General features: G+C 60.6%; 101 protein-coding genes and 1 pseudogene (2 of these 102 cut by a window edge). 53 read left to right on the top strand and 49 right to left on the bottom strand.

Going from position 1 to position 113,647, the window contains the following annotated elements; genetic code table 11:
* Both ercA and ACEN8E_RS16715 read left to right on the top strand, forming a co-directional pair.
* Window positions 1-120: the final stretch of an alcohol dehydrogenase-like regulatory protein ErcA gene (ercA, locus tag ACEN8E_RS16720; protein ID WP_495589050.1), read on the top strand. Its footprint begins 1,044 nt before the window's first position; 120 of the gene's 1,164 nt are visible here — the last part of the coding sequence; the start codon falls outside the window, past its left edge; it ends in the stop codon at window positions 118-120.
* Entirely contained in the window at window positions 104-1,846 is a 1,743-nt protein-coding gene (locus tag ACEN8E_RS16715; protein ID WP_495589049.1) for a PAS domain-containing hybrid sensor histidine kinase/response regulator, read from the top strand. Before ercA ends, ACEN8E_RS16715 begins: the two co-directional genes overlap by 17 nt.
* 98 nt (window positions 1,847-1,944) lie before the next feature.
* On the opposite strand, the gene copD is transcribed toward ACEN8E_RS16715, so the two are convergent.
* Window positions 1,945-2,802, bottom strand: coding sequence for a copper homeostasis membrane protein CopD (gene copD, locus ACEN8E_RS16710; protein ID WP_495589048.1), 858 nt, complete (start codon window positions 2,800-2,802; stop codon window positions 1,945-1,947).
* A 3-nt stretch (window positions 2,803-2,805) separates the two neighbouring features.
* Window positions 2,806-3,171, bottom strand: a complete 366-nt coding sequence (gene copC, locus ACEN8E_RS16705) for a copper homeostasis periplasmic binding protein CopC (RefSeq protein WP_495589047.1) — start codon at window positions 3,169-3,171, stop codon at window positions 2,806-2,808.
* 135 nt (window positions 3,172-3,306) lie between these two features.
* Here copC and ACEN8E_RS16700 point away from each other — a divergent pair, with 135 nt between their 5' ends.
* The gene (locus ACEN8E_RS16700; protein ID WP_008003535.1) at window positions 3,307-3,927 is read left to right on the top strand and encodes a TetR/AcrR family transcriptional regulator; all 621 of its coding nucleotides are present in this window, start codon (window positions 3,307-3,309) and stop codon (window positions 3,925-3,927) included.
* A gap of 115 nt (window positions 3,928-4,042) precedes the next feature.
* Here ACEN8E_RS16700 and preA read toward each other — a convergent pair whose 3' ends face one another.
* From preA to hydA, 3 genes are all read right to left on the bottom strand, one after another.
* A complete protein-coding gene (preA, locus tag ACEN8E_RS16695; protein WP_495589046.1) occupies window positions 4,043-5,317 on the bottom strand; it encodes an NAD-dependent dihydropyrimidine dehydrogenase subunit PreA in 1,275 nt (424 codons plus the stop codon).
* On the bottom strand, window positions 5,318-6,685 hold the full coding sequence (locus ACEN8E_RS16690; protein ID WP_495589045.1) for an NAD(P)-dependent oxidoreductase: 1,368 nt from the start codon (window positions 6,683-6,685) through the stop codon (window positions 5,318-5,320).
* 154 nt (window positions 6,686-6,839) lie between these two features.
* Window positions 6,840-8,279 carry a dihydropyrimidinase gene (hydA, locus tag ACEN8E_RS16685; protein WP_495589044.1) on the bottom strand — a complete coding sequence of 480 codons (1,440 nt, stop codon included), beginning with the start codon at window positions 8,277-8,279 and terminating at the stop codon, window positions 6,840-6,842.
* Between the two features lie 553 nt (window positions 8,280-8,832).
* On the opposite strand from hydA, the gene ACEN8E_RS16680 reads away from it, so the two are divergent.
* The 6 genes from ACEN8E_RS16680 to ACEN8E_RS16655 all read left to right on the top strand — a co-directional run bounded on the left by ACEN8E_RS16680 (window position 8,833) and on the right by ACEN8E_RS16655 (window position 16,966).
* Window positions 8,833-10,317 (top strand): NCS1 family nucleobase:cation symporter-1, encoded by a 1,485-nt coding sequence (locus tag ACEN8E_RS16680; protein ID WP_495589043.1) that lies wholly within the window; start codon window positions 8,833-8,835, stop codon window positions 10,315-10,317.
* A gap of 144 nt (window positions 10,318-10,461) precedes the next feature.
* On the top strand, window positions 10,462-11,745 hold the full coding sequence (locus ACEN8E_RS16675; protein ID WP_495589042.1) for a Zn-dependent hydrolase: 1,284 nt from the start codon (window positions 10,462-10,464) through the stop codon (window positions 11,743-11,745).
* A 94-nt stretch (window positions 11,746-11,839) separates the two neighbouring features.
* On the top strand, window positions 11,840-12,274 hold the full coding sequence (locus ACEN8E_RS16670) for a carboxymuconolactone decarboxylase family protein (protein ID WP_495589041.1): 435 nt from the start codon (window positions 11,840-11,842) through the stop codon (window positions 12,272-12,274).
* Window positions 12,275-12,277: 3 nt separating this feature from the next.
* Complete coding sequence (gene sigJ / locus ACEN8E_RS16665) at window positions 12,278-13,171, top strand: RNA polymerase sigma factor SigJ (protein ID WP_495589040.1); 894 nt, start codon at window positions 12,278-12,280, stop codon at window positions 13,169-13,171.
* Window positions 13,172-13,273: 102 nt separating this feature from the next.
* On the top strand, window positions 13,274-14,773 hold the full coding sequence (locus ACEN8E_RS16660; protein WP_495589039.1) for a helix-turn-helix transcriptional regulator: 1,500 nt from the start codon (window positions 13,274-13,276) through the stop codon (window positions 14,771-14,773).
* Between the two features lie 582 nt (window positions 14,774-15,355).
* On the top strand, window positions 15,356-16,966 hold the full coding sequence (locus tag ACEN8E_RS16655; protein ID WP_495589038.1) for a hypothetical protein: 1,611 nt from the start codon (window positions 15,356-15,358) through the stop codon (window positions 16,964-16,966).
* A gap of 204 nt (window positions 16,967-17,170) precedes the next feature.
* On the opposite strand, the pseudogene ACEN8E_RS16650 reads toward ACEN8E_RS16655, so the two are convergent.
* Window positions 17,171-17,251: pseudogene (locus tag ACEN8E_RS16650) on the bottom strand (short-chain dehydrogenase); the annotation flags it as partial.
* A 228-nt stretch (window positions 17,252-17,479) separates the two neighbouring features.
* On the opposite strand from ACEN8E_RS16650, the gene ACEN8E_RS16645 reads away from it, so the two are divergent.
* Entirely contained in the window at window positions 17,480-18,772 is a 1,293-nt protein-coding gene (locus ACEN8E_RS16645) for a hypothetical protein (RefSeq protein WP_495589037.1), read from the top strand.
* A 330-nt stretch (window positions 18,773-19,102) separates the two neighbouring features.
* On the opposite strand, the gene ACEN8E_RS16640 is transcribed toward ACEN8E_RS16645, so the two are convergent.
* Complete coding sequence (locus ACEN8E_RS16640) at window positions 19,103-19,870, bottom strand: SDR family oxidoreductase (protein WP_095059930.1); 768 nt, start codon at window positions 19,868-19,870, stop codon at window positions 19,103-19,105.
* A 127-nt stretch (window positions 19,871-19,997) separates the two neighbouring features.
* Window positions 19,998-21,065 (bottom strand): phosphotransferase family protein, encoded by a 1,068-nt coding sequence (locus ACEN8E_RS16635; protein WP_495589036.1) that lies wholly within the window; start codon window positions 21,063-21,065, stop codon window positions 19,998-20,000.
* Window positions 21,066-21,255: 190 nt separating this feature from the next.
* On the opposite strand from ACEN8E_RS16635, the gene ACEN8E_RS16630 reads away from it, so the two are divergent.
* On the top strand, window positions 21,256-21,651 hold the full coding sequence (locus tag ACEN8E_RS16630) for a DUF4280 domain-containing protein (RefSeq protein WP_495589035.1): 396 nt from the start codon (window positions 21,256-21,258) through the stop codon (window positions 21,649-21,651).
* A gap of 101 nt (window positions 21,652-21,752) precedes the next feature.
* On the opposite strand, the gene ACEN8E_RS16625 is transcribed toward ACEN8E_RS16630, so the two are convergent.
* From ACEN8E_RS16625 to tssB, 11 genes are all read right to left on the bottom strand, one after another.
* Window positions 21,753-22,295, bottom strand: coding sequence for a toxin-antitoxin system YwqK family antitoxin (locus ACEN8E_RS16625; protein ID WP_495589034.1), 543 nt, complete (start codon window positions 22,293-22,295; stop codon window positions 21,753-21,755).
* Between the two features lie 13 nt (window positions 22,296-22,308).
* Entirely contained in the window at window positions 22,309-24,318 is a 2,010-nt protein-coding gene (locus ACEN8E_RS16620) for a type VI secretion system Vgr family protein (RefSeq protein ID WP_495589033.1), read from the bottom strand.
* Between the two features lie 20 nt (window positions 24,319-24,338).
* Window positions 24,339-24,839 carry a hypothetical protein gene (locus tag ACEN8E_RS16615; protein ID WP_495589032.1) on the bottom strand — a complete coding sequence of 167 codons (501 nt, stop codon included), beginning with the start codon at window positions 24,837-24,839 and terminating at the stop codon, window positions 24,339-24,341.
* Between the two features lie 98 nt (window positions 24,840-24,937).
* A complete protein-coding gene (locus tag ACEN8E_RS16610; protein ID WP_495589031.1) occupies window positions 24,938-25,510 on the bottom strand; it encodes a hypothetical protein in 573 nt (190 codons plus the stop codon).
* Window positions 25,511-25,883: 373 nt separating this feature from the next.
* Entirely contained in the window at window positions 25,884-28,427 is a 2,544-nt protein-coding gene (gene tssH / locus ACEN8E_RS16605; protein ID WP_495589030.1) for a type VI secretion system ATPase TssH, read from the bottom strand.
* A gap of 2 nt (window positions 28,428-28,429) precedes the next feature.
* On the bottom strand, window positions 28,430-29,455 hold the full coding sequence (tssG, locus tag ACEN8E_RS16600; RefSeq protein ID WP_495589029.1) for a type VI secretion system baseplate subunit TssG: 1,026 nt from the start codon (window positions 29,453-29,455) through the stop codon (window positions 28,430-28,432).
* Window positions 29,419-31,212 carry a type VI secretion system baseplate subunit TssF gene (gene tssF / locus ACEN8E_RS16595; protein ID WP_495589028.1) on the bottom strand — a complete coding sequence of 598 codons (1,794 nt, stop codon included), beginning with the start codon at window positions 31,210-31,212 and terminating at the stop codon, window positions 29,419-29,421. The genes tssG and tssF overlap by 37 nt, the downstream gene beginning before the upstream one ends.
* A complete protein-coding gene (gene tssE, locus ACEN8E_RS16590) occupies window positions 31,196-31,639 on the bottom strand; it encodes a type VI secretion system baseplate subunit TssE (RefSeq protein WP_495589027.1) in 444 nt (147 codons plus the stop codon). The genes tssF and tssE overlap by 17 nt, the downstream gene beginning before the upstream one ends.
* Before the next feature lie 15 nt (window positions 31,640-31,654).
* Complete coding sequence (locus ACEN8E_RS16585) at window positions 31,655-32,152, bottom strand: Hcp family type VI secretion system effector (protein WP_008046674.1); 498 nt, start codon at window positions 32,150-32,152, stop codon at window positions 31,655-31,657.
* Window positions 32,153-32,229: 77 nt separating this feature from the next.
* Window positions 32,230-33,711 carry a type VI secretion system contractile sheath large subunit gene (tssC, locus tag ACEN8E_RS16580; protein WP_046037251.1) on the bottom strand — a complete coding sequence of 494 codons (1,482 nt, stop codon included), beginning with the start codon at window positions 33,709-33,711 and terminating at the stop codon, window positions 32,230-32,232.
* A gap of 28 nt (window positions 33,712-33,739) precedes the next feature.
* Complete coding sequence (gene tssB, locus ACEN8E_RS16575; RefSeq protein ID WP_495589026.1) at window positions 33,740-34,282, bottom strand: type VI secretion system contractile sheath small subunit; 543 nt, start codon at window positions 34,280-34,282, stop codon at window positions 33,740-33,742.
* Window positions 34,283-34,508: 226 nt separating this feature from the next.
* Between tssB and ACEN8E_RS16570 the strand changes: the two genes are divergently transcribed.
* From ACEN8E_RS16570 to tssA, 5 genes are read left to right on the top strand one after another with little or no spacing between them, the layout of a single operon-like run.
* Window positions 34,509-34,958, top strand: a complete 450-nt coding sequence (locus ACEN8E_RS16570; protein ID WP_495589025.1) for a type VI secretion protein — start codon at window positions 34,509-34,511, stop codon at window positions 34,956-34,958.
* 54 nt (window positions 34,959-35,012) lie between these two features.
* A complete protein-coding gene (gene tssK, locus ACEN8E_RS16565) occupies window positions 35,013-36,344 on the top strand; it encodes a type VI secretion system baseplate subunit TssK (RefSeq protein ID WP_495589024.1) in 1,332 nt (443 codons plus the stop codon).
* 18 nt (window positions 36,345-36,362) lie between these two features.
* The gene (locus tag ACEN8E_RS16560; RefSeq protein WP_495589023.1) at window positions 36,363-37,130 is read left to right on the top strand and encodes a DotU family type IV/VI secretion system protein; all 768 of its coding nucleotides are present in this window, start codon (window positions 36,363-36,365) and stop codon (window positions 37,128-37,130) included.
* The gene (locus ACEN8E_RS16555; RefSeq protein ID WP_495589022.1) at window positions 37,127-40,948 is read left to right on the top strand and encodes a type VI secretion system protein; all 3,822 of its coding nucleotides are present in this window, start codon (window positions 37,127-37,129) and stop codon (window positions 40,946-40,948) included. Before ACEN8E_RS16560 ends, ACEN8E_RS16555 begins: the two co-directional genes overlap by 4 nt.
* A complete protein-coding gene (gene tssA, locus ACEN8E_RS16550; protein WP_495589021.1) occupies window positions 40,945-42,033 on the top strand; it encodes a type VI secretion system protein TssA in 1,089 nt (362 codons plus the stop codon). The genes ACEN8E_RS16555 and tssA overlap by 4 nt, the downstream gene beginning before the upstream one ends.
* On the opposite strand, the gene ACEN8E_RS16545 is transcribed toward tssA, so the two are convergent.
* The 3 genes from ACEN8E_RS16545 to ACEN8E_RS16535 all read right to left on the bottom strand — a co-directional run bounded on the left by ACEN8E_RS16545 (window position 42,030) and on the right by ACEN8E_RS16535 (window position 44,180).
* Window positions 42,030-43,001, bottom strand: a complete 972-nt coding sequence (locus tag ACEN8E_RS16545; protein WP_495589020.1) for a 2-hydroxyacid dehydrogenase — start codon at window positions 42,999-43,001, stop codon at window positions 42,030-42,032. The two genes, tssA and ACEN8E_RS16545, sit on opposite strands and share 4 nt — an antisense overlap.
* Window positions 43,002-43,179: 178 nt before the next feature.
* The gene (locus ACEN8E_RS16540; RefSeq protein WP_495589019.1) at window positions 43,180-43,767 is read right to left on the bottom strand and encodes a TetR/AcrR family transcriptional regulator; all 588 of its coding nucleotides are present in this window, start codon (window positions 43,765-43,767) and stop codon (window positions 43,180-43,182) included.
* A gap of 29 nt (window positions 43,768-43,796) precedes the next feature.
* A complete protein-coding gene (locus ACEN8E_RS16535; RefSeq protein ID WP_495589018.1) occupies window positions 43,797-44,180 on the bottom strand; it encodes a tautomerase family protein in 384 nt (127 codons plus the stop codon).
* 381 nt (window positions 44,181-44,561) lie between these two features.
* Between ACEN8E_RS16535 and ACEN8E_RS16530 the strand changes: the two genes are divergently transcribed.
* Window positions 44,562-45,842 (top strand): serine/threonine transporter, encoded by a 1,281-nt coding sequence (locus tag ACEN8E_RS16530; RefSeq protein ID WP_495589017.1) that lies wholly within the window; start codon window positions 44,562-44,564, stop codon window positions 45,840-45,842.
* Window positions 45,843-46,307: 465 nt separating this feature from the next.
* Window positions 46,308-47,951: a SulP family inorganic anion transporter gene (locus tag ACEN8E_RS16525; protein ID WP_495589016.1), complete on the top strand. Its 1,644-nt coding sequence runs from the start codon at window positions 46,308-46,310 to the stop codon at window positions 47,949-47,951.
* Between the two features lie 173 nt (window positions 47,952-48,124).
* Here the strand turns inward: ACEN8E_RS16525 and acnB are convergent, their stop codons facing one another.
* The gene (acnB, locus tag ACEN8E_RS16520; RefSeq protein ID WP_429368506.1) at window positions 48,125-50,725 is read right to left on the bottom strand and encodes a bifunctional aconitate hydratase 2/2-methylisocitrate dehydratase; all 2,601 of its coding nucleotides are present in this window, start codon (window positions 50,723-50,725) and stop codon (window positions 48,125-48,127) included.
* Window positions 50,726-51,182: 457 nt separating this feature from the next.
* Between acnB and ACEN8E_RS16515 the strand changes: the two genes are divergently transcribed.
* Entirely contained in the window at window positions 51,183-51,653 is a 471-nt protein-coding gene (locus ACEN8E_RS16515; RefSeq protein WP_495589015.1) for a DUF1289 domain-containing protein, read from the top strand.
* A 94-nt stretch (window positions 51,654-51,747) separates the two neighbouring features.
* Here ACEN8E_RS16515 and ACEN8E_RS16510 read toward each other — a convergent pair whose 3' ends face one another.
* A complete protein-coding gene (locus tag ACEN8E_RS16510) occupies window positions 51,748-52,611 on the bottom strand; it encodes a universal stress protein (protein ID WP_495589014.1) in 864 nt (287 codons plus the stop codon).
* A 162-nt stretch (window positions 52,612-52,773) separates the two neighbouring features.
* Here ACEN8E_RS16510 and ACEN8E_RS16505 point away from each other — a divergent pair, with 162 nt between their 5' ends.
* Window positions 52,774-53,391 carry a MiaE family protein gene (locus ACEN8E_RS16505; RefSeq protein WP_495589013.1) on the top strand — a complete coding sequence of 206 codons (618 nt, stop codon included), beginning with the start codon at window positions 52,774-52,776 and terminating at the stop codon, window positions 53,389-53,391.
* A 68-nt stretch (window positions 53,392-53,459) separates the two neighbouring features.
* Here the strand turns inward: ACEN8E_RS16505 and ACEN8E_RS16500 are convergent, their stop codons facing one another.
* Complete coding sequence (locus tag ACEN8E_RS16500; protein ID WP_495589012.1) at window positions 53,460-54,959, bottom strand: trypsin-like serine peptidase; 1,500 nt, start codon at window positions 54,957-54,959, stop codon at window positions 53,460-53,462.
* Between the two features lie 242 nt (window positions 54,960-55,201).
* Window positions 55,202-55,690, bottom strand: coding sequence for a GFA family protein (locus tag ACEN8E_RS16495; protein ID WP_495589011.1), 489 nt, complete (start codon window positions 55,688-55,690; stop codon window positions 55,202-55,204).
* A gap of 220 nt (window positions 55,691-55,910) precedes the next feature.
* On the opposite strand from ACEN8E_RS16495, the gene ACEN8E_RS16490 reads away from it, so the two are divergent.
* From ACEN8E_RS16490 to ACEN8E_RS16480, 3 genes are all read left to right on the top strand, one after another.
* Window positions 55,911-56,795 carry a LysR substrate-binding domain-containing protein gene (locus tag ACEN8E_RS16490; protein ID WP_008017542.1) on the top strand — a complete coding sequence of 295 codons (885 nt, stop codon included), beginning with the start codon at window positions 55,911-55,913 and terminating at the stop codon, window positions 56,793-56,795.
* A gap of 100 nt (window positions 56,796-56,895) precedes the next feature.
* On the top strand, window positions 56,896-58,020 hold the full coding sequence (gene aguA / locus ACEN8E_RS16485; protein WP_495589010.1) for an agmatine deiminase: 1,125 nt from the start codon (window positions 56,896-56,898) through the stop codon (window positions 58,018-58,020).
* 2 nt (window positions 58,021-58,022) lie between these two features.
* Window positions 58,023-59,120: an extracellular solute-binding protein gene (locus ACEN8E_RS16480; protein ID WP_495589009.1), complete on the top strand. Its 1,098-nt coding sequence runs from the start codon at window positions 58,023-58,025 to the stop codon at window positions 59,118-59,120.
* A 124-nt stretch (window positions 59,121-59,244) separates the two neighbouring features.
* Here the strand turns inward: ACEN8E_RS16480 and ACEN8E_RS16475 are convergent, their stop codons facing one another.
* From ACEN8E_RS16475 to ACEN8E_RS16455, 5 genes are all read right to left on the bottom strand, one after another.
* A complete protein-coding gene (locus ACEN8E_RS16475; RefSeq protein ID WP_495589008.1) occupies window positions 59,245-59,862 on the bottom strand; it encodes a DNA-3-methyladenine glycosylase family protein in 618 nt (205 codons plus the stop codon).
* 4 nt (window positions 59,863-59,866) lie between these two features.
* A complete protein-coding gene (locus ACEN8E_RS16470) occupies window positions 59,867-60,679 on the bottom strand; it encodes an isocitrate lyase/PEP mutase family protein (RefSeq protein WP_495589007.1) in 813 nt (270 codons plus the stop codon).
* 35 nt (window positions 60,680-60,714) lie between these two features.
* Window positions 60,715-61,797, bottom strand: a complete 1,083-nt coding sequence (locus ACEN8E_RS16465) for a bifunctional transcriptional activator/DNA repair enzyme AdaA (protein ID WP_495589006.1) — start codon at window positions 61,795-61,797, stop codon at window positions 60,715-60,717.
* A gap of 182 nt (window positions 61,798-61,979) precedes the next feature.
* Entirely contained in the window at window positions 61,980-62,600 is a 621-nt protein-coding gene (locus ACEN8E_RS16460; protein WP_495589005.1) for a LysE family translocator, read from the bottom strand.
* 91 nt (window positions 62,601-62,691) lie between these two features.
* The gene (locus ACEN8E_RS16455; RefSeq protein ID WP_495589004.1) at window positions 62,692-63,588 is read right to left on the bottom strand and encodes a DMT family transporter; all 897 of its coding nucleotides are present in this window, start codon (window positions 63,586-63,588) and stop codon (window positions 62,692-62,694) included.
* A gap of 89 nt (window positions 63,589-63,677) precedes the next feature.
* Here ACEN8E_RS16455 and ACEN8E_RS16450 point away from each other — a divergent pair, with 89 nt between their 5' ends.
* On the top strand, window positions 63,678-65,009 hold the full coding sequence (locus ACEN8E_RS16450) for an aminotransferase-like domain-containing protein (RefSeq protein WP_495589003.1): 1,332 nt from the start codon (window positions 63,678-63,680) through the stop codon (window positions 65,007-65,009).
* Between the two features lie 91 nt (window positions 65,010-65,100).
* Entirely contained in the window at window positions 65,101-65,688 is a 588-nt protein-coding gene (locus ACEN8E_RS16445; RefSeq protein WP_495589002.1) for a LysE family translocator, read from the top strand.
* 7 nt (window positions 65,689-65,695) lie between these two features.
* Here ACEN8E_RS16445 and ACEN8E_RS16440 read toward each other — a convergent pair whose 3' ends face one another.
* A complete protein-coding gene (locus ACEN8E_RS16440) occupies window positions 65,696-66,529 on the bottom strand; it encodes an AraC family ligand binding domain-containing protein (protein WP_495589001.1) in 834 nt (277 codons plus the stop codon).
* A 33-nt stretch (window positions 66,530-66,562) separates the two neighbouring features.
* The gene (locus ACEN8E_RS16435; RefSeq protein ID WP_495589000.1) at window positions 66,563-67,066 is read right to left on the bottom strand and encodes a VOC family protein; all 504 of its coding nucleotides are present in this window, start codon (window positions 67,064-67,066) and stop codon (window positions 66,563-66,565) included.
* A gap of 266 nt (window positions 67,067-67,332) precedes the next feature.
* Here ACEN8E_RS16435 and ACEN8E_RS16430 point away from each other — a divergent pair, with 266 nt between their 5' ends.
* From ACEN8E_RS16430 to ACEN8E_RS16405, 6 genes are all read left to right on the top strand, one after another.
* Window positions 67,333-67,581: a transmembrane sensor/regulator PpyR gene (locus ACEN8E_RS16430; protein WP_495588999.1), complete on the top strand. Its 249-nt coding sequence runs from the start codon at window positions 67,333-67,335 to the stop codon at window positions 67,579-67,581.
* Window positions 67,581-68,735: an NnrS family protein gene (locus tag ACEN8E_RS16425; protein ID WP_495588998.1), complete on the top strand. Its 1,155-nt coding sequence runs from the start codon at window positions 67,581-67,583 to the stop codon at window positions 68,733-68,735. The genes ACEN8E_RS16430 and ACEN8E_RS16425 overlap by 1 nt, the downstream gene beginning before the upstream one ends.
* Window positions 68,736-68,907: 172 nt before the next feature.
* Complete coding sequence (locus tag ACEN8E_RS16420; RefSeq protein WP_495588997.1) at window positions 68,908-69,363, top strand: (2Fe-2S)-binding protein; 456 nt, start codon at window positions 68,908-68,910, stop codon at window positions 69,361-69,363.
* A 7-nt stretch (window positions 69,364-69,370) separates the two neighbouring features.
* The gene (locus tag ACEN8E_RS16415) at window positions 69,371-71,539 is read left to right on the top strand and encodes a xanthine dehydrogenase family protein molybdopterin-binding subunit (protein WP_495588996.1); all 2,169 of its coding nucleotides are present in this window, start codon (window positions 69,371-69,373) and stop codon (window positions 71,537-71,539) included.
* A gap of 1 nt (window position 71,540) precedes the next feature.
* Window positions 71,541-72,122 (top strand): hypothetical protein, encoded by a 582-nt coding sequence (locus ACEN8E_RS16410; RefSeq protein WP_495588995.1) that lies wholly within the window; start codon window positions 71,541-71,543, stop codon window positions 72,120-72,122.
* Window positions 72,123-72,196: 74 nt separating this feature from the next.
* Window positions 72,197-72,778 (top strand): GGDEF domain-containing protein, encoded by a 582-nt coding sequence (locus ACEN8E_RS16405; protein WP_495588994.1) that lies wholly within the window; start codon window positions 72,197-72,199, stop codon window positions 72,776-72,778.
* A gap of 123 nt (window positions 72,779-72,901) precedes the next feature.
* On the opposite strand, the gene ACEN8E_RS16400 is transcribed toward ACEN8E_RS16405, so the two are convergent.
* Window positions 72,902-73,327 carry a VOC family protein gene (locus ACEN8E_RS16400; RefSeq protein WP_495588993.1) on the bottom strand — a complete coding sequence of 142 codons (426 nt, stop codon included), beginning with the start codon at window positions 73,325-73,327 and terminating at the stop codon, window positions 72,902-72,904.
* 111 nt (window positions 73,328-73,438) lie between these two features.
* On the opposite strand from ACEN8E_RS16400, the gene ACEN8E_RS16395 reads away from it, so the two are divergent.
* On the top strand, window positions 73,439-74,299 hold the full coding sequence (locus tag ACEN8E_RS16395; protein WP_495588992.1) for a LysR family transcriptional regulator: 861 nt from the start codon (window positions 73,439-73,441) through the stop codon (window positions 74,297-74,299).
* 175 nt (window positions 74,300-74,474) lie between these two features.
* Here the strand turns inward: ACEN8E_RS16395 and fabI are convergent, their stop codons facing one another.
* The 8 genes from fabI to gloB form a co-directional block, all read right to left on the bottom strand.
* Window positions 74,475-75,269, bottom strand: coding sequence for an enoyl-ACP reductase FabI (fabI, locus tag ACEN8E_RS16390; protein WP_057715039.1), 795 nt, complete (start codon window positions 75,267-75,269; stop codon window positions 74,475-74,477).
* A 19-nt stretch (window positions 75,270-75,288) separates the two neighbouring features.
* Entirely contained in the window at window positions 75,289-76,899 is a 1,611-nt protein-coding gene (locus tag ACEN8E_RS16385; protein WP_495588991.1) for an ABC transporter ATP-binding protein, read from the bottom strand.
* A 1-nt stretch (window position 76,900) separates the two neighbouring features.
* Entirely contained in the window at window positions 76,901-77,920 is a 1,020-nt protein-coding gene (locus tag ACEN8E_RS16380) for an ABC transporter permease (RefSeq protein ID WP_495588990.1), read from the bottom strand.
* Between the two features lies 1 nt (window position 77,921).
* Entirely contained in the window at window positions 77,922-78,995 is a 1,074-nt protein-coding gene (locus tag ACEN8E_RS16375; protein WP_495588989.1) for a microcin C ABC transporter permease YejB, read from the bottom strand.
* 4 nt (window positions 78,996-78,999) lie between these two features.
* The gene (locus ACEN8E_RS16370) at window positions 79,000-80,841 is read right to left on the bottom strand and encodes an extracellular solute-binding protein (RefSeq protein ID WP_495588988.1); all 1,842 of its coding nucleotides are present in this window, start codon (window positions 80,839-80,841) and stop codon (window positions 79,000-79,002) included.
* Window positions 80,838-82,658 carry an extracellular solute-binding protein gene (locus tag ACEN8E_RS16365; protein WP_495593339.1) on the bottom strand — a complete coding sequence of 607 codons (1,821 nt, stop codon included), beginning with the start codon at window positions 82,656-82,658 and terminating at the stop codon, window positions 80,838-80,840. Before ACEN8E_RS16365 ends, ACEN8E_RS16370 begins: the two co-directional genes overlap by 4 nt.
* Window positions 82,659-82,844: 186 nt before the next feature.
* Window positions 82,845-84,275 carry a transglycosylase SLT domain-containing protein gene (locus ACEN8E_RS16360; protein WP_495588987.1) on the bottom strand — a complete coding sequence of 477 codons (1,431 nt, stop codon included), beginning with the start codon at window positions 84,273-84,275 and terminating at the stop codon, window positions 82,845-82,847.
* 99 nt (window positions 84,276-84,374) lie between these two features.
* Entirely contained in the window at window positions 84,375-85,142 is a 768-nt protein-coding gene (gene gloB, locus ACEN8E_RS16355; RefSeq protein WP_495588986.1) for a hydroxyacylglutathione hydrolase, read from the bottom strand.
* 65 nt (window positions 85,143-85,207) lie between these two features.
* Here gloB and ACEN8E_RS16350 point away from each other — a divergent pair, with 65 nt between their 5' ends.
* The 5 genes from ACEN8E_RS16350 (at window position 85,208) to ACEN8E_RS16330 (ending at window position 90,474) form a co-directional block, all read left to right on the top strand.
* Window positions 85,208-85,966: a methyltransferase domain-containing protein gene (locus ACEN8E_RS16350; protein ID WP_111288632.1), complete on the top strand. Its 759-nt coding sequence runs from the start codon at window positions 85,208-85,210 to the stop codon at window positions 85,964-85,966.
* Window positions 85,967-86,059: 93 nt separating this feature from the next.
* Window positions 86,060-86,512, top strand: coding sequence for a ribonuclease HI (gene rnhA, locus ACEN8E_RS16345; protein ID WP_108215886.1), 453 nt, complete (start codon window positions 86,060-86,062; stop codon window positions 86,510-86,512).
* Between the two features lie 195 nt (window positions 86,513-86,707).
* Window positions 86,708-87,466 (top strand): DNA polymerase III subunit epsilon, encoded by a 759-nt coding sequence (dnaQ, locus tag ACEN8E_RS16340; protein WP_429368462.1) that lies wholly within the window; start codon window positions 86,708-86,710, stop codon window positions 87,464-87,466.
* 123 nt (window positions 87,467-87,589) lie between these two features.
* Complete coding sequence (locus ACEN8E_RS16335; RefSeq protein ID WP_495588985.1) at window positions 87,590-89,845, top strand: Orn/Lys/Arg family decarboxylase; 2,256 nt, start codon at window positions 87,590-87,592, stop codon at window positions 89,843-89,845.
* A gap of 14 nt (window positions 89,846-89,859) precedes the next feature.
* A complete protein-coding gene (locus tag ACEN8E_RS16330) occupies window positions 89,860-90,474 on the top strand; it encodes a GNAT family N-acetyltransferase (protein ID WP_495588984.1) in 615 nt (204 codons plus the stop codon).
* Here the strand turns inward: ACEN8E_RS16330 and ACEN8E_RS16325 are convergent.
* A complete protein-coding gene (locus ACEN8E_RS16325) occupies window positions 90,440-91,333 on the bottom strand; it encodes a LysR substrate-binding domain-containing protein (protein WP_495588983.1) in 894 nt (297 codons plus the stop codon). The genes ACEN8E_RS16330 and ACEN8E_RS16325 overlap by 35 nt on opposite strands.
* A gap of 88 nt (window positions 91,334-91,421) precedes the next feature.
* On the bottom strand, window positions 91,422-91,649 hold the full coding sequence (locus ACEN8E_RS16320) for a hypothetical protein (protein ID WP_495588982.1): 228 nt from the start codon (window positions 91,647-91,649) through the stop codon (window positions 91,422-91,424).
* Window positions 91,650-91,824: 175 nt separating this feature from the next.
* Here ACEN8E_RS16320 and ACEN8E_RS16315 point away from each other — a divergent pair, with 175 nt between their 5' ends.
* The gene (locus ACEN8E_RS16315; RefSeq protein ID WP_495588981.1) at window positions 91,825-92,385 is read left to right on the top strand and encodes an NADPH-dependent FMN reductase; all 561 of its coding nucleotides are present in this window, start codon (window positions 91,825-91,827) and stop codon (window positions 92,383-92,385) included.
* Between the two features lie 23 nt (window positions 92,386-92,408).
* On the opposite strand, the gene ACEN8E_RS16310 is transcribed toward ACEN8E_RS16315, so the two are convergent.
* Window positions 92,409-93,068 (bottom strand): TetR/AcrR family transcriptional regulator, encoded by a 660-nt coding sequence (locus tag ACEN8E_RS16310; RefSeq protein ID WP_495588980.1) that lies wholly within the window; start codon window positions 93,066-93,068, stop codon window positions 92,409-92,411.
* A gap of 54 nt (window positions 93,069-93,122) precedes the next feature.
* On the opposite strand from ACEN8E_RS16310, the gene ACEN8E_RS16305 reads away from it, so the two are divergent.
* Window positions 93,123-94,226 carry a DUF2855 family protein gene (locus tag ACEN8E_RS16305; RefSeq protein WP_495588979.1) on the top strand — a complete coding sequence of 368 codons (1,104 nt, stop codon included), beginning with the start codon at window positions 93,123-93,125 and terminating at the stop codon, window positions 94,224-94,226.
* Between the two features lie 143 nt (window positions 94,227-94,369).
* Here ACEN8E_RS16305 and ACEN8E_RS16300 read toward each other — a convergent pair whose 3' ends face one another.
* Window positions 94,370-95,320: a DUF1853 family protein gene (locus ACEN8E_RS16300; RefSeq protein ID WP_495588978.1), complete on the bottom strand. Its 951-nt coding sequence runs from the start codon at window positions 95,318-95,320 to the stop codon at window positions 94,370-94,372.
* Between the two features lie 116 nt (window positions 95,321-95,436).
* Between ACEN8E_RS16300 and ACEN8E_RS16295 the strand changes: the two genes are divergently transcribed.
* The 8 genes from ACEN8E_RS16295 (at window position 95,437) to ACEN8E_RS16260 (ending at window position 106,537) form a co-directional block, all read left to right on the top strand.
* Entirely contained in the window at window positions 95,437-96,327 is an 891-nt protein-coding gene (locus ACEN8E_RS16295; protein WP_057398469.1) for an NAD(+) kinase, read from the top strand.
* Complete coding sequence (locus ACEN8E_RS16290; protein WP_495588977.1) at window positions 96,327-97,298, top strand: metallophosphoesterase; 972 nt, start codon at window positions 96,327-96,329, stop codon at window positions 97,296-97,298. The genes ACEN8E_RS16295 and ACEN8E_RS16290 overlap by 1 nt, the downstream gene beginning before the upstream one ends.
* Window positions 97,295-98,164: a rhomboid family intramembrane serine protease gene (locus ACEN8E_RS16285; protein ID WP_495588976.1), complete on the top strand. Its 870-nt coding sequence runs from the start codon at window positions 97,295-97,297 to the stop codon at window positions 98,162-98,164. Before ACEN8E_RS16290 ends, ACEN8E_RS16285 begins: the two co-directional genes overlap by 4 nt.
* A 32-nt stretch (window positions 98,165-98,196) precedes the next feature.
* Window positions 98,197-98,457 carry a YeaC family protein gene (locus ACEN8E_RS16280; RefSeq protein WP_007979148.1) on the top strand — a complete coding sequence of 87 codons (261 nt, stop codon included), beginning with the start codon at window positions 98,197-98,199 and terminating at the stop codon, window positions 98,455-98,457.
* Window positions 98,454-99,284 (top strand): DUF2797 domain-containing protein, encoded by an 831-nt coding sequence (locus ACEN8E_RS16275; RefSeq protein WP_495588975.1) that lies wholly within the window; start codon window positions 98,454-98,456, stop codon window positions 99,282-99,284. The genes ACEN8E_RS16280 and ACEN8E_RS16275 overlap by 4 nt, the downstream gene beginning before the upstream one ends.
* 10 nt (window positions 99,285-99,294) lie before the next feature.
* Window positions 99,295-101,952: an aminopeptidase N gene (pepN, locus tag ACEN8E_RS16270; RefSeq protein ID WP_495588974.1), complete on the top strand. Its 2,658-nt coding sequence runs from the start codon at window positions 99,295-99,297 to the stop codon at window positions 101,950-101,952.
* A gap of 1,119 nt (window positions 101,953-103,071) precedes the next feature.
* Window positions 103,072-104,124 (top strand): WD40/YVTN/BNR-like repeat-containing protein, encoded by a 1,053-nt coding sequence (locus ACEN8E_RS16265; RefSeq protein ID WP_495588973.1) that lies wholly within the window; start codon window positions 103,072-103,074, stop codon window positions 104,122-104,124.
* Window positions 104,125-104,152: 28 nt separating this feature from the next.
* Complete coding sequence (locus ACEN8E_RS16260) at window positions 104,153-106,537, top strand: efflux RND transporter permease subunit (protein ID WP_495588972.1); 2,385 nt, start codon at window positions 104,153-104,155, stop codon at window positions 106,535-106,537.
* A gap of 177 nt (window positions 106,538-106,714) precedes the next feature.
* On the opposite strand, the gene ACEN8E_RS16255 is transcribed toward ACEN8E_RS16260, so the two are convergent.
* Window positions 106,715-107,434: a FadR/GntR family transcriptional regulator gene (locus ACEN8E_RS16255; RefSeq protein WP_495593338.1), complete on the bottom strand. Its 720-nt coding sequence runs from the start codon at window positions 107,432-107,434 to the stop codon at window positions 106,715-106,717.
* Window positions 107,435-107,647: 213 nt separating this feature from the next.
* On the opposite strand from ACEN8E_RS16255, the gene ACEN8E_RS16250 reads away from it, so the two are divergent.
* The 6 genes from ACEN8E_RS16250 (at window position 107,648) to ACEN8E_RS16225 (ending at window position 110,411) form a co-directional block, all read left to right on the top strand.
* Window positions 107,648-107,986 carry a DUF5629 family protein gene (locus tag ACEN8E_RS16250; protein WP_495588971.1) on the top strand — a complete coding sequence of 113 codons (339 nt, stop codon included), beginning with the start codon at window positions 107,648-107,650 and terminating at the stop codon, window positions 107,984-107,986.
* Window positions 107,979-109,148: a lactonase family protein gene (locus ACEN8E_RS16245; protein WP_495588970.1), complete on the top strand. Its 1,170-nt coding sequence runs from the start codon at window positions 107,979-107,981 to the stop codon at window positions 109,146-109,148. The genes ACEN8E_RS16250 and ACEN8E_RS16245 overlap by 8 nt, the downstream gene beginning before the upstream one ends.
* A gap of 156 nt (window positions 109,149-109,304) precedes the next feature.
* Window positions 109,305-109,484: a hypothetical protein gene (locus ACEN8E_RS16240; protein WP_007979950.1), complete on the top strand. Its 180-nt coding sequence runs from the start codon at window positions 109,305-109,307 to the stop codon at window positions 109,482-109,484.
* A gap of 219 nt (window positions 109,485-109,703) precedes the next feature.
* Window positions 109,704-109,829 (top strand): hypothetical protein, encoded by a 126-nt coding sequence (locus tag ACEN8E_RS16235; RefSeq protein WP_495588969.1) that lies wholly within the window; start codon window positions 109,704-109,706, stop codon window positions 109,827-109,829.
* A 115-nt stretch (window positions 109,830-109,944) separates the two neighbouring features.
* Window positions 109,945-110,157 (top strand): hypothetical protein, encoded by a 213-nt coding sequence (locus ACEN8E_RS16230; protein ID WP_495588968.1) that lies wholly within the window; start codon window positions 109,945-109,947, stop codon window positions 110,155-110,157.
* On the top strand, window positions 110,154-110,411 hold the full coding sequence (locus ACEN8E_RS16225; RefSeq protein WP_495588967.1) for a hypothetical protein: 258 nt from the start codon (window positions 110,154-110,156) through the stop codon (window positions 110,409-110,411). The genes ACEN8E_RS16230 and ACEN8E_RS16225 overlap by 4 nt, the downstream gene beginning before the upstream one ends.
* Before the next feature lie 114 nt (window positions 110,412-110,525).
* Here ACEN8E_RS16225 and ACEN8E_RS16220 read toward each other — a convergent pair whose 3' ends face one another.
* A complete protein-coding gene (locus ACEN8E_RS16220) occupies window positions 110,526-111,122 on the bottom strand; it encodes a glutathione S-transferase (RefSeq protein ID WP_495588966.1) in 597 nt (198 codons plus the stop codon).
* Window positions 111,119-113,647 carry the 3' portion of an AAA family ATPase gene (locus ACEN8E_RS16215; protein ID WP_495588965.1) on the bottom strand. 1,113 nt of this gene lie beyond the right edge of the window, so 2,529 of the gene's 3,642 nt are visible here — the last part of the coding sequence; its start codon lies off the right edge, out of view; its stop codon occupies window positions 111,119-111,121. The genes ACEN8E_RS16220 and ACEN8E_RS16215 overlap by 4 nt, the downstream gene beginning before the upstream one ends.

The following is a 113,647-nucleotide window of genomic DNA, read 5'->3' as shown; positions in this document are numbered from 1 at the left end:
GTCAGGACCTCGGACATTCCGTTCCTGTCACAACATGCCATGGACGATCCGTGCATCCTGACCAACCCGCGCGAATCCAGCCAGCGTGATGTCGAGGTCGTCTATGGCGAAGCCCTCTGACGAGCAACAACGGGCCCTGGCCGGGCTGCTGGGGCTGGGCAGCCATTCGGCGCGCAAGAGTCATTACCCGGAACTGGCTGCGCGCCTGGATGATCTGGAAGCCGAGCGTAACCGCTACAAGTGGCTGTTCGAAAACGCGGTGCACGGGATCTTCCAGGCCAGCCTGCACGATGGCATGCGTGCCGCCAATCCGGCGCTGGCACGCATGCTGGGCTACCAGGACCCGCAGGAGGTGCTGTTCTCCCTGACCGACCTGGCGAGCACCCTGTTTGTCGACGGCGCGCAGGAGCTGGAAGACATCGGCGAAATCCTCAGGCACCAGCGCAGCCTGCACGGCTATGAAACCCGCTTGCGGCGCAAGGACGGCAGTCACCTCGATGTGTTGATGAACCTGCTGCTCAAGCCCGGCCAGGAAGGGCTGGTGGAGGGGTTCGTTTCCGATATCACCGAGCGCAAGCAGGCCCAGCAACGCCTGCAGCAACTCAATGACGAACTGGAGCTGCGCGTCGTCGCGCGCACCAATGAACTGCTCGAAGCCAACCGTAACCTTCAGCAGCAGATCATCCAGCGTAAACAGATCGCCGAGGCCTTGCGCGACGCTCGCGATGCCGCCGAGGCGGCCAATCACAGCAAGGACAAATACCTCGCCGCCGCCAGCCACGACCTGCTGCAACCGCTGAATGCCGCGCGGTTGCTGATTTCGACCTTGCGCGAACGCAAGTTGCCGGACACCGAACAGGTGCTGGTGGAGCGTACCCACCAGGCCCTGGAAGGGGCCGAAGACCTGCTGACGGATCTGCTCGACATCTCCCGGCTCGATCAGGCCGCGGTCAAGCCGGACATCGCGCCATACCGCCTGGACGAACTGCTCGGGCCGCTGGTCTCGGAATTCCAGTCCGTCGCGCAGGCGGCCGGCTTGAACCTGCGGGTGCGCATGGCCGATTACGCCATCAGCACCGACTTGCGCCTGATGACCCGGATCCTGCGCAATTTTCTCAGCAATGCCTGCCGCTACACCGATGAAGGCAGCATCCTGCTGGGGGCAAGGCGCCGAGGCGAGATGTTGCGCCTGGAGGTCTGGGACACCGGGCGTGGCATCGCCGCAGACCGGCTCGATTCGATCTTCCTCGAGTTCAACCAGCTGGACGTCGGCCGCGCCGCCGACCGCAAGGGCGTGGGCCTGGGGCTGGCGATTGTCGAACGCATCGCCAAGATCCTTGGCTATAAAGTCGGCGTGTACTCGTTGCCGGGGCGTGGCTCGATGTTCAGCATCGAGGTGCCGATATCCCGTGAGGTTCCGTTGCCCGTGAGCCAGGCGGTGCCACAACCGGGCACCGGCAACCCGCTGCCGGGACGCCGTCTGCTGGTGATCGACAACGAAGTGAGCATTCTCGACAGCATGAGTGCGTTGCTCGGGCAGTGGGGCTGCGAGGTTCTGACCGCCACCGATGAAGCGTCTGCGCTGGCGACGTTACGCGGGCAGGCGCCGGAGCTGATTCTCGCGGATTATCATCTCGATCACGGGGTGGTCGGCTGTGATGTAGTGCGACATTTGCGCGAGCATTTCCAGCAGAACATACCCGCGGTGATCATTACGGCCGACCGTACCGACCATTGTCGGCGTGCGTTGCAGCGGCTCAACGCGCCGTTGCTGAACAAACCGGTGAAGCCCGGCAAGTTGCGAGCGGTGTTGAGTCAATTGTTGTTCCCTGTAGGAGCGAGCTAGCTCGCGATGGTCGTCAACGATAACGCTGGCATCCTGATGCCCCTCGGCGTTGTCCAGTTCATCGCGAGCAAGCTCGCTCCTACAAGGGGGGAGGGGTGTCAGCTGGAAATCATGGGGGGCAGGGTGCCGAGCAATGAAACGGCCGCCACTGCGCCAAGCCCCAGCATCCACTCCAGCATCACGCTGGTGCGCAGTGTTTGCAGACGCTGCTCGCAATCATTGATCCGCAAGCGATTGAACAACGCCAGGCCCAACATCGCGGCCACCAGCAACGCCTTGATCAACAGGATCAAAGCGAACCCGCTGAACAGCGGCGTTGGCCAGAAGGCCCCGGTGAGCACCCGCACATTGATCAGCCCGGTGAACAGCAGCCCGGCGACCAACCCGTAGCCGACGCCGCTGAAGCGCTGCAACATCAAGCGGATCGAATGCCCGGCAGGCTGGCGCAGGATCATCACCAACAACATCAAACCGCCAAGCCAGGCACCCACGCAGATCAAGTGAATGAGTTGATTGAGGATCAGCAAATGTCCTGCGGTGCCATCGAGCATGGCGCCATGACCGACCGGAGCCAGCGTGGCCACCAGCAGACCGCTGAGGATCAGACGCGGCGCAAGGCTGGCGCGTAGTGGTGTCAGCAACAACACCAGCAACGCCATGTTGATCAGCAGATGCCAGCGCCAGACCTGACCGAAAAAGGTATTGCCCAGCACGAGCTGCAGGGTCGGCGGATCGAAGGCCGCGTCCCAGGCTCCGGCCATGCTTGCGGTAACCAGCAACAACCAGCAGACCCCGCTGCCCAGCGCCACCGCGGCCAGCCAATGGGAGGTGCGTGCCAGCCGCTGATCCAGTGCGGTTTCGCCATTCGCCAGCAACGGTCGGAACACCCAGGCCCCGAACAGCATCAGCACCACGATGAAGTGCAGGAAGCGGCACAGCACCAGCGCGCTCGCCATGAGTTACTGGCCAACCTTGAAGGCGTAGGCACCCTCGCTTTTGTGAGTGTCGACCGACACGGCGTGCCATTCGACCTTGTAGGCTCCGGCGGTCAATGGCGCGGCTGGAGTGACGATCAGGGTCTTCTTGTCGCTGCCTTCGGTGGTCAGCGCTTTGACCGCCACCGGTGCGCCATCCCTGGTCAGGGTGACTTTGGTGAAACTGGCCTCGACACCCTCGGAGAACTCCAGGCGCAGTTCCGTTGGCGCGGTCACGGTGCTGTCGGCGGCCGGTGTCTGGCTTTTCAGGTGCGCATGGGCAAACACCGCAGAAGCGGCGAGCAGCGAGCCGAGCAGGGCCGCGACGGTCAGGGTTTTCTTGAGCAGCATCGTGAGTTCCTCAGGCAGTTTCCAGATGCGCAGAGTTTAGCGTTACGACAGCGGCTGTACGAAGTTTCGTTTTCCCCTGTCGCCGCATTCCAGAGCGGATGCTAGTCTTGCTCAATGTTGTTGTCGGGGACCCGCATGGGCAATCACAAGATCGAGATTCGTCGCAGTAACGTCGAAAAGATTCTGCTGGGGGCGGAAAAGGTCTTCGCTGAAAAGGGCTTCGGCGGCACCGCCATGGCCGACATCGCTGCCGAAGTGCAGCTGCCGCGCTCCAACCTGCATTACTACTTCAGTACCAAGACCGAACTGTACAGCGCGGTGCTGTTCGATTTGCTGGAAGTGTGGAAGCAGGACGCGCTGTGCTTCGAGATGTTCGATGACCCGCGTGTGGTGCTCAGCAGCTACATCCGCGCCAAGATGAACCATTCCCGCAGCCGGCCTTATGGTTCTAAAGTCTGGGCCAACGAAATCATCCATGGCGCGCCGACCCTTGGCGCAGCGCTGGACGCGAGCCTGTACGACTGGGCCAAGATGAAGGAAGCGAAAATCCGCCAGTGGGTGGACGACAAACGCATCCTGCCGGTAGAGCCGTCGAGCCTGCTGTACATGATCTGGGCCTCGACCCAGCACTACGCCGACTTCGATCACCAGGTGAACATTCTCAACGACCATCAGCCGCTGTCGGACATGCAATTTGAAAAAGCGGTGCAGACGGTGACCAGTGTGATTTTGCGGGGGATCGGGTTGGAGCCTTGAGGTTGGGTGGTGTGGCTGCTGGCCTCTTCGCGAGCAGGCTCGCTCCCACATTGAAATGCATTCCATTGTGGGAGCGAGCCTGCTCGCGAAGGCGTCGGTTCAGACGCCGCAGATTTCAAGGACTGACGTGATACGGATTCCTCGGATCATGATTCCAGTCCAGGAACGGCTTGCCAGTCTCCACCGGCACCATCTCGATGCAGTCCTGCACCGGGCAGGTGATCTGGCACAGATTGCAGCCCACGCACTCCTCATCGATCACTTGATACTTGTGAGTGCCATCCGCCTGCTTGAGGCTGGCCACGGCCTGGTGCGAGGTGTCCTCACAGGCGATGTGGCAACGACCACAGCCAATGCACGCCTCCTGATCGATCTTCGCGATCACCTGGTAGTTGATGTCCAGGTACTTCCAGTCCGTGGTGTTGCCCACCGCGCGGCCGGAAAACTCCGAGATGCTGGCGTAGCCCTGACTGTCCATCCAGCGTGACAAGCCGTCCTTCATGTCTTCGACAATCCGGAAGCCATGCAGCATCGCCGCCGTACACACCTGGACCGCGCCGCTACCCAGTGCGATGAATTCCGCGGCGTCGCGCCAGTTGCCGATGCCGCCGATGCCACTGATGGGCAGGCCCCGGGTCTGCGGATCACGGGCGATTTCGGCGACCATGTTCAGGGCAATCGGCTTGACGGCCGAACCGCAATAGCCGCCGTGGGTACTTTGGCTGCCGACCATGGGGTTGGCGACCATGCGTTCGAGGTTGACGCTGGTGATCGAGTTGATGGTGTTGATCAACGACACCGCATCGGCGCCTCCTCGGTGGGCTGCACGGGCGGCGACACGGATGTCGGTGATGTTCGGCGTGAGCTTGACGATCACTGGCAATGAGCAATACGTCTTGCACCAGCGCGTGACCTGTTCCACGTATTCCGGCACCTGGCCGACCGCCGCACCCATGCCCCGTTCCGGCATGCCGTGGGGGCAGCCGAAGTTCAGCTCGATGCCGTCGGCGCCGGTGGCTTCCACCAGCGGCAGGATGTTTTTCCAGGATTCTTCGACGCAAGGCACCATCAACGACACGATCAGCGCACGGTCCGGCCAGTCCTTTTTGACCTGGGTGATTTCCCGCAGGTTGATCTCCAGTGAACGGTCGGTGATCAGCTCGATGTTGTTGAAACCGAGTACCTCCCTGTTAGCCCCGAAGTGCGCCGAGTAGCGCGACGACACGTTGACCGCCGCCGGGTCTTCACCCAGGGTTTTCCAGACCACGCCGCCCCAGCCCGCCTCGAAAGCGCGGACAACGTTGTAGGCTTTGTCAGTCGGAGGCGCGGAGGCCAGCCAGAACGGATTGGGTGCTTTGATGCCGGCGAAGACAATCGACAGATCGGCCATTTACGCAGCCTCCACGTTGAGCATCAGTTGAGCGTTGATCGCCACGGCGGCGCGTTTGCCGTGTTGCACCGCTTGCACGGTGAGGTCCTGATCGAGGCTGGTGCAGTCGCCGCCGGCATACACGCCGGGGATGCTGGTGCGCAGGTTTTCATCCACTTCTATCCGCTCACCTTTACGCTTGAGTTCACGGGCCAGCGGATCGGCGAGGGCGCTGCTGTCGAAGGCCTGGCCGATGGCTTTGAAGATCGCGTCGGCGGCCAGTTCGAAAGTTTCACCGGTGGTTTGCAAGCAACCTTCGACCAGATGGGTACGGGCGAAACGCATGCCGCGCACACGGCCGTGGTCATCGAGCAGCACTGCTTCGGGTTGCGCCCAGGTCATGAGCCGTACCTGATTGGCCTTGGCAATGTCCTGTTCGTGATGGGTGGCGCCCATGTCTTCGGCGCCGCGGCGGTACACCAGGTTCACGTCACGGGCACCGAGGCGGGCCATTTGCACGGCCATGTCGATGGCGGTATTGCCGGCGCCGAGGACGATGCAATGGTCGGCCAGGGGCAGTCGGGTCAGGTCATCGGCCTGGCGCAGTTCACGGATGTAGTCGGTGGCGGCGAGCAGGCCAGGCGCATCTTCATGGGCCAGGCCCAATTGTTTGCTGGCATTGAGTCCGAGGCCGAGGAACACCGCATCGAACTGTTGCTGCAGTTCACTGAGGGTCAGGTTGTCCCCGAGCTTCTGCCCGTGGCGGATTTCGATCCCGCCGATGTCCAGCAGGAACTCAAGCTCCTGTTGTGCGTAGTCATCCACCAGTTTGTATTTGGCGATCCCGTACTCGTTGAGACCGCCAGCCTTTTCCCGCGCCTCGAAAATCACCACGTCGTGCCCGTGCATGGCACTGCGGTGAGCGCAGGACAAACCGGCGGGGCCGGCGCCAACCACGGCGATGCGTTTGCCTGTGGCGGCAGCACGCTGGAACGGGTGGGCGCTGAAGTGGGCGTTATCCACGGCGTAGCGCTGCAACAGGCCGATCATGACTGGCGCGCACTCGTGGGCGTTATTGCGCACGCAGGCTTGCTGGCAAAGGACTTCCGTCGGGCACACCCGGGCGCAACTGCCGCCGAGGATGTTGGCCGAGAGGATCTTCTGCGCGGCGCCTTGCACGTTGTCCTGCGCAATGTTGCGGATGAACGAGGGAATGTCGATCTCGCTCGGACAGGCATTCACGCAGGGCGCGTCGTAGCAATACAGGCAGCGCGAGGCTTCCAGGTGAGCCTGGCGCTCGTTCAGCGGCGGCGCCAGATCGGTGAAGTGGCCGGCGAGGGCGGCTGCACTCTCGTAGGGATGCGGGAGATGACTCAGGGTCTTGATCACGGTTTTGGCCTCACGGTGATTTGAGGTGCTGCCTCTGATGGGCATTGTTTTTTTGTTGTCTGTACCGGCCTCTTCGCGAGCAGGCTCGCTCCCACAGGGGAATGCATTTCAAATGTGGGAGCGAGCCTGCTCGCGAAGGCCGAAGGCCTCGATTTCAGCGTTTCACAGCCGTCGGCTTGTGCTGCTCAGCCCGCTTGCTCAGCAAATCAAACACCGCCGGGTACGCCGGCCGTTCGATGTAGCGCCCGGCACCGCGCTCGGCCCGCAGGTCGCCGTCGGCCCAGACCACGCGGCCCTGGCTGATGGTGTGGCTGGGCACGCCGCGCACGGTCTTGCCTTCGAAGATGTTGAAGTCCACCTGCTGATGGTGGGTCTTGGCGGAAATGGTCCGTGTGCCTTGCGGGTCCCACAGCACCAGGTCGGCGTCGGCACCGACGCGGATCGCGCCTTTGCGTGGGTAGAGGTTGAAGATCTTCGCCGTGTTGGTGGACGTCAGCGCGACGAATTGCTGCATCGAGAAGCGTCCGCTGTTCACGCCTTCATCCCACAACACCGCCATGCGGTCTTCGATGCCGGCGGTGCCGTTGGGGATCTTGCTGAAGTCGTCGCGGCCAGCGGCCTTTTGCTCGGCGCAGAAGCAGCAGTGGTCGGTGGCGGTGGTGTGCAGGTTGCCCGATTGCAGGCCATGCCAGAGCGCTTCCTGGTGGCCGCGAGGGCGGAACGGTGGGCTCATCACATAACCGGCTGCGGTTTGCCAGTCCGGATCACGGTAGACGCTGTCGTCCAGCAGCAGGTGCCCGGCCAGCACTTCGCCGTAAACCGGTTGGCCCTTGCCCCGGGCGTAGGTGATTTCATCCAGGGCTTCCTTGGTCGAAACGTGAACCAGATACAGCGGCGTACCCAGGGTTTCGGCGATGCGGATCGCCCGGCTCGCGGCCTCGCCTTCAACCTGTGACGGCCGCGACAGCGGATGCGCTTCCGGTCCGGTGATGCCCTGGGCCATCAGCTTGCGTTGCAGGTGATACACCAGTTCACCGTTTTCCGCATGAACGGTCGGCACCGCGCCCAGTTCCAGGCAGCGTTCGAAACTCGCCACCAGGGTGTCATCGGCGGCCATGATCGCGTTCTTGTAGGCCATGAAATGCTTGAAGCTGTTAACGCCGTGCTGGCTGACCAGCTCGGCCATTTCCTCGCGGACCTGTTCGCTCCACCAGGTAATGGCGACGTGAAAGCCGTAGTCCGACGCCGACTTCTCGGCCCAGCCGCGCCACTGATGGAAGGCTTCGAGCAGGGATTGCTGCGGATTGGGAATCACGAAGTCGATGATCGAGGTGGTGCCGCCGGCCAGTCCCGCCGCCGTGCCACTGTAAAAGTCTTCGCTGGCCACGGTGCCCATGAAGGGCAGTTGCATGTGGGTGTGCGGGTCGATGCCGCCGGGCATCAGGTATTGACCGCTGCCGTCGAGCACTTCGGCCCCTGCAGGTACATCGAGATTGTCGCCGATGGCCCTGATCACGCCGTCTGCGCAATACACATCGGCGCGATAACTTTCATCATGGGTAATAACGGTGGCGCCACGGATCAACAGAGACATTCCGAGTTCCTCGCAGGCATTGACCGGCTTATGCCGGTTCTAGATGTTTTATATAAAACAGTCCGTACAGAATGATTCCTGTCAGTGCTGTCAGGAATAAACGCTAGCTGCAGTTTCCGGAATCGGCAAGAATATTTTTTATAAGCTTATTCACTTAATAACTAATTGAATAATAAAGATTAAATTCATGGATCACCAAGATGGTGAGGCTGCTCACCATTTTGACGCACTTGACAGGATGTAAATATGGTCAAGATTTCTTACGTGAAATCAGCTGTTTGAGCAGGGTCCATGATCGATGCGCAGCCATTGAAAAAAAGATCAGTGCACCAGATTGAGTCCTGACGGTTCGGACAACTTGGTTGGCATTCGGCCCGAGTGGCAAGACAAGTAACCGAAGGCGACATCGATGACCCAATAAAACTGATAAACATCAGTTGCTTATAAAGTGTTTATGGAACTGCCCGATGCGCAAACGGGGTACTCGGCACGTTTATTGATGCCGCGAGCCTGCGATGAGCAAAAAAATAATTCAAAGAACAGTGGAGCGGCCATGCAACAGATCAGATCGCAAGTGACCGAGCGCGACGGCTTGTTTGAGCTGGAAGCCGGCAGCGATGTCCTCGACAGTCCCCGTTACAACCACGACATTGCACCGACCAAGGTGCGCGAACGCACCTGGAACAAATGGCACATCACCGCGCTGTGGGTGGGCATGGCGATCTGCGTGCCGACCTACACCCTCGGCGGGGTGTTGACTGCTTACTTCGGCCTGACCGTCGGTGAAGCGCTGCTGGCGATTCTGCTGGCCAACATCATCGTGTTGATCCCCCTGACACTCAACGCCTTTCCCGGCACCAAGTACGGCATTCCCTTTCCGGTGTTGCTGCGCTCGTCCTTCGGTGTGCTCGGCTCCAACATTCCGTGCCTGATCCGCGCCCTGGTGGCGTGCGGCTGGTTCGGCATCCAGACCATGTTCGGCGGGCTGGCGATTCACCTGTTCCTCGGTTCGGTGTTCGAGGGCTGGAAATCCCTGGGCGGCACCGGCGAGGTCATCGGCTTCATGGTGTTCTGGGCGCTGAACCTGTGGGTGGTGATTCGCGGCGCCGAGTCGATCAAATGGCTGGAAACCCTCTCGGCACCGCTGTTGGTACTGGTGGGCGTAGGGCTGCTGGTCTGGGCCATGCCGAACGTTTCGATGACCGAGTTGCTGGCGATTCCGGCCAAACGTCCCGAAGGTGCCGGGGTGGCCAGTTACTTCGCTGCCGGGCTGACCGCGATGGTCGGTTTCTGGGCCACACTGTCACTGAACATTCCGGACTTCAGCCGCTACGCAAAAAGCCAGAAGGACCAGATTGTCGGGCAGATCATCGGCCTGCCGCTGACCATGTTCCTGTTTGCCTCCCTGGGTGTGGTGATGACCGCGGCCTCGGTGAAACTGGTGGGCGTGACGGTTTCCGACCCGGTGACTCTGATCGGCCATATCCAGAGCCCGGTGTGGGTCGCACTGGCAATGGCGTTGATCATCATCGCCACGCTGTCGACCAACACCGCAGCGAATATCGTCTCGCCGACCAATGACTTCCAGAACATCGCCCCCAAGGTGATCAACCGCACCAACGCCGTGCTGCTTACCGGATTCGTCGGATTGGCGTTGATGGCCCACGAACTGCTGAAAAAGCTTGGCCTGATCGTCTCGGATCTCAGTCTGGAAACCGTTTACTCCAACTGGCTGCTTGGTTATTCGAGCCTGCTGGGGCCGATTGCCGGGATCATGGTGGTGGACTATTTCCTGATCAAGAAACAACAACTGGACCTTGCCGGCCTGTACCGCGATGACGTGTATCCGGCGTGGAACTGGTGCGGCTTCATGGCCTTCGGCGTGCCGGTGGTGTTGACGCTGTTGTCCCTGGGCAGCGATGCGTTCAACTGGTTCTACAGCTATGGCTGGTTTACCGGCTCGGCCCTTGGAGGGGTGATTTATTACGGGTTGAGTGTGATGCGGCCGAGTCCGTCTGTCGCGAAATCTGCGGTGTGATGACCGGCGCCTTCGCGAGCAGGCTCGCTCCCACATTTGGAATGCATTCCCCTTTGTGGGAGCGAGCCTGCTCGCGAAGAGGACCTCGAACACACTCAAAAAATGTCTGAGAGAAACCGATAAGAACAGCCTGAGGAGATCATCATGAACGCTGCCGTCGACGTTCTGCAGTCCAGCCATCAGCACATCAACCGTGACCGCCTGTGGCAGTCGCTCATGGAACTGGCCAGGCTTGGCGCCACAGTCAAGGGGGGCGTGTGTCGCCTGGCCCTGACCGATCTCGATCGCCAGGCCCGGGACATCTTCGTCAAATGGTGTGTCGATGCCGGCTGCACCGTCAGCATCGACGCCGTCGGCAACATCTTCGCCCGGCGCCCCGGGCGCAATCCCGACCTGCCACCGGTGATGACCGGCAGCCACATCGACACCCAGCCCACCGGCGGCAAGTTCGATGGCTGCTTCGGTGTATTGGCCGGCGTCGAAGTGCTGCGCACCCTCAATGACCTGAACATCGAAACCGAGGCGCCGCTGGAAGTGGTGGTCTGGACCAACGAAGAAGGTTCGCGCTTTGCCCCGTGCATGATGGGGTCCGGCGTGTTCGCCGAAAAATTCACCCTCGAGGAAACCCTGGCCAAGGTCGATGCCGATGGCGTCACCGTGGGGCAAGCCTTGAACGCCATCGGTTACGCTGGCCCGCGTCAGGTCAGTGGCCATGCGGTGGGCGCCTATTTCGAAGCCCACATCGAGCAAGGCCCGATCCTTGAAGACGAACGCAAGACCATAGGCGTGGTCATGGGCGCCCTCGGGCAGAAATGGTTCGACCTGAAACTGCGCGGCGTCGAAGCCCACGCCGGCCCGACCCCGATGCACCTGCGCAAGGATGCGCTGGTCGGTGCCGCGGTGATTGTCGGTGCGGTCAACCGCGCCGCCCTCGGCCATCAACCCCACGCCTGCGGCACTGTCGGTTGCCTGCAAGCCTATCCCGGCTCGCGCAACGTCATCCCCGGCGAAGTACGCATGACCCTGGACTTCCGCCATCTGGAACCGGCTCGCCTGGACTCGATGATCGCCGAAGTGCGCGAAGTCATCGAAACCACCTGCGAAGAACACGGCTTGACGTTCGAACTGACCCCAACCGCCGACTTCCCGCCGCTGTACTTCGACAAGGGCTGCGTCGAAGCCGTGCGCGGTGCCGCCCAGGGCCTGGGCCTTTCGCACATGGACATCGTCAGTGGCGCAGGGCACGACGCGATCTTCCTCGCCGAACTCGGCCCGGCCGGGATGATCTTCGTGCCGTGCGAAGGCGGCATCAGCCACAACGAAATCGAAAACGCCGCGCCGGATGACCTGGCGGCCGGGTGTGCGGTGCTGTTACGGGCAATGCTGGCGGCTTCGGCGGCGGTGGCCAAGGGGGCATCGGCGGCCTGAACCTTGTGACGTGCGCTGAATTGTTCGGCGCACGTCACAACGCGCAATCCTCAATCGTCATCCTGTTGAATCCCTCAATCAGTGGAGCAACGCGATGTCGTCCAACACTCAACCGGTCAACCTGCTGCAATCGATCCCACAGGTTTTCGAAAGCCTGGCCCAGGTCCATGTCGTGCTCGATCAGCATGATCTCGATCCCAGCCTCAAGCACTTGATCCACCTGCGCGCCTCGCAGATCAACCAGTGCGGTTTCTGCGTGAAGATGCACACCCGCGAAGCCCGAGAAGCCAATGAAACCAATGAGCGCCTGGATCGCCTGATCGTCTGGCGTCACGTCAGTGATTTCAGCCAATCGGAGCGCGCCGCGCTGGCGTGGACCGAAGCCTTGACAGTGCTGGATGAAAAAACCGATTACGCCAGCCTGCGCGGTGAGTTGAGAGCGCATTTCAACGACGCACAGATCGGCGCCTTGACGGCCGAGATCGGCATGATCAACCTGTGGAACCGCTTGCAAGTGTCGAGGCACTGATTGATGAACTGCGCTGAAAACGCCGCCACTGTGTTCGAGCAGCGCCGGCCCTTTTTGCTCGGCCTGGCCTATCGCATCCTCGGTTCGCGCGCCGAAGCCGAGGATGCGGTGCAAGAGTTGTTCATCAAGTGGCTGGAGGTCGATCGCGCCTCCATCGCCACCCCGGCCGCCTGGCTGACCACGGCCTGCACCCGGCACTGCATCGACGTGCTGCGTTCGGCGCACGCATCCCGGGTCGACTACTTCGGCACCTGGCTGCCGGAGCCGATTCACACCACCCATCAGGACTCGCCCGAGTACAGGCTGGAACTGGCTTCGTCATTGTCCACCGCATTCATGTTGCTGCTGGAGCGCCTGACACCCAAGGAGCGCGCGGCGTACCTGCTCCACGAAATCTTTGACATGGATTACCCGCAGGTCGCCGATGCGGTCGGGGTGCAGGAAGCCGCTTGCCGCAAACTGGTGTCCCGGGCCAAGGCGAGCCTGGGCAACGGACACGCCCGCTACCAACCGCAACCCCAGCGGCAAAGCCAATTGCTGAGTGCGTTTCACGGCGCCATCGCCAGCGGCTCGACCGTTTCCTTGAGCGCCATGCTGAGCGAAGACGTTGAACTCTGCGCCGACAGCGGTGGCAAGGCCCCGGCCATCCGCGAAACCCTGTCGGGCATCGCGCGCGTGCTGGATTTCATCGGTCAGTCGTTGCACAGCTATTGGCAGGCGTGCGAATGGCTACCCATTGAAATCAACGGTGCCCGAGGTGTCGTCATCAAGGCCGACGGCGTTATCACGGCGTCGATGACCTTTGGCTTTGATGAAGCGGGGCGGGTGAGCCGGATCTTCATCATGCGCAATCCGGACAAGCTGGCGGGGCTGGAGGCGGCGATGAACGTGCACTAGCCAGAGATCCCGAAAATGATGCAGATCCCACAAGGTACGTAGCACTATTGCAATCTCGGGCGGTCCTACTCTTCACAAGGTCACCCTACTTGTGGAGGCGCAATGAGCCAGGACGTCCCGACCACGGAAACCAATCGCCGCCAGTTGCAGCAGATCATCGCCGGTCTGTCCGACGGGGTGATACTGCTCGATCCCGACCAGAGCATTCTGTGGGCCAACGAGGCGGCGCTGGCCATGCACGGTGTCGTGCAAGTCAGCGACCTGGGCGCCAATGCCAAGGCGTATGCCAAACGCTTCGTCTTGCGCTATCGCAACAAGCATGTAGTGCCCGTCGACAGCTATCCGATCAACCGGGTGGGGCGCGGCGAGACGTTCAGCGATGTGCTGGTGGAAGTGACGTCGGCGGCGGACGAAGAGCGTACCTGGGTCCATCGCGTGCGCAGCCTGGTATCGGCCGGCAGCCGTGACGAGCCGCAATCGCTGGTGTTGATCATGGACGACGTCACCGACCGGGTCAGTGCCGAGCAACGTTTCGAGAAAACCTTCGCCGCCAACCCGGCACCGGCTGTGATCTGCCGCCTCAGCGACTTGCGCTATATCAAGGTCAACCCCGGGTTCCTCGAGATGACCGGTTACACCCGTGACCAGGTGATCGGTACATCGACCTATGAGCTGGACGTGCTGGACCAGGCCGAGAACAAAGAGCTGGCCAGGCAGCGTTTGCGCGAAGGCGCGACCATACCGCAAATGCAGGCCGAGTTGCGCTTGCCCGACGCAGGCAGCAAGCAAGTGATCGTGGCCGGCCAGCCGCTGGAGCTGAACGGCGAAGCCTGCATGTTGTTTTCCTTCGTCGACATGGAGCCGCGACATAAGGTCGAAGCTGCCCTGCGCCAGAGCGAAGAGCGCTTTGCCAAGGCGTTTCGCCTGTCCCCGGTGCCGATCCTGGTTTGCGCTGCCCGCGATCAAGTGGTACTGGATGTGAACGAAGCCTTCCTCGATTCCCTTGGTTACTCCCGCGAAGAAGTCCTCGGCAAGAGCATCGCGCAGATCGACTTCATCGACGACAAGGGCGCGCGCATACGGCTGTTCGCGGCATTGGCGAAATCCCCAAGCCTGGACCGCATCGATGTGCGCGTGCGCCGAAAAGACGCCGGGCTGATCGATTGCGCGGTGTCGGCAGACACCGTGAACATTCAGGAAAACCGCTGCCATCTGCTGGTGCTGATAGACATCACCGAGCGCAAGCGCACTGAGCTGGAGCTGGTGGCGGCCATCGAAGAGGTGATGAAGGACGCCTCATGGTTCAGCCGCACGCTGATCGAAAAACTCGCCAACGTGAAGCGCGTCAACTCACCGAAGTTGCCCGGCGTGTCCTACACCGACCTGACCGCCCGTGAGCAAGCTGTGCTGAGCCTGATTTGCGAAGGCCTGGCCGACAAGGAAATCGCCGCGCGCCTGAAACTGGCGCCGAACACGGTGCGCAATAATGTGGCGGCTGTGTATTCGAAAATCGGTGTGCACAGCCGCAGCGAGGCGATTGTCCGGGCGCGGGAACGGGGACTGTTCTCCAGTGAATGGCGGTGTGATCAGTCGCCGTCCTGACCCGGTGATGTAAGAACTGCCAGCCTCTACTGGCATCGATCACCGACTGGGCTCTTAGTGATTCGCAAATTTTTATTTTTTTGACAGGTGTGTGGATTTTCCGCGCCGGTTTTGTTGTCACAAAATTGTGTCGATCACTTATCGCGGGTCAACCTATGAAAATTCTTGGGAAACGCGTTATCTCACCTGTATCGCTGGCATTCTGCGTAGCGATTTTCGCCGGCTGTGCCAGTCCGCCACCCCCTCCAGCAGTCACTCCACCCCCTCCTGAACGCACCTGCCAGGCCATGGATAAAACCGATGTGCTGGGCGATGTACGGGGTGAAGAAGGGAAGGTGACTCGAATCACCACCACGACTCGCTGCGTCACGCAGTAAGCGCGGGCGCGATACGCAGCAATCTCAGCCGGCTCGGGGTGATGCTGATTTCCTTCATCGTCGCCTTGGGTGGCGGGGTGATCCGGGCATTACGCTGGCAGTTGCAAACGTCGTGGTTGCCTGAAGTCCTTCCTTATCGCGATCTGTTCTAGAAAAACTGTCAACTCTGACAGTTCCTCACGTGCCCATTTTTCCCGATAGTTGAATGACCACCTCTGTTCATTCACCTGTCAACGATCGAGCGCGCGCCATGACCATCGGACTTAAAGCTGGAGCTACAGGAATCGATCCCGTGTACATCTGCCACGGTGCCGAGCATGACTTCAAGATTGCGGCTGTGGCGGACAGCCCTTGGGTAAACCAGAAGATGAGCTTCAATCAGGTTCCGGGGGAGTCCTCTCCGATCAGCACGGTTCCTGAGTTCGGCGAGTATCAGACGCTTCTGGCGGCGGGCAGTGAGTGGAAGCTCAATTGCCCGGCGGATGGAACGGACATCGATTTCAACCTTCAACTGCAGAGTGAGTTCACGGCTGCGCCTAGCAAAGTGGCCCTGAAGCTAGGTGATTATCGGCGGGAAATTCTGAACAAGCGGGATCCCATCAGCGCTCCGATGGTGGGAGATGAGGTAACGGCCGAGGTTCAGATCGGCTCCTTCTATACAAAAAAGGAACTGGCAGGGATTGAGGTCGAGTGGTGCTTCGACGGGACAATCGTGCGCACTGTGCCAACGAAGAATACAGGTTGGAGCCAGTTTGCCCATAAAGTGACGACGGCGGGTGAGCATACGATTACGGCAAAAATCCACAGTCCATACGACAACAAAAAATCGGAACACATCTTTACGCTCAACGCGTATCTGGAAAGCCCTTGGGAAGAGGCCACGGTGTTGGTCAATGGTGAACCCGTTGCCTGGAAATCGTCGAATGTCTTTTTGATTCGTGGGAAAGCAGGTGAACTGAAGGTGACCGCGCCATTTCTCAAGGGGAAAGAGATTTCCCTGGGGGTGATCAATCCAGATGGGCTGACCGTTAGCGCTACTCCAAAGTTTGATGAGTGGGTATCGATGCCAGAGGGCAATGCAGGCTGGTCATTTACTACAGGGGCTACGAAGAGTGGCCGTATCAGGTTGGTGTTGTCGAGCAGAGATGTAGTTCAGCCGCTTGAGATCTCCTGTGCAGTGTTGTCGAGTAATCTGGCGGATGAGGCAATTGTTTTGCTAGATAGCGTAGAGTTACCTACAGGCGGAGCAGAAATCCCTTCGGGGGTAGTATTGACCCTGAAATACAAACACCCTGATCTGTTGTCTGGACTTAAGTTAGCCTTGGACGCAGTTCTTGAATCAGGGCTCGTGCCTGGTGATCTAACTAGTCAGCCACCTTTCCGCCAACAAACTTTAAAACATGAATGGGCGCTAATTGGCGCACAAGGGAAGGAAGGTGCTTTCAAGTTAAAGCTGTTTGATGAGCAGCAGAAGGCTCTGCTCATTACACCGACGAATCGTTTGACTGTGCCGTCTAAAATGAGTTTGGAAAGTTGGGGGGGCAGTCCTCTTCCCCTTCCTCCAGAAAAACTTTCGTGGAGTACCTCTACTATGTTCAGCGTCCGTGCGGCGCTCAATAGTTCAGATGGCAAACCATTGGTTGGTATACCTGTCACTTTTTATACCCCGGGCTCAGAGGAACCTGAGCTTGTATTGGAAACTGACAGCAGAGGGCTGGCATTAGCTGCGACGTGGTATACAACGCCTGGCGCTTATACAGTACGCGTGGTGGCTGGGCCGACAGTCGCAGAGCTACAGGTAGACGTTACTGTCTGAAACCGCGGAGTTAAAGTGAATTCGCTTTGTAAATTAGTTGATTGTAACCCGCCTGGCAGTAGTAGCACTCTGAGGAGCACTATTACTGCTAGTCGGGTGATACGAAAGCATATGGATCCTCTTGCACAATGAGTTAATGTTGAGGTCAAAAAGGAGTCTTCTATTTACATTCAGCGAAATCCCAGCCGTAAATTCGACGCATCACTTGCTTAATGCCGGAGAAAACTTGGTATCGGTCAAACCCGGCCTCAGGGTGTTGCAACGAATCCCGAACTGAGCGCATTTCGGCTCGATACCATGTCGGGCCGATACCAAGGCGCCGAGTACCAGCGTGAACCTGATGTGGAGTAGAGCACTGATTTTATTCTGTGCATTACGTTGATAAGAAAATGAGGAGGTTTATTACAGCTTGTTCTAGCTGACCTGTCAGTTGTGATAGTTTCCGGCGCAACGATTTTTCCTGAAAGTGAACGGACTGTTTTTTATGTCCATCGCTGAAAAGGAAACGTCGTAATGACCACCGAATTAAAAGCTGCAACTGCTGCAACAAGTCCTTGGGAACAAGCCACGTTATTTATCAACGGCAAGCAAGTGGAGCGGGGGGCAGAACTCTTTTTGCTTCGCAATCAGGAGTACGAATTGACGGTGGAGGCTCCACCGGCGATCGCCAGGTCGCTCAACCTGGGGCTGGCTGAGAATGGCGGCTTGAACATCGTTGCAACGCCGGACTTTGGCGCTTGGGTGGCTCCCGTCAATGGCAAGTTCAATTGGAAGATCAAGCCGGGCGCTGGCAAGAGCGGTCGTATCACCCTGGTGTTTTTCAGCAGGGAAGTGCTGGAGTTGTGGGAGCACCGAAGCCTGGTGATTTCGAGCAATCTGGCGGATGAGGCTGATGTGAAGATTGACGGCGTCGCCGTGCCTGCCGGAGGCAATTGGTTTTACCGGGACAAACCTCAAACTGTCACACTGACACCTAAATCAGGCAGTCCCTTGGCGGGCCTTCCGATTACGCTGAGCTGTGTAATTAAAAGCGGCCTTGATCCAGACAATGTGGTGAGCGATCCGGCTTTCGGTGATGAGCAAACAGCATACAGTTGGAAGGTGGTGGGGAGTACGAAAAGTGGCATCTTCCAGTTGTTACTGTCGGGAGCAGGGATGCCAACGCCAATAACATTGCCTCAGTCGAAGTTAATTGCCTTGCCACAGATTTTGTTTGCTGATGTTCCCATGTGCTCTGGTTCAATGGCGGACGCAGCAAAAAATGGAGTTCATCCGATTCGACTGGAAAATAGAGAGGGAATATTTAAGGACTCACGAGTTAGATTGAAGCTGTTGGGTGCGGGCTCTGATGGGCGATTGATCCCCGACTCTGGAGAGTGGCTGGAACCAGGTAGCGTAGCCCAATGGGATCTGATCTGCGGCGATAATGATGCCGATATGTATTTGCAAGTGGAGTTTGAAGGAGTTCGTGATTATGATGTGATGTTTCATGTTAAGTTGAGTGCGCATCCTCGAATTATTGGCAGGACGTTTCCCGGTACAGATAGATTTATTGCAAATCGGCTGGGTTATTATTTTGCAACTTTTGTGTCGGCCAAAAATTCTGCAATCCGTATGAAGGTGGAGGATTTTCGGTTTGTGTTTCTTGGTATCCCGCTTCCAGGCATGACCGATGATTTTCTGGGTATAGGGCAGATTCCAATAAAGATGCCTGCTGGCTCATATAATTTCACTTGTTATATCGGGCTGCCCGATGGGGGGAGGGAGGATGAGAAGTCTTTCTCGGTTACTGTGCATCCGGGCTGATTAACATTCTATTGATGGATGGGAATGCCCGGTTAAGGCTTGGAGGTCGAGACCAGGTAGTTATCCTCAACGAAAACATGAAAGGCAGCCACCCGGCTAATGCCAGTCAGTCAAGCTGGCTTGAATTTTATTTTTGATCGGAGACTTCGGGGGATTTGAACCGGATAGCTCGGGGATAAATACGCTCCTCTTACCGATGAGGCATGGTGCCCGCTCTAATGCGGCGGGAAGATCTTGTTTATTTGTTCCAGAATGCTCGGCATTCGTCCTCAAAGCGACCTTGAAAGAAAGACAGTCATTCGACTGCCTTTCTTTCATTCGCAAACCGGATCAGGACAGGAAACCACCATCCACATTCAACGAAACACCTGTGGTGTAACTGGAAGCATCACTCGCCAGATAAAGCACCGCCCCCGCCATCTCACTCGGATCCGCCACGCGCTTGAGCGGAATCTGCTGCAACGCAGTATTCAAGATCGCCTCATTCTTCACCAGCGCCGAAGCAAACTTGGTGTCGGTCAAACCCGGCAACAGGGCATTGCAACGAATCCCGAACTGCGCGCATTCCTTGGCGAAGACTTTGGTCATGTTGATCACCGCCGCCTTGGTCACCGAGTAGATGCCCTGGAAGATGCCCGGCGAAACACCGTTGATCGACGCCACGTTGATGATGCTGCCGCCACCGTTTTCGCGCATCAGCTTGCCGGCTTCGACCGACATGAAGAAGTAGCCGCGGATGTTTACATCGACGGTTTTCTGGAAGGCGCCGAGGTCGGTGTCCAGCACGTTGCAGAACTGCGGGTTGGTCGCAGCGTTGTTGACCAGGATGTCGAGGCGGCCGAACTGTTCCTTGATACCGGCGAAGACCTGGCTGATCTGTTCCATTTCGCCGATGTGGCAGGCGACGGCGGTGGCCTTGCCGCCAGCGGCGATGATCGCGTCGGCCACGTGCTGGCAGCCTTCAAGCTTGCGGCTCGACACGATCACGTGGGCGCCTTGCTGGGCCAGCAGCTTGGCGATGGCTTCACCGATGCCACGGCTGGCGCCGGAGACGAAAGCGATCTTGCCGTCGAGGTCGAACAACTGAGTCTTGGACATGGGGTTTCCTTGTTATTGAGCCGAATGCCGGGTTGCGGCTAATGCTGTTCAGTTGAAGCCAGTGAGTACGCGTTATCGTTGACGATCTTCGCGAGCAAGCTCGCTCCTACAGGGGATCGTATTTCGATCAGAGGGTGGATTTGTGGATGACCTGCAGGCTCATCTGCTCCAGCAGCTTGTTCATGTGAATGAACTGCGCGAAGCGTTTGTCCTGGGTCTGGCCATGGTAGAAGCGGTAGTAGATCTGCTGCACGATGCCGGCCAGGCGGAACAGGCCGTAGGTGTAGTAGAAGTCGAAATTGTCGATGCGGATGCCCGAGCGTTCGGCGTAGTAATCGACGAACTCGCGGCGGGTCAGCATGCCCGGCGCATGGCTGGGCTGGCGGCGCATCATCTGCACCGGTGCCGGGTCATCGGCTTCGATCCAGTAGGCGAGGGTGTTGCCCAGGTCCATCAGCGGGTCGCCGAGGGTGGTCAGTTCCCAGTCGAGCACGCCGATGATCTGCATCGGGTTGGCCGGGTCGAGGATCACGTTGTCGAAGCGGTAGTCGTTGTGCACGATGCTCGAGGTCGGATGGTCGGCCGGCATCTTGTCGTTCAGCCAGGCCTTGACCACGTCCCATTGCGGCGCATCGGGGGTCAGGGCTTTTTCGTAGCGATCGCTCCAGCCTTTGATCTGCCGCGCCACGTAGCCTTCGGGTTTGCCGAGGTCGCCCAAACCGTAGGCGTTGTAGTCAACGCGATGCAGTTCCACGAACTTGTCGATGAAGCTCTTGCACAGGGCTTCGGTTTTCGCCGAGTCCAGGCCCAGTTCCGGCGGCAGGTCCGAGCGCAGGATGATGCCGTTGACCCGTTCCATGACATAGAACTCGGCACCGATCACCGATTCGTCGGTGCAGTGCACATAGGCTTTGGGGCAATACGGAAAACCGTCGCGCAGTTGATTGAGGATGCGGAATTCACGGCCCATGTCGTGGGCCGACTTGGCTTTGTGGCCGAAGGGTGGCCGACGCAGGACGAATTCCTTTTCCGGGTACTCCAGCAAATACGTGAGGTTCGACGCACCGCCCGGGAACTGGCTGATCTGCGGCAAACCGCTCAAACCCGGAATGTGTGCCTTGAGATACGGATCGATCAGGCTGGCATCGAGTTCTTCGCCGGTGCGGATACGGGTGGACTGGTCAGTAAGCGCCATGCTTATCCCTTCTGCTTATTTTGGAGGCCAGATATCATTGGCTAATCTAATACTGAGACAGGCGTGCCACAAGCGTGGCACGGTCTTATAGGTTAGCGTGTTGCCGGATAATCAGCGTTCCTGATGTGCGAGAACACGCCCGGCGGACTATGGTTCAGGGGACACGGTGCTTCCAGGAAGGAGCTTTGAAATGGGCTGTCCGCAAGTCTGTGCCACCGCCACCCTGCAATGCAGCTTTGGCGCGGCGCCGGCCGTGCTCAACGTGCTGCCGGTCAATCGCGTACTGACCGCTGGCCTGCCGGCGGCGAACATCATGGATCACATCCCGCTGGTCAACATCATGCCCTTCGGTGTGTGCACCAGCCTGGCCAACCCGACGGTCGCGGCCGCCACCGCTGCGGCGTTGGGTGTGCTGACACCGATGCCCTGCATCCCGGCGACCGCCACGCCCTGGATACCGGGCGGGGCACCCACGGTGCTGCTGGGCAACATGCCGGCGGTTGACGCCAACAGCACGTTGATGTGCAACTGGGCCGGGGTGATCAAGATTGTCATGCCCGGGCAGATGCAGATGCTCATTCCCTGAGTCCCACAGGGATCTTCTACGAATGCAGTATTTGTGAACAACAGTGATCACTGTGGCAGCGGGTTTGCCCGCGATGGGGTCATCCGAGCCAATACCAGGCTTCAGGCCTCAGCCGGATCACTCCAGCGCCTGAACCACCAGCGCACCCGCGAAACAGGTTTGCCCTCGGCGTCCAGTGGTCGCCCATCGGTGGCGAAACCCTGTTCCGGTTCCAACAACTGACCATTGAGATACCGCGCCTGGACGGCGGTTTTGCCGTTGGGGTGAAACCGCTGATAACGCCCCTCGCGCACGCCATCTCGGTAAAACTGAGTCTCGGCCAGTTGCCCGTCCGGAAAGTAGTTGTTCGCTTCACCGTGAAGCAGGCCCCGGCGATAAGTCGCGTTGCGTTGCAACCTGCCCTCGGGCGCAAAGAAACTGGCCACGCCGTGCAATTTGTCGTGCACATAAGGCAGTTGCGCCGAGACGTTGCCATTGGGGTAATACAGCAGGCTCGTGCCTTGTAGGGCGCCCTGGCTATAGCTCAGGTTCGCTTGGGGACGACCGGCGTCCTTGATGTGCAGCGGGCCTTCCAGCCGGCCTTCAAGCAAGCGCCCGTCGAGGTGACTGTCGCCACGCTCCAGATCGAGTTTGCCCGATGTCATTGCGTAACCCTCCTCAGTTGACCTTCACCAACCCGCCCTTGATGGTCAGCATGCCGCCGCCGTCCACGGTCTGCTCGGCGGCTGCCTTGTTCATCAGGCTGATCCCGGCATCGTTGGTCAGCGTCGTGCCCGCCTTGTTTTCCAGCGCGGTACCGGCCTGGTTGCTCAATGAGGTGCCGGCTTTCTGGCTGATCGACGTACTGGCCTCGGCGGCGAGGTCGGCGCCGCTCTTGATCGCAAAACTGCCGCCACTCTGCAGGGTCAGGGTGCCCGTCACCTTGATGGTCAGGTTGCCGTCCACGGTCAGGCTGTAGTTGCCAGCGACTGTGTGTTCATAGTTGCCGCCAGTACTGTGAGTCTGGTCGGCGCCGACTTTCACCGTGCGGCTGTCCTTCACGTCAAGGCTGTCGCTGCCGGTCTGGATGGTCACGCTGCGTTTGCCTTTCTCCAGGGTCACGGTCTCGTCGCCTTCCTTCACCGTGCGCGTGCGCGCGTTCTGCACCGTCAGGGTTTCGTCGTGGCCAACGGTGGCAGTGGTGTCGTTGAGTACGTTGATCTTCAGATCCTTCTGCGCCTGCAGGAACACCTCTTCGGCGTCTTTCTTGTCCTCGAAGCGCAACTCGTTGAAACCGCCGCCGCCCTTGGACGATTGGGTCTTGATCCCGGACTGGGTCTGATTGGCCGGCAGCGCATAGGGCAGGGCGTTGTCACCGTTGTAGACGCAACCGGTCACCAGTGGCCGATCGGGGTCGCCGTCGATAAAGGTCACGATCACTTCCTGGCCGATCCGTGGCACGAACTGCATGCCGAAACCCTTGCCGCTCCAGGGCAGCACCACTCGCACCCAGCACGAACTGGTTTCGTCGTTCTTGCCGTCGCGATCCCAGGGGAACTGCAATTTGATGCGGCCGTATTGGTCGGTCCAGATCTCTTCGCCGGATTTACCCACGACGATGGCGGTATGGGTGTGCATGCGTGGTTTAAGCGTTGTTCGCGCCGGGCGAAATGGCGTGGCCTTGGGGATCGCTTCGAAGCGGTTCTGGTAGCTGTCGTGGCTGGCCTCATGGGTGACCGCCGTCACCACCCAATCGATATTCAGGCTCGCATCATCATGGCCGGCGAGGGTGAACCAGTGCCCGGGCACCAGCCAGCGGCAGTCGCTTTCGCCGACAAAACGCTTCTCCTGACTGCGCAAGCCGTCGACCCGCTGCTTGGTCAACGCGTCGCCCCGCGCCTTGGCGTTGTAGCCGCCGGGATGCTCGTAGATCGAACGTGGCCCGGCGACCGCTTCGGCCTGGCTGTAGAGTGAAGTGGCCGGTGTGGTGAACTCGTAATCCGTTGCCCGATAAACGCCGGCTACGGCTTGCATGCACACATGGCCGGAACGGATGCCATGCAGTTCACGTTCGCCCATTTGCTGGCCCAGATAGCTGACTTTGGGGCCATTGGGGATCTGTGGGAACGCGTCGTTACTGTCGCCTAATATCAGCGTGTGCTTGCCAGCCTCATGGGTGAAAAACCAGAAAATCCCTTCCTCTTCCAGCAGCCGTGAAACGAAGGCGAAATCGGTTTCGCTGTATTGCACGCAGTACTCGCGCGGGGTGTAGCTGCCGGTGAGTTTCAGCGTGAAATCGGTGAAGCCGTGGGCCTTGAAAATCGTGGTGACGATGTCTGAAGTGCTGAGGTTCTGAAACACCCGGTTATTGCTGGCCAGCGTCAGCCACCACAGCCACGGGCGTAGTACGAGTTGATAGCGCTCGGCGGTGGCGTCCGCAGGAAGCTGGCGGATTTCGGCGACCAGTGCGTCGAAGGGCCGGGTTTTTGCGTCGTTGTGCAGAGTAGTGGTGACGTGGGTGGCGACGGCAGAAGCCAAGGGCAGGGTGGCACCGTCGTTGATGCCGTTGAGGGTTTGCGAGCCGAGTGCGTCGAGCGCTTCTTCGCCGGACAGCGACTCAGGGTAAAGCGCCGACAGCGAGGTGGCGGTGAGGGAGAGGGTGGTGGTGTTGTCGGTGGTTCGTGGCATTGCATGTCCTCACCGCGTATTCAACATATGACCGTGCCCGATTTCAGGATCTCATAGAGGTTGATATCACCCCCGACAAGCACGTTGGAGTGGTCGTTATCAGCCCGACCGGCTTTGTAGCTCATCAATTTGAAAGCCCCGGTATCAACGTCGAGATAAGCATCGACACCTTGGGCGCAGCTGTTTGACATGAATGTGATTTGATTTGTCCAGGCTGGCTTGGCTTTCATCGCATTCCACGTTGGTACATCGCCAAACACCACGGCACTTTGAACGGGATTAACACCCAACTCGTTCTTAAGGCTGTCAAAGGCGCCCGTATAGTCGAGTTTATTCTGGAAAAAACTACTGATGTGACAAGCAAATACAGAGTTGTCCGCCAGTGCACAGATGACACCCAAGCAACTATCGACGTGTGGAAACACGATGCCATGACTGTGCTGTTTGAAAATCTTGAAATACCAGCCATGGGTGGCGATATTTGCGTCAACGGCGGCGGGTTCGAGACAACGATAGATCATCGTAAGGCTCCTTTTTAAGGTGTTCGCTCAATTGTGGGGTCTTGTGTCCTGGTTTAAATGGTTCGATGGGTTCATGGTGGTTTTCATGTTTCACCTTGTTATTCATTGGATTGATTGTAGGGTGGAGGGTTGAAAGTTGGGAACGCTGTTACTATCGGGAATACGCCAACGTTCTCATCGCTTATGAACTCGCATTCTGTGATAGTTCTAATTCCATTGGTGTGCTCATGCGTAGTGGTTTTTTTGCCTGGCACTTTTACCGGAGCCGTGCCGATATGAGCGTCATGATAAAGCAAGGCGTTTTTAACTAATCGACCATCTTTCTGTTGCCATCCTGGAAGGATAACGCCATCGTTAGCATCACCAGATAAAATGTCTATCGTTCGCTGAAGGTTCCCAAGGATTGCGATATTTGCAGGTCTGAAGGCATAGTCCTTGTAGGTGAAAATATCTTCGTAGGCCGCATTGAGGTCCTTCATTGCCTGAAGTTTTTCGGTTTCCAGAAAGAAATGACTATTATCCAGTTCTGCTGGGCCATAAATGGCGTGTTCACGTATGTGCCGCAATACCCGGTCTGAAAGAAAATAGTTTTTATATAATAATCCTGAGTGCCATAAAAGCTTTGACCTTGACCATGTTGGTTTCGCTAAACAGGTTATCACTCTACTCATGATCGTTCCTTGAAGAGAAAGTGTGAACTGTGGAGTGAGTTGGATTTATTTTGCTTTCATGAAATAAATTCGCTCTCCCCGTTTTGTCTAGCTTGCATAGCAGTGGAATTTGGCGGAGCCGTCGACGTTTAAGCAAAATCCACAATAAGTTACGTTTTGCAGTTGTGCCTGAATGACGCCGGGTGTCACCTCGACCATTCGGCTTTCAAATCCGGTATGCCAACCATTGGTAACGTACACGGTGTGCACACTGACATCCCATGGGTAAGTCGAAAAGTACTGACTTATTTGCACGTAGTCTTCTTGTGTGCCGATGTATCGGGAACTTCTCATTACAGCAGCCATGTCGTATCTCCATTATATTAGAGCCTGACTATTCCAGCACCCACTCCGCCAACTTCCCCGTCACCTGCGTCATCAACACATTCTCAACATCCCTTGCCCCAGCCGCACTGCACTTGGCCAACACCGCCTGGACAATCCCGGCATCGAACTCAAACTGTTTCCCGGTCGCAGCCTTGTAGCGGCCACGCAATTTCTCCAGCTTCGCCAGCACAATCCCTTCCAGCGTCGCCTCATCCAGCGGTCGATACGCCACCACGGTCATCCGCGCCAGAAACGCCGGGCGAAAAGCTTGCAGCAGCACCTTGTGCAACGCTTCGTTAAACACATCGGTGCCCAGTTGCGCCACCGGCGTGTCGAGCAACAGTTCGGCACCGACGTTACTGGTGGCCAGCATCACGGTGTTTTTGAAATCCACCACCAATCCGGTGCCGTCTTCCATCACGCCTTTATCGAACACGTTGTAGAAGGCTTCGAGCACATCCGGATGGGCCTTTTCGATCTCATCCAGCAACACCACCGAATAGGGTTTGCGCCGCACCGCTTCAGTCAGTACGCCGCCACTGCCGTAGCCGACGTAACCCGGCGGGGCGCCCTTGAGTTGGCTGACGGTGTGGGCTTCCTGGTATTCCGAGAGGTTGATGCTGATCAGGTTGCGCTCGCCGCCATACAGCGCGTCGGCCAATGCGTAGGCGGTTTCGGTTTTGCCCACGCCCGTAGGGCCGACCAGCAGGAACACGCCGACCGGTTTTTGCGGGTCGGTGAGGCCGGCGCGGTAAGCCTGCAGGCGCTGGGCGATGGTGCCCAGCGCGACGCTCTGGCCCATGACGCGCAACCCCATGCGCTGGCCGAGCGTGCGCACGGCGTGGGCTTCGTCGGCGAGCATTTTGCCGACCGGGATGCCGGTCCAGCCGGCGATGACGGCGGCGACGGTTTTGCCGTCGACCTGTTCCGGTACCAGCGGGTCGTCCTGGCGGATCGCGTCGAGCCCGGCCTCCAGTCGTACCAGTTCGGCGGCCAGATGATCGATGCGGCTGTCGATGGCTTCGTCGGGTTTGTCGCTGTCGGCGCGTTCGCTCAAGGTCAGCAATTCGCTACGGGTTTCCAGCAGCTCGCACACGGCGACCCGTTCTTCGTTCCAGCGGGTTTCCAGTTCGCGAATGGCCTGCACGTTGCCCGCGGATTCGCTTTCCAGCAGGGTGATGCGCTCGCGGTGATCGAGCCCGGTGGCCTGTTCGCGGCGCAGGCGTTCGACTTCGTCCTTGAGGCTGTTCTGCCGGTGACGCAGGCTTTCCAGCGGTGGCGGCACGTCGTGCTGGCCAAGGGCGACCCGGGCGCAGGCAGTGTCGAGCACGCTGATGGCTTTATCCGGTAACTGGCGCCCGGAGATGTAGCGATGGGACAGTTTCACCGCTTCGTGGATGGCCGCATCCAGCACCTGTACGCCGTGGTGTTGTTCGAGTTTGGCGGCAACCCCGCGGAGCATTTCCACCGCGGTGGTTTCGTCCGGTTCCTCGACTTGCACCAGTTGAAAACGGCGGGCGAGGGCCGGGTCTTTCTCGAAGTATTTTTTGTATTCAAGCCACGTCGTGGCGGCCAGGGTGCGCAACTCGCCACGGGCCAGCGCCGGCTTCAGCAGGTTGGCCGCATCGCTGCCGCCTTCCGCACCGCCAGCGCCAATCAACGTGTGGGCTTCGTCAATAAACAGAATGATCGGTTTGTCGGCGCTGCGCACGGCGTCGATCACCCCTTTGAGGCGTTGTTCGAACTCGCCCTTGACCCCGGCGCCGGCCTGCAACAAGCCGAGATCGAGTACACGCAAGCTGACGTCCTGCAAGGACGGCGGCACATCGCCGGCAGCGATGCGCAGGGCCAGGCCTTCGACCACGGCGGTCTTGCCCACGCCCGGCGCACCGACCAGGATCGGGTTGTTCTGCCGACGGCGCAGCAGGATGTCGATGCATTGGCGAATCTCGCCGTCACGCCCGACGATGGGGTCGATGCGCCCGGCGTGGGCGTCGGCTGTCAGGTCCTGGGTGAACTGGTCCAGCACTGAATCCTGTTTCGGCGCCGGGTTTGCGGCACTCACTGCACGTTTACCGCCGACGTGTTCGCGAGAGCTTTCGGTCCACTCCAGCAGGTTGCTGCGCAGTGCCTCCCGGGGAATCTTCAACAGTGATGAAGCACTGTTGAGCAACAGGCTGCGGCGCTCGTCGCGGTCGATCAAGGCCAGTAGCAGCAACCCTGAGCGAATGCTGTCCAGCCCCAGCACACTGGCCTGCACCACCGCATCTTCGAGCAATCCGGTGGTGTGCGACGACAATGCCGGGGTACGCGTGCTGCCGGATTTGAAGAGCTCCAGCGCTTTGTTGATTTCCGCCGTCAAGGCGTCACGCTCCAGGCCGAAGCGCGGCAACAGATAGGCGAAGTCTCCGCCCTCGATGTCCAGCAACTCCAGCAGCAGGTGTTCGATTTCCACGTAGTGGTGGCCTCGCTGCAGACAGCGTTGCGCGGCCCGCTCCAGGGCGCGGCGATTGTCCGGGTTGAGGCGTCCGATCAGGCTGGCCAGTTCCATGTTCAGGTGATCTCCAGCTGACGAAGACGGGTTTCGATGCGTTGCACTGCCAGGCTGGTCTGGCGTTGCAGACCGCCGTTCCAGCTGAGCAGTGGTGGTGCCTGACGACTGAGTCTGATCGGGCCGGCACCGCGTACCAGCAACACCAATGTGCAATCCAGGTCCGGGCCGAAATACAGCGCACCGAGGCTGGCCAGTACCGGGTGAGATTCGCCATCGGGCAGGAACCGCGCCGCTTGGGCTGAGGTCAACGGGCCAAGGGTCAGACGAATGCCCGCATGTTCATCCCAGACCCGGGTGCCTGCCACTGCCGTGCGACCCAGTTGCAGATTGCGACCGCCGGGGATCATGCGACTGCGACTGGCGGGCGGGATCTCGCGCCAGGCGCCTTGATAGGCGCTGAGCTCAATCGGCAGTTCGAACTGTTCGCGCACGATCGCGGCAAAGCCGGCAAGTGAACGGCGCCCGTCAGCAAACAGGGCGCTGCACGCCAGCACGGCACAATCGGGTACCGCCTGACGCTCCTGCAAGGCTTTGGGCAGCAACCCGGTCAGGGCCCGCAACTGCGTCTGAACCGCCGAGGCAGCGGGGACGGAAAACCCCACGGCAATCCGGTGTTTGCGCATCACTTTGTACAGCAGGCTCAGCAGCCGATGCTGAAACAGATCGAGAAACTCGGCGGGTGCATAGTCCTTGGCCCGCGCGCGTTGCTGCAACCATTCCTGATAGGCGTACGGCAGCGGGCCGTCGGGACCGCCGAGGCCAAACACCGGGGTACTGAGGACCGGTTGCTGGCCGGGTTCCTGGGTCAGGCTTTCGATTTCGCTGGCGGCAAACAGCGGCGTCAACGGACCGCGCAAGCGCAGTGCTTCTGCTTGCGGGGCGGTGCCGCTGCCCAGGGATTGGGCTTGCGGTTGTTCGCGCTCCAGCAGCAACAGTGCCTGCAACAGTTCGAACGCCTGGGGATCGCGGCGCAGTCGTTGGCTCAGGCTTAAAGGGACAGTGGCATGCCGGCTTGGGGTTGCCATGTCTTCACCTCCCTGTCTGATTGAACCAGCACCGTGCGCACGAAACGGTTGGCGGTGGCATAGAGGGAAAAGAACTGCGCAAGCACCGCTGAAAACAACACCGCGCTGCTACCGACGAAATGCTGCGGGTCGAGATGCAGGCGCACCTCCAGCCCGTTGCGCCAGCCACGCCAGGCGTCTTCGCCGACATGGGCGATGACGCGTTCGCAACCGAGGCCGAGCAAGCCTTCGATTTGGCGCCAGGCGCTGGCCTCGTCACGCAGGTTGTGCAACTGGAGGATTTCCTTGAGTGCGTCCAGCGCCTGTGGCCCTTCGACCAGCGACAAATGATTGAGGGTCAGTTGTGAGACCAGCCGCCAGCGCGACTCGCCGTCCAGGCGTGGCACGCTTTGCGGGCTGGGCGGGTTGCGCAGTCGCGCCCAGGCCACCGGGCCCGGGCGTTCAAAGCCTAACGGTGTGCCGGCCGGCAGGCTCTGCGCCAGGTGCCGATTGGTGCAGAGCAGTTCGGCGGTGAGGCTGTAGTCGATGGCCTCTGACGACGGCTCGAATCGGGTGTCCACCAGGCTCACCAACAGGTCTGTGCCGAGGCGATTGGGGGTCATGCCGCTGACACGTCGGGCGTGCCAGTAGCACTGTTTATCGGCGTCGCCATGTTGGCTGCCGTAATAGGCCGGCACTCGCTGAACCCCACGACTGGAAGTGGCACGCATCGCCCGGATGCTATGGATCTCGACGCTGTTTTCCCGGTGGTTGTCGGCGACCAGGCGGTATTCGCTGCGGGTTCCGTCCGGGCGTAGCGGCTCCGAGGTTCGCGGGAACAGATTGATCACTGGCGTGCAACCCAGTGCAAGATCGCTGGCCTGAAGCTGCATGCGATTGGTTGGGGCGCGGTCGAAGACGATGTACAGGTACAGCGCCTGACTGTCGCTGGTGGCGCCTGCCAGGGGCAGGTCGAAGAAGTTGAATTTGTCCGGGAAGGCAAAGTACTCGGCGAGCAGGCGCCGACCCGGGTGCACCCCATCCTCGTCCGGCAGCAAACCTTCGTCGCTGGCCAAACCGACGATCTGCGGCAACCCCGCAAGGGCTTTCGGCACGCTGCCGACGGGGCCGGCCAGGACCTTCACGGCGTGGGCGCCGAGCAGGTCGTAGAGGCAGGCGTTGACCACCGGGGATGCACTGAGGTGCACGCGCAACTGTTCGATGCCAAGCGTTGACCACTGGCTGTCACCGAGGCAGCGCAAGCCCAGTCGCAGCGCCGAACGCGCCTGGACAACACCGGTCAGGGCCTGGGCTTCGTCGCTGCCCAGCAGCAACGCTTCGGTGATCTCCAGCGGCCACAGACGCACGGGGGCACTGGTGCGAAAGTGGATGCTTTCGCCTTTGCCGGTGGTGACGAATAGCGGCGTGTCGCGAGGCAATGGGTAGCCGCCGTCGAGATTGCCTTTGCTCGGGTCCGGCTGGAACTGCACGATCGCGCAGGAAGGCAGAGGGCGCATCGCCAATGGATAGAGTTGTTCCAGCAGGGCATCGCTGAATTCGGCGTAATCGTCATCGAGCCGGCGTTGCAGGCGGGCCGCCAGCAGTGCAAACCCCTCGAGCAGCCGTTCGACGTGGGGGTCGGGGCACTCATCGGGGGACAACTCCAGCCGCCTGGCAACCTTGGGGTAGCGCTCGGCGAAAATGCCGCCGGCATGGCGCAGCCAGGTCAGTTCCCGCTGGTAGTAATCGAGCAGTTGCGGGTCAATCGAGTCGCTCATGACGCACCTCAAGGCCATCGCCGGCCCGCTCGATCACAAAGGCCACGGGCCAGTGCTGGCGGCCACTGCGCAGTTCCCCGACCAGTCGAATGCTCAGTTGCTGCGGGTGGCCGGGCAACGGGTCGACCTGAACTTCGCCCAGGCGCAGGCGGGGTTCGAAATGGTTGACGGCTTCGCGCACCTGTCGCGCCAATTGGCGACGGTCATCGCTGCGCTGCGGTTGCAGCGCGGTCCAGTCAGCGATGCCGTAGTCGAGAATGCTCGGTGGGGAAGTGAGCGGGTTTGGGCCGCGTCGGGTGTTGAACAGACGCAGCAACTCCGTGCGGATCGAGTCGAGCAGGTCCTGGAGGTCGAACACGGGTAACGTGTCGACCTCGCTTGCGGCCAGTCGCTCGAACAGCGGCGGGAGGAGGCGGGTGCCTGCCATGGCCGACGCGCCCGCTTACTTGACGAGCTTGTTGGCGGCCATGTCCCAGGTCGAGGCGGCCGTGCCTTCCTTGGTGCCATCGTCTTTCTGCGCAGTCAGCTCCCATTTGATCTTGGTGAAGTTCAGCGACAGGGTTTCCACTGGCTTGCCACCCGTACCGCCGCTGACGCTGACGTTGGACAGCACCACGTTGGTCAGGGTGTAGATGATGAACGGCATTAACTGACCGCTGCCTTCGGCGGCGTTGCGGCCGATGATGACTTTGGCTTCCGGGATCGGTTTGCCGGCACAGCAGTATTCATTGAGGGACGGAGTGGAGCTGTCGACGAATTTGGTCAGCGTGAACTCGCCGATGTGCGGCTTGCCGGAGGTCCGTTCCGAGTTGCTGACGTCGTTGGTCACCTGCATGGCCACGTTGTGGCTGTAGGACATGACTTCGATCTTGTCCTTGTAGCCCTCGAGCAGACTGTCGCCTTTGATGTCGCCGCCGAGGTCGAGAATGATTGCATCCATCGCATGAAACTCCTGAAGGATATCGCGCTAGATAAACAGGGAACTCCCGTCGGGCTGGCCGACGGGAGCGGTGCAGGTCAGGCGGCTACCGGTGGCGGCAGGGTGGCCACCAGGCGGATCGAGGCGGTCAGCTCTTCAAGCTGGAAGTGTGGCCGCAGGAATACCGTGGCCTTGTAGGCGCCCGGTTTCCCCGCGACTTCCGTCACATCGACCCGGGCTTCGCGCAACGGGTACTGCGCCTTGATCTCTTGCGGCGCGTTGTCGTTGATCAGCACGTAGTCGGCGATCCAGTTGTTGAGGTAGGTCTGCACGTTGTCGCGGGTCATGAAACTGCCGACCTTGTCGCGCATGATCACCTTCAGGTAATGCGCGAAACGCGAGGCCGCGAGCACGTACGGCAACATGGCCGAGATCCGCGCATTGGCGTTGGCCTCGTTGGTGTTGTAGAGCTTGGACTTGTTGGTGGTCTGGCCGCCGAAGAACACCGCCACGTCGCTGTTTTTCTTGTGGCACAGGGCGATGAACCCCAGGTCGTTGAGCTCTTTTTCCCGACGGTCGGTGATGGCCACTTCGGTCGGGCACTTGAGCGACAGGTCGCCGGAGGTGGTGCGGAAGGTGTGGGCCGGCAAGCCTTCGACCGCGCCGCCGCCTTCAGCCCCGCGAATCGCCGCGCACCAACCGTATTTGGCGAAGGCTTCGGTGATGCGCTGCGACAAGGCCCAGGCGGCGTTGCCCCACAGGTATTTGCCGTGGTCGCTGCCGTTGACGTCCTCGACGTAATTGATGCCTTCCACCGGCGAGGTGTCCGGACCGTAAGGCAAGCGCAGCAGGAAATGCGGCAGCACCAGCGATACGTAGCGCGAGTCTTCGCTTTCGCGGAACGAGCGCCACTTGATCAGTTCCTGGCTTTCGAACACTTTCGACAGGTCACGCGGCACGGCCAGTTCGGTGAAGCTGTTCATGTCGAACAACCGCGGGCTGGCGGCGGCAATGAACGGGGCGTGGGCAGCGGCGGCGACGTTCGACAGTTTTTCCAGCAGGCCGATGTCCTGCGGGTGCCGGCCGAAGGTGTAGTCACCGACGAGCAGGCTGAACGGGTGGCCACCGAAGGTGCCGTATTCCTCTTCGTAGATCTTTTTGAACAGCGCGCTCTGGTCGAACTCGACGGCCTTTTCCAGATCGTTCTGCAGCTCTTTCTGGGTGACATTGAGCAGGCGCAATTTCAACCGGGAACTGGTTTCGGTGTTTTGCACCAACAGGTGCAGGCCGCGCCAGGAGGCTTCGATTTTCTGCAGCTCGGGGTGGTGCAACACCTCGTTGAGTTGCGCGCTGATCAACTGATCGATCTGGCTGATGCGGTCGTTGATCATCGCCACGGTGTCCTTGTCGATGGCCATGCCTTCGTCGAGAACCTGGGTGGCGAACTCCGCGAGCATGTCGCGGGCATAGTCCTGCTGGCTATCGTCATGGGCCATGCGGCCTTCGGCGATGATGCGGTCAAGCAGGGACAGGCTTTGCGTGGTGCTTTCACTGGTGTTGGCGCTGGCTGAAGCAGGCATGGCGACGTCTCCCTAAGTGAATGAGTGATCAGGCTTGCGGTTCGGCCGGTGCTTCGCTGTCGCCTGCGGGGGCGGCGGTGTCCGGACGGGCAGACTTGATCTCTTGCAGGCCTTCGGTGTTGGCGATGACGTCGCGCAGCAGTTTGTCCAGGTCATCGTTACCGTCGAGCTTGGTCAGCAGGTCGCGCAGGCGCTGACGCGCTTCGAACAGGCGCCGCAGCGGGGTCACTTGTTCGACGACCTTAACCGGGTCGAAGTCGTCGATGTGTTTGAAGTTGAGTTCGATGTTGAGCTTGCTGTCATCGCCAGTGAGGGTGTTGGTGACCTGCAAGGTGGCGCGAGGCGCAATCGAGGCGAGCACATCGTTGAAGTTGTCGCGGTCGATCTCGGTGAAGCGTCGCTCATTGAGCTTGGGAAGCGGCTCGAGCGGTTTACCGGACAGGTCGGCGAGAATTCCGACGACCAGCGGTAATTCTTTTTTCTCGATGGCGTTGCCGATTTCGACGTCGTAGGTGATTTGCACCCTGGGCGGGCGGACCCTGTCGAGCTTGTGCTGAGTACTTTCTGCCATGTTGGCTGACTCCGATGCATGAGCGGGCGCAATGCATCGGGAGGCCCGTTCATCGCTTTCCCTTGCTGGACCGTAGGTTAGAAAGGGTGGCAGATGGACCTGTCGTTCCTTTGACAAACCTTCCACATTCGGCATGGGGGGCCGAACTATCCAAGACGCTAGAACACGTCTATAAAAAAGCAAGCGAAAACAATTTTGGACCGACCCGAGAAAAGGACAATTCATTTTGATTGCACGTTTTTTTGCTTTCGCCTTGTTCCTGACCCTCGCCGGGTGCTCGTTTTTCGGGCCACGGGTGGACCTTGACAACCTGACCCTGGACGTCGCCCCGAAGGCCAACGACGACACTCCGATTGCCGTGGATTTCATCGCCGTGAATGATCCGGATCTGCTCAAGCAGTTGTCGGGCATCACGGCGCGGCAGTGGTTCGCCGAGCGCGATCAATACCTGCGCGACTACCGGCAACTGATGACGGTATGGGGGCTGGAGCTGGTGCCCGGTCAGTTCATCGACAAACAACCCTTCCCGCTGGGGGGCAAGCGGGCGACTGGACTTTTGGTCTTCGCCAGCTATAACACACCCGGAGCACACCGGTTACGGCTGGATGACCAGAGCGATGCCTGGCTCAAGTTCGACAGTCGCGAGATGACGCTGGTCAGCAATACTCCGCAGTGAACACATTGCCAGGCCGCTGGATTGCGCGGCGACGTAGACGTCGAAGGGAGTCGTATGAGCCTGTTACCTGACGCGGTTTGCTGGCACGAGGGCATGCAATTGCTGCCCCAGCATTTTCAGTTGCAGGGGCTGCGAGCCGAGGCGTTGGTGACGCATTTTGCCCAGGCCTGCAATCCCTGGTTCTGGGGCGTGAGCCGGATCGAATTCGACCCCGGCGCATTGAGTGCCGGGCTGGTGCGGTTGCTCGATCTGCAAGCGACGCTGCCGGACGGTTTGCCAGTCAATCTGCAAGCGGGTGTCGGGCCGGCGCTGGAACTCGATGTCAGCGAAGCGGCCAATGCTTCGGAAAACGCCACGGTCACGGTGTATCTGGCCGTCAGCCCGTTATGGCGTGCCGGTCAGTTGTTGCCGCTCAAGGGACGGCTGCAATCGGTGATCGGTGATGCGCTGCCGGATTTGACCAGCGGTGAGTACCCCGAGTCGATCACGGTGTGGCGTCCGAATCCGCGGTTGTGCACGCAACTGAACAAGGCCGATTCCGTCTGTTTGCCACTGCTGAAAATCCGCAAGGAGGGTGGTGGTTTCCTTTCGTTGCCCTACACGCCACCCACGCCGTGCCTGCTGCCCGAGTCGGGGTTGGGTCGCCGGGTGGCCGGGCTGTGTGCCAGAACGCGGGAGAAATGCATGTTCCTGGCCGGCCGCCTGCGCCAGGCGCAACAGGCTGGCAATCAAGACGATGTGCTGGAAATCCGTCGACAACTGACGGCGCTTTGGGCGCGTCTGCCGGAGGTCGAGGGTACGCTGAACAGCCGAGTGGCCACCCCGCAGGCATTGCACGGTTTGTTGCTCGGGCTGGCCGGTGCCTGGTCCGCGCTGGATCCTTTGGCCGGGGTTCCTCCGTTCGCCCCACTGGATTTTCTGGAACTGCAGCGCGGTTATGAACCGGTCCTGGACTGGCTCGAAAGAACCCTCGAGTTGATCCGCGCCGGCTATCGCAGCCTGCCGTTCGAACGCAGCGAGCAGAGCTTTTCGATTCAACTGCCGGACGATCAGCCGAGCCAGCGTCTGGTGATCGGTTTGCGCATGCCCAACGGCAGCAGCGAACAGGCTGCCAGCGAATGGCTGAGCGGCGCGATCATCGCTTCGGCGCCGCATGTGCCATTGCTCAGTCGCCAGCGCATGAGCGGTTTGCCCCATCAGGCGATGAGCCGTAACGAACAAGTGGCCTACAGCGTCGGCGATGACACGCGGCTGTTTGTGGTGACGGCCGATGGTCAATGGTTCGACGGGCAATTGCCGTTGCTGATTGTCGCGCCGGCCGCCAAGCCGGCGAGCAGCCCATGGCAAGTGGTGTTGTTTGTGGCCCAGGCCGGTGACAGTGCCTGATCAGGGAAGGGGCGTCGTATGTTCGAGGGGCATGCCGGGACGGGTACACGGGGCTTGCGCGAAGCACCGTTGAGCAGTGCATTTCGCGAAGCCTGGTTGCAATGGTCCCGGGAATGGAATCAGTTGCCCAGGGACAGCGACGACGATGCGCTGGTGGAAGCGGTAGTCGACCTGTCGACGCAAATTTCCCAGCGTCTGTGGCGCACGGCTTTCGCCCGGGTTGGTGAAGCTGCGACCGATCAGGTCAAGGCACTGGTCTATGCCTTTGTCGCATTGATCGATGAAACGCTGTTGTTCACGTCGTGGCCGGGCCAGTCCGCCTGGCAGGAACAACCGCTGGAATCGCGGATGTACGCCAGCCGTCAGGCCGGTGAAAAACTGCCAGCGGCGATCAAGACGTTGCTGGACGAGCAGATTCCCGCCACCCGCGACCTCGCCAATGTCTATCTGCAATGCCTGGTGTTGGGTTTTGAAGGACGGCTGCGCGGCGAGCAAAGTCAGGCCCAGCATGAAAAACTGCGCCTGGCGCTGTTCACGTTTGCCTGGCAGCACGATGCGGAGTATGCCGATGTCAGTGACCGGCTCGCGCAGCCGTCGGCGGTGCCTGCGGTGCAGTTGCCGGTGCGGCAGTCGTTGCCGGATGGCTTTCGCCTTGGCCTGGTCATTCTCGCCATGGTCATGATTCTGACCGGGCTGGGGCAGTTCTTCTGGCGTGACATTCGCCAGGAGCTCGACCCGGTGTTGCAGATGACCGACCCGGTTGCCACCTCGGAGCAAGACACATGAGCACGCTCGGGATCGTGGGCCTGGTCATCGTCGTGTTGGTGGTGCTGGCGGTCATCGTGGTGGCGGTGTGGTGGTTGCGCACCCAGAGCGGGGCGGCGATCCGCAGTTTTTATAACGCGGTCCGCCATATGGAACAGGAGCAAGGCGCTCAGGACCGTTACCAGATTCCGTGGTTACTGATGCTCGGCGACGAAACCCAGGGTACCCGGTTGTGCAGCCAATGGCGTTTGCAACCAACGGATAAACCGGCCTGGTTCGGGCGCTGGTGGTCGGACCCCGAAGGCGCGGTGCTGGTGGTGCCACAGGCGTTGTTCCTGCCTGATGAAGGCATGAGTCTTCAACGCGGCGGCTGGTGGCGCTTGTTGGGCTTGATCCTGCGCTTGCGCAGCAAACGGCCACTGGACGGGGTGATCTGGACGGTGCCGGTCAGTTGCCTGGGTAATGCCGAACAGGCCGCGAACCTCGGTCTGGCGGCGCGCCGGCGCTTCATCGATCTGTTGCAGCGGTTTGGCCTGAGCCTGCCGGTGTACGTGGTCATTACCGGCATGGAAGAGCTGCCGGGTTTTCAGGATCTGATCTCGGCGCTCCCGGTCGAAGCCCGCGAACGCACATTGGGCTGGTCTTCACCCTTTGGCCCGGAAGCGGTCTGGCAGGCGCAATGGAGTGATCAGGCACTGGACCAGGTGAGTCGGGCCTTGTCGGAGTCGATCATTGAAATCGGCGCGTTGTCTGGCCATCTCAAGGGCGAGCTGTTTGGATTGCCGGAACAATTCGAAGCCTTGAGGCGCCATCTGCAAACCGTGCTCGAACCGGTATTCCAGGGCAATGCCCAAGGCGAGGCGCCACGTTTTCGTGGGCTGTATCTGACCGCCAGCCAGCCTTCGCAAGACGCTGCCGATGAGCTCTCGGCCCATGACGAGGGGTTGCAACAGAGTGCCTTTGCCCGGCGATTGTGGCAGCGCCGGGTGGTTGCCGAGCGTGGTCTGGCCCAGGTGGTGCCACGCTTGCTGCGTCTGCGTCAGCGCTGGCAGCGACTGACCGGTGTGGTGGCCCTGGTGGTCGGCGTGGTCTGGGCCGCCAGCATGCTCTGGGTCTGGCAGGACTCGGTCAAGGATGCTCATGAACTGTCGCGTCTGCTGCAAGGCGCACAGAAGAATTACGTTGCGGTCACCGATGAGTCGCATCGGCAGGAGTCGACCCGGCGCAACGTCCAGGGGTTCTGGCGGGTCCTGGAAAAGGCTCCGCGCTGGAGCTTCACCTCGGTGGTGTTTCCCACCTCCTGGTTCTCGTCGCTGGACAGGCAATTGGAGGATCAACTGCGCTTGACTGCCCAGAGCCACATGCTGGAACCGCTGCATGATTTGCTGAAGGCGGAACTGGTGCAGCTCAAGGCCATTCGCAACACCGAGCGACGTGGCAACGTCGAAAGCGAAGATCCGGCCCAATGGCAGAACTACGTCAAGGCCAAGGACCTGGTGGAGCGTGCGGTGCGTCTCGAACAACAGAATCAATGGTTCAATCAAGCGCTGAACAACCCCAAGGCGCCGCTCGAAGATCTGGCGTTGCTGAGCAATAACGCCCTGTCGCTGAACCTCAATGCCGGTACGTTGCACCGTGCAGGCTTTTACAACCGGGTGTTGCTCGATGCCAATGGCGGTGACTTGAAGCCGCTGGACCTGGCCATGGAACGTGCGGTCATCGAGGAGAACTTTTCCGGGCTCATGGAGCGTTGGCTTGACCAGTACTTTCTAGCCGACAACTTCGTCCGCCAGGCGGGTTATCTCAAGCTGCATCTGGAGCGGCTGGAGGCCGGCAGCGGCAATTCCCTGGCGGAACTCGAAGACTTGCGCGCACTGATCGACGATCTGCAAGCGCTGATCGGGCTGACCAATTCGGCCTGGAGTCGCGGCAAGGGCCAGGACCTGGTGCCAGGTTATCGCGAGATGATGGACAAGGTGCGCCAGAGCAGTCTGCTCGGTGCGCAGGTCGAGCAACAGTTGGATCAGCAGGCGTCCAGGTTGCAGCAAAGCTTTCGTGATCAATGGATCGCCCAGGCGGGGGCGCGGGGCAACTTGCTGGTTCAGCAGGGCAGCGGGCAACTGACCTTGCAAGTGCACGTCATCCAATTGAACAACGCGGTGCAGGCCCTGTTCAAACGCGATTTCGTGGCCATCGCCTTGCGTGCGGATCAGGCTGCCGGTGCCGTTCAGGGGCAGAACGTCGATGGCGATGATCTGAGTACGGCGCTGAACTATTTTGCCAGCTACAAGAGTTATGCCGCCGAGGAGCTGCCGCGCATTCCGCCGGCGTACCGCGATGCGGTGCTTCAGGCAGCAGAGGGGGCGGCGGCCCAGGCCATGTGGTTGAGTCTCAAGGATCAGAATGACCAACCCCGGGCCGACGGTATGTTCAACGTGCTGGCGCCGCAGGCCGTGGCCTTGCAAAAAGCCTTCGTCGAGGTGCATCGCAGTGATTTGGCCATGCGTGTGCAAAACGCGCTGAATCGCCGCGCCATAGCCCAGGTGGCCAGCGGTCTGGATGAAATTACCGCGCAGCCGTTGTTCAGCGGGCGCAGTGAGATCAGTCAGTGGGACGGCTCGAAAAACCTTGGCCTGCAACTGTTCGGCGCCATTGATGTGCAGGATTTGAAGCTGAGCCTAAAGCAGCAATTCAACACCATGCTTGGCATCACCGAACGGCGCACCTCGGCGCTGGAGTGGTTGAAGACCCAGCAACAGAATCTCTCGGCGCTGGATTACGAGCGCGTCATGCAATTCAGCGCGCTCAACGATGAACTGCTCAAGTACAAGGATCAGAACCCCGCCAGTTCGCCGGCCCAGATCGAGCAGTTGGTGAGCCGCGATTTCATTGAAATGGATGCCACGTCCTGCGGCCAGATTTTGCAGACAGCCAGCTTGTCGGGCGGGCGCGGGACGTTGGCCCTGCGTGCCCTGGATCTGCAACAGAGCGCGATGCAACGCTGTCAGCTCTTGCAGCAGCAACAGGCAGCGGCGGCATGGAACGACCTGGCCGGCTATTTCAATCAATACCTGGCCGAGCGCTTCCCGTTTGCCAATGGCGTGCAGGCGACCGACGCCGACCCGGCTAGGGTTCAGCACTTCCTCGATCTGATCGACAAACGATTGCCCGTGGCGCAGGCCGGGCTGCAACTCAGCCAGACGCCGGAACGTCTGGCTGCCGAGGATTTCCTCAACCGTTTGAAACTGGCCAGCACCTGGCTGGGTCCGCTGTTTGTGCGGGACAAGAGCGGCATCCTCGGCGTTGAAATGGACGTGCGCTGGCGCACTGATCGCGAGGAGGAGCGCGGCGCCGACCAAGTGATTGCCTGGGGTTTGAATGCCGGAAATCAACAAATCAGTTACCCCGGCGAGCCACAGCCGAACCTGCGCTGGATGGTCGGCCAACCGGTCCGACTGACCTTGCGCTGGGCCAGAAACGGCTCGCAACGCCCGGCCAATGATCCGTTGCAGCCCAACCTGATGGTGCGTGACTTCGAAGCCGGTTGGGAGTACGGCGGCCCGTGGTCGTTGCTGCGCCTGATCCGTTCGCACCAGTCGGTGCAGCGCCAGCCGAACATGGACTTCACCGATTTTCCGCTGACATTGCGCTTGCCGGTGACGGCACAGACCAGCACGGCCGGGCAGACACAGATGTTCGTGCGCCTGTCGTTGATGAGCCAGGGTTCGAAACTGCCGTTGTCCATTGCGCCGCTGCCCACCCGGGCTCCGCGTTCACCGTTCATGCAAACCAGGGTGACCGCGTCTGCGACGGTCATGACTCAGGAGGAGGGCTTGTGAACCCGACTACACCGGCGTTGCCGGAGCTGATTGCCCGGCTCCTCGAACCGATCAGCGAACAGGCACCCTGTGGCGAGGATTTGCGTTACGAGCGTGAGTTCGACCAGGCGCGTGAACTGCGCCGGGAAGACGACACCAGCCTGCCAACGGGGGTCTGGCAGTCGTCGATCAAGCGCGCGCAATGGCCCGAACTGGAGAAGCTGGCCACCACGCTGTTGCTCGAACGCAGCAAGGATCTGATGGTGTGCGCCTGGCTCGGCGAGGCCTGGTTGCATCAGGACGGGCTGGACGGGTTGCCGGGCAGCCTGGCACTGGTCGCGGGCTTATGCGAACGCTACCCCGAGCAGCTTCATCCCCGGGCCGAAGACGGTGACCAGTCATGGCGGGTCATACCCCTGGAGTGGCTGGTGCGGCGCTACAGCGAAGTGTTGCTGACGCGGGTGCCGTTGCTCGATCCGCGTAACGGTGAGTTCGAAGGTTACTGTCTGGACGCGTGGCGGCGATTACAGCTGCAACAGGTACTGGTCAATGACAGCAAAGCGGCAAAAACCGCGGCGGAAACAGCGCGCGGCGAACAGAAAAAACTCACCGAGCTGATCCGCGCCACGCCTCTGTCCCACTGGCTGCACCGTCAGGAGCGTCTGCTGGCGAGCCTGCAACACCTGCAACGGCTGGAAGCCTGGAGTGATGCTTACCTCGGTGCTCAGGCGCCGGGCTTCAAGGGCCTGCAGGAGGTGATCGAAGCGTTGTTGACACTGGTTCAGGAGTTCATCGCCATGCAGCCACGACCGTTGACCGGGGTACCAATCGAGTCGCCAACTCTGGCGGCGTCAGGATCGGCCGAGCTGGTGCCAATGCCATCCACACCTCAGGTGTTTCGCGAGCCGGAGAGTCGCGACGAGGCCTATCGGCAATTACTGTTGATTGCCGAGTACCTGACGCGTACCGAACCCCACAGCCCCGTCCCTTATTTGATTCGCAGAGGGGTGGAGTGGGGCAACAAGCCGCTGAGTGAACTGTTGGGCGAACTGATCTCGGCGGATGCCGAATCCCGTCGGCTCTGGACGCTGTTGGGCGTCCTTTAATCGGTGACCGAGTAAGGCGTGGTCGGCATGGGCAAGGCAATCGGCGTCAGCACCGGTTGCCGGGAGAAGAATGCCATCAGGTTCTTGCCCACCAGTTCGACGGTGCCCTGGGTGGCTTCCGGGGACAACCCGGCGACATGGGGTGTGAGGATCACGTTGCTCAGAGTCTTGAGCGCATCCGGCACCTTCGGTTCGGCGTCGAACACATCCAGCGCGGCGCCAGCGATGCGGCGTTGCTCCAGGGCAGTGATCAGATCGGCGGTGGCAATCACGCTGGCCCGGGCGATGTTGACGATAAATCCCTTGGGACCCAACGCGTCGAGCACCTGGCGATTGACCAGATGCTTGGTGCCCAGACCGCCGGGTGTGGCGACCATCAGGAAGTCCGAGGCGCGCGCCAGTTCGGTCGGGGTCGAGCAGAACGTGTAGGGCACATCGCTGCGATGCTGGCGGTTGTGGTAGCTGATGCTCATGTCGAAACCGGCGCCGGCGCGTTTGGCGATGGCCATGCCGACTGCGCCGAGGCCAAGGATGCCCAGGCGTTTGCCGGCGAGGGAAGGGCGCATGATCTTCGGCCATTCGCCGCGCCGTACGGCGGCATCACAGCGCGGCACGTCGCGTACCAGCGCCAGCAGCAGTGCCATGGCATGGTCGGCGACAGACGAGGCGTTGACCCCGGCGCCATTGGTGACGGTGATGCCCCGGTCGGCGGCGGCCTGCAGGTCGACGTGTTCATAGCCGGCGCCGATCACGCAGATGATCTTGAGGTTGGGCAGCGCGGCGATTTCATCGGCATACAGCCCCAATGGGCCACGGGTGAGGACGGCATCGATCTGCCCGGCATGCCGGGCGATGGCTTCGGCGCGCTCGGCGGGCGTCGGGGCCAGAATCAGGTGGAAGCCCTGATGTTCCAGGATGGGCAGGTAATCATTGATGGTTTCAACCAGTACCAGAACGGTTACAGGCATGCTTGGCTCCCTGTGGGCATCGAAAATCGGCTCGAACATCGCTTGAGATTGCTGATTTAAGGATAGCTTGGCAACCACCAGTGATCGCAGCCAGCGACAGCGCCTGCGCGCTGGCGGGCAGCGCGATGTGGTGGTAGGCGAGGCTGGCGATTGTTTTGTTGCGTGGGTTGAGGTCGCTTTACTTCGACGACGCGAGAGCGGCCCGGGCAGCCTCGAGAATTTCATCGGACAGCGGGTCACCGCGGGTGGCCCGGGACAGCATCAGCGCGCCGAACATCAACGAAAACTGCACCAGTGCCTGCTGCCGATTGCCAGCTTCGTCCTCTGTGTCCAACAACGAGCCGAGGGAGTCGAGCAGGTTGTTCAGACCCTGCATATAAGTCTGACGCAAACCGCTCTCGGCGGCCTCGTGGCACATGTCCCCGGCAAAGGCCACCACCGGGCAGCTTTCGCCCGGATTGTCCCGGCTTTCTCTGGACAGGTACGGTTCGACCACGGCGCGCCGGGCGGCGTCCTTGCTGTCATGCTCGGCCACCCGCGCTTGCCAGCGTTGTGCGGCTTGCTCGAAGGCTCGGCCGCTGGCCTCTTGTGCCAGGGCGTCCCTGGATTCGAAGTGCCCGTAGAAGCCGCCGTGGGTCAGGCCGGCGGCGGCCATCACATCGACCACACTGATCCCGTGCAATCCGCGCTCGCGAAACAGCCGTGTAGCGGCATCGACTATGATCTCGCGGTTGAGGTCGGCTTGTTTGCGGGAAACTCGGGGCATGGGGCACTCTCGGGTCTGCAGGTTGAACATCAGAGGGCGTATTGGGCAATCCCGTTGCCGAACGACCAGTTTTCTTTTTTCACTTCCACCAGATTGATGAAAATATCCTCCAGGCGTACGGCCAGTTCTGCATGAAGGCTTTCGGCGATGGTCTTGTAGAGGAGTTTTTTCTGCTCAACGGTTCGCCCCTCGCTCATGGTGATCTGGATCACCACCAACTGGTCCGTGCGGTTGATGCCCAGATAACCGGGATCAAAGATGAAATGCTGCTCATCGTGTTCGGCGAGGATCTGGAAATTGTCGTTCTCGGGCACACCGATGGTGCTGCGCATGGCGGCGTAGATCAATTGGCCGATGCGTTTGGCGTGGGTGGGGTCCTGATGTTTTTTGATGTCGACGCGAACCAGTGGCATGGGAAGACTCCGGAAAGATACAGGTCAGTTAAAAATACATGACGTTTAACCTTTATCAAGCGCACATCGTCGGCTGGCGTTGATTGCGACCCCTGTAGGAGCGAGCTCGCTCGCGAGAAACCCGAGAGCACCGCGGGGTGTCTGGTTTCCAGCGTTATCGTTGACGACCCTCGTCGGAACGCCGCCCGGAGCAAGCTCGCTCCTGCAGTGGTAGGGGGGGGCAGAGGTGCAACCTGGTACCACCGTTCCTCACCTAAGTCTTTGCTTCTGTTCAGTAATCCTCCAGAATCGCGCCCCTGTTTCGGCCAGGGCGCTGCCTGTCGGGTATTCCGACGCGTCCCGGCCGGGTGGCAAGTGACCGGAATGTGGAGATCCCACCGGATGAATGATCAGGCCAATAGCGTCAACAAACGCTATGTAGCAGCAACACCCGCGACACTTTCGAGCTGGAATCGCCAAGACACCACCTGGATGCTGGGCCTGTTTGGCACGGCGATTGGTGCGGGAACCCTGTTTTTGCCGATCAACGCAGGCCTGGGCGGATTCTGGCCGTTGCTGGTCCTGGCGTTGCTGGCGTTCCCGATGACCTTCTACGCACACCGCGGGCTGACCCGTTTCGTGCTGTCCGGGCGCGAAGGCGCCGACATCACCGAGGTGGTGGAGGAGCATTTCGGGATCAAGGCCGGCGCTCTGATCACCTTGCTGTATTTCTTCGCCATTTTCCCGATCCTGCTGATCTACAGCGTGGCCCTGACCAACACCGTGGGCAGTTTCCTCGAGCATCAACTGCATGTCATGCCGCCACCGCGCGCCGTGCTGTCGCTGGTGCTGATCCTCGGCCTGCTGGCGGTGGTGCGTTGCGGTGAGCAACTGATCGTCAAGGCCATGAGCCTGATGGTCTACCCGTTCATCGTGGCCCTGCTGTTCCTGGCGGTATACCTGATTCCCCACTGGAACGGCGGCATCCTGGCCACCGCCAGCGATGTGCCAGCGCCTTCGGCGTTGCTGCACACCTTGTGGCTGGCGATTCCGGTGATGGTGTTCTCGTTCAACCACTCGCCGATCATTTCGGCGTTCGCCGTGGACCAGAAGCGTCGCTACGGGGAGCATGCCGAGGAGCGCAGTTCGCAGATCCTGTCCCGCGCCCATTTGCTGATGGTGGTGATGGTGCTGTTCTTCGTCTTCAGCTGCGTGCTCACCCTGTCGCCTGCGCAACTGGCTGAAGCCAAGGCGCAGAACCTGTCGATCCTGTCGTACCTGGCCAACCACTTCAGCAATCCGACCATCGCCTTTGCGGCGCCGTTGATTGCCTTCGTGGCCATTTCCAAGTCGTTCCTGGGGCACTACATCGGTGCCAGCGAAGGCCTCAAGGGCTTGATCGTCAAGAGCGGCAAGCGTCCGTCCGCCAAGACCCTGGACCGTATGACCGCTGCGTTCATGCTGGTGGTGTGCTGGATCGTCGCTACGTTGAACCCGAGCATCCTCGGGATGATTGAAACCCTGGGTGGTCCGGTGATTGCGGCGATCCTGTTCCTGATGCCGATGTACGCCATCCGCAAGGTGCCGGCGATGGCACGTTATCGCGGTCAGGCGTCCAACGTCTTCGTGACGGCGGTGGGGCTGGTGGCGATTTCGGCGTTGGTGTATTCGCTGAGTGCGTGATTGCTGTTTGATTGGGTGAGTGAATGACGGCTGATCCGGTTTTCGGGTTGGCCGTTTTTTTTGGGGTGATATTGGGGGGCATTCGGTTTCTCGCGGTCAACTGTAGGAGCGAGCCTGCTCGCGATGGACGTCAACGATGACGCGGGGTGTCTGGGTGCCCGTGTTGCCCCGGGATTTTTCGCGAGCAGGCTCGCTCCTACAGGGGAACGCGTTCACTTCAGTTCAGACCGGCCTGATAGCCAACCAGTTTCTGCAGGAGCGGGCTTGCCCGCGATGGACGTCAACGATGACGCGGGGTGTCTGGGTGCCCGTGTTGCCCTGGCATTTTTCGCGAGCAGGCTCGCTCCTACAAGGGAACGCGTTCACTTCAGCTTCGCCACAGGCGGCGATCTTTTGCTTTTGAGCTACAGTGGCGGCTGTGCGTATCACATGCGCAGCGGGTTTTTTTCGCCTGGAGACACCGGATTGTCGAGCGCCTTACCGCCCAACCCCGTTGAACCATCCAATCGCTGGCAGGACCTGCTCGCCGGTTTGTCGATTGCCGGTCTGCTGCTGCCCGAGGCGGTTGCTTATTCAGGCATCGCCGCACTGGCGCCCCAGGCCGGGGTGATCGCCTTGTTTGCCGGGTTGCTGTGTTATGGCCTGTTCGGCACAAGCCGCTTCGCGATTGTCTCGGCCACCTCATCTTCCGCCGCCGTGCTGGCCGCGGCGACCGCCACCCTGGCCAATGGCGACCCGCAACTGCGCTCGACCCTGGCCTTCGGCCTGGTGCTGGTGACCGGGGTGTTTTTTCTGTTGGCCGGGCTGTTCAAGCTCGGCAGCGTGACGTCGTTCATCGCCAAGCCGGTGCTGCGCGGTTTTGCCTTTGGACTGGCGCTGACCATCATTCTCAAGCAGGTCGCCAGCGTGGTCGGTGTGCATTTGACCGATGCCAACCTGGTGCGCTTTCTGCCGCAGCTGCTGGAGCAATTGCCGCAGTGGAACTGGGCGGCGGCTGGCGTCGGCGCCGTGGCATTGACCTTGTTATGGCTGTTCGCACGGTTTCGACGCCTGCCGGGTGGTTTGTTGGTGGTGGTCATTGGCGTTGCGGCGGGGCAGTGGCTGGACCTGCCGGCTTATGACGTGAAGCTGATCGGCGTGATCGACCTGAGCCTGGAAGTGCCGAAGCTGCCGGTACTGCCGTTTGCCGACTGGCTGCGTCTGGGTGAATTGGCGTTCGCCATGGTGATGATTCTGTATGCGGAATCTTATGGCTCGATCAGTGCCTATGCGCTCAAGCATGGGGATCGTGTCACCTCCAACCGCGACCTGCTGGCGCTGGGGGCTAGCAACCTGTTGTCCGGTCTGTTCCACGGCATGCCGGCTGGTGCGGGGTATTCGGCCACGTCGGCCAATGAAGCGGCGGGTGCCACTTCGCGCCTGGCCGGTATCGTAGCGGCGCTGGTGGTGCTGGTCATTGTCCTGACGGTGCTGCCCTACATTGCCCTGACCCCGGAGCCGATCCTCGCCGCTATCGTCATCCATGCCCTGGGACGCGGCCTGAGCCTGCAGCCGCTGGGACGGTATTTCATCTGGCGCCGTGACCGTCTGCTGGTGATCTGCGCCGTGGGGGCGGTGTTGGTGCTGGGGGTGCTGGACGGCTTGCTGGTGGCTGTTGCGATCAGTGTGTTGCTGATGCTCAAGCAGATGTCGGCGGCGGATATCCAGATTCTGGGGCGCATCGGTGGCGGTCACGACTTTGTCGACCTGCAACGCCATCCAGCGGCGCAAGCCGTGCCAGGCGTGTTGATTGTCCGGCCGGGTGAGGCGTTGTTCTTTGCCAACGTCGAACGGATTCTTGGCGGCGCCTTGCGTCTGATCCGGCACTCACAGGAGCCCGTTCATTCCGTGATTCTCAGTCTTGAGGAGTCTCCTGACCTGGATGGCACCAGCATCGAGGCGTTGCAGGCGTTTTTCGTGCGGGTGCACCAGGAGGGCAAGCGCCTGATTCTGGCGCGTCTGAAGGACGACGCACAAACGGCGTTGGCGCAGGTGCAATCCAGCGGTGTGATTCTGAGTGGTTTGAGTGTGGATGGGGCGGTGCAGCAGGCCCTCCAGTTGAATGCATGACCCTATGTGGGAGCGAGCCTGCTCGCGAAGGCGGTGGGTCAGCCAGCATCAATGTTGAATGTACTGACGCTTTCGCGAGCAGGCTCGCTCCCACAGGGGGTATTGTTCAAATTGCAGGCATAAAAAACGCCGCCCATCTCACGATGGGCGGCGTTTTTCATTGCGTTGCAACGTTAGGCTTGAACGACCGGAATGTTGGCGTTCGCAGCAGCTTCACGGAACTCGGCGATCTGGTCGAAGGACAGGTAGCGGTAGACATCGGCCGCCATGCTGTCGATCTTGCCAGCGTATTCCATGTACTCCTCGACGGTCGGCAGGCGACCCAGGATGGAGGCCACGGACGCCAGCTCGGCCGAAGCCAGGTAGACGTTCGCGCCGTCACCCAGACGGTTCGGGAAGTTACGGGTCGACGTCGACACCACGGTGGAGTTGGCTTCTACACGTGCCTGGTTACCCATGCACAGCGAGCAACCTGGCATTTCCATGCGCGCGCCGGCCTTGCCGTAGATGCCGTAGTAGCCTTCTTCGGTCAGCTGGTGAGCGTCCATCTTGGTCGGCGGCGACAGCCACAGACGGGTTGGCAGCTGACCCTTGACCTGTTCCAGCAACTTGCCGGCGGCACGGAAGTGACCGATGTTGGTCATGCACGAACCGATGAACACTTCGTCGATCTTCTCGCCAGCAACGCTGGAGAGCAGGCGAGCGTCATCCGGGTCGTTCGGCGCGCAGAGCACAGGCTCCTTGATGTCGGCCAGGTCGATCTCGATGACTTCGGCGTATTCGGCGTCTTTGTCCGCTTCCAGCAGCTCAGGGTTGGCCAGCCAGGCTTCCATCGCTTGAGCGCGACGTTCCAGGGTACGCGCATCGCCGTAGCCTTCGCCGATCATCCAGCGCAGCAGGGTGATGTTCGATTGCAGGTACTCGGCGATCGACTCTTTGGACAGCTGGATGGTGCAACCGGCAGCCGAACGTTCGGCCGAGGCGTCGGACAGTTCGAACGCTTGCTCGACGGTCAGTTTTGGCAGACCTTCGATCTCCAGGATGCGACCGGAGAAGGCGTTCTTCTTGCCTTTCTTCTCTACGGTCAACAGGCCTTTCTGGATCGCGTAGTAAGGAATGGCATGAACCAGGTCACGCAGGGTGACGCCTGGCTGCAGTTCTCCTTTGAAGCGAACCAGGATCGACTCAGGCATGTCCAGCGGCATGACGCCGGTGGCAGCGGCGAACGCGACCAGGCCGGAACCGGCCGGGAACGAAATGCCGATCGGGAAACGGGTGTGCGAGTCACCACCGGTACCGACGGTGTCCGGCAGCAGCATGCGGTTCAGCCACGAGTGGATGATGCCGTCGCCCGGACGCAGGGAAACGCCGCCGCGGGTCATGATGAAGTCAGGCAGGGTGTGGTGGGTGGTCACGTCGATCGGCTTTGGATAAGCCGCGGTGTGGCAGAAGGACTGCATCACCAGGTCGGTCGAGAAGCCCAGGCACGCCAGGTCTTTCAGTTCGTCACGGGTCATTGGACCGGTGGTGTCCTGGGAACCCACGGTGGTCATCTTCGGTTCGCAGTAGGTGCCCGGACGAACGCCGGTCACGCCGCAAGCCTTGCCGACCATTTTCTGCGCCAGGGTGAAACCCTTGGTGCTTTCAGCCGGTGCTTCAGGCTTCTTGAACAGGGTCGAAGGTGGCAGACCCAGCTCGGCACGAGCCTTCTCGGTCAGGCCACGGCCGATGATCAGCGGAATACGGCCGCCAGCGCGCACTTCGTCGAGCAGGACCGGGGTCTTCATTTCGAAGGTGGTCAGGACTTCGTCGGTGCCGTGCTTGCAGACTTTGCCAGCATGCGGGTACAGGTCGATCACGTCGCCCATGTGCATGTTGGAAACGTCGAATTCGATTGGCAGTGCGCCGGCATCTTCCATGGTGTTGTAGAAGATCGGAGCGATCTTGCTGCCGAAGCAGAAACCGCCGGCACGCTTGTTCGGCACGTAAGGAACGTCGTCGCCGAAGAACCACAGTACCGAGTTGGTCGCCGATTTACGCGAAGAACCGGTACCGACCACGTCGCCGACGTAGGCGATCGGGAAGCCGGCGTTGCGCATTTCTTCGATCTGCTTCATCGGACCGGTGACGCCTTGCTCGTCCGGCACGATGCCGTCGCGAGCCATTTTCAGCATGGCCAGGGCGTGCAGCGGGATGTCCGGACGGGACCAGGCATCTGGAGCAGGGGACAGGTCGTCGGTGTTGGTTTCGCCGGTGACCTTGAACACGCGCAGGCTGATCTTGTCGGCCAGGGTCGGGCGCTTCACGAACCACTCGCCGTCAGCCCAGGATTGCAGCACGCCTTTGGCGTGAACGTTACCTTTCTTGGCTTTTTCAGCGACGTCGTGGAAGGCATCGAACATCAGCAGGGTGTGCTTGAGTTCTTCGGCAGCTACTGGTGCCAGTTCGGCGTCGTCCAGCAGGTTTACCAGAGTCACGATGTTGTAGCCGCCCTGCATGGTGCCGAGCAGTTCAACAGCGCGCTTCTTGTCGATCAGGGGGGATTTGGCTTCGCCCTTGGCGATGGCGGACAGGAAGCCGGCCTTGACATAGGCTGCTTCGTCCACGCCTGGCGGAACGCGATTGGTGATCAGGTCAACGAGGAATGCTTCTTCGCCAGCCGGGGGATTTTTCAGCAGCTCGACCAGGCCTGCAGTTTGTTCGGCGTTTAGCGGCTGGGGAACGATACCCAGTGCTGCGCGCTCTTCGATATGTTTGCGGTAGGCTTCAAGCACAGTTATTACCCTCATCAGTGGTCCCAAATGGGTGTCCGGGACGCTCATCCCGAAATTGCCGTACTCATGCGCTGCATGGCGTTGTGAGCCACTTAGCCAGAATTACCGACAATTCCTTACAGAAGCTGCTTTCAAAGTTTTACGCCTGCAGAACGGGAGCTGATGAGGGTTGGCGCTGGATTTTTCCCCGCTGGAAAAACCCTTCGCCAACACCGCTCTGAAGGAACGACTGTGCTCGTGACGCTTTGAAAACAGCTTCTAACGGACATTGGCGCCTAAAAAGGCAGGCTGATTCTACGGCAAAAAAAAATTAAAGGTAAGTCAGGTGTTATTGGACTTTGGTGGAGGCGGCCGGTAAACCCCGATTCACCCAAGGCCCTGAACTTTGAGGGGTGATCAATGGCGGACAAAGGGCTAACATGCCGGCCTGTTTTGCTTTTTTGCGTTTTGCCTATCTATGCCCAATCAGACCATCAAGACACCTTGCGTTGGCCTCTGCTCCACTGTTTACGGTGACCTGGTATGCCGTGGCTGCAAGCGTTTCCATCACGAAGTGATCCACTGGAACGGTTACAACGAGGAGGAGAAGCGCGCGGTATGGCTGCGTCTTGAGCAGTTGCTGTCGCAGGTTATGGCCGCCAAGGTGGAAATTTTCGACCCGGCACTGCTGAGAAAGCAGCTGGAGCAACGCAAGATCCGTTTTGTGCCCCATCAGTCGGAATATTGCTGGGCCTACCAGTTGATCGCGCGGGGTGCGCGGGTGATCAATAATCTGGAAGCCTACGGGATGGTGTTGCTGCCGGAGTTTCGCGACTGGAACCTGCCGGAATTGCGCGATGCCATCGATCGGGAATTTTTCCTGCTCTCCGAGGCCCATTACCAGCGCTACATTGCGCCGGGGTTCCTGAAGGACGCATTTGGTGGCTGAGAGCATCGCGAGCAGGCTCGCTCCCACAATTGAAATGCATTCCCTTGTGGGAGCGAGCCTGCTCGCGAAGGCGCCCTGACAGGCGCTACGAATCTCAATGCTTGCTGGCAATCTCCTCTAGATGGTCCTCGATTTCCTGCGGCTTGAGCACCAGCACATCGCTCTCGACTGCATCCAGCACCACTTCCGCGGTATTGCCGATCAGGGTCCCGGACAAACCGCTGCGGGCCACGGTGCCGATCACCGTCACCGCCGCCTGCAGTTTGTGCACCATGAACGGAATCAGCACATCCGCCGGGCCTTCCTCTATGTGCAGGTGCTCATCGTCGATGTCGAATTCAGCCTGGAACGACTTGCATTGCTCGCGGTAGCGCGCCTGGATGGTTTCACTGAGTTGAAACGTCGGGTCGGCCGACGACAGCATCGGTGACGGATGGGCGGCAATCACGTGCAGATGCCCCTTGGCCAGACTCGCAATGTCGTAGCCATGGTCGATGATGGTGGTGTGCAGATGACGGTGCTCGCCGTCGGCATTTCCCACGTCGACAGCGGCCAGAATCACCTTGTCCTTCCACGAACCGACGGTTTTCACCAGCAGTACGGGGGAGGGGCATTGGCGCAGCAGTTTCCAGTCCTCGGGTGTCAGCAGTGCCTTTTTCAGTGCGCTGTCGGGAAAGTGCTGCTTCACCACCAGTCCGCAGCCTTCGGCCTGCTGCACATCGACGATGGTTTGATGCAGGCTATGATTCCAGGCCTGTTCAGTGGTGACGCTGTAACCGTCTGCCAGTAAAGCGGCCTTGAGCACACCCAACATGCCACTGTGATCATGCTTGGGGTCGCACACCAGCAGATGCAGATGCGCCTGGGTCACGCCTGCAATCAACTTGGCCCGTTTGAGCGCCAGGCTTTCGGAGTGTTCGGGGTCGATGACCACCAGAATGCTGCGTACGGCTTGCATGATCGGGATCTCCTGAAAATGAAAAAGCACGGCGTTGCACAACTATAGTTGCTGCTTGCGATTCGGGGACTTGATGCATATCAATGGTTGGCGACTGGTGGTCTGCGGGCAGGCCGGTATAATCGGCGCCCTTCGTTTTGAACCTATTTTTCCGTGAGCCCCATGATCCTTCCCGAAATTCACGAGTTCCTTGGCTGCCGCACCCCCGACGGCTGGGTTCAAGCCGCGCTGGCCGATCAGGAAACCCTGCTGATCGACCACAAGAACTGCGAATTCAAGGCCGCCAGCACGGCGCTCAGCCTGATCGCCAAGTATCACTCCCACGTCGACCTGATCAACATGATGTCGCGCCTGGCCCGGGAAGAGCTGGTGCACCACGAACAGGTCATGCGCCTGATGAAGCGCCGCAAGATCGCGTTGCGCCAGCTGTCCGCCGGGCGCTACGCGTCGGGGCTGCGCAAGGTGGTACGCAGTCACGAGCCGGTGAAGCTGGTGGATACCCTGGTGGTTGGCGCCTTCATCGAAGCCCGCAGTTGCGAGCGTTTCGAAGCGCTGGTGCCGCATCTGGACGAAGAACTGGGCAAGTTCTATTTCGGTCTGCTCAAGAGCGAGGCCCGGCATTTCCAGGGGTACCTGAGACTGGCCTATCAGTACGGCGACGCCAAGGATATTGCCCAGGTGATCGACAAGGTCCGTGCCGCCGAGCAGGAGTTGATTGAGTCGCCAGACGTGGAGTTCCGCTTCCACAGTGGCGTACCGCAGAATGCGCCTGTCGCCTGATTCACTTCGCATGAACCCCGTTAGCCCGGGGTCGGCTGACGGGGCTCATGAGCAATCAGTGCTGTGGATCAAGGCAATGCGAGCAAGTCGCTGCGTACATCCGAGGAGCGCAGACTCAGGTCAATGTTTCGACTGCATAGCATCAACGGCAGTTGTTCGGCTACAAAGTCCACGGGTTCAAAAGTAATCTTGTAATCACGCTTTGCAACCCTGTTGCAGTCAGTGTCCTTGGCGGGACCCGCATAATAAATCGTGCCGATGTGCGTTGGTCTCAGATAGCGCCACTTGACATTGTAATTCCACTTGGCACTCAATTTGATAGTTGGCTCCGGCATCTGGACGGGGATTCTTTCAATAAGTTGCACGGGAGTGATCCAGGCACTTTTCATCAGTTCCACGCTGGGTTTGTGTTCGGCAGAGTCGACACCGATTACGCACAGGTAGTGCATACCAGGCTCTCTGCTCATCGGGGCGTTGATGGTTGCATCCATTGCCTCGATAGTTGCGCTGTAATGGTGGGGAGATCGACAGTCGAGCACATCCCGAACAACCTTGAATCGATAGAATGAAGTGTCGAGGGAGAACTGTACATTGATCACTGGTGCCGGGCTGTTTGTATCCTCAGGCATGGCCACATATTGAGTGGGCCAATACTTTAAATTCATTACTTTGAATGAATTGATGGACGTGCAGGCATTTGCTACGTTGGTAAATAACCCCGCGCTGAAACAGCTGTTCAATTGGGCAATCGGGTGGGAATAATGGGTGTCGGTCGACCATTCGGGTTGCCCGTTTTTCACTTCGCAAGGAGCGTTCGAAAAGCATTTTTCGACAATTGTCGCACTGTAGGTGCTTGTCGACATGACGCTGAGGATTTGCCCGGTTTTTCGATCCAATACAGGCCCCCCGGAAGAACCGCCGCGAATATCCCGGCAACGGTTTTTATAGGTCGTGAGAAAGGCTTGTATGCCTTCGACGAGGGTGGCTGCGGTTGGCTCCTGGGCACAGGCCGCTAAACGCAAGCCTGACTCCGGCAGCCCTGGAGCGCTGACCACCAGCACGTCGACGGAAGGCGTTGACCCTTCGGAGGTGAGTTTGAGCGGCGTAATTCCAGCTTCAAGCAAAGTAGCAAGAGTGACCTCCAGCTCCATGATTGCCAGATCGGCATGATGGAAATCCTTCCAGACGGTTTCTTTAATCGCGAAGGTTTTGTAGGCGTCCGATGTGTCGTTGAAGTAATTGAACTTCACGGTTTTTTTTGTCTGCGTATCGGTCGGTTGAATGGTAACGCCGGGCACACAATGCGCAGCGGTAAGCACATACGCCGGCCCGATTGCCTTGTTGTGTTTGTCGCGCGTATCCAGCAGGCTGGTCGTGCAGACCGGGCTGTTGTTCCAATAAATTTTTCCGATGCCATTCCAGTGCGTGTAATTGTTGTTCCCGTTTTTTAGTAAAATTGCGTCTGATTCATTGGCCAGTCCTTCGCCTAGATCTGATGCATGTATGTTGGCAGATAAAAGCAGCGTGCTTGCCAATAGGTATGAAGTTGCCAGGTAGTTTTTTCTCATAACCATTCCTTGGTTGTGTTTGAGGTCGTAAAACTAATTAAGTTTGTAAAAAAACATGCCGCAGATTGGAAGGTAAAAGTTTCGTCCGGCATCGGCAAGTTGTTGGGCGATTACCCATGAAATAAACGGTATCCGTCTATTTCAAAGGGCTTGCCGGTGCACGAGTGATGTGGGCATACCTGGACGGGAATAGCTGTTTTTGCGCACGCCATTGCGACGATTCGTCTTGTTCGCGCTAGCGCCTAGCGACTCAAACCCAGGCGTTCATGCCATTGCGCAATGGACTCTTCGGGGTACAACTCGAACTGTTGATCCCCAGGCTGCGCCCGAACTTCCACCCACGGCGCTTTTGAGCCGAGCATCAGGTGTGTGTGTTCCGGCGGCACCGGCAGTGGCGTGTCGATGGCCGAAGCGAAAGGGTGAATCAACTCGGGCCATTCGTGGCTGAACAACCATAAACCCGAGCCGCACACCGAGCAGAAATGCCGCTCGGCGGTGCTGCTGTGGGCGCGTTTTTCGCCTTGCTCCTTGAGTCGCGCGTGGTAGATCGCGATGTGCTTGCGCCCGCGTACCTTGAGGCTGGCGGCATCGCCGCCGAGGTTGATCGCATAACCGCCACCGCCCTGGGTCTTGCGGCAGATCGAGCAGTAGCAACGCTGGTAAGGGTAGGGGTGGGCGCAGGTCAAACTGAACGACACCGCGCCGCAGTGGCAGGAGCCTTCGAGGTGCATGGTGGTCTCCGGTGGCTTGGGGGATCCGGTATTAGCCTAGAAGACAAGAGTCGGGAGTGCCGACGCCTTCGCGAGCAGGCTCGCTCCCACAGTCGATCTGCGATGTGCACAAATCCCCTGTGGGAGCGAGCCTGCTCGCGAAGAACGATGACACGGTGCCACTGGACGCACACTAACGGCACAAGTCAGCATGTGCCCCTCGAAACCAGGACACGACCTGATGCGACGACTACCCTCCCTGGCAGCCCTCAGAACTTTCGAATGCGCCGCCCGCCACGCCCATTTCGGCCGGGCGGCGGCGGAGTTGTGCGTCACCGACAGCGCGGTCAGCCACCAGATTCGTCAGTTGGAAGAACAATTGGGCGTGTCGCTGTTCGTGCGCGAAGGCCGGCAGATTCGTCCGACCCTGGCCGCCGGGCGCCTGATGCAAAGCCTGCAACAGGCCTTCGAATTGATTGGCGATGCCTGCGATGAACTGCGCGATCCCTCGTCATTGGCGGTATTGCGCCTGGCGGTCACCGCCGAACTGGCGCAAAAGTGGCTGATGAGTCGTCTCACGGATTTTTACGCGCGCTATCCGCACATCACCCTGCATCTGTACGAACAACCGATCGACGCCACGGCGCCCGGGGAAGACATCGACCTGGCGATCACCTACGGCACCGGCCCGGTGGACAGCACCGCGTATTTCGTCAGGCCGCTGCCGGCGTTGCAGTTCTTCCCGGTGTGCAGCCCCGGCCTGTTCAACCAGGGCACCCTGAAAACCCCAAAGGACCTGGCCCGCCATTGCCTGCTACACGACGACCAGGACGGCAAGACCTGGACCGCGTGGCTCACCAGCCATGCCGGCGACCAGCGCCCGGACCGTCAGTTGTATTTCGCCCATGCCGGGCTGGCGCTCGAAGCCGCCGCTCAAGGGCAGGGCGTGGCCATGGGCGACAACCTGACGGCCCAGGAAGACTTGCTCAGCGGCCGGCTGGTACGGCCGTTTACGTCGAGCATGACCGCCCTGGGCCAATACGCGCTGGTGTGCGAGCGGGTGCGGCTGGAGCGTCCGGCAGTGGCACAGATGTTGGAATGGTTCAACGATCAGTTGCTCGATTGATGAGTTGAATTCAAGTATTCCGAAATAATCATCGTTGGCGAGCCTGTCGCCAACGCCCTTAGCCTGTGGTCATTCCAATCCCTGCTGAAGAGGTTTGACCATGGCACGTTTGCTCGACACCACTCCCAAACAGGACGGTTTCCGTCTGCCCGGCGAATTCGAAGCCAAGTCCGGTTGCTGGCTCGGCTGGCCGGAGCGCACCGACGTCTGGCGCAACGGTGCCAAGCCGGCGCAGAAAGTCTGGGTGCAGATCGTCACTGCGATCTCCATGAGCGAACCGGTCACCGTGTGCGCCTCGGCGGCTCAGTTCGCCACCGCGCGCCGCCAGTTGCCGCCGCAGGTGCGTGTGGTGGAAATGACCTGCAACGACACCTGGTTCCGCGACAGCGGCCCGTGCTTTGTGGTCAATGATCAGAGCGGCGAAGTGCGCGGCGTCGACTTCGAATTCAATGCCTACGGCGGGCTCGACGGCGGCCTGTACTACCCGTGGGACAAGGACGATCAGATCGCCGGCAAAATCCTCGAAATCGAACGCTTCGACCGCTATCGCGCGCCGCTGATTGCCGAACTGGGTGGCATCCAGAGCGACGGCCAGGGCAGCATCCTCACCACCGAGCAATGCCTGCTCAACCGCAACCGCAACCAGCATCTGGGCAAGGATGAAGTGACCCGTCGCCTGACCGATTACCTCGGCGCCGAACAGGTCATCTGGCTGCCGCGGGGCTGCAAGTTCGACGAAACCGATGGCCATGTCGACGACCTCGCGTGCTTCGTGCGCCCAGGCGAAGTGGTGTTGCAGTGGACCGACAACCGCGATGACCCGCAGTGGGAAATCTATCAGGAGGCCTACGACATCCTGCGCAGCACCCGCGACAGTCGTGGACGCGAGTTGATCGTGCACAAGCTGCCGCAGCCGGATGTGCTGGAGTGGACAGCCGAAGAGGCCGAAGGGCTGGACCGGCAGGACAGCACCCATACCCGCCAGGCCGGGACGAAAATCTGCGCGTCGTACATCAACTACTACGCCGGCAACCGTTCCATCGTGGTGCCGCTGTTCGGTGATCGCAACGACAAGGTGGCGCTGGCGACCCTGGCCGAGCTGTTCCCGCAACACAGCATCGTCGGTATTGAAAACTCCCGGGAAATCCTCCTCGGGGGCGGCAACGTCGCATGCATCACCATGCCGCAGTACGCCGCCACGACCTCCAGCAAAAAGGGAGCGTGACCGTGGGCCTGCACAAACTGACTCAAGCAATACTGCTGGTGCTTGCACCCCTTTGTGTGCAGGCCGCCGATACCGCCAGACCGGTGGTCAACCTGTACATCTGGGGCGAGTACCTGGCCCCGGACACCTTGAAGGATTTCGAGGCAAAAACCGGCATCCATGTGGTGGCCGACCACTTCGATTCCCTGGAAACCGTCGAGACCAAACTGCTCACCGGCCGCAGTGGCTACGACCTGGTGCTGACCGCGGGGCAGCATCTGTCCCGGGCCATCGAGAGTGGCGCGGTGCAGACGGTCGACAAGCAGCAACTGCCGCATTTCGCCGGCGTCGGCGAGGAGTTCCGCCAGCACATGGCGGTGTTCGATCCGGGCAACCGCTATGCCGGGATCTACGCCTGGGGCACCACGGGCGTGGGTTATCAGCAAGAGGCCGTGAAACAGCGCCTGCCCGGCGCGCCGACAGACAGTTGGGCGATGCTGTTCGATCCGGCCGTGGTCGCGAAATTCGCCGATTGCGGAGTCAGCCTGCTCAACGATCCCAACGAAGTGTTTGCGGCGGTCATGAAATACATGGGGCTGGACATCAACCGCCAGAACCTCGACGACCTGAAGCTGGCCGAGCAGCAACTGGCGAAGATTCGACCGTACATCCGTTACTTCGACAACGACCTGAACATCAGCGACCTGGCCAACGGCAACACCTGCGTGGCGATGTCGTGGAACGGCAACGTGGGCATTGCGGCGGGCCAGGCCGAGGCGGCGGGCAAACCGTACTCGCTCAAATACCGCATTCCGAAGGAAGGCACGTTGATCTGGTTCGATGCCATGGTCATTCCCAAGGATGCGCCGCATCCAAAGGCCCGTCTTGCGCTGATGGACTACCTGATGACTCCGGAGGTGATTGCGCCGATCACCGACACCATCCACTACGCCAATGCGATCACGGCGGCGGACGGCTTGATCGACCCGGCGATTCGTAATGATCCGGGGACGTATCCGCCGGCGGCGGTCAGGGCTTCGCTGTACAGCAAGAATGACAATGGCAAGGTGTTCAACCGGGCGTTGGTCCGGGCGTTCAGTCGGTTGAAGTCGGGGTTGTAGCAGGTCCTGGATTTGTGTTGTTGGTGATGACGCCTTCGCGAGCAGGCTCGCTCCCACAAGGGACCTCATAAACACTGAGATCCAATGTGGGAGCGAGCCTGCTCGCGAAAAACGATAACGCGGTCTACCGCCCGGGCACCCGCCATAAATACCAGGAGGCCACCGTCCGATAAGGGCTCCACCGCAACCCGATCTCGATCATCTGCTTGCGCGTCGGCTGCACCTCCAGGCCCTTGAGTCGCTTGTAGCCCTCACGCACGCCAAAGTCATCGGCCGGCAGGATGTCCGGCCGCTCCAGACTGTAGATCAGCAGCATCTCCACGGTCCAGCGGCCCACGCCGCGCAACGTGATCAGGCGTTCGATCAGCGCTTCATCGTCCATGGCCAGCGCCGTGGCGTAATCCGGCACCACGCCGTCCAACGATGCCTGGGCGATGCCCTGAATGGTCGCGATCTTGCTCGCGGAAAACCCGCAACTGCGCAACCTGTCGAAATCTGTCGCAACGATCTGTTCAGGCCTGGGGAACGAACCCGAACCGAACAGCGCCAGCAACCGGCCGACAATCGCATCGCCTGCCTTGGCATGCAGTTGCTGATAGGCAATCGCCCGCACCAGCGACTCATACGGATCACGCGCCGCATGCGGCTGGTGCAGGCACGGGCCGATGGCGTCGATGTGGCGGCGCCAGTCGTCATCGATGGCGGCCAGGAACTCACTGGCCGCCTGATAGCCGTCGGACATGGGCTCAGGCTTTCCGGGACGGTTGCAACAGGGCGTTCACTTCGCCATAGGTGAAGGCTTTCAGGTCGTGGGTATCGAGCTTGCCGGTTTGCAGAAAGCTTTTGGCGATGCCGGCCATGGCGCCGTAGAGGAATTCGGCGATGCCTGAACCGGCGGACAGGCGGCGCACGCCAAGTGCCTCAAGCACTTCGGGCGATGGCAGGCCCGGGAAGCCAAGCACATTCAATGGCAGCGAGGTGCCGTGGCATAGCGCCTTGATCTCGTACTCCGCGGTAACGCCCGCCGCAAACAGGCCATTGGCACCGGCCGCCTGATACAGCGCGGCGCGCCTGAGGGTTTCGGCGACGCGATCCTCGGCAGGCACCAGGCCCCGCAGATACACATCGGTGCGCGCATTGATGAACAGGTTCACCTGACGGCGATCGGCAACCTGGCGCGCGGTTTCTATCTTGCGTACCAGCAACTCCGGCGGCGAGGAACCATCCTCGATATTGATCCCGACCGCGCCAGCGGCGATCACGGCGTCAACCACCTCTGCCACCCGCTCCAGGTCATCGGAGTAACCGGCTTCGATGTCCACGGTCAGCGGCACTGAAATGACCCGTGCAATCGACTCGACGGTCGAGACCAGACGCTCAAGGGGCAGGGCGTTGCCGTCCGGGTAGCCATGCACCCAGGCCACCGCCGCGCTGCTGGTGGCCACGACCTTGTTGCCCAGTTGTTCCACCAGCCGCGCCCCGGCGGCATCGGCGACGTTGGTGAGGATCAGCAAGCCATCGTGATGCAGTTGGTGCAGATGATTGTCGAGCCTGTCCATCGAGTTTCCTTCCTTATGAAAATTCTGTGGGGGGATCAGAACGCCAATGGCTCCGTGAGCTGCACCGCTGCGTCTTCCAGCCTGAGCAGAAACGCCTTGCGCGGCTGGCCTCCAGCGTAGCCGGTCAACGAGCCGTCGGCGCCGATCACCCGGTGGCACGGCACGACAATCGATAAGCGGTTATGCCCGTTGGCCAGGCCCACCGCTCGGCTGGCACCGGGTTTGCCCAGAGTCGTCGCGATGGCGCCGTAGGTGGTGGTCCGGCCGTAAGGGATCTTTTGCAGTTCAGCCCAGACCCGGCGGGAGAACTCGCTACCGGGCATGTGCAGGGCGACGCTGAATTCCTTGAGTGTACCGGCGAAATACGCGGACAACTGCGCTTCGATCTGTTGCAAATGCAGGTTGTGTCCCGGTGCCACGGCATAACCGAAACGGTTTTGCAGCACCTCGACCGAAGGGTTGAGCGATGGCTGATCGAGAAACTCCAGCAGCACCAGCCCACGCCGTTCGGCCATGGCGATCATCGGTCCCAGCGGCGTGGTCAGACGCGTGAACAGCAGCGGCTCGCTGTTGGCGGCACGGCCCGGGGTGATGTGAAAAGACTTCTGAAAGGCGTCGCGGAAACCGCTCAGGGACTCGTAGCCGGAATCGAATGCGACGTCATCGATGGAGTCGCCCTGTTTGATTCCACCCAACGCCATGCCCAGGCGCCGGGCGCGCAGCCACGCGTGAAAGGTCATGCCGAAATGCTGCTTGAACCAGCGACGCAGCTTCAATGGTTCGACGCCTTCAGCCAGTAGCTGGGTGTCGGTCCAGCGCTGCTCCGGGGCGGCGTCTACCGACTTGAACAGTTTCTGCACCCAGTCCGGCGCGCTGGCGGCGCTGTCCAGTGGTTTGCAGCGCAGGCAGGCGCGATAGCCCGCCGACAGGCATTGTTCGGTGTTGGCAAAGAACTCGACATTCTCCGGCTTCGGGCTGCGGGCGGTGCAACCGGGGCGGCAGAAGATTCGAGTGGTCTTGACCGCCGTGAAAAACACCCCCTCGTAGGAGGTGTCTCGCTCGAGCATGGCGCGAACCATCTCGGCACGGGGCGGCAGCAGCGTTTTTTGTAGGTTCATGGGCGCAGCATAGATCGCGTCATGGGTGACCTCCACCGGAAAATCGACAGCGAATTTCGTACTGGAAGGACCTGGACCTGTGGGAGCGAGCCTGCTCGCGAATGCGGTGTGTCAGTCACCTCGATACTGGATGACACTACGCTTTCGCGAGCAGGCTCGCTCCCACATGGACTTCCAGCATTTCAGGCGCGACGCGCCATCAGCAACACCGAAGCCGCCGCTGACAGCAACCCGGCGCAGCAGCGGTTGAAGATCCGTTTGCCCGACGGCCTGGCGAACCAGCGGCGCATGTGCAGGCCCATGTAGGCATAGGCGCCGATGGCGATCCATTCCAGCACCAGAAACAGCGCGCCCAACACCACGAACTGCGGCGCAATGGCGTGGGTCGCGTCGACGAATTGCGGCAGGAACGCGGTGAAGATCAGGATGGCCTTGGGGTTGCCGGCCGCCACCAGGAACTCCTGGCGGGCCAGCGCCAGGGTGCCCACGGGGGCTGTGACGACCACGTTTTCGACGCCAGGGTCGGCGCGCCACAATTGCCAGGCGAGGTAGAACAGGTACGCCGCGCCGAGGATCTTGATGGCATAGAACAGCAATTCGGAGGTTTGCAGCACCACAGCCAACCCCGCCGAGGCGAGGGCGATCATCCCGGCAAACGCCAGCAACCGGCCGATGCCGGCCACACAGGCGGTGCGGTAGCCATAGCGGGTCGAATTGCTGACCGACAGCAGGTTGTTGGGGCCGGGTGCCATGTTGAGGGCGAAGCAGGCCGGCAGAAACAGGGTGAGGGTGGCGAGGTCCATGGTGGGCTCCTGAAGCAAGAGCGCTATTTTTATCACAGCAACGCGGTGGCCAGACCCATACAGTGACAGGCGTAAACCACCGTACAAGGGGCTATCTGGCGAATTTTTTCGCCCCGGCGACGCAGAGGATCACGGCGACGGTGACACCCAGCATGCCGAGGCTGACCTGTTCATGCAGCAGGGTGGCGGCCAGGGTCAGGCCGAAGAACGGCTGCAGCAGCTGCAATTGCCCCACTGCGGCGATGCCTCCTTGGGCCAGACCGCGATACCAGAACACGAAACCGATCAGCATGCTGAACAGCGAGACGTAAGCCAGGCTGAACCAGGCCGGCGTGCTGATGCCGCTGAACGTAGCCGGCATGCGCATCCAGCTGAGCAACGCCACGACCGGTAGCGACAGCACCAGCGCCCAGCAAATCACCTGCCAGCCACCGAGCGTGCGCGACAGCTTCGCGCCTTCGGCATAACCCAGGCCGCAGGCGAGGATGGCCAGCAGCATCAGGATGTCGCCTTGCGGGGAGGCGGTCAGCCCTTGGGACAGGGCAAACCCGACCACCAGCAGGCTGCCCAGCACCGAGAAAATCCAGAACGCCGCCCGTGGCCGCTCGCCGCCGCGCAGTACGCCAAACACCGCCGTCGCCAGGGGCAACAGGCCGACGAAAACGATGGAGTGGGCTGACGTCACGTATTGCAGTGCCAGCGCCGTCAGCAGAGGGAAACCGATGACCACACCCAGCGCGACGAACATCAGCGGTATCAGTTGAGCGCGCGCCGGACGTTTTTCCTTGAATAGCAGCAGCAGGCACAGCGCCAGAATCGCAGCAATGGTGGCGCGGGCGACCGTGAGGAACACCGGATTAAACTCCAGCACCGCCACCCGTGTCGCCGGCAGCGAGCCGCTGAAGATCACCACGCCGATCAGGCCATTGATCCAGCCGCTGCTGCTGTTTTGCAGCGTCCGGTGTTGCAGGTTCGAGGTCCGTTCCATTTGGCTCACGCTCATTGTCTGATTGCACTGAACTCATCGTATGAGCGACTATCGATACAATCAAAAAATTGTCATGGATACATCTCCACATGCCTCGATCGCGCTACAAAACGCTGGTGGATGCCTTTGCCGCTGACATCCGTGCCGGGCGTTTACCGCCTGGCACGCGCTTGCCGACTCACCGGCAACTGGCGAATGAGCACGGCCTGGCACTGGTCACCGCCAGCCGGGTGTATGCCGAGCTGGAGGGCATGGGTCTGGTCAGTGGCGAAACCGGACGCGGAACCTTTGTCAGGGAGACTTCGCTGCCACCGGGCCAAGGCATTTCGCAGCACGTGGTGGCGGCGGGGATGATCGACCTGAATTTCAACTACCCGTCATTGCCAGGCCAGGCCGACCTGTTGCGCAATGCCTTGCGTCAGCTGGCGTTGTCCGGTGACCTGGAATCCCTGCTGCGCTATCAGCCCCACGCGGGGCGCCTGCATGAGCGGGCCTCGGTCGCGCGCCATCTGCTTGAACGCGGGCTGAGCGTGCCGGCGGAACAGGTATTGATCGTAAGCGGCGCCCAGCATGGTCTGGCGGTGGCGATGATGACGCTGCTCAAGCCCGGCGATGTGATCGCCGCCGATGCATTGACCTATCCCGGTTTCAAGACGCTGGCCGAAACGCTGCACTTGGAAGTCTTGGCCATTCCGGTCACGGAAACCGGGCCTGATCTGCCTGCCCTGGAAAAACTCTGCCGCAGCCGGTCGGTACGGGCCCTGTACTCGATGCCGACCTTGCATAACCCGCTGGGCTGGGTGATGGGCGCCGATCAGCGCGAGCAACTGGTGGCGATAGCGCGCCGCCATGACCTGACGATCATCGAGGACGCCGCCTACGCGTTCCTGGCCGAAAACGTACCGCCGCCGCTGGCCGAGCTGGCGCCGGAGAGAACGGTGTACGTGTCCGGCCTGTCGAAGAATGTCGCCACCGGGCTGCGCGTTGGCTTCATGGCCGCACCCGCGCAATGGGTCGCCGCCTTCGAGCGCACCATCATGGCGACCACCTGGAACACCCCGGGCGTGATGACCGCCATCGCCACGGCCTGGCTCGACGACGGCACCGTCAGCCAGCTGGAAGCGCACAAACGGACGGACGCCCGGGCCCGGCAAGCCCTGGCCCGTGAAGTGCTGGCGGGGCTCAGGACAATCAGTCACCCGAATTCCTACTTCATCTGGCTGCCTTTGGCCGAAGACGCCCGGGCGGACCAGATCGCCATGGCGCTGATGCGCGAGCAGGTGTCGGTGTCGCCGGCCGAGCCCTTTGCGGTTTCGGCCCATGTACCGCACGCGATACGCCTGGCGCTGGGCTCGGTGGACATGGACTCTCTGCGCGTTGCCTTGAACAAAGTGAAAAGCGTCGTCGGCTATTACTCATAGCGCGGCCGGGCAGGGCAGTTTTGTTCAATACGCGAGCCGGTCGGCGCTTTACCTTGAGGACCTTGTTCAATTCAACGGAAGAAGGTGTGCAATGAGTCTGATGATGTCCATGGCAGCGTTTGCGCTGGTCGCGTCCATCACCCCGGGGCCGGTCAACATTGTGGCGTTGAGCTCCGGCGCGCGGTTTGGCTTGTGGGCCAGTCAGCGTCACGTGGCCGGCGCCACGCTGGGGTTTGTCTTGCTGCTGGTACTGATGGGGCTGGGCCTGCATGAATTACTGCAACAGTGGCCTGCGCTGACGCAGGTGGTGCAATGGGCGGGCGTAGCCTTTCTGTTGTACATGGCCTTCAAGCTGGCGGCTGACAATGGGCAGGTGCAAGCCAGTGAATCGGCAAAGGCCCCGTCGATGCTGTATGGCGCCATCATGCAATGGCTCAACCCCAAGGCCTGGCTGGCCTGCGTGGCCGGTATGGGCGCGTTTGTCGCCGATGGCGAGGCGCGGCTGGTTTGGCAATTCGCGGCGATTTATCTGGTGATCTGCTACCTGTCGGTCGGTTGCTGGGCGTACGCCGGGACGTTTCTGCGCGGTTTTTTGCATAACCCGGCCGGCATGCGCCTGTTCAATCGCGCCATGGCGGTGCTGCTGGTGGTGAGCGCGGTGTATCTGCTGCTGCCGTAACGGCAATTCACCCCCGATACTGCCCCGGCGTCGCCGCCAGGTGCTGTTTGAATGCCCGTTGAAAATGCGCCTGATCGGCGAACCCTGCTTCCAGCGCCACGTCTGCAATCAGCTTGCCGCTGCGCAATCGATCCTGGGCGAACTGGATACGCCGGTTCACCAGGAAGGCGTGGGGCGTCATGCCGTAATGCTGTTTGAAGGCGCGGATCAGGTAGGACGGTGACAGTTGCGCCGCCTCGCAAATATCTTCGAGCTTGAGGGTCTGGGTGCAGTGGTCACGAATGTATTCGGCGGCACGCTCCAGCTTGAAATTGGGTTCGCGTAGCGGTGGGTCGATCGGGTTCAAACGCTGCTGCACATCAGTGAAAAACTCCACCGCCACGCTGTGTTTGCGCAACACATCCTGTTGCGGGTCGACCAGCACTTCATACAAGCCCGCGAGGCCGGCAAACAGGTGGGCGTCCCGCGTATGGGTCAGCGAAAAGCGGCGAAACGCCGTGTTATCGCTGAACCCCAGCTGGTGCTGCAAATCGGTCAGCCACGGCGTATCGACGTACAGCATCAGGTACGACCAGGGTTGGTCTTCGATCGGGTTGCAGGCGTGGACGTCGCCGGGGTTCATCAGTACGACCGTGCCGGCGCTGACCTCGAATGCGCACTGCTCATGGATATAGGTGCTGCGCCCGGCGGTGATCGCCCCGATGGAAAAGTGCTCGTGGGCATGCCGGGTGTAGCAGACTTCGCGCCCGTCGGCGATGGAGCGGGCTTCGATGAAGGGCAGTGCATCATCGCGCCAGAAGCGCGGGGCCTTGTCGGCGTTTTTGGCAACGGCGTGCTTCATGCTCACTCCTCGGCAGGTCAGCGCCCGAGTGTATTAGCTCTCACCGTCAAAGGCTCGTTGCAGTTCGGCGATATCGAGTTTTTTCATCTGCAGCATCGCCTGCATGGCCCGTTGCGATTTTTTCGTGTCGGGGTCTTTGATCATGTCCATCATCGCAACGGGGACGATCTGCCACGACAGCCCGAACTTGTCCTTGAGCCAACCGCATTGCTGGGCCTCGGGAACGCCACCGGCCGAGAGGTTGCCCCAGTAATGGTCGACTTCTTCCTGGGTCAGGCAATTGACCTGAAACGAAACCGCTTCACTGAACTTGAACAACGGCCCGCCATTGAGGCCGGTGAAGCTCTGCCCGTCGAGCTCGAAGCTGACGGTCATGACCGAACCTTCGGGCCGACCGTGGAATTCGAAACCGGCATGGCCGTAATGGGTGATGGCGGTGATTTTCGAATGATCGAAGATCGAGCAATAGAACTTCGCCGCCTCTTCAGCCTGATCGTCGAACCACAGGCAAGGCGTGAGTTTTTGTACGCGTAGCATGGTGCCAACTCCTCTGCAGATTGCGCATGTCCCGGACTTTCAGCGTAGCCAGCCTCTGGACGTCTGACCGCACCGTAGATCGAGAAAATTGCCGCAGGGTTGTAAGTGCGTAGTCTGAATGACTTTCTATGGAGTCTAATTGACTATTTTCGTGATGAGTCTTTTTGACTCGTGCTCGCACAAGTGCCTGGATCTGAAGGGGTAAATCGCTGGCACGGAACTTGATCGGGTAAACGTACAACTGAACGCCTTCAGGAGTACGCAAGATGCTCAACTTCTTCAGCAGCCCGCAGAACGTTCTTCATTTGTCGAGCCGTGTGCTCGGTGCTGGCCTGGCGATGCTGCTGGCCGGCATCTACGGTGCCTATCTTTACAACGGTCACCTGTCGATCGTCGTACTGGTGGCCATGCACGCCATGACCATTGTCGGTCCGACCCTGTTGAAAATCGGCTATGTCATGCGCCTGCTTTCCCAATATCGGCTGGGCCAAGACCCGGTCCGGGTGGTGGCTTGATGCGCCGGATTGCCGTTGCACCGGTATTCAGCCTTGGCTTCCGGCCGTTCTTTCTCGCCGGTGCCGGGTTCGCCGCTATCGCCGTGGCGATCTGGGCCTTATGGCTGTATGGGCGATTGCCCGGTGCGCAACCGGTGGGCGGCATGCTCGCCTGGCATCGGCATGAGATGCCCTTCGGATTCGCCTCGGCCATCATTGCCGGGTTCCTCCTGACCGCGGTGCCCAACTGGACCGGCCGAGCGGGGCTCAAGGGCTGGCCACTGATCGGCCTGGTGCTGGTGTGGCTGCTGGCGCGGCTGGCGTGGTTCCTGCCGATGCCGGCGCCCTTGCTGCTGGCTTTGCAAGTGCCGTTTCTGCCGCTGCTGGCGTGGGTGTTGGGGCGCGATCTGCTGGCCGCGGGCAAGCGCGAGAATTATCCGATTCTGTTGATGGTGTCGCTGCTGGCCGGGTGTCAGGCATTGACGTTGCTGGGGTTTGTCGTGGATGACGCCAATCTGCAACGGCATGGCGTGTTGGCCGCTTTATGGCTGGTGGGCGCGCTGATGAGCGTGATCGGCGGGCGGGTGATTCCGTTCTTCATCCAGCGCGGCTTGAATCGTCCGCCAACGCCTGCGGCCCACCCGTTGCCGGGCAAGGTGTTGCTGGTCAGCGCGATGCTGGCGGCGGTGTCTTTTGCCGTCGGTTTGAACGACGTCCCACGGGTGTGGCTGGCCGTGTTGTTTGCGTTGATCAGCGGTTTGCATCTGCTGCGGCTGTGGCGCTGGCATGACCGCGGCCTGTGGCGCGTGCCGCTGCTGTGGTCGTTGTACCTGGCTTATGCCTGGCTCGCGGTGGCGACGCTGGCCATGGCGCTGTGGCACCTGGGCGTGATGCCGCAACAAAGCCTGGCCACCCATTCGCTGGCCGTCGGCGGTATCGGCGGGTTGGTCCTGGCAATGATCGCGCGGGTCAGCCTGGGGCATACCGGGCGATTGTTGCAGCCGTCGAGGGCGATCGTTGTGGGGTTTGTCCTGTTGTTGCTGGCGGGGGCGAGCCGAGTCTGGCTGGTGCCTTTTTCCGGGTATGGCCTGGCGTTGTCGGCGCTGTTGTGGTGTGGCGCTTTTGCGGTTTTTGTCTGGCGCTACACAGGCATTTTGTTGGGGCCGAGGCTCTAGCAAATGGTTCCATGGCCGCCCTTCGAGGCGGCGTTTTCATGACCGGTGGTCGATGCGCCACGGTCTTCCGGCAAATTTGCGCTTAGCTGAAGGGATAGCCCGAGGCGTGCGCAGGTTGTACAAGACTGCAGCGACGCCCCTTCAGATCATCGTGAGTCTGAGGAACTGCGCCATGCTGACCCTGAACATCAATGGCCAGGATCAGGAGCTGGATGTCCCCGCCGACATGCCGCTGCTCTGGGTCTTGCGCGATGTCGCCCACCTCACCGGCACCAAATTCGGTTGCGGCATCGCCCAATGCGGGGCCTGCACCGTGCACGTCGACGGCGCGCCGCTACGTTCCTGTATCACACCGGCCACGGCTGTGGCCCAAGGGCAAAGGATTCTCACCATCGAAGGCCTGTCCGCGGACGGTTCGCACCCGGTGCAACAGGCCTGGGCGGAACTTGACGTGGTCCAGTGCGGCTACTGCCAGTCCGGGCAGATCATGTCGGCGGCAGCGTTGCTGGTGAAGATACCGAAACCGACCGACAACGACATCGATCAGGCACTGTCCGGCAATATCTGCCGCTGCGGCACTTATCCGCGGATTCGCGCCGCGGTCAAGCGCGCCGCCGAGCTGGGTTGAGGTTGCCATGAACAGCATCAACAGATTATCGCGCCGTGGCTTTCTCAAGGGCAGTGCGTGGCTGGGTGGTGGGCTGGTGGTCGCGTTTGTCATTCCCGGCGCTCACCGGTTCGCCATGGGCGCGCAGAACCAGGGCAACGTGTTCGCGCCAAACGCCTTCCTGCGCATTGGCAATGACAACAGCGTCACCGTGTTGCTGGGACACTCGGAAATGGGCCAGGGCATCTGGACCGGCCTGACCATGCTGATTGCCGAAGAACTTGACGCCGACTGGTCGAAAATCCGCGTCGAGCATGCTCCGGCATCGGCTGCCGATTACGGCTTGGCCGGGTTTGGCGGGATGCAAATCACCGGTGGTTCGACCTCGACCTGGATGGAGTTCGACCGCTATCGCCAAGCCGGCGCAGCGGCGCGCTTGATGCTGATCGAGGCGGCGGCCAAGCGTTTCAATGTTCCGCCGTCCGCGGTTCAAACCGAGTCGGGTGTGGTCATCGCTGGCGAGCATCGCGCCACGTATGGCGAACTGGCCGATGACGCAGGCCAATTGCCTCGGCCGAATCCGGCCGCGATCAAACTCAAGGACGCCAAGGACTGGCGGCTGATCGGCAAACCCACCAAGCGCCTGGACACGCCGGAGAAAATCACCGGTCGGGCAAAATTCGGCATGGATGTGCAGTTCGATGGGTTGATGACGGCGATGGTCGCCCGCTCACCCACCTTCGGCGGTAGCGTCAAATCCTTTGAAGGCGCAGACGCGCTGGCGATTCCGGGTGTACACAAAGTGGTACAGGTGCCGACAGGCATCGCAGTGATCGCCGATCATTACTGGGCGGCGAAGCTGGGCCGCGATGCGCTGAAAATTGACTGGAACCCGGGGCCGAATGCCGGGCTCAATAGCCAGGCGCTGCTGGAAAATTTCCGCAAACTCGCCACCACCCCAGGCCTGAATGCCGGTCAGGCCGGCGATACCCAGACTGCGCTGGCGAAAGCGGCGAAGACCATCGACGCTGAGTACAGCGTGCCTTATCTGGCCCACGCGCCGATGGAGCCGCTGAACTGCACGGTGCGCATCACCAAGGACAAGTGTGAAATCTGGACCGGCACCCAGTTTCAGACCCTGGACCAGATGGTCGCCGGGAAAATCACCGGGCTCAAGCCCGAGCAGGTCGAGATCCATACCGAGTTTCTGGGTGGCGGTTTCGGGCGTCGCGCCAATCCGACGTCGGATTTCGTCAGCGAAGCGGTGTATGTCGCCAAGGCCGCAGGTGCACCGGTGAAAACCGTGTGGGCGCGGGAGGATGACATCCGTGGTGGCTATTACCGCTCGGCGTTCCTGCACCATGCGCGCATCGGGCTGGATGCCGACGGCCTGCCGCTGGCCTGGAAGCATGTGATGGTCGGGCAGTCGATCATGGCCGGCACCTCGCTTGAAGCAAGCATGGTCAAGGACGGGATCGACAAGACTTCCGTCGAAGGCGTGGCCGACAGTCCCTACCTCCTGGGGCTGGCCAATCACCAGATCGAACTGCATTCACCGCAGACCGGGATCAGTGTGTTGTGGTTGCGTTCGGTGGGGCACACCCACACCGCATTTGTCATGGAATCGCTGATCGATGAACTGGCCACTGCAGCGCGCAAGGATCCGGTGGAGTATCGGCGCACCTTGCTCAAGGATCATCCGCGTCACCTCGGTGTGCTGAACCTTGCAGTGGAGAAAGCCAACTGGAAGGCGCCGCTGCCGGAGGGCCATGCCCTGGGCGTGGCGGTGCACGAGTCGTTCGGCAGTTACGTCGCTCAGGTGGCCGAAGTGTCCCAGGACAACCTCGCCATCCGCGTGCACCGGGTAGTGTGTGCGGTGGACTGCGGCATCGCGGTCAACCCGCAGAGCATCGCCGCGCAGATGGAGTCGTGCATTACCTTTGGCCTGGGTTTCACCTTGCACAGTAAGCTGACCCTCAAGGACGGGCAGGTGGTGCAGTCCAACTACCACGATTATCAGGTGCTGCGGCTCAACGAAATGCCCGTGGTCGAAGTGCATATCGTGCCCAGCAGCGACAAGCCCGGCGGCATCGGCGAAGCCGGTGTGCCGCCCACGGCACCGGCAGTGGCCAACGCGGTGTTTGCCCTGACCGGGCAGCGCCTGCGGGAGCTGCCGTTGCAGCTGTCGGGGGTGTGAGATGAAGCGACATCACTGGTTGCTTGGGGCGGTGATCCTGATCTGCCTCGTAGCCTACGCATCGCACGTGTTGGCCGATGACAGCGAGGCCTTGCAAGCGTTCGACACCGTGCAGAAGGTTTTCCAGAGCCCCCGTTGCCAGAACTGCCACATTCCCGGCGATTCGCCGCTGCAATTCGATGCCGGGGTGCCGCACGCGATGAATGTCGTGCGAGGCATGGACGGCAAGGGCTCGGCCGGGTTGCCCTGTGCAACCTGCCATGCGCAAAGCAATCCGCCGGCCAGTTATGGACCTCACGCGCCGCCCGGAGCGCCACACTGGAGCCTGCCGCCGGCAGCGCAGCGGATGGCCTGGATCGGTCTGCCGGCCGACCGGCTATGCGCGATGATCAAGGATCGCTCGAGCAACGGCGACCGGGATTTCGCTGCGCTGATCAAACACGTCAGCGACGACAAATTGGTGTTATGGGGCTGGAATCCTGGCGGCAATCGCGCGCCGGTGCCGGTGCCCCATGATGTCTTCGTCACCCGGTTCAAGCGCTGGGCCGATGCAGGAGGGCCGTGCCCGGTCTCGGGTAGCTGACCAACGGCACATCAACAGGGAGTCAACGCGGGCATGGGCGACTCTAACGTGCATACCTGCCAAAGGAGTGAACGATGTTGATCTCAGGCAAAACGGGCAAATCGGGTCGGTCCGCCAACTCGTTGCTCACGCCACAGCAAGAACGTGAACGGCTGCGCGATCTGGCGCGCCAGGCCGAGCGATCGTTGGCGGGCGTGCAAATGGCGAGCATGGATGAGTTGACACTGTTATCCAATCGTCATGGCTTCAGCGAACTGGCCCGACTCGGGCTGGACGCTTGCCGGGAACTGCAGACGTCGGCGACGCTGCTGTACTTCACTCTCGATGAATTCAAACACATTTGCTATCTGTATGGTCGGGCCAAAGGTGATGACGCGCTCAAGACATTCGCCGATGTCCTGCGCATCGGCTTTCGTGAAAACGATGTGGTCGGACGGCTCGAAGGCGACCGGTTCGCAGCGCTGCTGACCGGTTCCAGTGTCGTGGAGATTGCAGCGATCAAGGCGCGACTCGATGAGATACTCGACGAACGCAACGCCACGGCGCATCGCAGTTATGACATTCGGTTCCGCGTTGTCCAGGTCGAGTATGACCCTGAGGTTCACGAGTCAATCGAGGAACTGCTGAGTGAGGCCGAGAGTGTGATGAGCCGCTAGTGCTGTGGTGTATTGGCGGGCCTCTTCGCGAGCAGGCTCGCTCCCACAGGTGGGTGTGAACAACAGTGGTCAGTGTGGGAGCGAGCCTGCTCGCGAAGAGGCCCTGACAGGCGCTACATACTTTCATTTGGCAAACAACTGCCCGATATCCTTGAACGCCTTGAACTCCAGCGCATTTCCGCAAGGATCAAACAGAAACATCGTCGCCTGTTCCCCCACCAGCCCCTGAAAACGAATCCCCGGCTCGATCACGAAGCGAGTCCCCAGCGACTTCAGCCGCTCGGCCAGCGCCTCCCACTCCGCCATGCCGAGCACCACGCCAAAGTGCGGCACCGGTACATCGTGACCATCAACGGCATTGGTGTGCGCAGCTTCCTGCGCAGGGCTTTTCGGCGCCAGGTGAATCACCAGTTGATGACCGAAGAAGTTGAAATCCACCCAGTGATCGCTTGACCGACCTTCCTCCAGGCCAAACACCTCGCCGTAAAAGCGCCGGGCGGCAGACAAGTCGTAGACAGGAATGGCCAGGTGAAAAGGAGACAGTTGCATCAGTCGTACCTCGAAGGTGGGGGCGTGTGTTGAGTTTAGCCCTGTGTTTTTTGATTGAAAGACGATAATTTTTGCGTCGAGCTCAAATTATTTCGATCAATCGAGGCCGCTATGCTGCGAGAGCTGAAAACCTTTGTCGCCGTGGCGCGTCACGGCACCTTTGCCGCGGCTGGCATGCACATCGGCCTGACGCAATCGGCGGTCAGCGCGCAGATTCGCAACCTGGAACGGGCCCTTGGCGTTCGATTATTTGATCGCACCGGACGCCAGGCAGTGCTCAATGCGGCGGGACAGCGAGCATTGCCGATGGCCAGGGACATGCTCGAAACCTTCAGCCGCATGGCCGTCAGTGAAGATCTCGGTGAGTACCGTGGCGAGTTGAAAATCGGTGCGGTGGCGACGGCGCAGACCGGGTTGCTGCCACAGGCGCTGCTGCGATTGCGCCAGCAGGCACCCTTGCTGGAACCCAAGCTGGTGCCCGGTGTATCACTGAACTTGCTGAGCCAGGTGGACACGGGAGAAGTGGATCTGGCGATCCTGATCAAGCCGCCGTTCGAGTTGCCCAAGGAGTTGTTCGCGCAGGTGATTCGCCGGGAGCCGTTTGTGCTGATCGTGCCGGCGGACCTGGAGGGTGATGATCCGCTGCAACTGCTCGCCGAGCACCCGCATGTGCGCTATGACCGCAATTCGTTTGGCGGGCGGCAGGTGACGCGCTTTCTGCGAGAGCAACGGATCGAAGTGCACGTGGCGCTGGAGCTGGATGAACTGGAGGCCATTGTCAAAATGGTCGAGTGTGGGTTGGGGATTTCGTTGTTGCCGGAGGCGGGGCTGTGGCTGGAGCATGGGGCGAAGGTCAGGGTGATTCGGTTGGGCGAGTTGACCTTCTACCGCGAGATCGTGCTGTTGCAGCGCTATAGCCAGCGAAAGCAGCCGATTCAGCAGTTGTTCGCCAAATGCCTGAACACCGAATAACCCTGTGGGAGCGAGCCTGCTCGCGAAGGCGTACCGATATTCGATATTGAAGTTGGCTGACACACTGCCTTCGCGAGCAGGCTCGCTCCCACAAAGGGGGGGGGGCGGTGTCGCGCGGGAAATCGCAGGCATAAAAAACCCGCCAGACGAGGCGGGTTTTCTGGCTGGGCGAAGATTACTCTTCGATGCTGCCCATGGCCGTGGTGTTGAAGCCACCGTCCACGTACATGATTTCACCGCTGATGCCGGACGCCAGGTCCGAGCACAGGAAGGCGCCGGCGTTGCCGACTTCTTCGATGGTGACGTTGCGGCGCAGCGGCGTTTGCGCTTCGTTGGCGGCCAGCATCTTGCGGAAGTTCTTGATGCCGGAAGCGGCGAGGGTGCGGATCGGGCCAGCCGATACACAGTTGACGCGAGTACCGTCCGGGCCCAGGGAGCCGGCCAGGTAGCGTACGCCGGCTTCCAGGGAGGCCTTGGCCATGCCCATTACGTTGTAGTTCGGCATGGTGCGCTCGGCGCCCAGGTACGACAGGGTCAGCAGGCTGCCGTTGCGGCCTTTCATCATTTCACGGCCAGCCTTGGCCAGGGCCACGAAGCTGTAGGCGCTGATGTCGTGAGAGATGCGGAAACCTTCACGGGTGGTGGCTTCGGTGAAGTCGCCGTCCAGTTGGTCGCCCGGTGCGAAGCCGACGGAGTGCACGATGCAGTCCAGGCCATCCCACTTCTTGCTCAGTTCTTCGAAGACCTTGGCGATTTCTTCATCGCTGGCCACGTCGCACGGGAAGCACAGCTCAGGGCTCGAACCCCAGCCTTGTGCGAATTCTTCGACACGACCCTTGAGTTTGTCGTTCTGATAAGTGAAGGCAAGCTCAGCGCCCTCGCGATGCATGGCGGCAGCAATGCCGGATGCGATGGACAGCTTGCTGGCGACACCGACGATCAGTACGCGCTTACCGGCGAGAAAACCCATGTGTTGCTCCTCTTTCAGGTTATTGCGCAGTGGCCGGAGCCAAAAAAGCGGCTTCCAGCAACTGCTGTGTATACGGATGTTTGGGGGCGGCAAAAATGCTTTGCGCGTCTCCCTGTTCGACCACTTGGCCATGCTTGACCACCATCAACTGGTGGCTCAGCGCTTTCACCACAGCCAGGTCATGGCTGATAAACAGATACGTCAGGTTGTACTTGGTTTGCAGCGAACGCAAAAGCTCCACTACCTGGCGTTGTACCGTGCGGTCGAGGGCCGAAGTCGGCTCGTCCAGCAAAATCAACGCCGGTTTTAACACCAATGCCCGGGCAATGGCGATTCTCTGCCGTTGCCCGCCGGAAAATTCGTGGGGGTAGCGGTGCCGGGTTTCCGGATCCAGACCTACCTCCTTCAGTGCTGCAATGATCGCTTGTTCCTGTTCTGCCTCTGTGCCCATCTTGTGGATCCGCAAGCCTTCGCCAACGATGTCATTCACGCACATCCGTGGGCTCAGGCTGCCGAACGGGTCCTGAAACACCACTTGCATCTCCCGCCGCAGCGGCCGGACCTGTTGCTGCGTCAGGCAGTCTAGCGGCTGGCCTTCAAAGCGAATGGCGCCTTTGCTGGCGATCAACCGCAAAATCGCCAGGCCCAGCGTCGATTTGCCGGAACCGCTTTCACCCACGATCCCCAGGGTCTGGCCCTGGGGCAGGCTGAAATTGATGCCGTCGACCGCCTTGATGTAATCCACCGTGCGCTTGAGCAAGCCTTTCTTGATCGGAAACCAGACTTTCAGGTCCTCGACCGCCAGCAAGGGCGGGCCGATCACGTTGCTTGCAGGCTTGCCGCCGGGCTCCGCTGCCAGCAGTTCCCGAGTGTACGGATGCTGCGGCGCGCGGAACAACTCTTCGCACGATGCCTGTTCGACGATGCAACCTTGCTGCATGACACATACGCGATGCGCAATTCTTCGTACAAGGTTCAAATCATGGCTGATCAGCAGCAGGGCCATGCCCAATCGGGTCTGCAATTCCTTGAGCAATTCGAGGATTTTCAGCTGAACGGTCACGTCCAGTGCAGTGGTCGGCTCGTCGGCGATCAGCAGTTCCGGCTCGTTGGCCAAGGCCATGGCGATCATCACCCGCTGACGCTGGCCGCCGGACAATTCGTGGGGCAGGGCCTTGAGGCGCGTGTGCGGCTCGGGGATGCCGACCATCTCCAGCAATTCCAGCGTACGTTTGGTCGCGACCTTGCCGGTCAGCCCCTTGTGGATGCCCAGTACCTCGTTGATCTGCTTTTGAATCGAGTGCAGGGGATTGAGCGAGGTCATCGGCTCCTGGAAGATCATCGCGATGCGGTTGCCGCGAATGTGGCGAATGGTTTTTTCTTTCAGGTTCAGCAGGTTCTGCCCGGAATAGGCGATGGTTCCGGACGGATGCCGGGCGAGCGGGTAGGGCAGCAGGCGCAGGATCGAGTGTGCGGTGACCGATTTGCCGGAACCGCTCTCGCCGACCAGGGCCAGGGTTTCGCCGCGCTTGATGTCGAAGCTGACGCCTTCGACGGCCCGCTGGCAGCGATTGCCGACGACAAAGTCGACGGACAGGTCGCGCACTTCGATCAGATTGTCCTGATTCATCTCACTTCCTCGGGTCGAAGGCATCGCGAGCGGACTCGCCGATGAACACCAGCAAACTCAACATCAAGGCCAGCACCGCAAAGGCGCTGATGCCCAGCCACGGCGCCTGCAGGTTGGATTTGCCCTGGGCCACCAGTTCCCCCAGCGAAGGGCTGCCCGCCGGCAGGCCGAAGCCGAGGAAGTCCAGGGCGGTCAATGTGCCGATGGCGCCGGTGAGGATGAACGGCATGAAGGTCATGGTCGAGACCATCGCGTTGGGCAGAATGTGGCGGAACATGATCGCGCCATTCTGCATGCCCAGGGCGCGGGCGGCGCGTACGTATTCCAGGTTGCGCCCGCGCAGGAACTCGGCGCGCACCACGTCCACCAGGCTCATCCACGAGAACAGCAGCATGATCCCCAGCAGCCACCAGAAGTTGGGCTGCACGAAACTGGCGAGGATGATCAGCAGGTACAACACCGGCAGCCCTGACCAGATCTCCAGGAAGCGCTGCCCGGCCAGATCCACCCAGCCGCCGTAGAAACCCTGCAAGGCCCCGGCGATCACGCCGATGATCGAGCTGAGCACGGTCAGGGTCAGGGCGAACAGTACCGAAATGCGGAAGCCGTAGATCACCCGGGCCAGCACATCGCGGCCCTGATCGTCGGTGCCCAGCAGGTTGTCCGTCGACGGTGGGGCCGGGGCTGGTACCTTCAGGTCGTAGTTGATGCTCTGGTAGCTGTAGGGAATCGGCGCCCACAGCACCCAGGCGTCCTTGGCCTTGAGCAGTTCGCGGATGTACGGACTCTTGTAATTGGCTTCCAGCGGAAATTCGCCGCCGAAGGTGGTTTCCGGGTAGCGCTTGAGCGCCGGGAAGTACCAGTTGTTGTCGTAATGCACCGCCAGTGGCTTGTCGTTGGCGATCAACTCGGCGCCGAGGCTGGCGCCGAACAGGATCAGGAACAGCCACAGCGACCACCAGCCACGCCTGTTGGCCCTGAACAGTTCGAAGCGCCGGCGATTGAGGGGGGACAGGTTCATCTCAATGCTCCCGGCTTTCGAAGTCGATGCGCGGATCGACAAGGGTGTAGGTGAGGTCGCCGATCAGTTTCACCACCAGCCCAAGCAGGGTGAAGATGAACAGCGTGCCGAACACCACCGGGTAATCGCGGTTGATCGCCGATTCGAAACTCATCAGGCCGAGGCCGTCGAGGGAGAAGATCACCTCCACCAGCAACGAGCCGGTGAAGAAGATGCCGATCAAGGCTGAAGGGAAACCGGCAATCACCAGCAGCATGGCGTTGCGGAACACGTGGCCGTACAGCACACGGTGGTTGGTCAGGCCCTTGGCCTTGGCGGTGATCACGTACTGTTTGTTGATTTCGTCGAGGAAGCTGTTCTTGGTCAACAGGGTCATGGTCGCGAAGTTGCCGATGACCAGCGCGGTCACCGGCAGCGCCAGGTGCCAGAAGTAGTCGAGGATCTTGCCGCCCATGCTCAGTTCATCGAAGTTGTTCGAGGTCAGCCCGCGCAAGGGGAACCAGTCCAGGTAACTGCCGCCGGCAAATACCACGATCAACAGGATGGCGAACAGGAACGCCGGGATCGCGTAGCCGACGATGATCGCCGAACTGGTCCAGACGTCGAAGTGGCTGCCGTGCCGGGTCGCCTTGGCGATGCCCAGCGGGATCGACACCAGGTACATGATCAGCGTGCTCCACAGCCCGAGGGAGATCGAGACCGGCATCTTTTCCTTGATCAGGTCGATGACCTTGGCGTCGCGGAAGAAGCTGTCGCCGAAATCCAGGGACGCGTAGTTCTTGACCATGATCCACAGGCGTTCCGGCGCCGATTTGTCGAAGCCGTACATGTGCTCGATTTCCTTGACCAGCGCCGGGTCCAGGCCCTGGGCGCCGCGATAGGCCGAGCCTGCCACCGACACTTCGGCACCGCCACCGGCGATACGGCTGGTGGCCCCTTCAAAGCCTTCGAGCTTGGCGATCATCTGCTCCACCGGCCCGCCCGGAGCGGCCTGGATGATCACGAAGTTGATCAGCAAGATGCCGAACAGGGTCGGGATGATCAGCAGCAGTCGCCGAAAAATGTACGCCAGCATCTGATTACTCCGTGCCCGCAGGTTCGGCCTGCAGTGTGGTTTCGACTTCTATCGCAGGCTTGATATCAGGCTTGACCCACCAGGTGGCCGTGCCGATGTCGTATTTAGGCGAGACCTTCGGGTGGCCGATATGGTTCCAGTACGCCACGCGCCAGGTCTTGATGTGCCAGTTGGGTATTACGTAATAGCCCCATTGCAGAACGCGGTCCAGCGCGCGGGCATGGGCCACCAGGCTCTTGCGCGAATCGGCGTTGATCAGTTGCTCGACCAGTTGATCGACCACCGGGTCTTTCAGGCCCATGGAGTTGCGGCTGCCGGGTTTGTCGGCGGCGGCCGACATCCAGAATTCCCGTTGTTCGTTCCCCGGCGAGTTGGACTGCGGGAAGCTGCCGACAATCATGTCGAAGTCTCGGGAGCGTACGCGGTTGATGTATTGCGAGACGTCGACCCGGCGAATCACCAGATCGATCCCCAGGTCGCTCAGGTTGCGTTTGAACGGCAGCAACACCCGTTCGAATTCAGTTTGGGCCAGCAGGAACTCGATGACCACCGGTTTGCCGGTGGCGTCGACCATCTTGTCATCGACGATGCGCCAGCCGGCTTCCTGCAGCAGTTGATAGGCTTCGCGCTGCTGGGTGCGAATCATGCCGCTGCCGTCGGTGGTCGGGTTCTGGAACGCTTCGCTGAATACTTGCGGTGGCAGCTTGCTGCGCAACGGGTCGAGGATCGCCACCTGATCGGCATCCGGCAGACCGGTGGCGGCCATTTCCGAGTTCTCGAAGTAGCTGCGGGTACGCGCATAGGCGCTGTTGAACAGCTGCTTGTTGGTCCATTCGAAGTCCAGCAAAAGCGACAAGGCCTGGCGCACGCGCACATCCTGGAACACCGGGCGGCGCAAATTGAACACGAACCCTTGCATGCCGGTTGGATTGCCGTTGGGAATCTGTTCCTTGACCAGCCGGCCTTCGGTGACCGCTGGCGTGTTGTAGGCGTTGGCCCAGTTTTTCGCAGTCATTTCCAGCCAGTAGTCGAACTGTCCGGCCTTCAAGGCTTCCAGGGCCACGGTGTTGTCGCGGTAGTAATCGGTGGTCATCACATCGAAGTTATAGAAACCCCGATTGACCGGCAGGTCCTTGCCCCAGTAATCCTTGACGCGCTCATAGCGTACCGAGCGCCCGGCCTTCACTTCGCTGACCTTGTACGGGCCGCTACCCAGCGGAATTTCCAGGTTGCCCTTGTTGAAGTCGCGGTCGGCCCACCAATGTTTGGGCAGCACCGGCAGTTGGCCAAGGATCAGCGGCAGCTCGCGGTTGTTGGTGTGCTTGAACTTGAACAGTACGGTGAGCGGGTCTTCGGCGACCACTTCCGCCACGTCGTTGTAGTAGCCGCGGTACATCGGGGCACCGTCCTTGGTCAGCATCTGGAAGCTGAACACCACGTCTTCGGCGCGTACCGGATGACCGTCATGGAAGCGTGCTTCGGGGCGCAGGTAGAAGCGCACCCAAGCGTTGTCCGGGGCTTTTTCGATCAGTCGGGCAATCAGGCCGTACTCGGTGAACGGTTCGTCCAGGCCTTGCTTGGCCAGGGTGTCGTAGATCATGCCGATGTCGTCCGCCGGCACGCCTTTGCTGATGAATGGGTTGAGGCTGTCGAAGCCGCCGAAACCGGCCTGACGGAATATCCCGCCCTTGGGCGCGTCCGGATTGACGTAGTCGAAGTGTTTGAAATCGGCCGGGTATTTCGGCGGCTCGTTGTACAGGGTCACTGCGTGTTGCGGGGCGGCGCAGGCCAGCCCGGCAAACAACAGGCCGCTGGCCTGCAAGAGCAGGGTGCGGATGGGCTTCATTGATCTTTCTCCGAAGATTTCAGCCACCACGCGTTCAGGCCCAGGGTATAGGGCGGCGTGGTGACGAAGGCGAGCCGGTTGCGGTACGCCAGGCGGTGATTATTGAGGTACCAGTTGGGAACGATGTAGTGCTGCCACAGCAGCACGCGATCGAGGGCCTTGCCGGCGGCGACTTGCTCGTCGCGGGTCCGGGCGGCCAGCAACTGTTCGAGCAAATGGTCGACCACCGGGTTGGCGATGCCGGCGTAGTTCTTGCTGCCCTTGACCCCGGCCTGGCTGGAGTGAAAGTACTGCCACTGCTCCAGGCCCGGGCTGAGGGTCTGGTTGAGGGTCATCAGAATCATGTCGAAATCGAATTGGTCGAGGCGCTGTTTGTATTGCGCGCGATCGACCGTGCGTAATTGCGCATCGATGCCGATGCTGGCGAGGTTCTCGACATAAGGCTGGAGAATGCGTTCCAGGTTCGGGTTGACCAGCAGCAGTTCCAGCCGCAAGGGTTGCCCGGCGGTGTTCTGCAGGCGCTGGCCATTGAGCTTCCAGCCGGCTTCGGCAAGCAGGCCGAGGGCTTTGCGCAAGGTCTCCCTGGGGATGGCGCGTCCATCGGTCTGCGGCAGGCTGAACGGTTCGCTAAAAAGCCTGGCCGGCAGTTGTTCACGATAGGGCTTGAGCAACAGCCATTCATGCCCGACCGGTAAACCGCCGGCCGAGAATTCACTGTTGGGGTAGTAGCTCATGGCGCGTTGGTAGGCACCGCCGAACAGTGTGCGGTTGGTCCATTCGAAATTGAACATCAGCCCCAGCGCTTCACGGACCTTGGCGTCCGAGAATGTCGGGCGACGGCTGTTCATGAACAGGCCCTGGGTCTGGGTCGGGATCTGGTGGGGAATCTGTGCCTTGATCACGTCGCCGCGGCGTATGGCGGGAAAGTTGTAGCCGGTGTCCCAGTTCTTCGCCTGATGCTCGATATAGATGTCGAATTCACCGGCCTTGAAAGCCTCGAACGCCACGTCGCTGTCGCGGTAGAACTCGACTTCCATGCGGTCGAAGTTGTACTTGCCGCGATTGACCGGCAGGTCCTTGCCCCAGTAATCCTTGACCCGTTCGAAGACGATCTGTCGCCCTGGTGTGACTGACGTGATGCGATAGGGTCCGCTGCCCAGTGGCGGGTCGAAGGTGGTGGCCTTGAAATCGCGACCTTTCCAGTAGTGCTGCGCCAGTACCGGCATTTCCCCCAGGCGCAGGATCAGCAGCGGATTGCCGGCACGCTTGAACACGAAACGGACCCGCTGCGGGTTGAGGATGTCGACCCGCTGCACTTCCTGAAGGCTGGTGCGGTACAGCGGATGGCCTTCCTTGAGCAGCAGGCGATAGGAGAACGCGACGTCGTAGGCGGTGATCGGCGTACCGTCATGGAAGCGTGCTTCGGGACGCAGGTTGAACACCACCCAGCTGCGGTCCTCGCTGTACTCCACCGACTGGGCAATCAGGCCATAGCTGGACGCGGGCTCGTCACCCGAAGGCGCGTACTGCCCGGTGCCGACCATCAGCGGCTCGTTGAGCTCGTTGATGCCGTACTGCAGAAAGTTCGGTGTGGTGACCGGGCTGGTGCCCTTGAAGGTGTACGGGTTGAGCGTATCGAAGGTGCCAAACGCCATCACCCGCAACGTACCGCCCTTGGGCGCTTGCGGGTTGACCCAGTCGAAGTGGGTAAATCGGGCCGGATACTTGAGCGTGCCGAACTGCGCATAACCATGGCTTTCGCTGATCGTCGCGCTTGCGGTGGAACTCAAGGCCAGGCTGATCAGTAGCAGTGGCAGGGGACGCTTCAAATAGGGGGTCCGATCCAGGCGGCTTGGGCATTATGGATCGTACAGTAACAGCTTGTATGGACAGGAAAAAGACGGGGGTTAAATGCGTAATATCGGCCGGCGGCAATTATTTTTTTTGCACTGGCACAAAACAACTGTGCAGACATGAAAAACCCCTGAAGTCAGGGGTTCTTTTTAATGCGGGTTGGCCACCGTCAGCATCTGACCGGGCTTCAGCGCCTGGCCGACACGCGGGTTCCAGCGCTTGAGGTGCTGCATCTCTACGTTGAAGCGCTTGGCCACGATGTACAGCGAGTCGCCTTGCTGGACCTTGTACGTGGTCTGCTGTTTTTTGGTATTCGCCGCAATCACGGTGTTGACCCGCCCGGAACTGCGTTTGCCGTTGTCCTGCATGACCAGTGTCTGGCCGGGCTTGAGGTTCTTGCCGGTCATTCTGTTCCAGCGTTGCAGGTCCTTCACGTCAACGTTGTTGGCCTTGGCGATGGAGCCGAGGCTGTCACCCCGTTTGACCCGGTAGGAACGCCTGGCGCTGGCGACCTGGGTGTCGTCGGCGCCTTCGAAGACCGGCTTGAGCGATTTCTTGCTGATCAACTCTTCAGGACGCATGGTCTGCAGGCTGCTGGTCAGCAGTTGCGCCTTGGAGGTCGGCACCAGCAGGTGCTGCGGGCCGTCGATGGTGGTGCGCTGCTTGAAGGCCGGGTTGAGCTGGAACAGTTCGTCTTCGTCGATGTTGGCGACTTCAGCGACCTTGGACAGGTCCATGCGCTGATTGATTTCGACGACCTGGAAGTAGGGTTCGTTGGCGATCGGGTTGAGGTTCACGCCGTAGGCTTCCGGTGCCATCACCACTTGCGACAGCGCCAGCAGTTTCGGTACGTAGGCCTGGGTCTCGGCCGGCAGCGGCAGGTTCCAGTAGTCGGTCGGCAGGCCGAGGCGTTCGTTGCGCTCGATGGCCCGGCTGACGGTGCCTTCGCCGGCGTTGTAGGCCGCCAGGGCCAGCAACCAGTCGCCGTTGAACATGTCGTGCAGGCGGGTCAGGTAATCCATCGCGGCGGTGGTCGATGCGGTGATGTCGCGACGGCCATCATAGAATCGGGTTTGACGCAGGTTGAAGTAGCGCCCGGTGGAGGGGATGAATTGCCAGAGACCCACCGCGTCGGCCCGGGAATAGGCCATCGGGTTGTAGGCGCTTTCAATCACTGGCAGCAGTGCCAGTTCCAGCGGCATGTTGCGCTCTTCAAGGCGTTCGACGATGTAGTGAATGTAGAGGCTGCCACGTTCGCCGGCGTTTTCCAGGAAGGATGGATTGCTGGCGAACCACAGGCGCTGCTGCTCGATGCGCGGGTTGACGCCCAGCCCGTCCTGCAGCTGGAAGCCCTGCCGCATGCGCTCCCAGACGTCCTGTGGAATTTGCGGGCTGGGTTTTTCGCTGAGCCAGATCGGCTTCTGCTTGGCGCGCGCGGCGATGTTCGGCGTGTGCGCCGCATCGGTCTGCGGCGCATGGCTGGAACAGCCCGCCAGGGTGGCGGACACAGCCACCGCTATGGCTTGAGCCAAGCGGGTCAATGCGTCGGAACTGATGGCTTTGCGAATAGGTGACGACATTGGCTGGAAGTAAGTTCCGGGCAAAAATGTCGGGCGATTCTAGAAAGCACACCCTGTGCGGTCAACCTTTCAGAATTGTTGCAACCTTTTGAGATCCCTTTAGAACCTGTCTTTCCAGGCTCGAATTGCAGCAAAAACCATATCGGGCGCCGAGTTATTGGTGCCGGTCCGTTCGTCCGCTTTTTCTTTAACGGATGTTTCACCGGCACGCAAAAACGGGTTTGTGAGCTTTTCCAGTGCCAATGTCGACGGCAGTGTCATGATCCCGGATTCCCGTTGCCGGGTGACTTTGGCCAGGCGCTCGGCGGTGTGCCGATTGTTCGGTTCCACGGCCGCGGCAAACTTCAGGTTGCTGAGGGTGTATTCGTGGGTGCAGTAGACCAGCGTGTCTTCGGGTAGCGCCGCGAGGCGGCTCAGCGAGTGGTGCATTTGCTCGGGCGTGCCTTCGAACAGCCGTCCGCAACCGGCGGCAAACAGGGTGTCGCCGCAAAACAAATGACCACGGTGATAATAGGCGATGTGTCCGAGGGTATGGCCCGGTACCTTGATGACTTCGAAGTCCCAGCCGAGCACGCTGACCTTGTCATTGTCATTGAGCGCGACATCCCGCGCCGGGATCTTTTCGCTGGCCGGGCCATAGACTTTCGCGTTTGTCGCTTTCTTCAGCAATTCAACGCCGCCGACGTGGTCATGATGGTGGTGAGTGATCAAAATATCACTCAGCACCCAACCCGGATTGGCCGCGAGCCAGGCTTGTACCGGGGCGGCATCACCCGGGTCGACCACCGCGCAGCGTTTGCTTCCGTGGTCTTGTAACAACCAGATGTAGTTGTCGGTGAAGGCGGGCAGGGCAGTGATCTGTATCATCGTCGGATTCGCCAAGCGGAAAACATTGGCGCATCTTAGAACTTCCTGGCGCGTTGGAGAATGCAATGACTGATAAAGCGTTCGCACAGGCTGATCCTGACTGGCTGGCGTTGATCAGCGCAGCCCGCGAGTGGCTGGCGGGTCCGATCGGGCAATTTCTGCTGGACGAAGAGCGGCGCATGCTCGAAGACGAGCTCGGGCGGTTCTTTGGTGGCTATCTGGTGCATTACGGCCCTTCGGCCCAGCCCCCGCCGTCAGCGCCGCAAGTGCAGCGTAATGTGCGCCTTGGCGCGCCGTTGCCGGGGGTGGAGATCGTTTGCGAGGAACAGGCCTGGCCGCTGAGCGAGCACGCTGCCGATGTGGTGGTGCTGCAGCATGGCCTGGATTTCTGCCTGTCGCCCCATGGTTTGCTTCGCGAGGCGGCAAGCAGCGTACGCCCCGGCGGGCATTTGCTGATCATTGGCATCAATCCCTGGAGCAGTTGGGGCCTGCGACATGTGTTTGCCCAGGATGCCCTGCGCAAGGCGCGCTGCATTTCACCGTCACGGGTTGCGGACTGGCTGAACCTGCTGGGTTTCGCGCTGGAGAAACGCCGCTTCGGGTGCTATCGTCCGCCGCTTGCGTCACCGGCATGGCAGACCCGCCTGGCCGGTTGGGAGCGCAAGGCCGGTGACTGGCAACTGTCGGGCGGCGGCTTCTATTTATTGGTGGCGCGCAAGATCGTGGTGGGCCTGCGACCGGTTCGTCAGGAGCGACGCGAGCCAATGGGCAAGCTGATTCCTTTGCCAATGGCCAAGGTCAACCGTCGCAATATCGAACCGTAATACACACTTTTTTATTTGCGGCCGGGTCTGTCCCGGCTTCGGGCGTCGTCGATCAACGATCGGCGGGCCAGCGCATTTTCTGGATAGATTGGCATGAGCGATAGCGTAGAACTGTTCACCGACGGCGCCTGCAAAGGCAACCCTGGCCCTGGCGGCTGGGGCGCACTGCTGGTGTGCAAGGGCGTCGAAAAGGAACTCTGGGGCGGCGAAGCCAATACTACCAATAACCGCATGGAACTGATGGGCGCGATCCGTGGCCTGGAAGAACTCAAGCGTCCCTGTGACGTGCTGCTGGTGACCGACTCCCAGTACGTGATGAAGGGCATCAACGAGTGGATGGACAACTGGAAGAAGCGCGGCTGGAAAACCGCGGCGAAGGAGCCGGTGAAAAATGCCGACCTGTGGAAGTTGCTCGACGAGCAGGTCAATCGCCACAAGGTCACCTGGAAATGGGTGCGTGGACACATTGGCCATCACGGTAACGAACGGGCCGACCAGTTGGCCAACCGCGGCGTCGATGAAGTTCGCGGGTACAAGCAGGGCTGATTTGACTACAACCACAGCACCGGGTCGTGGCCTTCGCGAGCAGGCTCGCTCCCACAGGTGATCTTCATGTGTCGAAGATTCCTTGTGGGAGCGAGCCTGCTCGCGAAAGGCGCGACACGGTCTATCTGATACACCCCGGCGAGCGTGTTAACATCGCCGCTTTTGCACGATTGACCGATTGAGAGCTGAGCACTGATGGCCACCAGATCCGTTGTACTCGACACCGAAACCACCGGCATGCCGGTGACCGACGGCCACCGGATTATCGAAATCGGTTGTGTCGAGTTGATCGGCCGGCGCCTGACGGGCCGGCACTTTCACGTGTACCTGCAACCCGATCGGGAAAGTGACGAAGGCGCTATCGGCGTCCACGGCATCACCAACGAGTTCCTCGTGGGCAAGCCGCGTTTTGCCGAAGTGGCCGAAGAGTTCTTCGAGTTCATCAAGGGCGCGCAGCTGATCATCCATAACGCGGCGTTCGACGTTGGCTTCATCAACAACGAATTCGCCCTGATGGGGCGCCAGGACCGCGCGGACATCACGCAGCACTGCTCGATCCTCGACACCCTGATCATGGCCCGGGAGCGTCACCCCGGGCAGCGCAACAGCCTCGACGCCCTGTGCAAGCGCTATGGCGTCGACAACTCCGGCCGTGAACTGCACGGCGCCTTGCTCGACTCCGAGATTCTCGCCGACGTCTACCTGACCATGACCGGGGGGCAGACCAGTCTCTCCCTGGCCGGTAACGCCTCCGATGGCAATGGATCCGGTGAAGGGGCGGACAATTCTGCCACCGAGATCCGCCGTTTGCCGGCGGACCGCCAGCCGACGCGTATCATCCGCGCCAGCGAAGACGACCTGGCCCGCCACGCCGCGCGCCTGGAGATCATCAGCAAATCCGCAGGTGCTCCGGCCTTGTGGGTGCAACTGGCCGAGGCTGAAGCCCAGGCTTGACCCTTTCAAAAAGCGGGCACTCTGTGACCCATTTCAGTGCGTTCCGCTCGCTACATCCGCTGCAACACTCTAACCTGAGGTGATTGGCAGGCTCTGGTCTGCCGCCTCGGGACACTGAGCCTCATGTATAAAGATCTGAAATTCCCGGTCCTGATTGTCCATCGCGACATCAAGGCCGACAGTGTCGCCGGTGACCGCGTACGGGGAATTGCCCGGGAGCTGGAGCAGGAAGGGTTCAGCGTCGTTTCGGCGGTGGACTACACCGAAGGGCGACTGGTGGCGTCGACTTACCATGGCCTGTCCTGCATGTTGATTGCGTCTGAGGACGCCAGCACCCATTCGCACTTATTGCAAAACATGGCCGAACTGATCGGTCTGGCGCGAGTGCGTGCGCCGGATCTGCCGATTTTCGCCCTGGGCGAAAAAGTGACCCTGGAAAACGCGCCCGCCGACGCCATGGCCGAGCTCAATCAGTTGCGCGGCATTCTTTACCTGTTTGAAGACACGGTGCCCTTTCTCGCCCGACAAGTGGCCCGCGCCGCGCGTAAATACCTTGATGGCCTGTTGCCGCCGTTTTTCAAGGCCCTGGTGCAACACACGGCGGACTCCAACTATTCCTGGCACACCCCCGGTCACGGCGGTGGCGTGGCGTATCACAAAAGCCCGGTCGGGCAGGCGTTTCACCAGTTTTTCGGGGAAAATACCCTGCGTTCGGATCTTTCGGTGTCGGTGCCGGAACTCGGCTCCTTACTCGATCACACCGGTCCCCTGGCGGAAGCGGAGGCTCGGGCAGCACGCAATTTCGGCGCCGATCACACCTTTTTCGTGATCAATGGCACGTCCACGGCCAACAAGATCGTCTGGCACTCGGTGGTCGCTCGCGATGACCTGGTGCTGGTGGATCGCAATTGCCACAAGTCGGTGCTGCACTCGATCATCATGACCGGCGCAATCCCCCTGTACTTGTGTCCAGAGCGTAATGAGCTGGGGATCATCGGCCCGATTCCCCTGAGTGAGTTCAGCCGCGAATCGATCCAGGCCAAGATCGACGCCAGCCCGCTGACCAAGGGGCGTTCACCGAAGGTCAAGCTCGCCGTGGTGACCAATTCGACCTATGACGGCCTGTGTTACAACGCCGAACTGATCAGGCAGCAACTGGGCAATAGCGTTGAGGTGTTGCACTTCGACGAGGCCTGGTACGCCTATGCCGCATTTCATGAGTTTTTTGCCGGGCGTTACGGCATGGGCACGTCCCGTGATGAAGACAGCCCGTTGGTGTTTACCACCCATTCCACCCACAAGTTGCTGGCGGCATTCAGTCAGGCATCGATGATTCACGTACGCGATGGCGGCGCGCGGCAACTGGACCGGGACCGCTTCAATGAAGCGTTCATGATGCATATCTCCACCTCGCCGCAGTACGGCATCATCGCCTCGCTGGATGTGGCCTCGGCGATGATGGAAGGGCCGGCCGGGCGTTCGCTGTTGCAGGAAATGTTCGACGAGGCCCTGAGTTTCCGTCGGGCGCTGGCTAACTTGCGACAGCACATTGCCGCGGACGACTGGTGGTTTTCGATCTGGCAACCGCCGTCGGCGCAAGGCATCGAGCGGGTCGTCACCGAGGACTGGCTGCTGCAGCCCGATGCCGACTGGCATGGCTTTGGCGGCGTGACCGAGGATTATGTGTTGCTCGACCCGATCAAGGTCACGCTGGTGATGCCGGGGCTGACGGCCGGCGGCGCCCTCAGCGAGCGCGGGATTCCGGCGGCGGTGGTCAGCAAGTTCCTGTGGGAGCGTGGCCTGGTGGTCGAGAAAACCGGGCTGTATTCGTTCCTGGTGTTGTTCTCCATGGGCATCACCAAAGGCAAGTGGAGCACGCTGCTCACCGAATTGCTGGAGTTCAAGCGCAGCTATGACGCTAACGTCAGCCTGACCAGTTGCCTGCCTTGCGTGGCTCAAGAGAATGTGGCTCGGTATCAGGGCATGGGTCTGCGTGACCTATGCGATCAATTGCATGCCTGTTATCGCAGTAACGCCACCGCCAGGCACCTCAAGCGCATGTACACGGTACTGCCGGAAGTCGCAATGAAACCGGCGGACGCCTATGATCAATTGGTGCGGGGTGAAGTCGAGGCCGTTTCGATCGATGCGCTGGACGGGCGAATCGCCGCTGTGATGCTGGTGCCGTACCCCCCTGGCATTCCGCTGATCATGCCTGGCGAGCGCTTTACCGAGTCGACTCGCTCAATCATCGATTATCTTGCGTTTGCTCGCACGTTCGATAGCAGTTTCCCGGGGTTCGTTGCTGATGTGCACGGATTGCAACATGAAGACCAGGGCAGTGGGCGGTGCTACACCGTCGATTGCATCAAGGAGTGAGGACCTTTCCCAGTATGCAGCCGGTCATGAATCCGATTTACCCAGGCTTGTCGGTACGGGTTGCCGATGACGGTTTTGCCGCCTATATCTGGGGCAGTGATTTCAGTTTTGAAGTCGCGGCCTATGGTGCGGCCGAAATAGGTGCACCAGTGGCACAGTGGCCAGTCACCCCGATCACGCCTTATCGCAAGTGCTACGGTATCGACCCCGAGGAATTCAGCAGCTTTCGCGGTGCCGCCGACAGCGCGATTTTCATGGCCTATCTGGATGACCAGCCCGTGGGGCATCTGGTGGTCAGCACCAACTGGAATGGTTTTGCCCATATCGACGAACTGGCGGTGCATGCGCCGGCCCGACGGCATGGAGTGGCCAAGGCTTTGCTGGATGTGGCGCAATTCTGGAGCCGCAAGAAAAAACTTCCGGGCATCATGCTCGAAACCCAGAACAACAACCTGGGGGCCTGCCGACTCTATGAGCGCTGCGGTTACGTGATTGGCGGGATCGACCACTTGCGCTATCGCGGCATTGACCCGAACACCGCCGAAGTGGCGTTGTTCTGGTATCGATTGTTCGAAAACCCCTTGGAAAGCCCGTTCAGTTCGTCAGCATCGCCGCGGCTTGTTCCGTGACGATGGCCAACAGGGTCTGAGCCGCCGCAGACGGCTCGGCGTTTTTCAGGGACAGGGCGTAGAGACTGATCGGGACGGCGGGCGCCAGCGGGCAGGTGTCCAGTCCCGAGGCTTTGGCGCCGAGGGCGGTGAAGGGGTCGACGATGGCCAGGCCTTCGCCGGCCTCGACCATGCTGCGCATCATCTGATGTGTCTGCACCCGGGTCTGAATCACCGGAGCAGGGCGCAAGCCGTGCAGTTTGTTTTCCAGTGCCGGGCTCAGCGGGTCGTGCCCCTCCAGGCCGATCATTGATTGCCCGGCCAGATCCTGCAGGGAAATGTATTTCTGTTTCGGTTGCAGCCAGCCATGGGGTGCGAGCAACTGAAGTTTGCCCTGGGCAATCACCTGGCAATCGAGGTCGGCGTGATCGGGGTCGTGCAGGCTCAGCCCCAACTCGCTTTCACGCAGCAGCAGGCTTCTGACGATGTCGCGGGTCGGTTGGCTCAGCAGTGTGCAAGGCGCGTCGGGCAGGCGTCGGCGTAGGGCCGCGATGCTGTGTGGCAGCAATTGGTTGGCCAGAGGCGGGGTGCAGATGATGCGCAGCGGTGGCGCCAGGTATTGCCTGAGGCTGTTGGCCAGGCGCTGTACGGGTTCGAGCGCGTCGTAGACCCGGGCAATTTCCACCTGCAGTTCCCGTGCTTCACGGGTGGCCTGCAATCGTCCGCGCACGCTGGCGAACAGCATGAAACCCAACTGATCTTCGGCGTCGCGCAGCAAGCGCTCGACTTCGGTCACCGGCAACTGCAGCCATTCGGCGGCGGTGCCCAGGTGACCGGTCTGCAACAGCGCCTGGATCACTTCGATATGGCGTAAGCGCATGCGTGAAGTCCATGTTCAGCAGGTGGAGGAGTCAGTCGCTGAATCCTACCCCAAGTCCGCGCATATGACTTCTGCTCATAACGATGAGTTATGAAACGCTGGCGGTTTGCGGTTCACGGGTGATGGTAACGCCGGTTTGCACTAGCAGAAATTCATTGTCGTCGACCTTGTTGACACGGTCGCCAATGGCCAGTTTGTAGGTGGTGACAGGCCCTGAACCGTCTGCCGCCGGGGTGGATTCCTGGAACTCGTGTACCGAATAAATACGGCCTTGCGCGTCTCTTGCGTGGAACTGACCGACGAGTACTGCTGCCATCTGCTTAGAACCTCTGGAGATAAATCACTCAATTTGCGGCTCTGTAGACCGTGCTTTGGTGGGGTAAGTTTTCCTACAGGAAAAAAATAGTCAGGGACGGCGTTTTCAGTCGCCCGCTGCTGCAATCGTCATCTATAACTACAAGCTCTTCATATCGGACAGTCGAGAAATTCCCATGAGCAACGTCTATACGATCGCCGTCCTGGTCGGCAGCTTGAGAAAGGAATCGATCAACCGCAAGGTCGCACGGGCCCTGGCAGAACTGGCGCCGGCCAATCTCAAGCTCAACATCGTCGAGATTGGCGATTTGCCGCTCTATAACGAAGACATCGATGGCGCTTCACCGCCGGCAGCCTACAGTACTTTCCGGCAACAGGTGAGCTCTTCCGACGCGGTGCTGTTCGTGACCCCGGAATACAACCGGTCGGTGCCGGCGCCGCTGAAAAACGCGATTGACGTGGGTTCGCGTCCGTATGGCAAAAGTGCCTGGAGCGGGAAACCGGGTGCCGTTATCAGCGTTTCGCCAGGGGCCGTCGGCGGGTTTGGCGCCAACCACAACCTGCGTCAATCCATGGTGTTTCTCAATGTGCCAATGATGCAGCAACCTGAGGCCTATCTGGGGAACGCCGGTTCGGCGTTCGACGAGGCGGGCAAGTTGTCCGAGTCGGTCAAGCCGTTCCTGCAAAGTTTCATCAATGCCTACGGGCAGTGGGTCGAGCAGCACAAGAAAGTGTGATGTTCATTGGCCGGCGGTTCGGGCTACGAAGCGCTGGCCAATCGGCTGCAAATCATCGATTCCATTTCCGACAGCCAGGCGGCGGTTTGCTCCACCGTCGGTTGTACCGTGACGCAATAACGGCGCCCGCCCCAAGCCATGATGACCCAGGCGTCAATCACCGGTGCCGATGGCTGCATCGGCAAATCACTGCAAGCCGCAAAGGCTTCCCGCCATTTTTGCGACAGTTCCTCGTAAACCCGTCGATGATGCTTGGGTTCGGCGATCTGATGCTCGATGAGCGAGACGGCATGGTTGAACAGGGGTTGCCGGGCGTCGTCGGGATTGCAGGTCAGGCGTACCAGGCGCTTGATTCGGGTCGGCCAGTCCAGTTCGGTTGCCTGGATGACGTCCTGATCCATTTGAGCCAGCAAGGCATCCAGGCGATGACGGATGTAACCCGACAGCAAGGCTTCCTTGCTCGGGAAATAGTCATACAGCGTGCCAATCGCCACGCCGGCTTCCAAGGCCACTTCCCGGGTGGTCAGCCCTGACCAGCCGTCACGCTGCCAAATCCGAACAAAAGCCTCGTAAATCGCTTCGACGGTGAAAATCGCCCGAGCCTGACTCGGCCGTTTCAGTGGCTTGGCGCGGGAATTGAGGGTAGGCAAGCGGCCCTTGGTGTTTCCGAACCCACTCTTCATCGGCTGTCATTACTCTTGTGTGACCCGCCACTGTGTCGCAGCAGGAGACCGAACATGCAGGATTTCACCACGGTAACACGCCTGATTACCCGTAAAAATGCCCTGGACCAGAGCCGGATAGAGCAGGAGCAACGCAGCCTGACCCCAGCTGCCGGCGAGGTGATCTTGAAGATTGATCGTTGTGCCTTGACCACCAACAACATTACGTACGCGGCGTATGGCGATTCAATGAACTACTGGGGATTCTTTCCTGCAGGCCTGGAAGGTTGGGGCCACGTCCCGGCCTGGGGGTTTGCCGATGTCATTGCATCAACGGTGGCAGGCATCGAGGTGGGCGAGCGTTTCTACGGTTACTTTCCGCTGGCCAGTCACTTGTGGATGCGCCCTGAACGGGTCACCGAACGTGGCTTTTACGATGGGGCCGAGCACCGGTCGGGATTAACCTCGGCGTACAACCAATACACGCGCTGCAGTTGGGATGCGTACTACAGCCCTGCAACCGAAAACCTGCAAATTCTGCTCAATCCGTTGTTTCTGACCTCGTCGATGCTGGCGGACTTCTTGCGGGACAACCAATTTTTCGGCGCGACCCGCCTGGTGTTCTCCAGCGCTTCCAGCAAAACCGCCTATGGCACGGCCGTGTGTCTGGAGCAGCATTCGCAACTGGAGCGTGTGGCGTTGACATCCACCGGCAACAAAGCGTTTGTCGAAGAACTCGGCTGTTACGAGCAGGTGGTGCCTTATACCGGGTTGGCAAGCATCGCCGCTGACCGTCCCACGCTGTACGTGGATTTTTCCGGCGACTTGGGACTACGCGATCAGGTTCACCGGCATTTTGCCGGGCAACTGGTCTACAGCTGCTTCGCCGGCTCTGCGCAAAGTACCGATGAGGCTCGGCTGACAGCTATCGAGGGACCGCAGCCGGTGTTCTTTTTTGCGCCGATCCAGATTCGCAAGCGCAATGCCGAATGGGGGCCGGAAGGGGTCAGTCAGCATATCGGCGAAGGGCTGGTGCGGTTTTTCCGGCAGCTGGCGGTGGGCGAAAAGCCTTTGCTGGAAGTCGTTGAAAGTCGGGGGTTCGAGGCGGCGCAATGCGTCATCTCCCGGTTGTTCCATGGCCAGGTTCCACCCGTCGAGGGGCATGTGATTCGCTTGTGAAGTGATGCTTGTACGGGGGTGGGCCAATCGCGAGCAGGCTCGCTCCCACAGGGATCTCCAGTGGATACAAGATGTTTGTACAAGGAAGATCCAGGGTGGGAGCGAGCCTGCTCGCGAAGGGGCTGGCTCAGGCAATGCAAGGCTCAACCCTGTCCCGGTACATTCGGCCAAAGATCCGCCACCAGAAACAGACGTTCTGCTTCTTCCCAGTCGCCGCTGGCATTTTCCGTCAAGCGCACCAGCAATTGTGCCGGCGCCAGCGGGTCGAGCTCATCAAGCCACGCCTGCATTTGTTCAGGGTTCCAGGTGTGTTCCGCCGCATAGTGCGCCGGCGCCAGCCAGGCATGGCGGGGCAGGGGTTGCCAACGCCCCGGCGGGCTCTGGGCCAACAACGCCGGCCAATCCTTTTGATGCAGCCAACGCCCGCGTAAATGCTGCGGATGTGCGCCTGACGGCGGGGCGGCCTGTCCGGGCCACGGGTACAGCAGATAACCTCCCAGCCACAAATGGGCGCTGAACGCCTGGATGTCCAGCCCCGCCAGCACTTCACGGCTCTCGGGGCGTGCGGAAATCGGCAGTTGATGCTGACTCAGGTGCGCCAGTTTGCGGTCGAGCCGGTCATGGCATCCCGGACCCAGCCACTGGGCGGTGTCGTGTCCGTCGCCGGATTGCGGCCCGAGGTAGAGCTTGATCGCCAGTTCCAGGTGATGTACACCGTCGCGGTCGCGCAGCAGCATGTCCAATTCACCCAGGGTGTGCCCCTCGCGCCGGATCGGCATGTTGGCGGCAATCAGTTCGATGCCCGGCGCATGCTGTACGGCGAATTGCCAGAGGCGTTCGTAGTACAGACCCAGGCGCCGGGTCCGGGCCTGGGCCAGCCAGTGCAGCAAGCCATAACTGTCGCGGTCCAGCTGACGCAGCCAATGTTCGAGCTTTTGCGGTGCCTGCACCCAGTCGCTGCCGGCCAGCGGGTGGCGCTGCGGCCACGGAGTATCGCCCAGCATGGGCGGCGCGAGGATGACCCACGCCAGGTCACGCACTTCGGGATGGCGTAACTGATGGGGCAGGTGAAGCAAATCCGGAAATAGCATCATCTTGCGAGCATAGCGCGAAACCCGGGCACACCCTTGAAGCTGAAAGGATTTTGTCTACGGCCGGCTTTCGCCCATAATCGTGGTTTTCGCCGCCACACAGATCCCGCAGGAGCCCCATGGAGCAATTTCGCAATATCGGCATCATCGGTCGCCTGGGCAGTTCCCAGGTGCTGGATACCGTCCGCCGACTGAAACGGTTTCTGCTCGATCGTCACCTGCACGTGATCCTCGAAGACACCATTGCCGAAGTGCTGCCAGGGCACGGCCTGCAAACCTCGTCGCGCAAGATGCTCGGCGAAGTCTGCGACATGGTCATTGTGGTCGGTGGTGACGGCAGTCTGCTCGGTGCCGCCCGGGCGTTGGCCAGGCACAATATTCCGGTGCTCGGCATCAACCGGGGCAGCCTGGGTTTCCTGACCGACATTCGCCCGGATGAGCTGGAAACCAAGGTCGCCGAAGTACTGGATGGCCATTATCTGGTGGAAAACCGCTTCCTGCTGCAGGCTGAAGTCCGCCGTCATGGCGAGGCCATCGGTCAGGGCGATGCCTTGAACGATGTGGTGCTGCACCCTGGCAAATCCACGCGAATGATCGAGTTCGAGCTGTACATTGATGGCCAGTTCGTCTGCAGCCAGAAGGCCGACGGCCTGATCGTCGCCACGCCGACCGGCTCCACCGCTTACGCGCTGTCGGCGGGCGGACCGATCATGCATCCCAAGCTTGACGCTATTGTGATTGTGCCGATGTACCCCCATACCTTGTCAGGTAGGCCGATTGTGGTCGATGGCAACAGTGAGCTGAAGATCGTCGTGTCCAAGGATATGCAGATTTACCCGCAAGTCTCGTGTGACGGGCAGAACCACTTTACCTGCGCGCCCGGCGACACCATCACGGTCAGTAAAAAAGCCCAGAAACTGCGGCTGATACACCCGCTCGACCACAACTACTATGAAGTCTGCCGGACCAAACTCGGCTGGGGCAGCAAGCTGGGGGGTGGAGGCGACTGATGCTCGATCCCGCGCGTAGCTACGACCTGATCGGTGACGTGCATGGTTGCGCTCTGACCCTGGAGCACTTGCTCGACCGACTCGGTTATCACAAGCAGGGTGGCGTCTGGCGACATGCCTCGCGCATGGCGGTGTTCGTCGGCGACATCATTGATCGCGGCCCGCGGATTCGCGAGGCACTGCACATCGTTCACGACATGGTCGAGGCCGGTCAGGCCCTGTGCATCATGGGCAACCATGAGTTCAACGCGCTGGGCTGGGCGACGCCGGCGCTGCCGGGCAGTGGCAAGCAGTTCGTGCGCGAGCACACGCCGCGCCATGCCCGCCTGCTGCATGAAACCCTGACCCAGTTCGAACACCATCCAGGTGACTGGCACGACTTCCAGCAGTGGTTCTATGAGCTGCCATTGTTCGTTGATGCCGGACGTTTTCGCGTGGTCCACGCCTGTTGGGATGCCGGGCTGATCGAGCCGCTGCGGGCGTTGTTCCCCAACGGTTGCGTCGACGAGCCATTTCTCCAGGCGTCGGCGCAGCCGGGTTCGTTTGCCTGCACCGTATTCGACCGGCTGCTGCGCGGCACGGACATGCGCTTGCCCCATGGCCTGACCATGACCAGTGGCGATGGTTTGGTGCGTTCGTTCTTCCGCACCAAGTTCTGGGAAGACGATCCGAAAACCTACGGTGACATCGTGTTCCAGCCGGATGCGCTGCCGGAACCCGTGGCCCGGACGCCGCTGTCGTCCACCGAAAAGAACAATTTGCTGCGCTATGGCATCGATGAGCCCCTGCTTTTCGTTGGCCATTACTGGCGCAGCGGCGAGCCGGCACCGATCCGGCCGAACCTGGCCTGTCTGGATTACAGCGCGGTGCTGTACGGCAAACTGGTTGCCTATCGGCTGGATCAGGAAACCCGCCTGGATCCGCATAAATTCGTCTGGGTCGATGTCGAGCGGCCGGAGGTGCTGCAATGAGTGCTGTAGCGGTATTGCGTCTGCCATTGGCGGTGGACTTGAGCGGGTTCGTCACGCTGCTCAAACGCATGCAAGTGCCTCATCGGGTCAGCGAGGAAGCGGGCGAGCAGGTGCTGTGGGTGCCAGACAACATCAGCGAAGACGTGCGCGCGCTGTACGAACGCTTTCCGGCGGGCGATCCCGACCAGCAACTGGACATCCCGGTGGCGCAGACCATCAAGCGTCCGGGGTTCGTCGAACAATTGAAATACGCCAGGGCCACCGCGCTGGTGCTGTTGCTGAGCGTGATCGTCGGGGCAGTGACCTTGCTCGGCGACAACCTTGAAACGATGCGCTGGCTGACCTTCCTCGAGTTCCGTGTGGTCGGCGAATACCTGCACTTCACGCCACTGGCCGACAGCCTGGCGGCGGGGCAGTGGTGGCGCCTGTTCACGCCGATGCTGATCCACTTCGGCATCCTGCACCTGGCGATGAACGGCATGTGGTACTGGGAACTGGGGCGGCGCATCGAGTCGCGCCAGGGCAGTATCAACCTGATCGGCCTGACCTTGCTGTTCAGCCTGGTGTCCAACTACTTCCAGTACTACATAAGCGGTCCGACCTTGTTCGGTGGCTTGTCCGGCGTACTGTACGGCCTGCTTGGGCATTGCTGGATCTTCCAGCTGCTGGCGCCGAACCCGGCTTATCGCCTGCCGCGTGGCGTGCTGGTGATGATGCTGGTGTGGTTGCTGCTGTGCCTGTCCGGGCTGGTCTCGATGATCGGCTTCGGCGAAATCGCCAACGCGGCCCATGTCAGCGGGTTACTCATCGGATGCTTCACCGGTTTGTTGGGCGGTTTGTATAACCGCCGTAAACTGGCCGCCTAATTCAGACATGCAATAAAGAGCACGGAGACCTGATGTCCTCTTTCAACGAAATGATCCAAAATATCACCCCCGATATCTACGAGAGCCTGAAGCTGGCCGTGGAAATCGGCAAATGGTCCGACGGTGGCAAACTCACCGCCGAACAACGCGAGCTGTCGTTGCAGGCCATGATCGCCTGGGAAATCCAGAACCTGCCAGAGGACCAGCGTACCGGCTACATGGGGCCGCAGGAATGTGCGTCGAAGTCGATCGAAGTGCCGAATATCCTGTTCAAGTCGGATGCCATCCATTGATCGAGATTGGCCGCGGTGCAATCAGCAAAATGTCGGCGCGCCTTGACGGGCCGAACGTGCAGTACGCTTTCCGTCTTGGCGAAACCGAGGTCCCGGTCAATCCGTTGATCGGCACCACGGTACGCCTGGAATACCTGGGTGCGATTCACTGCATCCATTGCGGACGCAAGACCAAAACCAGTTTCAGCCAGGGTTACTGCTACCCCTGCATGACCAAGCTGGCCCAGTGCGACGTGTGCATCATGAGCCCGGAGCGCTGCCACTTCGACGCCGGCACCTGCCGCGAGCCCGAATGGGGCGAGAAGTTCTGCATGACCGATCACGTGGTGTACCTGGCCAACTCGTCGGGGGTGAAAGTCGGGATTACCCGTGCCACCCAGTTGCCGACCCGCTGGCTCGACCAGGGGGCCAGCCAGGCCTTGCCGATCATGCGCGTCTCGACCCGGCAACAGTCCGGTTTCGTCGAGGACCTGTTCCGTAGCCAGGTGGCCGACAAGACCAATTGGCGTGCATTGCTCAAGGGCGATGCGGCGGCCGTGAACCTGGCCGAGATCCGCGATCAGTTGTTCGACAGCTGCGCCGAAGGCCTGCTGGGGCTGCAGCAACGATTTGGCTTGCAGGCGATCCAGGCGGTTACCGATGTCGAACCGCTGGAAATCCGCTACCCGATCGAGCACTACCCGGCGAAGATCGTCAGCTTCAACCTGGACAAGAACCCGATTGCCGAAGGCACGCTGATGGGGGTCAAGGGCCAGTACTTGATCTTCGACACCGGCGTGATCAACATTCGTAAATACACGGCTTACCAGCTCGCCGTGCATCAGTAAGGACTCCAGCATGCGCACCGAACAACCGAAGATGATTTACCTGAAGGACTATCAGGCACCCGAGTACCTGATCGACGAAACACACCTGACCTTCGAGTTGTTCGAGGACCACAGCCTGGTCCATGCGCAACTGGTGATGCGCCGCAATCCCGAGCGTGGCCCGGGGCTGCCGCCGCTGGTACTGGACGGCCAGCAGCTGGAGCTGTTGTCGGTCACTTTGGCCGACCGTGAACTGGGTGCCGCCGACTACCAGTTGACTGAAAACCACCTGACCCTGCACCCGACCAGCACCACTTTCACGGTCGACACCAGCGTCAGGATCCATCCGGAAACCAACACCGCGCTGGAAGGCCTGTACAAGTCCGGCACGATGTTCTGCACGCAGTGCGAGGCCGAAGGCTTTCGCAAGATCACCTATTACCTCGACCGTCCGGACGTGATGAGCACCTTCAGCACCACGGTCGTTGCCGAGCAACACAGCTATCCGGTGCTGCTGTCCAACGGCAACCCGATTGCTTCCGGTCCTGGCGAAGACGGCCGGCACTGGGCGACCTGGGAAGACCCGTTCAAGAAGCCGGCGTACCTGTTTGCGCTGGTGGCCGGTGACCTGTGGTGCGTCGAAGACAGCTTCACCACCATGAGCGAGCGCACTGTGGCGCTGCGCATTTACGTCGAGCCGGAAAACATCGACAAGTGCCAGCACGCCATGAACAGCCTGAAGAAGTCCATGCGCTGGGACGAAGAGGTCTATGGTCGCGAATACGACCTGGACATCTTCATGATCGTCGCCGTGAATGACTTCAACATGGGCGCCATGGAGAACAAGGGCCTCAACATCTTCAACTCCAGCGCCGTGCTGGCCAAGGCCGAAACCGCCACTGACGCCGCGCACCAGCGGGTCGAGGCGATCGTCGCCCACGAATACTTCCACAACTGGTCGGGCAACCGCGTGACCTGCCGCGACTGGTTCCAGTTGTCGCTCAAGGAAGGCTTCACCGTGTTCCGCGATGCCGGTTTCTCCTCGGACATGAACTCGGCCACGGTCAAGCGCATCCAGGACGTGGCGTACCTGCGCACCCACCAGTTCGCCGAAGACGCTGGCCCCATGGCTCACGCCGTGCGCCCGGACAGCTTCATCGAGATTTCCAACTTCTACACCCTGACCGTGTATGAAAAGGGCTCGGAAGTGGTCGGCATGATCCACACCCTGCTCGGTGCCGAAGGCTTCCGCAAAGGCAGCGACCTGTACTTCGAACGCCATGACGGCCAGGCGGTGACCTGCGACGACTTCATCAAGGCCATGGAAGATGCCAATGGCGTCGACCTGACCCAGTTCAAGCGCTGGTACAGCCAGGCCGGTACACCGCGCCTGGTGGTGAGCGAGTCCTACGACGCTGCGGCGAAAACCTACAGCCTGACCTTCCGCCAGAGCTGCCCGCAGACCCCGGACAAGGTTGAAAAACTGCCGTTCGTGATTCCGGTCGAACTGGGGCTGCTGGATGCCAAAGGGGCAGCGATTGCCCTGCGTCTGTCCGGTGAGGCTGCCGCGCAAGGCACCTCGCGGGTCATTTCCGTGACCGAGGCCGAGCAGACCTTTACCTTCGTCGACATCACCGAACAACCGTTGCCTTCGTTGCTGCGTGGTTTCTCGGCGCCGGTGAAACTGAGCTTCCCGTACAACCGTGACCAGTTGATGTTCCTGATGCAGCACGACAGCGACGGTTTCAACCGCTGGGATGCCGGCCAGCAATTGTCGGTGCAGGTGCTGCAAGAGTTGATCGCCCAACAGCAGAAGGGCGAAGCGCTGGTACTCGATCAGCGTCTGGTGTCGGCGCTGCGCACGGTACTCGCGGATGAGTCGCTGGATCAGGCGATGGTGGCGGAAATGCTGTCGCTGCCGAGCGAGGCGTACCTGACCGAAATCAGCGAAGTGGCGGATGTCGAAGCGATTCACACCGCTCGCGAGTTTGCCCGCAAGCAACTGGCTGACGCGTTGTTCGAAGGCCTGTGGCTGCGTTACCAGGCTAATCGCGAGTTGTCGAAGCAGACGCCGTATGTGGCCGAAGCCGGGCATTTTGCCCGTCGTGCCCTGCAGAACATCGCGCTGTCGTACCTGATGCTCAGCGGCAAGCCGGAGGTTTTGGCGGCGACACTGGAGCAGTTCGAGGCGTGCGACAACATGACCGAGCGCCTGACTGCACTCGCCGTGCTGGTCAATTCGCCGTTCGAAGCCGAGAAGGCCAAGGCGCTGGCCAGTTTCGCCGAGCACTTCATGGACAACCCGCTGGTCATGGATCAGTGGTTCAGTGTCCAGGCGGGCAGTGTGTTGCCGGGTGGTCTGGAGAGGGTTCGTCAGTTGATGCAGCATCCTGCGTTTAACATCAAGAATCCGAACAAGGTCCGGGCGCTGTTCGGTGCGTTTGCCGGGCAGAACCTGATCAACTTCCATGCGGCGGATGGTTCCGGGTATCGCTTCCTCGCGGATCTGGTGATCGAGCTGAACGGTTTCAATCCGCAGATTGCTTCTCGGCAGTTGGCGCCTTTGACTCGCTGGCGCAAGTATGACGATGGGCGTCAGGCCTTGATGAAAGGGGAGCTTGAGCGGATTCGGGCCTCGGGGCAGTTGTCCAGTGATGTGTTTGAGGTGGTCAGCAAGAGTTTGGCTTGATCCTGGCTTTTGAACTTGGCGGCCTTTGGGCCGACCAGGTTCTTGGTTGATGGCGTACATATCCGTTTCTGCGGTAACGGCGGCTTAGGGTTTCGCCCTTACGGCGACTCACTTTTTTTACAAGCGCCTAAAAAAAGTACGCAAAAAAACGCTCGCCCCGAACGTCCGGCCCCTCGCCAAGGCTCGGGGTTCCTTCGCTCCGGCATTCATCCGGGGGCATTGCCCTCCGGTCGGCTGCGCGCGACCTACATGCAATGGGTTCGACTGCGTCGAACGGCGCTGCGCGCCCATCCCCGGATGAACACCTCCGCTCAGCCTGCCGAGGGGGCGGGTGGATCAAGATCAAGAGCGACAGGCGAGCTAACGCTAGGCCTGCTCTTCTCTTCTGTAGGAGCGAGCTTGCTCGCGATGGACGTCAACGATGACACGGGCTGTCTGAATCCCCGTGGTGTCCCGGCGTTTTTCGCGAGCAGGCTCGCTCCTACAGGGGAAGGCATTCAATTGCGATCAGGTCGGCTGTCAGGCCGCCTCGCTTTTGCTTTGGCTTTTGATCTGCTTGCCCCATCGAGAGGCCGAGCGCAGGTTCTGCGCAGTGAGCAACCCGGCATGGATGCCGGGTTAGCCGCGTACGGCCATGGATGGCCGATCGCGGCGGGCCCACGGAGCAGGACCGGAGCGAGGGAATGCCGAGCCTTGGCGAGGCACCGAACGAAAGGGGCAAGAGCCCTTGGTTACTTGGGGCTTTTCCAAGTAACCCGCCGTAAAGGCGGAACCGTTAGCGGCCGTGACCGCAGAAACGGATATGCACACCGAACACCGAACACCGAACACCGAACACCGAACACCGAACACCGAACACCGAACACCGAACACCGAACACCGCAATCACCCCACCTGATACCCAATCATTCAGAACACCCCCCCATCCCCGCCGGTTAACAAAACATAACGTGGCGTCGATTGTCAGACATTAAAAAACACCGATAGGATAGGCCAGCTTCCGAAGGGGCTCTGGATTGCGGGTTTCAGGACCATGCTCTGAAACAGCCAGTCCAGACACGTACCCTTGCGGCGCCCAGAAAGGTTGAACGACCTAACAATAATAATGGGGGAAGGTCTATGAGTGAGCCTGTCATGGGTGTGGGTATCTGCCGCCCGCCGGCACTGCGCAAATTCGCATTGCTGGCCACAGCGCTCTCGCTGTTGGGCTCTGCCATGCTGTCGGCACCTGCGCTGGCCGCGGCGGCGCCAGCATCCGACGTTGTTTATTCCATTGAATCTGCCAAGGCTGCCAAAAGCCTGATGCTCGATGTCGTCCACGCCGGCAAGCGCCTGGTGGCGGTCGGGGATCGTGGGCACATCCTGTATTCCGATGACCAGGGCGCCACCTGGACCCAGGCCAAGGTCCCGACCCGGGCCCTGCTGACGTCGGTGTTCTTTGTCGATGACAAGCACGGCTGGGCCGTCGGCCACGACGCGCAGATCCTCGCCAGCGAGGACGGCGGTACGACCTGGACCCGGCAATTCGAAGATCTGAAACGCGAATCGCCACTGCTCGACGTCTGGTTCAAGGACGTCAACAGCGGCTTTGCCGTGGGCGCCTACGGCTCGCTGATGGAAACCACCGACGGTGGCAAGCATTGGGAAGACGCCAGTGATCGCCTGGACAACGAAGACCAATACCACCTGAACGCGATTGCGTCGGTCAAGGATGCCGGGCTGTTCATCGTCGGCGAGCAGGGCAGCATGTTCCGCTCCGCGGACTGGGGCCAGACCTGGGAGAAGCTTGAAGGTCCGTACGAAGGCTCGCTGTTTGGCGTGATCGGTACGGCGCAGCCCAATACGCTGCTGGCCTACGGACTGCGCGGCAATCTTTACCGTTCCACGGATTTCGGCAGCACCTGGGAGCAAGTCGAGCTCAAGGCCGAACGTGGCGACCTGGAGTTCGGGCTGTCCGGCGGCACGCTGCTCGACGATGGTTCCATCGTGATCGTCGGCAACGGCGGTTCGGTGATTCGCAGCAGCGACGATGGCGAAACCTTCAAGGTGGTCAACCGCCCGGACCGTATTTCCGTCTCGGCAGTGGCTGCGGCAGGCAATGGCAATCTGGTTCTGGCCGGGCAGGGCGGCGTTCGCGTCACTTCGCCGAACGGCACCGAGTCGGGCAAATGAGCCAGGTTAATAATAAGAAGGCGGGGCTATGACTTCCTTGAGTACTCATCACCAGGACAAGGCGACGTTCCTCGAGCGCCTGATCTTCAACAACCGCCCGGCAGTGATCACGATCTGCCTGCTGGTCAGCGTCTTCCTGTTCTGGCAGGCCACGCTGATTCGTCCGTCCACCAGTTTCGAAAAAATGATTCCGCTGGAGCATCCCTTCATCCAGAAGATGATGGAGCACCGCAATGACCTGACGAACCTGGGCAATACCGTAAGGATTTCGGTGGAGGCCACCGACGGCGACATTTTCTCCAAGGAGTACATGGAGACATTGCGTCAGATCAACGACGAGGTGTTCTACATCTCCGGTGTCGACCGTTCCGGCCTCAAGTCGCTGTGGAGCCCCAGCGTTCGCTGGACCGAAGTGACGGAAGAGGGCTTCGCCGGCGGTGAAGTGATTCCGCAGAGCTACAACGGTTCCCAGGCCAGCCTCGACCTGTTGCGCAACAACGTGCTCAAGTCCGGGCAGATCGGGCGTCTGGTGGCCAACGACTTCAAGTCGAGCATCGTCGATATCCCATTGCTGGAGTCCTACCCGGACCCGCAAGACCAGGGCAAGTTGCTGGCGCTGGACTATCGCAAGTTCTCCCATGAGCTTGAAGACAAGATCCGCACCAAGTTCGAAGTGCAGAACCCGAACGTGAAGATCCACATCGTCGGTTTCGCCAAGAAAGTCGGCGACCTGATCGATGGCCTGGTGATGGTGGTGATGTTCTTCGGTATCGCCTTCGTCATCACCCTGATCCTCCTGCTGTGGTTCACCAATTGCCTGCGCAGTACTGTCGCCGTGTTGAGTACGACGCTGGTGGCGGTGGTCTGGCAACTGGGGTTGATGCACTTCTTCGGCTTCGGGCTCGATCCCTATTCGATGCTGGTGCCGTTCCTGATCTTCGCCATCGGTATTTCCCACGGCGTACAGAAGATCAACGGCATCGCCCTGCAATCGAGTGAGGCGGACAACGCCCTGACGGCGGCGCGCCGGACTTTCCGTCAATTGTTCCTGCCGGGGATGATCGCGATCCTCGCCGATGCCGTGGGTTTCATCACGCTGCTGATCATCGATATCGGTGTGATCCGTGAGCTGGCGATTGGCGCGTCCATCGGCGTGGCGGTGATCGTGTTCACCAACCTGATCCTGCTGCCGGTGGCGATTTCCTATGTCGGCATCAGCAAGCGTGCCGTGGCCCGCAGCAAGAAAGACGCAACCCGCGAACATCCGTTCTGGCGCCTGCTGGCGAATTTCGCCAGCGCCAAAGTCGCACCGGTTTCCATTCTGCTGGCGCTGATCGCCTTTGGTGGCGGGCTCTGGTACAGCCAGAACCTGAAGATCGGCGACCTCGACCAGGGTGCCCCGGAGCTGCGTCCGGACTCGCGCTACAACAAGGACAACAACTTCATCATCAACAACTACTCCACCAGTTCCGATGTGTTGGTGGTGATGGTCAAGACCAAGGCCGAAGGGTGCTCGCGCTACGAAGCCATGGCGCCGATCGATGAGTTGATGTGGAAGATGCAGAACACCGAGGGCGTGCAATCGGCGATCTCGCTGGTGACTGTGTCCAAGCAGATGATCAAGGGCATGAACGAGGGCAACCTGAAGTGGGAAACCCTGTCGCGCAACCCTGATGTGCTGAACAACTCCATTGCCCGCGCCGACGGCCTGTACAACAACAGCTGCTCCCTGGCGCCGGTGCTGGTGTTCCTCAACGATCACAAGGCCGAAACCCTGGATCGCGCGGTGCACGCGGTGCAGGAGTTCGCCAGGGAAAACAACAAGGAAGGCCTGGAGTTCATCCTCGCGGCGGGTAACGCAGGTATCGAGGCGGCCACCAACGAGGTGATCAAGAAGTCCGAGCTGACCATCCTGATCCTGGTGTACATCTGCGTTGCGGTCATGTGCATGATCACCTTCCGCTCCTGGGCGGCGACCTTGTGCATCGTGCTGCCGCTGGTGCTGACCTCGGTACTCGGCAACGCCCTGATGGCCTTCATGGGTATCGGCGTGAAAGTCGCGACCCTGCCGGTCGTGGCGCTTGGGGTGGGGATCGGTGTGGACTACGGCATCTACATCTACAGCCGCCTGGAAAGCTTCCTGCGTGCCGGCCTGCCGCTGCAAGAGGCGTACTACCAGACGCTGAAGTCCACCGGCAAGGCCGTGCTGTTCACCGGCCTGTGCCTGGCCATCGGCGTGTGCACCTGGATCTTCTCGGCCATCAAGTTCCAGGCCGACATGGGGCTGATGCTGACCTTCATGCTGTTGTGGAACATGTTCGGTGCGCTGTGGCTGTTGCCGGCACTGGCGCGGTTCCTGATCAAGCCTGAGAAGTTGGCGGGGCAGAAGGGCAACTCGTTGTTCGCCCACTGATCCAGGCTGAAATGAAAAAGCCGCAACCTCAGGGTTGCGGCTTTTTTTTGCCTGACGGATTTACACTAGAACCTGTGGGAGCGGGCTTGCCCGCGATGACGGCCTGACATTCAATAATTGTGTCGCCTGACACTCCACCATCGCTGGCAAGCCAGCTCCCACAGGGGCCTGTGTTGGTCAGGCTGGATCGCTACCCAGCACCACATTCAACGCACTGCGCGCATCATCCAGCTGCACCAGCGTCGCATGCCGCGCGCCGAGGGCGTCGCGGTTTTCGATGGCGGTCAGGATCGCCTTGTGCCGGGGCAGCGCCAGTTCATGCAGGTTCGGTCGCTGGTTCGAATGCTTCAGGGCTTCGGCGATAGCCACCGAGAGCATGTTGCACAAATTGGCCAGCAAGTCGTTGTGCGTGGCATCGGCGATACGACTGTGGAAGTCCAGGTCAGGCTGCAACAACGCCTCTGGCGTCGGCGCGGCTTCCATGCGCTGGTAGGCTTCACCGATGGAAGCAATGTCCGCTTCGGTGGCGAATTGTGCGGCGAGGGCGGCAGCGGCCGGTTCGATGATGCTGCGCACGCTGGTCAGCAGGTCGAAAAACTGACTCTGCGGACTGCTCTGCATCAACCAGTGCAGCACGTCCGGGTCGAGCATGTGCCATTCCTTGCGCGGCTTGACCACGGTTCCGACGCGCGGGCGGGAGTACACCAGGCCCTTGGCAACCAGTACCCGGGTGGCTTCACGCAGTACCGGTCGGCTGACCGCATATTCTTCGCACAACAGCGCTTCGGCGGGCAGTTTGTCGTCCGGCAGGAAACGTCCCGAGACGATCTGCATCCCCAGTTCCTGGACGATGCGCGAGTGCATGCTTTTGCGGTCGGAGGGTTTGCGGTAATCCATGGGGAACGGCGCGGTCCTGTGCGATGAGGTGTCGCGCATGATAGCAGGCGCGCAGAGGGAGGCCGCCAGAGCCTAAACTGTAGGAGCGAGCTTGCTCGCGATAATCCTGAGACTGCCGTGGGGTGTCAGGTTCCCCGCGTTATCGTTGAAGTCCATCGCGAGCAAGCTCGCTCCCACAGGTTGGCCATTCCATATGAGGGGGAATGCGGTGCCATGAGCTATCATTGCGGTTTTCCCACCCAAAGATTGACTGCCATGACTGCCGTAACCGACACCCTGCTCAATGCCCTCGAACACTGTGGAATGGTGGAAATCGACGGGCTGCATGCCTTCGAATTCGCCCTCGATGTCGATGACAACCTGCATATCGAGTGCATGGACGGCCGCGCAGCCAAGCACTGGGAGTTCACCCCGGCGCAGGTTCAGGCGGCGACATATCACGCCTCGCTGCAAAGCTGGTTGATTATCGGTGATTCCGGCGAACACCGGCTGGTCTGCCTGGGCGATGTCGTCAGCGGTGACAACGATGACGATGAAGCTGAGGATGAATAAACTCTGGCCGCTGCTGATGGCCGGCAGTATCGGTGCGATGGGGGTTCAGGCTGCGTCCGCCGACGACTATCAACTGCTCGTAGGCTCCTACACCGCCGGTCAAAGCCAGGGCATCTACCGCCTGGCTTTCGACAGCAGCACCGGGCAGATCAACTCCCAGCCCCTGCAGGTGATCAAGAGCGAAAACCCTTCGTGGCTGACCCTGTCGAAGGACCAGCGACGCCTGTTCGTGGTCAATGAAAACGGCCCCGGCCAGGCGGATCCGGTAGGGCGTGTCAGCAGTTACGCCATCGATCCCAAGACCCATGCACTGAGCCCGATCAACCAGGTGCAAAGCCTGGGCAACGAGCCGACTCACTCCAGTCTCAGCGCCGATGGCAGCCACTTGTTTGTCAGCAATTACTCGGTGGCCGAAGATCCGGGCGGCACCCTCGCGGTATTGCCGGTGGCCGCCGATGGCAAGCTCGAACCCGTGGTGCAGATGAGCAGCCACCCGGCGAGCCGGATCAATCCCGAACGCCAGGCCTCGGCCCACGTGCATTCGACCATTCCGTCGCCGGACGGCAGATACGTGTTCTCCAACGATCTGGGCGCCGACAAGGTGTTTGCCTACCGCTTCGACCCCAAGGCCAACCCGGAACTGCCTTTGACCCCGGCCACCCCGGCATTCGTGCAGTTGCCGCCGGGCAGTGGGCCGCGCCACTTACTGTTCAGCGCCGACGGCAAACACGCCTGGCTGACCATGGAAATGAGCGCCCAGGTGGCGGTGTTCGATTACCACGACGGCCGACTCGAGCAGACTCAGATGGTCGATCTGGCCGCCGGGCAACCGGTTTCAGACAAGGCTGCGGCGGCGCTGCATGCCTCAGCTGACGGCAAGTTCCTCTACGTCAGCAACCGTGGCACGGCCAATGAACTGCTGGTGTTTGCGATTGATCCGGCCACCGGCCACCTCAACGAGCTGCAGCGCCGGGCGGTGGAGGGCGATCATCCGCGGGAATTCTGCCTCGATCCGAGCGGCCGTTTCCTGTTGATCGCCAACCAGAAGAGCAACCAGATTGTCGTCGTCGAACGCGATGCCAAGACCGGTTTGCTGGGCAAGACCGTGCAAAAACTGCCGATGGACGCGCCGAGCGACCTCGGGTTTCTGCTGCGTCAATAAGCCGCAGGCCCCGGTTCATGGGGCCTGCCTGCTTTTATCAATGACGCTGATATCTGGTACTGCTACAAAGCATTTCAAGGCATCAACCCTCGAGGGTTAAGTTTGCTTCACGGCCCCACCGGGCAAGCAAGCCAACTGAATCCGAGGAATACCGCCATGAACTTCAACATCTTCTCTGTCATCGCCGCATCCGCCATTTCTGCCACCGTTGCACTGCCAGCCAGTGCCAACGTTGAAATCAGCGACAAAAAAGCCCACACCCAGAGCTACACCCAGAAGTACCTGCAACAGAGCGCCAACTTCTACGCCGCGCTGGATCACAAAACCCAAGCCTGAACGTTCACCCCCTACCTTTATGCAGGAGCGAAGTCACTGATGATCGAAGACCCTTGTGTTGTAAATCCGAGTGTCGAAAACGATCAGAGTGATGTCGCTCCTGCATAACGCATTTACGACAGTATCAAGTTGCTATCAATGCAGTGCTTGATATCACATCGCCACGCGTTTAAATTGACGCTGATTTTTTGACTCCTCCTCACGGCAAGGATCGGCAGCATGGTGACGCGTCTGGCATTGGTTCTTCTGTTTCTCTACTCCACCCCCATTCTGTCGGCAACCGACCCTGTCCCGGGGGAGTCGGATGCTGCCCGCGAACGCTCGATTAGTTTTATTGAAGACTGAAATAGTCTGGCTCAATGATCAACGAGACTGATGGTCACTATGGATAACCCTGAGTGGTTACCCAGGCTTTTTTGATCGATTCTGTGGGCATTGAAACATGCCTGCGGAGAACATCATGGCCAGCGCAATTCTCACTTCTGCCAAACACGGCGCCTATGTGGCGATCGGTCTTTACCTGGCCATGGTGCTGGTGGTCAGCCTTTCAGCCCAGTCGCAATCCAATTTCGAAGCACCGATCCAGGTCGCTCATCCCGGCATCCAGTTTGAACACCGTGCGCAAAGCGCAAGCGTCGATCAGGCTGAACTCGCAGGAGTCGTCGGCGCATGAAAGGGCACAGACTTTGGGTCATCGCCTTCCTGGCGTTCATGACCAACGGATCCTCCCTGTTGGGGATCGGACAGGGCTCGGCGGGTTCGGTGGCACGGGCCATCGAAGCCAACCACAACATTTCCCGCAACATCGAAAACGCCAACGCCCAGGGCATGCTGGCCGGCAATCCGCCGATCAGGAGTGAAGGCGTGGCTTTCGGCCCGTTCCAGGTCGATTGTTCGGCCCTCGGGATGTGTGGGGTGCTGGCCTGAATCTTCGACACATCACGGACCCTTGTAGGAGCCAGCCTGCTGGCGATGGCGTATCAGGCACCACAGCGTCAATTGACACACCATCGCCAGCAAGCTGGCTCCTACAGGGGGTGGTTATTTCTTCATGATTGATGTGAACAGGTCCGACGCCAAAAGCCGCTGTAGCCATGCCTGCAAGCGCAGGTAAGGCGTCTGCGCGAACCACTCGCGATCCACGTGCGCAAACTGCCGTACGAACGGCATCAACGCCACATCCGCCAGGCTCGGATGGTCCGCCAGCAAATAGTCGCGTCCTTCCAGCAACTGATCCAGCCTGCGCAAGAACACCTCACCCTCACTGCGATAAGCCTCCATCGGCTGCTCGGGATAACGCTCGGCGTACTTGTAGCGATTCAGGTGCACCTTGAACACCTGATCGTTCTGTTCGATCAGCGGGGCGATGTGTACCGCTGCGTCAGGATCATTCTTGAGCAACCAGTCCTGCGGATCGTTCTGCGCCAGTGCCCAGCGCATGATGTCGAGGCTTTCGTCGATCACCCGGCCACCGGCGTTCAGTACCGGCACCGTGCCTTTGCCCGACAGCGCGAGCATCTCGGCGGGCTTGGCCTTCAGGCTGACTTCGACGATGTCCACGGCCACGCCCGAATAACGCAGGGCCATGCGTGCACGCATGGCGTACGGGCAGCGGCGGAAGGAATACAGCGTGTTCATTTCACCTCCAGGGTGCTCAGGCCGTTGCCCTGGCGGCGGACCTGAATCTGTACCGGAATCCGTTCATGCATTTCCTGTACATGGGAAATCACCGCGACCTTGCGGCCCTGGGCTTGCAAGCCGTCGAGGGCGTCCATGGCCAGTTGCAGGGATTCCGGATCGAGGCTGCCGAAGCCTTCGTCGATGAACAGCGATTCGATTTTCAGCGTACTCGACGCCATCGACGCCAGACCGAGGGCCAGCGCCAGCGATACCAGGAAGGTCTCGCCGCCGGACAGCGAATGCACTGAACGCAGTTCGTCGCCCATCTCGGTGTCCATCACCAGCAATCCGAGCATGCTGCCACCGCGCTTGAGGCGATAACGGCGCACCAGCTGGCGCAATTGCACGTTGGCGTGGTGCACCAGCAGGTCGAGGTTGTAGGCCTGGGCGATCTTGCGGAAAGTGTCGCCGGTGGCGGAGCCAATCAACGCATTCAAGCGTGCCCAGCGTTGATACTCGCTGTAGGCGTCGGCAATCTGCTGCGCCAGGGCCTGATTGGCGTTCTGCCGGCGCTGATCCTCGGCCTGTTCGGCACGCAGTTCGGCGCAGTGTTGCTCGCTGGTGGCGGCCAGGTTTTGCAGGTCGACCAGTGCGGCGGCCAGTTGTCCGGCGTCGAGGTTGCCGTTGTGTTGCGCTTGATGTTCGAGCAAGCGCTGATCCCGTTCCTGCAACAGTACCCTGGTTTGCTCGATGGCTTTTTCACTTTGCTGCAAGCGTTGGCGCAGTTCGCTGAGTTGTTGCTCGCTGAAGCTCAACAGCTCGTGCAGTCCGTCATCGTCCAGTTCCGGATGTTGCGCGCGCCAGTCGGCGATCCTGCCGCTCAGTTCGCGGTCTTCGCTTTCCAGGGCTTGCGCGCGCTCCTGTTGCGCCTTGAGTTCGGCGGCCAGTTGCACCAGCTCCGTGCGTACGCTTTGCAGTTCCTGACTGGCGGTTGCTTCGGCATTGCGTGCCTGCTCGACGGCCTGATCCAGTTGCTGTTGCCACTGTTCGGCGCTGGCGTGTTCGCCCAGCAGTTGCGTCAGTTTTTCCTGGCAGGCCTGTTGTTGTCCTGCCAGCGCGGTGAATTGCTGCTGTGCAGCGTCCAGTTGTTGGGCGCGGGTCTGCTGTTGGTACTGTTCTTTGTCCAGCGTCTGCTGGCGCTGTTGCTGTTCGCCGAGTTCATCGCGCTGCTGGTCGAGTTGTTGCAGGCGCTGGGCGATCTGCCGGTCGAGCTGCATGAAGGTCGCGGCGGGTTCGTTGCGCAGCGCTTGCAGCGTCTCGGCTGGCAGCAGGGTGCTGAACGCAGTCAGTTCTTCGTCCAGGCGTTGGCGGTCGCTGCTCAACTCCCGTTGTTGGTCGAGCAGGTGCTGTGTCGCCTGTTGATTGGCTGTTTCGGCGCTGCGCAGTTGCTGCGTCAGGCGCGCAGCGTCCTGTTGCAGGGTGAGCAGGGCGGTTTGCCGTTGCTCGTCCTGTGCAATGCTCTGGTTCAACTGGCTGCCTTGTTGTGCCAGCCAGATATCGCGTTTGTCTGCGTCATGGACCAACAGTTGCGCGGACAGCGGGTGCGCCTCAAGAGCCGGCGCCAGGCTTAGTTGCTGAGTCGCGAGCTGTTCCTGCTGGCGCAGCAATTCTTTTTGCTGGGCAATCAAGCCGCCGACTTCAGTGCGCAGATCGGTGAGTTTTTCCTTGAGCAGGTCCACGGCTTTCTGGGCATTGGCCTGTTCGCTTTCATCGTGGCGGCCGAGGCTTTGCAGCAAGGCTTCGGGCTGGTGATAAGGATGGTCCGGACTGCCGCAAACCGGGCACGGCTGATCGTCCTGTAACTGCGCACGCAGTTCTTCGACGCTCTCACTGCGTGCCAAACGCTGACGTTCCAGCAGTTCGCGGGTGACGGTCAGGGTCTGTTCGGCGACGGTGAGTTCAGTCTTGGCCTTCACACCGTCCTGGGTCAGACGCTCCCGCTCTTGCTGCGCCGTGAGCTGGCGCTGCTGTAGCTCGGCACCGAACTTGTCCAGATCCTGCTGGCTGGCCCAAAGCCGCGTCAGCTCTTCCACGGCCCGCAGTTGTTTGCGGTTGTCCTGTAGCAGGCTGCCGAGAATTTGAATCTGCTCGGCCACCGCTTCTGGCTCGGCACCGGCCTCTTTGTAAAGCACCTCGAGGCCATGACGCTGTGTGGTCAGTTCTTCGGCGGCGCGTGTGGCGTTTTGCTCCAGAGTGGCCAGTTCAACCTGACCCTTGTTCAAGCGATTACCGATCAGCATCAGTTGTTGCAGACGATCACGGTAGGCGTTCCAGGCATCGCTCAGCGGCGCCAGATGAGTGCTCTGTTCAAGTTCACCGGCAATCCGTTGCAAACGTTCGGCGACCTGCTTCTGCTGGTCGAGCAAACCCTGGATCGTGCTTTGTCCCTGGGTGCAGGCCAGTTCTGCCTGCTGCTTGAGGTCGGCGCTGAGGCTGGCATCCTTGACCAGGCGGGCGAGACTGCTTTGCTCTTCGAAGGCTTG

Source organism: Pseudomonas sp. Pseusp9 (assembly GCF_059491265.1).
The sequence above is the reverse complement of the archived record's forward strand: the minus strand, read 5'-3'. Positions and strand labels throughout refer to the sequence as shown.

What these genes read in the sequence shown, in the direction of transcription:
- tssB (WP_495589026.1), bottom strand. Translation starts at nt 34,282, where the DNA reads ATGGCAGAAAGTACTCAGCACAAGCTCGACAGGGTCCGCCCGCCCAGG.
- ACEN8E_RS16460 (WP_495589005.1), bottom strand. Translation starts at nt 62,600, where the DNA reads ATGGACCTCGCCACCCTCACCCTGTTTCTGCCGGCCTGCTTCGCCCTC.
- ACEN8E_RS16370 (WP_495588988.1), bottom strand. Translation starts at nt 80,841, where the DNA reads ATGAAGCCCATCCGCACCCTGCTCTTGCAGGCCAGCGGCCTGTTGTTT.
- ACEN8E_RS16495 (WP_495589011.1), bottom strand. Translation starts at nt 55,690, where the DNA reads ATGCACCTCGAAGGCTCCTGCCACTGCGGCGCGGTGTCGTTCAGTTTG.
- ACEN8E_RS16335 (WP_495588985.1), top strand. Translation starts at nt 87,590, where the DNA reads ATGTATAAAGATCTGAAATTCCCGGTCCTGATTGTCCATCGCGACATC.
- tssC (WP_046037251.1), bottom strand. Translation starts at nt 33,711, where the DNA reads ATGCCTGCTTCAGCCAGCGCCAACACCAGTGAAAGCACCACGCAAAGC.
- ACEN8E_RS16265 (WP_495588973.1), top strand. Translation starts at nt 103,072, where the DNA reads ATGAGTGAGCCTGTCATGGGTGTGGGTATCTGCCGCCCGCCGGCACTG.
- tssE (WP_495589027.1), bottom strand. Translation starts at nt 31,639, where the DNA reads ATGGCAGGCACCCGCCTCCTCCCGCCGCTGTTCGAGCGACTGGCCGCA.
- ACEN8E_RS16290 (WP_495588977.1), top strand. Translation starts at nt 96,327, where the DNA reads ATGCTCGATCCCGCGCGTAGCTACGACCTGATCGGTGACGTGCATGGT.
- ACEN8E_RS16375 (WP_495588989.1), bottom strand. Translation starts at nt 78,995, where the DNA reads ATGCTGGCGTACATTTTTCGGCGACTGCTGCTGATCATCCCGACCCTG.
- dnaQ (WP_429368462.1), top strand. Translation starts at nt 86,708, where the DNA reads ATGGCCACCAGATCCGTTGTACTCGACACCGAAACCACCGGCATGCCG.
- ACEN8E_RS16245 (WP_495588970.1), top strand. Translation starts at nt 107,979, where the DNA reads ATGAATAAACTCTGGCCGCTGCTGATGGCCGGCAGTATCGGTGCGATG.
- ACEN8E_RS16385 (WP_495588991.1), bottom strand. Translation starts at nt 76,899, where the DNA reads ATGAATCAGGACAATCTGATCGAAGTGCGCGACCTGTCCGTCGACTTT.
- ACEN8E_RS16675 (WP_495589042.1), top strand. Translation starts at nt 10,462, where the DNA reads ATGAACGCTGCCGTCGACGTTCTGCAGTCCAGCCATCAGCACATCAAC.
- ACEN8E_RS16510 (WP_495589014.1), bottom strand. Translation starts at nt 52,611, where the DNA reads ATGCAAGCCGTACGCAGCATTCTGGTGGTCATCGACCCCGAACACTCC.
- sigJ (WP_495589040.1), top strand. Translation starts at nt 12,278, where the DNA reads ATGAACTGCGCTGAAAACGCCGCCACTGTGTTCGAGCAGCGCCGGCCC.
- ACEN8E_RS16540 (WP_495589019.1), bottom strand. Translation starts at nt 43,767, where the DNA reads ATGCCCCGAGTTTCCCGCAAACAAGCCGACCTCAACCGCGAGATCATA.
- ACEN8E_RS16310 (WP_495588980.1), bottom strand. Translation starts at nt 93,068, where the DNA reads ATGAAGAGTGGGTTCGGAAACACCAAGGGCCGCTTGCCTACCCTCAAT.
- ACEN8E_RS16320 (WP_495588982.1), bottom strand. Translation starts at nt 91,649, where the DNA reads ATGGCAGCAGTACTCGTCGGTCAGTTCCACGCAAGAGACGCGCAAGGC.
- ACEN8E_RS16440 (WP_495589001.1), bottom strand. Translation starts at nt 66,529, where the DNA reads ATGAAGCACGCCGTTGCCAAAAACGCCGACAAGGCCCCGCGCTTCTGG.
- ACEN8E_RS16660 (WP_495589039.1), top strand. Translation starts at nt 13,274, where the DNA reads ATGAGCCAGGACGTCCCGACCACGGAAACCAATCGCCGCCAGTTGCAG.
- ACEN8E_RS16325 (WP_495588983.1), bottom strand. Translation starts at nt 91,333, where the DNA reads ATGCGCTTACGCCATATCGAAGTGATCCAGGCGCTGTTGCAGACCGGT.
- ACEN8E_RS16225 (WP_495588967.1), top strand. Translation starts at nt 110,154, where the DNA reads ATGAAAGGGCACAGACTTTGGGTCATCGCCTTCCTGGCGTTCATGACC.
- ACEN8E_RS16640 (WP_095059930.1), bottom strand. Translation starts at nt 19,870, where the DNA reads ATGTCCAAGACTCAGTTGTTCGACCTCGACGGCAAGATCGCTTTCGTC.
- tssK (WP_495589024.1), top strand. Translation starts at nt 35,013, where the DNA reads ATGAGCCTGTTACCTGACGCGGTTTGCTGGCACGAGGGCATGCAATTG.
- ACEN8E_RS16555 (WP_495589022.1), top strand. Translation starts at nt 37,127, where the DNA reads ATGAGCACGCTCGGGATCGTGGGCCTGGTCATCGTCGTGTTGGTGGTG.
- ACEN8E_RS16435 (WP_495589000.1), bottom strand. Translation starts at nt 67,066, where the DNA reads ATGCTACGCGTACAAAAACTCACGCCTTGCCTGTGGTTCGACGATCAG.
- ACEN8E_RS16465 (WP_495589006.1), bottom strand. Translation starts at nt 61,797, where the DNA reads ATGAACCTACAAAAAACGCTGCTGCCGCCCCGTGCCGAGATGGTTCGC.
- ACEN8E_RS16450 (WP_495589003.1), top strand. Translation starts at nt 63,678, where the DNA reads ATGCCTCGATCGCGCTACAAAACGCTGGTGGATGCCTTTGCCGCTGAC.
- tssG (WP_495589029.1), bottom strand. Translation starts at nt 29,455, where the DNA reads ATGGCAACCCCAAGCCGGCATGCCACTGTCCCTTTAAGCCTGAGCCAA.
- ACEN8E_RS16620 (WP_495589033.1), bottom strand. Translation starts at nt 24,318, where the DNA reads ATGCCACGAACCACCGACAACACCACCACCCTCTCCCTCACCGCCACC.
- ACEN8E_RS16420 (WP_495588997.1), top strand. Translation starts at nt 68,908, where the DNA reads ATGCTGACCCTGAACATCAATGGCCAGGATCAGGAGCTGGATGTCCCC.
- ACEN8E_RS16415 (WP_495588996.1), top strand. Translation starts at nt 69,371, where the DNA reads ATGAACAGCATCAACAGATTATCGCGCCGTGGCTTTCTCAAGGGCAGT.
- ACEN8E_RS16515 (WP_495589015.1), top strand. Translation starts at nt 51,183, where the DNA reads ATGCCCAATCAGACCATCAAGACACCTTGCGTTGGCCTCTGCTCCACT.
- ACEN8E_RS16635 (WP_495589036.1), bottom strand. Translation starts at nt 21,065, where the DNA reads ATGGCGCTTACTGACCAGTCCACCCGTATCCGCACCGGCGAAGAACTC.
- ACEN8E_RS16360 (WP_495588987.1), bottom strand. Translation starts at nt 84,275, where the DNA reads ATGTCGTCACCTATTCGCAAAGCCATCAGTTCCGACGCATTGACCCGC.
- ACEN8E_RS16630 (WP_495589035.1), top strand. Translation starts at nt 21,256, where the DNA reads ATGGGCTGTCCGCAAGTCTGTGCCACCGCCACCCTGCAATGCAGCTTT.
- ACEN8E_RS16260 (WP_495588972.1), top strand. Translation starts at nt 104,153, where the DNA reads ATGACTTCCTTGAGTACTCATCACCAGGACAAGGCGACGTTCCTCGAG.
- ACEN8E_RS16255 (WP_495593338.1), bottom strand. Translation starts at nt 107,434, where the DNA reads ATGGATTACCGCAAACCCTCCGACCGCAAAAGCATGCACTCGCGCATC.
- ACEN8E_RS16445 (WP_495589002.1), top strand. Translation starts at nt 65,101, where the DNA reads ATGAGTCTGATGATGTCCATGGCAGCGTTTGCGCTGGTCGCGTCCATC.
- ACEN8E_RS16530 (WP_495589017.1), top strand. Translation starts at nt 44,562, where the DNA reads ATGAATGATCAGGCCAATAGCGTCAACAAACGCTATGTAGCAGCAACA.
- ACEN8E_RS16470 (WP_495589007.1), bottom strand. Translation starts at nt 60,679, where the DNA reads ATGGACAGGCTCGACAATCATCTGCACCAACTGCATCACGATGGCTTG.
- ACEN8E_RS16305 (WP_495588979.1), top strand. Translation starts at nt 93,123, where the DNA reads ATGCAGGATTTCACCACGGTAACACGCCTGATTACCCGTAAAAATGCC.
- ACEN8E_RS16615 (WP_495589032.1), bottom strand. Translation starts at nt 24,839, where the DNA reads ATGATCTATCGTTGTCTCGAACCCGCCGCCGTTGACGCAAATATCGCC.
- ACEN8E_RS16295 (WP_057398469.1), top strand. Translation starts at nt 95,437, where the DNA reads ATGGAGCAATTTCGCAATATCGGCATCATCGGTCGCCTGGGCAGTTCC.
- tssF (WP_495589028.1), bottom strand. Translation starts at nt 31,212, where the DNA reads ATGAGCGACTCGATTGACCCGCAACTGCTCGATTACTACCAGCGGGAA.
- ACEN8E_RS16315 (WP_495588981.1), top strand. Translation starts at nt 91,825, where the DNA reads ATGAGCAACGTCTATACGATCGCCGTCCTGGTCGGCAGCTTGAGAAAG.
- hydA (WP_495589044.1), bottom strand. Translation starts at nt 8,279, where the DNA reads ATGTCTCTGTTGATCCGTGGCGCCACCGTTATTACCCATGATGAAAGT.
- ACEN8E_RS16680 (WP_495589043.1), top strand. Translation starts at nt 8,833, where the DNA reads ATGCAACAGATCAGATCGCAAGTGACCGAGCGCGACGGCTTGTTTGAG.
- ACEN8E_RS16655 (WP_495589038.1), top strand. Translation starts at nt 15,356, where the DNA reads ATGACCACCTCTGTTCATTCACCTGTCAACGATCGAGCGCGCGCCATG.
- ACEN8E_RS16645 (WP_495589037.1), top strand. Translation starts at nt 17,480, where the DNA reads ATGACCACCGAATTAAAAGCTGCAACTGCTGCAACAAGTCCTTGGGAA.
- ACEN8E_RS16235 (WP_495588969.1), top strand. Translation starts at nt 109,704, where the DNA reads ATGGTGACGCGTCTGGCATTGGTTCTTCTGTTTCTCTACTCCACCCCC.
- ACEN8E_RS16505 (WP_495589013.1), top strand. Translation starts at nt 52,774, where the DNA reads ATGATCCTTCCCGAAATTCACGAGTTCCTTGGCTGCCGCACCCCCGAC.
- ACEN8E_RS16490 (WP_008017542.1), top strand. Translation starts at nt 55,911, where the DNA reads ATGCGACGACTACCCTCCCTGGCAGCCCTCAGAACTTTCGAATGCGCC.
- ACEN8E_RS16380 (WP_495588990.1), bottom strand. Translation starts at nt 77,920, where the DNA reads ATGAACCTGTCCCCCCTCAATCGCCGGCGCTTCGAACTGTTCAGGGCC.
- ACEN8E_RS16715 (WP_495589049.1), top strand. Translation starts at nt 104, where the DNA reads ATGGCGAAGCCCTCTGACGAGCAACAACGGGCCCTGGCCGGGCTGCTG.
- rnhA (WP_108215886.1), top strand. Translation starts at nt 86,060, where the DNA reads ATGAGCGATAGCGTAGAACTGTTCACCGACGGCGCCTGCAAAGGCAAC.
- ACEN8E_RS16585 (WP_008046674.1), bottom strand. Translation starts at nt 32,152, where the DNA reads ATGGATGCAATCATTCTCGACCTCGGCGGCGACATCAAAGGCGACAGT.
- copD (WP_495589048.1), bottom strand. Translation starts at nt 2,802, where the DNA reads ATGGCGAGCGCGCTGGTGCTGTGCCGCTTCCTGCACTTCATCGTGGTG.
- ACEN8E_RS16410 (WP_495588995.1), top strand. Translation starts at nt 71,541, where the DNA reads ATGAAGCGACATCACTGGTTGCTTGGGGCGGTGATCCTGATCTGCCTC.
- preA (WP_495589046.1), bottom strand. Translation starts at nt 5,317, where the DNA reads ATGGCCGATCTGTCGATTGTCTTCGCCGGCATCAAAGCACCCAATCCG.
- ACEN8E_RS16625 (WP_495589034.1), bottom strand. Translation starts at nt 22,295, where the DNA reads ATGACATCGGGCAAACTCGATCTGGAGCGTGGCGACAGTCACCTCGAC.
- fabI (WP_057715039.1), bottom strand. Translation starts at nt 75,269, where the DNA reads ATGGGTTTTCTCGCCGGTAAGCGCGTACTGATCGTCGGTGTCGCCAGC.
- ACEN8E_RS16405 (WP_495588994.1), top strand. Translation starts at nt 72,197, where the DNA reads ATGTTGATCTCAGGCAAAACGGGCAAATCGGGTCGGTCCGCCAACTCG.
- ACEN8E_RS16230 (WP_495588968.1), top strand. Translation starts at nt 109,945, where the DNA reads ATGGCCAGCGCAATTCTCACTTCTGCCAAACACGGCGCCTATGTGGCG.
- ACEN8E_RS16400 (WP_495588993.1), bottom strand. Translation starts at nt 73,327, where the DNA reads ATGCAACTGTCTCCTTTTCACCTGGCCATTCCTGTCTACGACTTGTCT.
- pepN (WP_495588974.1), top strand. Translation starts at nt 99,295, where the DNA reads ATGCGCACCGAACAACCGAAGATGATTTACCTGAAGGACTATCAGGCA.
- ACEN8E_RS16240 (WP_007979950.1), top strand. Translation starts at nt 109,305, where the DNA reads ATGAACTTCAACATCTTCTCTGTCATCGCCGCATCCGCCATTTCTGCC.
- ACEN8E_RS16395 (WP_495588992.1), top strand. Translation starts at nt 73,439, where the DNA reads ATGCTGCGAGAGCTGAAAACCTTTGTCGCCGTGGCGCGTCACGGCACC.
- ACEN8E_RS16475 (WP_495589008.1), bottom strand. Translation starts at nt 59,862, where the DNA reads ATGTCCGACGGCTATCAGGCGGCCAGTGAGTTCCTGGCCGCCATCGAT.
- aguA (WP_495589010.1), top strand. Translation starts at nt 56,896, where the DNA reads ATGGCACGTTTGCTCGACACCACTCCCAAACAGGACGGTTTCCGTCTG.
- ACEN8E_RS16610 (WP_495589031.1), bottom strand. Translation starts at nt 25,510, where the DNA reads ATGAGTAGAGTGATAACCTGTTTAGCGAAACCAACATGGTCAAGGTCA.
- ACEN8E_RS16430 (WP_495588999.1), top strand. Translation starts at nt 67,333, where the DNA reads ATGCTCAACTTCTTCAGCAGCCCGCAGAACGTTCTTCATTTGTCGAGC.
- tssH (WP_495589030.1), bottom strand. Translation starts at nt 28,427, where the DNA reads ATGGAACTGGCCAGCCTGATCGGACGCCTCAACCCGGACAATCGCCGC.
- ACEN8E_RS16535 (WP_495589018.1), bottom strand. Translation starts at nt 44,180, where the DNA reads ATGCCACTGGTTCGCGTCGACATCAAAAAACATCAGGACCCCACCCAC.
- copC (WP_495589047.1), bottom strand. Translation starts at nt 3,171, where the DNA reads ATGCTGCTCAAGAAAACCCTGACCGTCGCGGCCCTGCTCGGCTCGCTG.
- ACEN8E_RS16670 (WP_495589041.1), top strand. Translation starts at nt 11,840, where the DNA reads ATGTCGTCCAACACTCAACCGGTCAACCTGCTGCAATCGATCCCACAG.
- gloB (WP_495588986.1), bottom strand. Translation starts at nt 85,142, where the DNA reads ATGATACAGATCACTGCCCTGCCCGCCTTCACCGACAACTACATCTGG.
- ACEN8E_RS16280 (WP_007979148.1), top strand. Translation starts at nt 98,197, where the DNA reads ATGTCCTCTTTCAACGAAATGATCCAAAATATCACCCCCGATATCTAC.
- ACEN8E_RS16350 (WP_111288632.1), top strand. Translation starts at nt 85,208, where the DNA reads ATGACTGATAAAGCGTTCGCACAGGCTGATCCTGACTGGCTGGCGTTG.
- ACEN8E_RS16455 (WP_495589004.1), bottom strand. Translation starts at nt 63,588, where the DNA reads ATGGAACGGACCTCGAACCTGCAACACCGGACGCTGCAAAACAGCAGC.
- ACEN8E_RS16425 (WP_495588998.1), top strand. Translation starts at nt 67,581, where the DNA reads ATGCGCCGGATTGCCGTTGCACCGGTATTCAGCCTTGGCTTCCGGCCG.
- ACEN8E_RS16330 (WP_495588984.1), top strand. Translation starts at nt 89,860, where the DNA reads ATGCAGCCGGTCATGAATCCGATTTACCCAGGCTTGTCGGTACGGGTT.
- ACEN8E_RS16560 (WP_495589023.1), top strand. Translation starts at nt 36,363, where the DNA reads ATGTTCGAGGGGCATGCCGGGACGGGTACACGGGGCTTGCGCGAAGCA.
- ACEN8E_RS16545 (WP_495589020.1), bottom strand. Translation starts at nt 43,001, where the DNA reads ATGCCTGTAACCGTTCTGGTACTGGTTGAAACCATCAATGATTACCTG.
- ACEN8E_RS16500 (WP_495589012.1), bottom strand. Translation starts at nt 54,959, where the DNA reads ATGAGAAAAAACTACCTGGCAACTTCATACCTATTGGCAAGCACGCTG.
- ACEN8E_RS16300 (WP_495588978.1), bottom strand. Translation starts at nt 95,320, where the DNA reads ATGATGCTATTTCCGGATTTGCTTCACCTGCCCCATCAGTTACGCCAT.
- ACEN8E_RS16700 (WP_008003535.1), top strand. Translation starts at nt 3,307, where the DNA reads ATGGGCAATCACAAGATCGAGATTCGTCGCAGTAACGTCGAAAAGATT.
- ACEN8E_RS16285 (WP_495588976.1), top strand. Translation starts at nt 97,295, where the DNA reads ATGAGTGCTGTAGCGGTATTGCGTCTGCCATTGGCGGTGGACTTGAGC.
- ACEN8E_RS16250 (WP_495588971.1), top strand. Translation starts at nt 107,648, where the DNA reads ATGAGCTATCATTGCGGTTTTCCCACCCAAAGATTGACTGCCATGACT.
- ACEN8E_RS16220 (WP_495588966.1), bottom strand. Translation starts at nt 111,122, where the DNA reads ATGAACACGCTGTATTCCTTCCGCCGCTGCCCGTACGCCATGCGTGCA.